This is a genomic window from Pseudomonas sp. WS 5071 (genome assembly GCF_012985765.1).
Lineage (GTDB): Bacteria > Pseudomonadota > Gammaproteobacteria > Pseudomonadales > Pseudomonadaceae > Aquipseudomonas > Aquipseudomonas lundensis_A.
Genome location: NZ_JAAQWY010000005.1, coordinates 56,929 through 169,741, shown reverse-complemented (window position 1 = coordinate 169,741; position 112,813 = coordinate 56,929). Strand labels below are relative to the sequence as shown.

109 protein-coding genes and 1 pseudogene (1 of these 110 cut by a window edge) are annotated in these 112,813 nt (G+C 59.4%); 59 read left to right on the top strand and 51 right to left on the bottom strand.

Annotated features, from left to right (window positions below; all coding sequences use genetic code 11):
* Nucleotides 1-165 precede the first annotated feature (165 nt).
* The 15 genes from yaaA to HBN61_RS04780 all read left to right on the top strand — a co-directional run bounded on the left by yaaA (nt 166) and on the right by HBN61_RS04780 (nt 19,396).
* Nucleotides 166-945: a peroxide stress protein YaaA gene (yaaA, locus tag HBN61_RS04850; RefSeq protein ID WP_047273443.1), complete on the top strand. Its 780-nt coding sequence runs from the start codon at nt 166-168 to the stop codon at nt 943-945.
* 704 nt (nt 946-1,649) lie between these two features.
* Nucleotides 1,650-2,966 (top strand): nucleotide sugar dehydrogenase, encoded by a 1,317-nt coding sequence (locus tag HBN61_RS04845; protein WP_083333273.1) that lies wholly within the window; start codon nt 1,650-1,652, stop codon nt 2,964-2,966.
* A gap of 126 nt (nt 2,967-3,092) precedes the next feature.
* Complete coding sequence (gene alg8, locus HBN61_RS04840) at nt 3,093-4,574, top strand: mannuronan synthase (protein ID WP_047273441.1); 1,482 nt, start codon at nt 3,093-3,095, stop codon at nt 4,572-4,574.
* Nucleotides 4,575-4,609: 35 nt separating this feature from the next.
* Nucleotides 4,610-5,779, top strand: a complete 1,170-nt coding sequence (locus tag HBN61_RS04835) for an alginate biosynthesis protein Alg44 (RefSeq protein WP_047273440.1) — start codon at nt 4,610-4,612, stop codon at nt 5,777-5,779.
* A gap of 2 nt (nt 5,780-5,781) precedes the next feature.
* Entirely contained in the window at nt 5,782-7,167 is a 1,386-nt protein-coding gene (gene algK / locus HBN61_RS04830) for an alginate biosynthesis TPR repeat lipoprotein AlgK (protein WP_095010402.1), read from the top strand.
* Nucleotides 7,164-8,636, top strand: a complete 1,473-nt coding sequence (locus HBN61_RS04825) for an alginate export family protein (RefSeq protein ID WP_047275508.1) — start codon at nt 7,164-7,166, stop codon at nt 8,634-8,636. Before algK ends, HBN61_RS04825 begins: the two co-directional genes overlap by 4 nt.
* Before the next feature lie 26 nt (nt 8,637-8,662).
* A complete protein-coding gene (gene algG, locus HBN61_RS04820) occupies nt 8,663-10,234 on the top strand; it encodes a mannuronan 5-epimerase AlgG (protein ID WP_169836346.1) in 1,572 nt (523 codons plus the stop codon).
* An 11-nt stretch (nt 10,235-10,245) separates the two neighbouring features.
* Nucleotides 10,246-11,679 (top strand): alginate O-acetyltransferase, encoded by a 1,434-nt coding sequence (locus tag HBN61_RS04815; RefSeq protein ID WP_083333270.1) that lies wholly within the window; start codon nt 10,246-10,248, stop codon nt 11,677-11,679.
* 8 nt (nt 11,680-11,687) lie between these two features.
* Nucleotides 11,688-12,806 carry a mannuronate-specific alginate lyase gene (locus HBN61_RS04810; RefSeq protein ID WP_047275502.1) on the top strand — a complete coding sequence of 373 codons (1,119 nt, stop codon included), beginning with the start codon at nt 11,688-11,690 and terminating at the stop codon, nt 12,804-12,806.
* A gap of 152 nt (nt 12,807-12,958) precedes the next feature.
* Complete coding sequence (locus HBN61_RS04805) at nt 12,959-14,509, top strand: MBOAT family O-acyltransferase (RefSeq protein ID WP_083333269.1); 1,551 nt, start codon at nt 12,959-12,961, stop codon at nt 14,507-14,509.
* A 12-nt stretch (nt 14,510-14,521) separates the two neighbouring features.
* Nucleotides 14,522-15,700: an alginate O-acetyltransferase gene (locus HBN61_RS04800; RefSeq protein WP_083333268.1), complete on the top strand. Its 1,179-nt coding sequence runs from the start codon at nt 14,522-14,524 to the stop codon at nt 15,698-15,700.
* 31 nt (nt 15,701-15,731) lie between these two features.
* Nucleotides 15,732-16,388, top strand: coding sequence for an alginate O-acetyltransferase AlgF (locus HBN61_RS04795; RefSeq protein WP_047273463.1), 657 nt, complete (start codon nt 15,732-15,734; stop codon nt 16,386-16,388).
* 78 nt (nt 16,389-16,466) lie between these two features.
* Nucleotides 16,467-17,918 (top strand): mannose-1-phosphate guanylyltransferase/mannose-6-phosphate isomerase, encoded by a 1,452-nt coding sequence (locus HBN61_RS04790; protein ID WP_083333267.1) that lies wholly within the window; start codon nt 16,467-16,469, stop codon nt 17,916-17,918.
* A 149-nt stretch (nt 17,919-18,067) separates the two neighbouring features.
* A complete protein-coding gene (locus tag HBN61_RS04785) occupies nt 18,068-18,532 on the top strand; it encodes a hypothetical protein (protein ID WP_047273431.1) in 465 nt (154 codons plus the stop codon).
* Nucleotides 18,533-18,562: 30 nt separating this feature from the next.
* Nucleotides 18,563-19,396 (top strand): SDR family oxidoreductase, encoded by an 834-nt coding sequence (locus HBN61_RS04780; RefSeq protein ID WP_047280059.1) that lies wholly within the window; start codon nt 18,563-18,565, stop codon nt 19,394-19,396.
* Here the strand turns inward: HBN61_RS04780 and HBN61_RS04775 are convergent.
* The gene (locus HBN61_RS04775) at nt 19,353-20,261 is read right to left on the bottom strand and encodes a LysR substrate-binding domain-containing protein (RefSeq protein ID WP_170046239.1); all 909 of its coding nucleotides are present in this window, start codon (nt 20,259-20,261) and stop codon (nt 19,353-19,355) included. The genes HBN61_RS04780 and HBN61_RS04775 overlap by 44 nt on opposite strands.
* A 109-nt stretch (nt 20,262-20,370) precedes the next feature.
* Between HBN61_RS04775 and HBN61_RS04770 the strand changes: the two genes are divergently transcribed.
* On the top strand, nt 20,371-21,573 hold the full coding sequence (locus HBN61_RS04770) for an MFS transporter (protein WP_169836345.1): 1,203 nt from the start codon (nt 20,371-20,373) through the stop codon (nt 21,571-21,573).
* 14 nt (nt 21,574-21,587) lie between these two features.
* Nucleotides 21,588-21,983, top strand: coding sequence for a DUF4440 domain-containing protein (locus tag HBN61_RS04765; protein ID WP_170046238.1), 396 nt, complete (start codon nt 21,588-21,590; stop codon nt 21,981-21,983).
* A gap of 68 nt (nt 21,984-22,051) precedes the next feature.
* Here the strand turns inward: HBN61_RS04765 and HBN61_RS04760 are convergent, their stop codons facing one another.
* From HBN61_RS04760 to HBN61_RS04745, 4 genes are read right to left on the bottom strand one after another with little or no spacing between them, the layout of a single operon-like run.
* Complete coding sequence (locus tag HBN61_RS04760) at nt 22,052-22,930, bottom strand: efflux RND transporter periplasmic adaptor subunit (RefSeq protein WP_047273426.1); 879 nt, start codon at nt 22,928-22,930, stop codon at nt 22,052-22,054.
* Between the two features lie 10 nt (nt 22,931-22,940).
* Nucleotides 22,941-23,141, bottom strand: a complete 201-nt coding sequence (locus tag HBN61_RS04755; RefSeq protein WP_016781859.1) for a DUF1656 domain-containing protein — start codon at nt 23,139-23,141, stop codon at nt 22,941-22,943.
* The gene (locus HBN61_RS04750) at nt 23,131-25,317 is read right to left on the bottom strand and encodes an FUSC family protein (RefSeq protein WP_047282096.1); all 2,187 of its coding nucleotides are present in this window, start codon (nt 25,315-25,317) and stop codon (nt 23,131-23,133) included. Before HBN61_RS04750 ends, HBN61_RS04755 begins: the two co-directional genes overlap by 11 nt.
* A gap of 58 nt (nt 25,318-25,375) precedes the next feature.
* Entirely contained in the window at nt 25,376-26,887 is a 1,512-nt protein-coding gene (locus HBN61_RS04745) for an efflux transporter outer membrane subunit (RefSeq protein ID WP_047273424.1), read from the bottom strand.
* A 220-nt stretch (nt 26,888-27,107) separates the two neighbouring features.
* Here HBN61_RS04745 and HBN61_RS04740 point away from each other — a divergent pair, with 220 nt between their 5' ends.
* Together HBN61_RS04740 and HBN61_RS04735 are read left to right on the top strand one after the other, a co-directional pair.
* Entirely contained in the window at nt 27,108-28,040 is a 933-nt protein-coding gene (locus HBN61_RS04740) for a LysR family transcriptional regulator (RefSeq protein WP_047273423.1), read from the top strand.
* Between the two features lie 128 nt (nt 28,041-28,168).
* Entirely contained in the window at nt 28,169-29,158 is a 990-nt protein-coding gene (locus tag HBN61_RS04735) for a 2-hydroxyacid dehydrogenase (RefSeq protein WP_070411718.1), read from the top strand.
* A gap of 12 nt (nt 29,159-29,170) precedes the next feature.
* On the opposite strand, the gene HBN61_RS04730 is transcribed toward HBN61_RS04735, so the two are convergent.
* Nucleotides 29,171-30,067, bottom strand: a complete 897-nt coding sequence (locus tag HBN61_RS04730; protein ID WP_047273421.1) for a DMT family transporter — start codon at nt 30,065-30,067, stop codon at nt 29,171-29,173.
* Between the two features lie 135 nt (nt 30,068-30,202).
* Between HBN61_RS04730 and HBN61_RS04725 the strand changes: the two genes are divergently transcribed.
* A complete protein-coding gene (locus tag HBN61_RS04725; RefSeq protein WP_047273462.1) occupies nt 30,203-31,078 on the top strand; it encodes a helix-turn-helix domain-containing protein in 876 nt (291 codons plus the stop codon).
* 4 nt (nt 31,079-31,082) lie between these two features.
* Here the strand turns inward: HBN61_RS04725 and HBN61_RS04720 are convergent, their stop codons facing one another.
* The 3 genes from HBN61_RS04720 to HBN61_RS04710 all read right to left on the bottom strand — a co-directional run bounded on the left by HBN61_RS04720 (nt 31,083) and on the right by HBN61_RS04710 (nt 35,299).
* Entirely contained in the window at nt 31,083-33,518 is a 2,436-nt protein-coding gene (locus HBN61_RS04720) for a TonB-dependent siderophore receptor (protein ID WP_083333264.1), read from the bottom strand.
* A gap of 240 nt (nt 33,519-33,758) precedes the next feature.
* Nucleotides 33,759-34,745, bottom strand: a complete 987-nt coding sequence (locus tag HBN61_RS04715; protein ID WP_186347813.1) for a FecR family protein — start codon at nt 34,743-34,745, stop codon at nt 33,759-33,761.
* Nucleotides 34,745-35,299: an RNA polymerase sigma factor gene (locus HBN61_RS04710; RefSeq protein ID WP_080960300.1), complete on the bottom strand. Its 555-nt coding sequence runs from the start codon at nt 35,297-35,299 to the stop codon at nt 34,745-34,747. Before HBN61_RS04710 ends, HBN61_RS04715 begins: the two co-directional genes overlap by 1 nt.
* A gap of 181 nt (nt 35,300-35,480) precedes the next feature.
* Here HBN61_RS04710 and HBN61_RS04705 point away from each other — a divergent pair, with 181 nt between their 5' ends.
* The 4 genes from HBN61_RS04705 to HBN61_RS04690 all read left to right on the top strand — a co-directional run bounded on the left by HBN61_RS04705 (nt 35,481) and on the right by HBN61_RS04690 (nt 40,003).
* Complete coding sequence (locus tag HBN61_RS04705; RefSeq protein WP_083334339.1) at nt 35,481-35,969, top strand: sigma-70 family RNA polymerase sigma factor; 489 nt, start codon at nt 35,481-35,483, stop codon at nt 35,967-35,969.
* Nucleotides 35,966-36,940: a FecR domain-containing protein gene (locus tag HBN61_RS04700; protein WP_083333263.1), complete on the top strand. Its 975-nt coding sequence runs from the start codon at nt 35,966-35,968 to the stop codon at nt 36,938-36,940. Before HBN61_RS04705 ends, HBN61_RS04700 begins: the two co-directional genes overlap by 4 nt.
* 95 nt (nt 36,941-37,035) lie before the next feature.
* Nucleotides 37,036-39,372, top strand: a complete 2,337-nt coding sequence (gene fecA, locus HBN61_RS04695) for a TonB-dependent Fe(3+) dicitrate receptor FecA (RefSeq protein ID WP_169836342.1) — start codon at nt 37,036-37,038, stop codon at nt 39,370-39,372.
* Between the two features lie 202 nt (nt 39,373-39,574).
* A complete protein-coding gene (locus HBN61_RS04690; RefSeq protein ID WP_047273415.1) occupies nt 39,575-40,003 on the top strand; it encodes an HPF/RaiA family ribosome-associated protein in 429 nt (142 codons plus the stop codon).
* 77 nt (nt 40,004-40,080) lie between these two features.
* On the opposite strand, the gene HBN61_RS04685 is transcribed toward HBN61_RS04690, so the two are convergent.
* Nucleotides 40,081-40,581 carry a phosphate-starvation-inducible protein PsiE gene (locus HBN61_RS04685; RefSeq protein WP_047273414.1) on the bottom strand — a complete coding sequence of 167 codons (501 nt, stop codon included), beginning with the start codon at nt 40,579-40,581 and terminating at the stop codon, nt 40,081-40,083.
* A gap of 256 nt (nt 40,582-40,837) precedes the next feature.
* On the opposite strand from HBN61_RS04685, the gene HBN61_RS04680 reads away from it, so the two are divergent.
* Nucleotides 40,838-41,095, top strand: coding sequence for a YebG family protein (locus HBN61_RS04680; protein ID WP_047273413.1), 258 nt, complete (start codon nt 40,838-40,840; stop codon nt 41,093-41,095).
* A gap of 102 nt (nt 41,096-41,197) precedes the next feature.
* Here HBN61_RS04680 and HBN61_RS04675 read toward each other — a convergent pair whose 3' ends face one another.
* The 4 genes from HBN61_RS04675 to hmgA form a co-directional block, all read right to left on the bottom strand.
* Nucleotides 41,198-42,220, bottom strand: a complete 1,023-nt coding sequence (locus tag HBN61_RS04675) for a Glu/Leu/Phe/Val dehydrogenase family protein (protein ID WP_047275527.1) — start codon at nt 42,218-42,220, stop codon at nt 41,198-41,200.
* 118 nt (nt 42,221-42,338) lie between these two features.
* Entirely contained in the window at nt 42,339-42,977 is a 639-nt protein-coding gene (maiA, locus tag HBN61_RS04670; RefSeq protein WP_047273412.1) for a maleylacetoacetate isomerase, read from the bottom strand.
* Between the two features lie 10 nt (nt 42,978-42,987).
* On the bottom strand, nt 42,988-44,292 hold the full coding sequence (fahA, locus tag HBN61_RS04665; protein WP_047282090.1) for a fumarylacetoacetase: 1,305 nt from the start codon (nt 44,290-44,292) through the stop codon (nt 42,988-42,990).
* A 2-nt stretch (nt 44,293-44,294) separates the two neighbouring features.
* Nucleotides 44,295-45,599, bottom strand: coding sequence for a homogentisate 1,2-dioxygenase (gene hmgA / locus HBN61_RS04660; protein WP_047273410.1), 1,305 nt, complete (start codon nt 45,597-45,599; stop codon nt 44,295-44,297).
* 164 nt (nt 45,600-45,763) lie between these two features.
* Here hmgA and HBN61_RS04655 point away from each other — a divergent pair, with 164 nt between their 5' ends.
* On the top strand, nt 45,764-46,558 hold the full coding sequence (locus HBN61_RS04655) for an IclR family transcriptional regulator (protein WP_047275474.1): 795 nt from the start codon (nt 45,764-45,766) through the stop codon (nt 46,556-46,558).
* A gap of 12 nt (nt 46,559-46,570) precedes the next feature.
* Here the strand turns inward: HBN61_RS04655 and HBN61_RS04650 are convergent, their stop codons facing one another.
* The 4 genes from HBN61_RS04650 to HBN61_RS04635 all read right to left on the bottom strand — a co-directional run bounded on the left by HBN61_RS04650 (nt 46,571) and on the right by HBN61_RS04635 (nt 48,957).
* A complete protein-coding gene (locus HBN61_RS04650; protein WP_170046237.1) occupies nt 46,571-46,930 on the bottom strand; it encodes a hypothetical protein in 360 nt (119 codons plus the stop codon).
* A gap of 104 nt (nt 46,931-47,034) precedes the next feature.
* Nucleotides 47,035-47,406 carry a hypothetical protein gene (locus HBN61_RS04645; RefSeq protein ID WP_047273407.1) on the bottom strand — a complete coding sequence of 124 codons (372 nt, stop codon included), beginning with the start codon at nt 47,404-47,406 and terminating at the stop codon, nt 47,035-47,037.
* Nucleotides 47,407-47,894: 488 nt separating this feature from the next.
* Entirely contained in the window at nt 47,895-48,581 is a 687-nt protein-coding gene (locus HBN61_RS04640) for an LrgB family protein (protein ID WP_047273406.1), read from the bottom strand.
* Nucleotides 48,571-48,957, bottom strand: coding sequence for a CidA/LrgA family protein (locus tag HBN61_RS04635; RefSeq protein WP_047275470.1), 387 nt, complete (start codon nt 48,955-48,957; stop codon nt 48,571-48,573). The genes HBN61_RS04640 and HBN61_RS04635 overlap by 11 nt, the downstream gene beginning before the upstream one ends.
* A 99-nt stretch (nt 48,958-49,056) precedes the next feature.
* Between HBN61_RS04635 and HBN61_RS04630 the strand changes: the two genes are divergently transcribed.
* Nucleotides 49,057-49,953, top strand: coding sequence for a LysR family transcriptional regulator (locus HBN61_RS04630; protein ID WP_170046236.1), 897 nt, complete (start codon nt 49,057-49,059; stop codon nt 49,951-49,953).
* Here HBN61_RS04630 and HBN61_RS04625 read toward each other — a convergent pair.
* Nucleotides 49,934-50,389, bottom strand: a complete 456-nt coding sequence (locus tag HBN61_RS04625; protein ID WP_083333260.1) for a flavodoxin — start codon at nt 50,387-50,389, stop codon at nt 49,934-49,936. The two genes, HBN61_RS04630 and HBN61_RS04625, sit on opposite strands and share 20 nt — an antisense overlap.
* 160 nt (nt 50,390-50,549) lie before the next feature.
* On the opposite strand from HBN61_RS04625, the gene HBN61_RS04620 reads away from it, so the two are divergent.
* Both HBN61_RS04620 and HBN61_RS04615 read left to right on the top strand, forming a co-directional pair.
* Nucleotides 50,550-51,017 carry a PAS domain-containing protein gene (locus HBN61_RS04620; protein ID WP_047273402.1) on the top strand — a complete coding sequence of 156 codons (468 nt, stop codon included), beginning with the start codon at nt 50,550-50,552 and terminating at the stop codon, nt 51,015-51,017.
* Nucleotides 51,018-51,076: 59 nt separating this feature from the next.
* On the top strand, nt 51,077-51,682 hold the full coding sequence (locus tag HBN61_RS04615; RefSeq protein WP_047273401.1) for a hypothetical protein: 606 nt from the start codon (nt 51,077-51,079) through the stop codon (nt 51,680-51,682).
* Between the two features lie 2 nt (nt 51,683-51,684).
* Here the strand turns inward: HBN61_RS04615 and HBN61_RS04610 are convergent, their stop codons facing one another.
* A complete protein-coding gene (locus HBN61_RS04610; RefSeq protein ID WP_083334337.1) occupies nt 51,685-52,626 on the bottom strand; it encodes a MerR family transcriptional regulator in 942 nt (313 codons plus the stop codon).
* A 177-nt stretch (nt 52,627-52,803) separates the two neighbouring features.
* On the opposite strand from HBN61_RS04610, the gene HBN61_RS04605 reads away from it, so the two are divergent.
* The 6 genes from HBN61_RS04605 to HBN61_RS04580 all read left to right on the top strand — a co-directional run bounded on the left by HBN61_RS04605 (nt 52,804) and on the right by HBN61_RS04580 (nt 55,814).
* A complete protein-coding gene (locus HBN61_RS04605) occupies nt 52,804-53,373 on the top strand; it encodes a putative antibiotic biosynthesis monooxygenase (RefSeq protein WP_083333259.1) in 570 nt (189 codons plus the stop codon).
* Nucleotides 53,374-53,487: 114 nt separating this feature from the next.
* Nucleotides 53,488-54,198 carry a dihydromonapterin reductase gene (gene folM / locus HBN61_RS04600; protein WP_047273398.1) on the top strand — a complete coding sequence of 237 codons (711 nt, stop codon included), beginning with the start codon at nt 53,488-53,490 and terminating at the stop codon, nt 54,196-54,198.
* 23 nt (nt 54,199-54,221) lie between these two features.
* Nucleotides 54,222-54,782, top strand: a complete 561-nt coding sequence (gene folE, locus HBN61_RS04595) for a GTP cyclohydrolase I FolE (protein ID WP_047273397.1) — start codon at nt 54,222-54,224, stop codon at nt 54,780-54,782.
* Nucleotides 54,782-55,153: a dihydroneopterin triphosphate 2'-epimerase gene (gene folX / locus HBN61_RS04590; RefSeq protein ID WP_047273396.1), complete on the top strand. Its 372-nt coding sequence runs from the start codon at nt 54,782-54,784 to the stop codon at nt 55,151-55,153. Before folE ends, folX begins: the two co-directional genes overlap by 1 nt.
* Before the next feature lie 30 nt (nt 55,154-55,183).
* Nucleotides 55,184-55,480, top strand: a complete 297-nt coding sequence (locus HBN61_RS04585) for a DUF1244 domain-containing protein (RefSeq protein ID WP_047273395.1) — start codon at nt 55,184-55,186, stop codon at nt 55,478-55,480.
* Nucleotides 55,473-55,814 (top strand): HopJ type III effector protein, encoded by a 342-nt coding sequence (locus tag HBN61_RS04580; RefSeq protein WP_047275461.1) that lies wholly within the window; start codon nt 55,473-55,475, stop codon nt 55,812-55,814. Before HBN61_RS04585 ends, HBN61_RS04580 begins: the two co-directional genes overlap by 8 nt.
* Here the strand turns inward: HBN61_RS04580 and HBN61_RS04575 are convergent.
* Nucleotides 55,811-56,959 carry an AGE family epimerase/isomerase gene (locus HBN61_RS04575; protein ID WP_083333258.1) on the bottom strand — a complete coding sequence of 383 codons (1,149 nt, stop codon included), beginning with the start codon at nt 56,957-56,959 and terminating at the stop codon, nt 55,811-55,813. The two genes, HBN61_RS04580 and HBN61_RS04575, sit on opposite strands and share 4 nt — an antisense overlap.
* A 402-nt stretch (nt 56,960-57,361) precedes the next feature.
* Here HBN61_RS04575 and HBN61_RS04570 point away from each other — a divergent pair, with 402 nt between their 5' ends.
* The 5 genes from HBN61_RS04570 to HBN61_RS04550 all read left to right on the top strand — a co-directional run bounded on the left by HBN61_RS04570 (nt 57,362) and on the right by HBN61_RS04550 (nt 65,543).
* Complete coding sequence (locus HBN61_RS04570; protein ID WP_238933224.1) at nt 57,362-61,003, top strand: toxin VasX; 3,642 nt, start codon at nt 57,362-57,364, stop codon at nt 61,001-61,003.
* Nucleotides 60,996-62,135 (top strand): hypothetical protein, encoded by a 1,140-nt coding sequence (locus HBN61_RS04565; RefSeq protein WP_170046235.1) that lies wholly within the window; start codon nt 60,996-60,998, stop codon nt 62,133-62,135. Before HBN61_RS04570 ends, HBN61_RS04565 begins: the two co-directional genes overlap by 8 nt.
* Nucleotides 62,136-62,505: 370 nt before the next feature.
* Nucleotides 62,506-63,270, top strand: coding sequence for a hypothetical protein (locus HBN61_RS04560; RefSeq protein WP_238591537.1), 765 nt, complete (start codon nt 62,506-62,508; stop codon nt 63,268-63,270).
* A 388-nt stretch (nt 63,271-63,658) separates the two neighbouring features.
* Entirely contained in the window at nt 63,659-64,411 is a 753-nt protein-coding gene (locus HBN61_RS04555) for a hypothetical protein (RefSeq protein WP_238591535.1), read from the top strand.
* Nucleotides 64,412-64,793: 382 nt separating this feature from the next.
* Nucleotides 64,794-65,543 carry a hypothetical protein gene (locus tag HBN61_RS04550; protein WP_238591533.1) on the top strand — a complete coding sequence of 250 codons (750 nt, stop codon included), beginning with the start codon at nt 64,794-64,796 and terminating at the stop codon, nt 65,541-65,543.
* Between the two features lie 114 nt (nt 65,544-65,657).
* Here the strand turns inward: HBN61_RS04550 and trxB are convergent, their stop codons facing one another.
* The gene (gene trxB, locus HBN61_RS04545) at nt 65,658-66,620 is read right to left on the bottom strand and encodes a thioredoxin-disulfide reductase (RefSeq protein WP_047273390.1); all 963 of its coding nucleotides are present in this window, start codon (nt 66,618-66,620) and stop codon (nt 65,658-65,660) included.
* A 312-nt stretch (nt 66,621-66,932) separates the two neighbouring features.
* On the opposite strand from trxB, the gene cysZ reads away from it, so the two are divergent.
* Together cysZ and HBN61_RS04535 are read left to right on the top strand one after the other, a co-directional pair.
* The gene (gene cysZ / locus HBN61_RS04540; RefSeq protein ID WP_083333255.1) at nt 66,933-67,682 is read left to right on the top strand and encodes a sulfate transporter CysZ; all 750 of its coding nucleotides are present in this window, start codon (nt 66,933-66,935) and stop codon (nt 67,680-67,682) included.
* A gap of 40 nt (nt 67,683-67,722) precedes the next feature.
* Nucleotides 67,723-68,937 (top strand): glycosyltransferase family 4 protein, encoded by a 1,215-nt coding sequence (locus HBN61_RS04535; protein ID WP_169836341.1) that lies wholly within the window; start codon nt 67,723-67,725, stop codon nt 68,935-68,937.
* Here HBN61_RS04535 and HBN61_RS04530 read toward each other — a convergent pair.
* Together HBN61_RS04530 and HBN61_RS04525 are read right to left on the bottom strand one after the other, a co-directional pair.
* A complete protein-coding gene (locus HBN61_RS04530) occupies nt 68,934-69,416 on the bottom strand; it encodes a glutathione peroxidase (protein ID WP_047282081.1) in 483 nt (160 codons plus the stop codon). The two genes, HBN61_RS04535 and HBN61_RS04530, sit on opposite strands and share 4 nt — an antisense overlap.
* A 132-nt stretch (nt 69,417-69,548) precedes the next feature.
* Entirely contained in the window at nt 69,549-70,034 is a 486-nt protein-coding gene (locus tag HBN61_RS04525; protein ID WP_047273386.1) for an FKBP-type peptidyl-prolyl cis-trans isomerase, read from the bottom strand.
* Here HBN61_RS04525 and HBN61_RS04520 point away from each other — a divergent pair.
* From HBN61_RS04520 to yihG, 3 genes and pseudogenes are all read left to right on the top strand, one after another.
* Nucleotides 70,033-70,349, top strand: a pseudogene (locus HBN61_RS04520) (DUF3565 domain-containing protein). The gene HBN61_RS04525 and the pseudogene HBN61_RS04520 sit on opposite strands and share 2 nt — an antisense overlap.
* Before the next feature lie 60 nt (nt 70,350-70,409).
* Nucleotides 70,410-72,509, top strand: coding sequence for a phosphate acetyltransferase (gene pta / locus HBN61_RS04515; protein WP_047273385.1), 2,100 nt, complete (start codon nt 70,410-70,412; stop codon nt 72,507-72,509).
* Nucleotides 72,510-73,415: a 1-acylglycerol-3-phosphate O-acyltransferase, YihG family gene (gene yihG / locus HBN61_RS04510; protein WP_047273384.1), complete on the top strand. Its 906-nt coding sequence runs from the start codon at nt 72,510-72,512 to the stop codon at nt 73,413-73,415.
* 63 nt (nt 73,416-73,478) lie between these two features.
* Here yihG and cysN read toward each other — a convergent pair whose 3' ends face one another.
* From cysN to HBN61_RS04495, 3 genes are all read right to left on the bottom strand, one after another.
* The gene (gene cysN / locus HBN61_RS04505) at nt 73,479-75,377 is read right to left on the bottom strand and encodes a sulfate adenylyltransferase subunit CysN (protein ID WP_047273383.1); all 1,899 of its coding nucleotides are present in this window, start codon (nt 75,375-75,377) and stop codon (nt 73,479-73,481) included.
* Nucleotides 75,378-75,386: 9 nt separating this feature from the next.
* Nucleotides 75,387-76,304, bottom strand: a complete 918-nt coding sequence (gene cysD, locus HBN61_RS04500) for a sulfate adenylyltransferase subunit CysD (RefSeq protein ID WP_047273382.1) — start codon at nt 76,302-76,304, stop codon at nt 75,387-75,389.
* A gap of 200 nt (nt 76,305-76,504) precedes the next feature.
* Nucleotides 76,505-77,263 carry a Nif3-like dinuclear metal center hexameric protein gene (locus tag HBN61_RS04495; RefSeq protein ID WP_083333253.1) on the bottom strand — a complete coding sequence of 253 codons (759 nt, stop codon included), beginning with the start codon at nt 77,261-77,263 and terminating at the stop codon, nt 76,505-76,507.
* Nucleotides 77,264-77,364: 101 nt separating this feature from the next.
* Here HBN61_RS04495 and algW point away from each other — a divergent pair, with 101 nt between their 5' ends.
* Nucleotides 77,365-78,519 carry a Do family serine endopeptidase AlgW gene (algW, locus tag HBN61_RS04490; protein ID WP_047273380.1) on the top strand — a complete coding sequence of 385 codons (1,155 nt, stop codon included), beginning with the start codon at nt 77,365-77,367 and terminating at the stop codon, nt 78,517-78,519.
* 64 nt (nt 78,520-78,583) lie between these two features.
* Here the strand turns inward: algW and hisC are convergent, their stop codons facing one another.
* The 10 genes from hisC to HBN61_RS04440 form a co-directional block, all read right to left on the bottom strand.
* Complete coding sequence (gene hisC, locus HBN61_RS04485) at nt 78,584-79,636, bottom strand: histidinol-phosphate transaminase (protein WP_047282078.1); 1,053 nt, start codon at nt 79,634-79,636, stop codon at nt 78,584-78,586.
* A 2-nt stretch (nt 79,637-79,638) separates the two neighbouring features.
* Nucleotides 79,639-80,964: a histidinol dehydrogenase gene (hisD, locus tag HBN61_RS04480; RefSeq protein WP_047273378.1), complete on the bottom strand. Its 1,326-nt coding sequence runs from the start codon at nt 80,962-80,964 to the stop codon at nt 79,639-79,641.
* 148 nt (nt 80,965-81,112) lie between these two features.
* Nucleotides 81,113-81,748, bottom strand: coding sequence for an ATP phosphoribosyltransferase (gene hisG, locus HBN61_RS04475; RefSeq protein ID WP_047273377.1), 636 nt, complete (start codon nt 81,746-81,748; stop codon nt 81,113-81,115).
* 181 nt (nt 81,749-81,929) lie between these two features.
* Nucleotides 81,930-83,195, bottom strand: a complete 1,266-nt coding sequence (gene murA / locus HBN61_RS04470) for a UDP-N-acetylglucosamine 1-carboxyvinyltransferase (RefSeq protein ID WP_047273376.1) — start codon at nt 83,193-83,195, stop codon at nt 81,930-81,932.
* Between the two features lie 31 nt (nt 83,196-83,226).
* The gene (locus HBN61_RS04465; RefSeq protein ID WP_003439919.1) at nt 83,227-83,466 is read right to left on the bottom strand and encodes a BolA family protein; all 240 of its coding nucleotides are present in this window, start codon (nt 83,464-83,466) and stop codon (nt 83,227-83,229) included.
* A gap of 114 nt (nt 83,467-83,580) precedes the next feature.
* Entirely contained in the window at nt 83,581-83,886 is a 306-nt protein-coding gene (locus HBN61_RS04460) for an STAS domain-containing protein (RefSeq protein WP_047273375.1), read from the bottom strand.
* Complete coding sequence (locus tag HBN61_RS04455; protein ID WP_083333252.1) at nt 83,883-84,530, bottom strand: MlaC/ttg2D family ABC transporter substrate-binding protein; 648 nt, start codon at nt 84,528-84,530, stop codon at nt 83,883-83,885. Before HBN61_RS04455 ends, HBN61_RS04460 begins: the two co-directional genes overlap by 4 nt.
* A gap of 11 nt (nt 84,531-84,541) precedes the next feature.
* Entirely contained in the window at nt 84,542-85,009 is a 468-nt protein-coding gene (mlaD, locus tag HBN61_RS04450; RefSeq protein WP_170046234.1) for an outer membrane lipid asymmetry maintenance protein MlaD, read from the bottom strand.
* A complete protein-coding gene (gene mlaE / locus HBN61_RS04445; protein ID WP_047273372.1) occupies nt 85,009-85,806 on the bottom strand; it encodes a lipid asymmetry maintenance ABC transporter permease subunit MlaE in 798 nt (265 codons plus the stop codon). Before mlaE ends, mlaD begins: the two co-directional genes overlap by 1 nt.
* A complete protein-coding gene (locus HBN61_RS04440) occupies nt 85,806-86,615 on the bottom strand; it encodes an ATP-binding cassette domain-containing protein (RefSeq protein ID WP_047273371.1) in 810 nt (269 codons plus the stop codon). Before HBN61_RS04440 ends, mlaE begins: the two co-directional genes overlap by 1 nt.
* 292 nt (nt 86,616-86,907) lie before the next feature.
* Here HBN61_RS04440 and HBN61_RS04435 point away from each other — a divergent pair, with 292 nt between their 5' ends.
* The 10 genes from HBN61_RS04435 (at nt 86,908) to HBN61_RS04390 (ending at nt 93,937) form a co-directional block, all read left to right on the top strand.
* On the top strand, nt 86,908-87,882 hold the full coding sequence (locus HBN61_RS04435) for a KpsF/GutQ family sugar-phosphate isomerase (RefSeq protein ID WP_047273370.1): 975 nt from the start codon (nt 86,908-86,910) through the stop codon (nt 87,880-87,882).
* A complete protein-coding gene (locus tag HBN61_RS04430; RefSeq protein ID WP_047273369.1) occupies nt 87,882-88,406 on the top strand; it encodes a KdsC family phosphatase in 525 nt (174 codons plus the stop codon). The genes HBN61_RS04435 and HBN61_RS04430 overlap by 1 nt, the downstream gene beginning before the upstream one ends.
* Nucleotides 88,407-88,414: 8 nt before the next feature.
* Nucleotides 88,415-88,987, top strand: a complete 573-nt coding sequence (lptC, locus tag HBN61_RS04425) for an LPS export ABC transporter periplasmic protein LptC (RefSeq protein ID WP_047273368.1) — start codon at nt 88,415-88,417, stop codon at nt 88,985-88,987.
* Nucleotides 88,974-89,516 carry a lipopolysaccharide transport periplasmic protein LptA gene (gene lptA / locus HBN61_RS04420; RefSeq protein WP_047273367.1) on the top strand — a complete coding sequence of 181 codons (543 nt, stop codon included), beginning with the start codon at nt 88,974-88,976 and terminating at the stop codon, nt 89,514-89,516. Before lptC ends, lptA begins: the two co-directional genes overlap by 14 nt.
* Complete coding sequence (gene lptB, locus HBN61_RS04415) at nt 89,516-90,241, top strand: LPS export ABC transporter ATP-binding protein (RefSeq protein WP_047273366.1); 726 nt, start codon at nt 89,516-89,518, stop codon at nt 90,239-90,241. Before lptA ends, lptB begins: the two co-directional genes overlap by 1 nt.
* Before the next feature lie 183 nt (nt 90,242-90,424).
* Nucleotides 90,425-91,921, top strand: a complete 1,497-nt coding sequence (locus HBN61_RS04410; RefSeq protein ID WP_047273365.1) for an RNA polymerase factor sigma-54 — start codon at nt 90,425-90,427, stop codon at nt 91,919-91,921.
* A gap of 75 nt (nt 91,922-91,996) precedes the next feature.
* On the top strand, nt 91,997-92,311 hold the full coding sequence (gene hpf / locus HBN61_RS04405) for a ribosome hibernation-promoting factor, HPF/YfiA family (protein ID WP_047273364.1): 315 nt from the start codon (nt 91,997-91,999) through the stop codon (nt 92,309-92,311).
* A 12-nt stretch (nt 92,312-92,323) separates the two neighbouring features.
* Nucleotides 92,324-92,788, top strand: a complete 465-nt coding sequence (gene ptsN, locus HBN61_RS04400) for a PTS IIA-like nitrogen regulatory protein PtsN (protein ID WP_047273363.1) — start codon at nt 92,324-92,326, stop codon at nt 92,786-92,788.
* Between the two features lie 2 nt (nt 92,789-92,790).
* Nucleotides 92,791-93,648, top strand: coding sequence for an RNase adapter RapZ (gene rapZ, locus HBN61_RS04395; RefSeq protein WP_047273362.1), 858 nt, complete (start codon nt 92,791-92,793; stop codon nt 93,646-93,648).
* 16 nt (nt 93,649-93,664) lie between these two features.
* On the top strand, nt 93,665-93,937 hold the full coding sequence (locus HBN61_RS04390) for an HPr family phosphocarrier protein (protein WP_047273361.1): 273 nt from the start codon (nt 93,665-93,667) through the stop codon (nt 93,935-93,937).
* A gap of 116 nt (nt 93,938-94,053) precedes the next feature.
* Here HBN61_RS04390 and HBN61_RS04385 read toward each other — a convergent pair whose 3' ends face one another.
* The 6 genes from HBN61_RS04385 to pmbA form a co-directional block, all read right to left on the bottom strand.
* On the bottom strand, nt 94,054-94,947 hold the full coding sequence (locus HBN61_RS04385) for a ZIP family metal transporter (RefSeq protein ID WP_047273360.1): 894 nt from the start codon (nt 94,945-94,947) through the stop codon (nt 94,054-94,056).
* 26 nt (nt 94,948-94,973) lie between these two features.
* Nucleotides 94,974-95,585, bottom strand: coding sequence for a superoxide dismutase (locus tag HBN61_RS04380; RefSeq protein ID WP_047273359.1), 612 nt, complete (start codon nt 95,583-95,585; stop codon nt 94,974-94,976).
* Between the two features lies 1 nt (nt 95,586).
* The gene (locus tag HBN61_RS04375) at nt 95,587-96,036 is read right to left on the bottom strand and encodes a DUF2753 family protein (RefSeq protein ID WP_047273358.1); all 450 of its coding nucleotides are present in this window, start codon (nt 96,034-96,036) and stop codon (nt 95,587-95,589) included.
* A gap of 27 nt (nt 96,037-96,063) precedes the next feature.
* Nucleotides 96,064-97,440, bottom strand: coding sequence for a class II fumarate hydratase (locus tag HBN61_RS04370; RefSeq protein WP_047273357.1), 1,377 nt, complete (start codon nt 97,438-97,440; stop codon nt 96,064-96,066).
* Nucleotides 97,433-97,828: a hypothetical protein gene (locus tag HBN61_RS04365; protein WP_047273459.1), complete on the bottom strand. Its 396-nt coding sequence runs from the start codon at nt 97,826-97,828 to the stop codon at nt 97,433-97,435. Before HBN61_RS04365 ends, HBN61_RS04370 begins: the two co-directional genes overlap by 8 nt.
* 1,015 nt (nt 97,829-98,843) lie before the next feature.
* On the bottom strand, nt 98,844-100,190 hold the full coding sequence (gene pmbA, locus HBN61_RS04360; protein WP_047275412.1) for a metalloprotease PmbA: 1,347 nt from the start codon (nt 100,188-100,190) through the stop codon (nt 98,844-98,846).
* 107 nt (nt 100,191-100,297) lie between these two features.
* On the opposite strand from pmbA, the gene yjgA reads away from it, so the two are divergent.
* Nucleotides 100,298-100,819, top strand: coding sequence for a ribosome biogenesis factor YjgA (gene yjgA / locus HBN61_RS04355; protein WP_047273355.1), 522 nt, complete (start codon nt 100,298-100,300; stop codon nt 100,817-100,819).
* A 44-nt stretch (nt 100,820-100,863) separates the two neighbouring features.
* On the opposite strand, the gene tldD is transcribed toward yjgA, so the two are convergent.
* The 8 genes from tldD to mreB all read right to left on the bottom strand — a co-directional run bounded on the left by tldD (nt 100,864) and on the right by mreB (nt 112,044).
* A complete protein-coding gene (gene tldD / locus HBN61_RS04350) occupies nt 100,864-102,306 on the bottom strand; it encodes a metalloprotease TldD (RefSeq protein ID WP_170046233.1) in 1,443 nt (480 codons plus the stop codon).
* Between the two features lie 59 nt (nt 102,307-102,365).
* On the bottom strand, nt 102,366-103,214 hold the full coding sequence (locus tag HBN61_RS04345; protein ID WP_083333250.1) for a carbon-nitrogen hydrolase family protein: 849 nt from the start codon (nt 103,212-103,214) through the stop codon (nt 102,366-102,368).
* Between the two features lie 20 nt (nt 103,215-103,234).
* On the bottom strand, nt 103,235-107,047 hold the full coding sequence (locus tag HBN61_RS04340; RefSeq protein WP_083333249.1) for a YhdP family protein: 3,813 nt from the start codon (nt 107,045-107,047) through the stop codon (nt 103,235-103,237).
* 76 nt (nt 107,048-107,123) lie between these two features.
* Nucleotides 107,124-108,581, bottom strand: coding sequence for a ribonuclease G (gene rng, locus HBN61_RS04335; protein ID WP_047273351.1), 1,458 nt, complete (start codon nt 108,579-108,581; stop codon nt 107,124-107,126).
* A gap of 56 nt (nt 108,582-108,637) precedes the next feature.
* On the bottom strand, nt 108,638-109,243 hold the full coding sequence (locus HBN61_RS04330) for a Maf family protein (RefSeq protein WP_083333248.1): 606 nt from the start codon (nt 109,241-109,243) through the stop codon (nt 108,638-108,640).
* Nucleotides 109,244-109,295: 52 nt separating this feature from the next.
* A complete protein-coding gene (gene mreD / locus HBN61_RS04325) occupies nt 109,296-109,784 on the bottom strand; it encodes a rod shape-determining protein MreD (protein WP_047273349.1) in 489 nt (162 codons plus the stop codon).
* On the bottom strand, nt 109,784-110,863 hold the full coding sequence (gene mreC, locus HBN61_RS04320) for a rod shape-determining protein MreC (protein ID WP_080960167.1): 1,080 nt from the start codon (nt 110,861-110,863) through the stop codon (nt 109,784-109,786). Before mreC ends, mreD begins: the two co-directional genes overlap by 1 nt.
* 143 nt (nt 110,864-111,006) lie before the next feature.
* A complete protein-coding gene (gene mreB / locus HBN61_RS04315) occupies nt 111,007-112,044 on the bottom strand; it encodes a rod shape-determining protein MreB (protein WP_002555108.1) in 1,038 nt (345 codons plus the stop codon).
* Nucleotides 112,045-112,254: 210 nt separating this feature from the next.
* Between mreB and gatC the strand changes: the two genes are divergently transcribed.
* Nucleotides 112,255-112,542, top strand: a complete 288-nt coding sequence (gatC, locus tag HBN61_RS04310; RefSeq protein ID WP_047273347.1) for an Asp-tRNA(Asn)/Glu-tRNA(Gln) amidotransferase subunit GatC — start codon at nt 112,255-112,257, stop codon at nt 112,540-112,542.
* 14 nt (nt 112,543-112,556) lie between these two features.
* A protein-coding gene (gatA, locus tag HBN61_RS04305; protein ID WP_047273346.1) for an Asp-tRNA(Asn)/Glu-tRNA(Gln) amidotransferase subunit GatA crosses the window boundary here: on the top strand, nt 112,557-112,813 show its beginning. It continues 1,195 nt past the right edge of the window; the window shows 257 of its 1,452 coding nt (coding positions 1-257); its start codon is at nt 112,557-112,559; the stop codon falls past the right edge of the window.

The following is a 112,813-nucleotide window of genomic DNA, read 5'->3' as shown; positions in this document are numbered from 1 at the left end:
GCCCACCAAATGCCTTTTGATACTCCGTCTCCGTCCTCGCGTGCAGACCCTGCCAGATTCCACCCCGCCCCTTTCATCAGCGGCCTGTGCGTTCTATCGGCGTCATAGGTGGAGTCAAACCGCCCAACCCCCTAGAATCCCCCGACGCTTACAGGAGACGACCCCATGCTGATGGTGATTTCACCCGCTAAAACCCTCGACTATGAGACGCCGCCGGCCACCCAGCGCTTTACCCAGCCGCACTACCTGGATCATTCACAGGCGTTGATCGGCCAACTGCGCGAACTGAGCCCGCAGCAGATTGGCGAGCTGATGCACCTGTCCGACAAGCTGTCCGGCCTGAATGCCGCGCGCTTCGGCAGCTGGACACCTGCTTTCACCCCTGAAAACGCCAAACAAGCGTTGCTGGCATTCAAGGGCGATGTGTACACCGGCCTCAATGCCGTGGATTTCAGCGAGGCGGATTTTGATTACGCGCAAACCCATCTGCGCATGCTTTCAGGGCTATACGGGCTGCTGCGCCCGCTGGACCTGATGATGCCGTATCGCCTGGAGATGGGCACCAAACTGGCCAACCCGCGGGGCAAAGACCTGTACGCCTTCTGGGGGACGCGCATCAGCGAGTGGCTCAACGAAGCACTGGCCGCCCAGGGCGATGATGTGCTGCTCAACCTGGCGTCCAACGAGTACTTTTCGGCGGTCAAGAAATCAGCCCTGAACGCGCGCATCATCAACACCGAATTCAAGGACCTGAAAAACGGGCAGCACAAAATCATCAGCTTTTATGCCAAAAAAGCCCGCGGCATGATGAGCCGTTTCGTGATCAAGGAACGCATCAACACCCCTGAACAGCTCAAGCAGTTCGATGCTCAGGGTTACTACTACAGCGCCGAGCAATCCAAACCGGATTCGCTGGTCTTTTTGCGCGACCACGCCCCCGAATAACCCCCCGCCTTTTTGACGCTCCCCGGCCTGAACGGGGAGCTCACCTGCGTGTGACCCCTTTCACACTTCACTTCAAACAGCCAAATATTTGACGCCAAAAATACGTCTTGAAATATCCATGAACTTAAATTCACTCGACAGATGTGACTTTTTTTCATAGTGGCACCTAATTTATTTATCCATAGTGGCACTTAACTATCCCCTCTGATGAACACCCTATAACTAAAGGGTAAAACCTGAAGTGCTATCAATATGGAACCAGTGCCATCATTTTTCATTTTGTTAAATTTCGTCGAAAACGGGATGAACGGCCCGGAACTATGTCCGATACCTCCGCTCATACAACCCGTAACGATTCTTACAGAGCTTGTGAGATATCACTTACACAGATAAGACCAACTCCCTGGTGTTATCGGTTGTTAAAAAGCCAAAACAAAGGTGACTGAAACATAGCTATAACCCTTTGTTTTCAAAGGCTAAAAATAAGAGAGAGCGCGGCGCCAGGCGCCCACCCAAGGCCGTCCCCATCATCTGACATGCCTTACTGATAGTGATGAGTTGCACATTAAAGGTGCAACTTCCAACAACTTAAAACTTAACGATGCCTGCACCCGGCGTTACGGCTTTTATGTGCCGTAGTTCCAAGTGCGCCCACACTTTAAGTCCGGCCATTAATTGGCCTATACAAGACAGAGGTAATTGCGATGCGCATCAGCATATTTGGTTTGGGTTACGTTGGCGCCGTGTGCGCCGGTTGTTTGTCCGCCCGTGGTCACGAAGTGATCGGCGTAGATATCTCTCAGGACAAAATCGACCTGATCAACCTCGGCAAATCGCCCATCGTTGAACCGGGCCTTGGCGAGTTGCTCGCCCAGGGCATCCAGAATGGCCGCCTGCGCGGCACCACCAACTTTGCTTCGGCTATCCGCGAAAGCGACCTGTCGATGATCTGTGTCGGCACCCCGAGCAAGAAAAACGGCGACCTGGAGCTCAATTACATCGAAGCCGTGTGCCGCGAAATCGGCGCCGTGCTGCGCGACAAGACATCGCGCCACACCATCGTGGTACGCAGCACCGTGCTGCCGGGCACCGTGAAAAATGTGGTCATCCCGATCCTCGAAGAGTGCTCGGGCAAAAAGGCCGGCGTCGACTTCGGCGTCGCGGTCAACCCGGAATTCCTGCGCGAAAGCACCGCGATTGCCGACTACGACCAGCCGCCAATGACTGTTATCGGCGAGTTCGATAAAGCCTCCGGTGACGTGCTGCAATCGCTGTACGAAGAACTCGACGCCCCGATCATCCGCAAGGACATCGAAGTCGCCGAGATGATCAAGTACACCTGCAACGTGTGGCACGCCACCAAAGTCACCTTCGCCAACGAAATCGGCAACATCGCCAAAGCCGTCGGCGTCGATGGCCGCGAAGTGATGGACGTGGTGTGTCAGGACAAAACCCTGAACCTGTCGCAGTACTACATGCGTCCGGGTTTTGCATTCGGCGGCTCGTGCCTGCCAAAAGACGTGCGCGCCCTGACCTACCGTGCCAGCTCGCTGGACGTGGAAGCGCCGCTGCTCAACTCGCTGATGCGCAGCAACGAGTCGCAAGTGCAAAACGCATTCGACATCGTCGCCAGCCACGACAAGCGCAAAGTTGCCCTGCTGGGCCTGAGCTTCAAGGCCGGTACTGACGACCTGCGCGAAAGCCCGCTGGTGGAACTGGCCGAAATGCTGATCGGCAAGGGCTTTGACCTGAGCATCTACGACACCAACGTCGAATACGCCCGCGTCCACGGTTCGAACAAAGACTACATCGAATCCAAAATCCCCCACGTGTCGTCCCTGCTCAACTCGGACTTCGACTCCGTGATCAACAACAGCGACGTGATCATCCTGGGCAACCGCGATGAGAAGTTCCGTGCGCTGGCCGAAACCGCGCCACAGGGCAAACAGGTCATCGACCTGGTGGGCTTCATGTCCAAAGCCACCTGCACCGTCGGCCGTACCGAAGGCATTTGCTGGTAACAACAGCGCTATAGCCGCTGACGAGTGAAACGGGCTGCGATCTTTGACACTTCGAACGATCGCAGCCTGCGCCAGCGACTACACGCTCTGCGCATCACAGCCTCCATGCTCAAACGGAACCTCATTATGCTCAGGCTAAAACACGGCCTTCTCCAAGCCGCCGGTTGGCTGTTTTACCTCACGCTGTTGATGGGCCTCGCGCTGGCGTTGCCGACATCGACCTTCGACTCCGAGTCGAAAAACTTTATTTTCCTGATTGGCGCCGTGGGTATCTGGCGCTATTCAATGGGTGCCACGCACTTCCTGCGCGGCATGCTGTTTTTATATGTGGTGTACCCGCACCTGCGACGCAAAGTGCGCAAGCTGGGCAAAGCGGCAGACCCGTCCCATGTGTTTTTGATGGTAACCAGCTTTCGTATCGACGCGCTGACCACCGCGCAGGTCTACAGCTCGGTCATTCGCGAAGCCATCGAATGCGGCCTGCCGACCACAGTGGTGTGCTCGCTGGTGGAAATGTCCGACGAGCTGCTGGTCAAGAGCATGTGGGAGCGCCTTAACCCGCCAGAGCGCGTCAAACTCGACTTCGTGCGCATTGCCGGTACCGGCAAGCGCGACGGCCTGGCCTTTGGTTTTCGCGCCATCTCGCGGCACATGCCGGACAGCCGTGCCGTGGTGGCCGTGATCGACGGCGACACCGTGCTCGCCCCCGGCGTCGTGCGCAAAACCGTGCCGTGGTTCCAGTTGTTCGGCAATGTCGGCGGCCTGACCACCAACGAGTTCTGCGAAGTGCGCGGCGGCTACATCATGAGCGAGTGGCACAAGCTGCGCTTCGCCCAGCGCCACATCAACATGTGCTCGATGGCCCTGTCCAAACGCGTGCTGACCATGACCGGGCGGATGTCGGTCTTTCGCGCCAACGTGGTCACCGACCCGGACTTCATTGCCGACGTAGAAAGCGACTCGTTGCAGCACTGGCGTCTGGGCCGTTTCAAGTTTTTGACCGGCGACGACAAGTCCAGCTGGTTCAGCCTGATGCGCCTGGGCTACGACACGTTCTACGTGCCAGACGCGGCCATTCACACCGTTGAACACCCGCCGGAAAAGAGCTTCATCAAGGCCAGCCGCAAACTGATGTTCCGCTGGTACGGCAACAACCTGCGGCAGAACGCCCGGGCACTGGGGCTGGGCGTCAAGCGCCTCGGCCTGTTCACCAGTGTGGTGCTGTTCGACCAGCGCATTTCGATGTGGACCTCGTTGCTCGGCCTGACCGTCGCGCTGATTGCCAGCGCCAAATACGGCATCACGTTCCTCATCGCCTACCTGCTGTGGATCGGCATCACGCGCTTGATTTTGACCCTGTTGCTGGCCTGCTCCGGGCACAGCATCGGCCCGGCTTACCCGCTGATTCTTTATTACAACCAGATTGTGGGTGCGCTGGTGAAGATCTACGTGTTCTTCCGCCTCGACCAACAATCCTGGACCCGTCAGGACACCAAATTGACCCGTGATCTGGCCAGCTTTCAACGTTGGTTCAACACCTGGTCGTCTCGGACCATGACCTTCTCGGCCGCCAGCATCTTTGTTGCCGTGCTGCTGACGATGGTCTGACCCGACCCGATCGAATTAACCAGGAACAAGACCTTATGAACACTCAAGTAAACACCAACGTTGTCCACGAATCCGAAGCCCAACGTCAGCACGCACGGGTCAAAATCCCGGCCAAGCTGCGCTTTTTCGGCAAAGACCGCACACCGATGGAAGTCAGCATCATTGACCTGTCGGCCGGTGGCCTGAGCTTTTACGCCGCCAACCAATCCTTGGCCGTGGGCGAAGTGCACAAGGGCCGCTTGCAGTTTGTGATCGACAACCTGGGGTTGGCGATGGACGTGGAGCTGCTGGTACGCAACGTTGACCGCCAGAGCGGACGCGTCGGCTGCCAGTTCCAGAACCTCGATCAACAGGACATCTCCACCTTGCGTCACCTCATCACCTCGCACCTGAGCGGCGATATCGTGACCATGGGCGAAGTGCTCGCCACCTTGCAGCGCGACAACTTCACCAAGGCGCGCAAGGTCAAAGATGGCGGCAGCGGCATGACCCCGTTCGGTCGCATGAAAGCCGTGGTGCTGAGTGCCGGCGTATTTGTCGTCGGGCTGGTGGCATTCGGTTTTATCGTCAAATCGGTGTACGGCGTGTACTTCGTCACCCACGCCCAGTCGGCGCTGGTCAGCGTCCCCGGCCTGAACATCACCATGCCCCGCGACGGCACCGTGCAAAGCCTGGTCAAAGACGACAATCTGGCGGCCAATGGCGCGCCAATTGCGACCTTCAGCACCAGCATGCTCGACGTGCTCAAAGGCCATCTGGACGAAAACCAGTTGCAGCCGGCCAATATCGAAACCCTGTTTGGCAAGCAAATGACCGGCACCCTGACCTCGCCGTGTGATTGCGTGGTGGCCGAGCAAGTGGTTGCCAATGGCCAATACGCCAGCAAAGGCGACGTGATTTTCAAACTGGTGCCGCGTACCAGCGAAGCGAACATTGCCGCCCGCTTCAGCTATCGCCAGTTTGGCGACGTGCTGCCGGGTGCCCGCGTGAACTTCCAGGTGGCGGGTGAAGACTACCAGCGCACCGGCAAAATCATCAGCAGCACCAGCTTGAACAGCGATGACCTGTCTTCCGACATCCGCGTACAGATCAAGCCCGATGCCCCGCTGGACAGCGCCCTGGCCGGTCGCCCGGTTGAGGTACGCAGTGACCGCGGTCCGTCGATGGACTGGCTGATCAGCAAAGCCTCGGCAGCAGGTCTGTAATCATGAAGAACGCCTTCCCTACGCTTTGCCTGCTGACCCTGGCCCTCGCCGGCTGCTCCGGCCTGCCCGATCAGCGTCTGGCCAATGAAGCCCTGAAAAATGGCGACACGGCCACTGCCCAGCGCAACTATCAGGCGCTGGCGGACTTGGGTTACACCGAGGCGCAGGTCGGTCTGGCCGATATCTGGATGGAAAGCCGCGACGCCGAGCAGCTGAAAAAAGCCGAAGCCACTTACCGCGAGGCGGCCAAAACGTCGCCCCGCGCTCAGGCGCGTCTGGGTCGTTTGCTGGCGGCCAAACCCGGCGCCAGCGAGGCCGAGTTGCACGAGGCGCAAGCGCTGCTGCAACAAGCGTTTGCCAGTGGCGACGCCAACAGCCTGACGCCGTTGGCGATGCTGTATTTGCAGCACCCGCAGAGCTTCCCCCGGATCGACGCCCAGCAGCAAATCAGCCAGTGGCGCGCCGAAGGCTACCCGCAGGCCGGTCTGGCCCAAGTGGCGCTGTACCGCATCGAAGGCACGTACGACCAGCACCTGGATGAAGTCGAGTCCATCTGCCGCCAAGCCTTGTCCGCCAACGACGGTTGTTACGTCGAGCTGGCCACGGTCTACCAGAAACAAGGCAACACCGAGCAACAGGCCGCGCTGATTTCGCAACTGCAAAGCGCTTACAACCGGGGCACCGCCTCCGCACAAAAAGTCGATGGTGTGGCCCGTGTGCTGGCCGATGCGAACCTGGGCACACCCGACCCGCAGACGGCCCGTTCGCTGTTGGAAAACATTGCCCCGGCCTACCCCGCTGCGTGGGTCAGCCTTGCGCAATTGCTGTACGACTTCCCCGATCAGGGCGACGTCGCTCAGTTGCAGGAATACCTGGACAACGGCCGCGCCGCCGATCAGCCCCGCGCCGAACTGTTGCTGGGCAAGCTGTATTACGACGGCAAATGGCTGACCCCGGATGCGCAGCAAGCTGAAGCGCATTTCCAGCGCGCCGTGGACAAAGAAGTGGCCGCCGATTACTACCTCGGCCAGCTTTACCGTCGCGGCTATCTGGGGCAGGTGTACCCGCAAAAAGCCCTCGACCATTTGCTCAAAGCGGCACGTAACGGCCAGAACAGCGCGGACTTCGCCATCGCCCAGCTGTTCTCCCAGGGCAAGGGCACGCAGCCCAACGCCATGAACGCCTATGTGTTCAGCCAGTTGGCCAAGCTGCAAAACACCCCGCAAGCCAATGAACTGGCGGCCCAACTCGACGAGCAACTGCCCGCCGATCAACGCGCCGCGGCTCAGCGCCTGCTGCAAAAAGAACAAGCCTTGCGCGCCACCCTGAGCCAGAACGCTCTGGCGGTGCAGACGCTGGCCGAAGAAAACGGCGAGGAAGCCCTATGACCCTGAATCCTTTTGTAAAAGCCGGGATCGGCCTGACCTTCGCCCTGCTGTGGTCATGCCCGACCCTGGCGGCGCTGACCGATGAAAAAAACTTCGGCCTGGAAACCAAGATCACCGCGCAATCGGAAGACGACCGCGACCTCGGCACCCGCAGTGGCGGCGACGTCAACGGCATCGGCCTTGACCTGCGCCCCTGGGTGTACGGTGAACGCGGCAACTGGAGTGCGTACGCCATGGGCCAGGCGGTGACGTCCAGCGACATCATCGAAACCGACACCCTGCAACAATCGGACACCGAACAAAACAGCAGCAGCGATGCGCGCAAACAGGACAAAAGCTACCTGGCCCTGCGCGAATTCTGGGTCGGCTACAAAGGCTTCACCGCCTACCCCGGCGAACAGCTTAAGTTCGGTCGCCAGCGCCTGCGCAATGACGACGGCACATGGCGCGACACCAATATCGAAGCGCTGGCCTGGACGTTTGACACCACCTTGCTCAAGGCCAACCTCGGCGCGGCCGAACGCTTCAGCGAATACCGCACCGACCTGACCGAACTGGCCCCGGAAGACAAAGACCGCCTGCACCTGTTCGGTGATATTTCGGCGCAGTGGACGCCCGGCCAATGGGTCGGCCTGCGCGCCCATCACACCCATGACGATGGTTCGCTCAAGCATCAGGGTGAAGAAGTCGACGCACTGGACAAAACCCAGAACGGCGACCTGACCTGGCTCGGCCTCGAAGCCAACAGCGACGCCTACAACTACCGCAACACCCACACGGTGAATTACTGGGCCAGCGTCACCGGCATGAGCGGCAAGCGCGACAAGCTCGCCACCTCCACCGTGGACGGCCGCAACCTTGCTGGCGCCAAAGCCAGTGACGACGTGGATGGCTGGGCCACCGACCTGGGGGTTCGCCTGCGTCTGGACCCGAACTGGCAAGTGGGTGCCGCCTACTCGCGCGCCAGCGCCAACTACCAGCAGACCGGTCTGGAGAGCAACCGCTCCAACTTCACCGGTACGCGCTCGCGGGTTCACCGCTTTGGTGAAGCGTTCCGGGGCGAAATGCAGAACATCCAGAGCGCCAGCCTGTTCGGTTCGTGGCAATTGCGCGACGAATACGACGCCTCGCTGGTCTACCACAAATTCTGGCGGGTCGACGGCAACAAGCCGATCGGTGCCAGCGGTATCAATGCCGTGCAGAACAACGAAGACCCGACAGACGCCCTGCTGGCCAGCACCGCGCTGCCGATGATGGACGGCAAAAAAGACCTCGGTCAGGAAATGGACCTGGTGGTGACCAAGTACTTCAAGCAAGGCCTGTTGCCTGCCGCGTTGAGCCAGTCCATCGATGAACCTTCGGCGCTGGTGCGCTTTCGCGGCGGCGTGTTCAAGCCGGGCGATGCGTACGGCAAAGGGGTGGATTCGTACATGCACCGCGCGTTCGTTGACGTGATCTGGCGCTTTTGATGACAACGCCAACGGGAGTGCGTGACATGAATCATCCTGCTTATATCGGCGCGATCAGCCTGCTGGCCGGCGCTCTGCTGCTGGCCAGTACCACTACGTTTGCCACTGTCGAGCCGGTCAAACCGACCGTGGCCAAAGAGCTGCAACACGCCAAAACCTACACCGTCAGCACCGCGCCCGTCGCACCGCTGAACATCCCGAAACCGGCATTGCCCGACCTCTCGGGTTACACCGCCGAAGCGGCTGCGGCCAAGATCGTGCGCAGCACCGCCGGTAAAGTCAGCGTGCGCCGCATGATGCAAGAAGACGCGCTGAAAGACTTCATCGGCGGCGACAACAAAATGGCCGAGTGGGTGGTGCGCCAGGGCGGCATTCCGCAGGCGATTTTCATCGACGACGGCTACGTGAACCTCAAAGACCTGACCAAGCGCCTGCCCAAGCAGTACTTCAGCGAGACCGCACCGGGTGTGTACCTGGCGCGCTTGCCGATTGTGGTCGGGCACAAGGGCATTCTGGAAATCGACAACAGCACCCAAGAGCTGCGCCTGTCCCAGGAAGCGGGTTCGTTTCTGGTCAACGACGGCCAGTTGTTCGTGCGTGACACCCAGGTCACCGGCTGGCGCGAAAAAGCCAATGGCCCCGCGACCTTTCGCGATGCCAAGGAATTTCGCCCGTTCCTGCTGTCCTGGGGCGGCACCGAGACCTACATCATCAACACCAAAATGGCGAGTTTCGGTTACGCCAACAGTAAGTCGTACGGGGTGAGTATTTCCCAGTACACGCCCAACATGGCCAAGGTCATCAAGCGCGACGAGCCCACCGGCTGGATTATCGGCTCCGAGTTCTCGGACATGTGGTACGGCTTCTATTGCTACGAAACCCGCGACTTCGTGGTCAAGGGCAACACCTACCGCGACAACGTCGTCTACGGCATCGACCCCCATGACCGCTCCCACGGGCTGATCATTGCCGAGAACGATGTGTTCGGCACCCAGCGCAAGCACGGGATCATCATTTCCCGCGAGGTGAACGACAGCTTCATCTTCAACAACCGCAGCCACGACAACAAACTGTCAGGGCTGGTGATCGACCGTAACAGCGTGAACAACCTGATCGCTGACAACGAGATTTTCCAGAACCACACCGACGGCATCACCCTCTACGAGAGCGGCGATAACCTGCTGTGGGGCAACAAAGTCATCAACAACCGCCGCCACGGCATCCGCGTGCGTAACAGCGTCAACATCCGCCTGTACGAAAACATCGCCATGGCCAATGGCCTGACCGGCGTGTACGGCCACATCAAAGACCTGACCGACACCGACCGCGACATCGAGCTCGACCCGTTCGACGCCGAAGTGTCGCTGATCATGGTGGGCGGCGAGCTGGCCGGTAATGGCAGCGGGCCGCTGGCGATTGATTCGCCGCTGAGCATCGAGCTGTACCGGGTGTCGATGCTGGCACCGACCAAATCCAGCGGCATCAGCTTCAACGGCATTTTGGGTGAGCGTCAGGACGAAATTCTCGACCTGATGGTGCGCCAGCAAAAAGCCGTGTTGATCGACCCCGTTGAACGCCAGACCGAATTGCGCAACTGAGGATGACTGTTATGCCCCTCCATCTGATCAAGATTTTGAGCCTGTCGGGCCTGACTGCCGCCATCCTCGGCGCAGCCGCCGGTGTGCAGGCCGACCAGGTTCAGGCGCCCGCCTTCACGGCCGAGGCGTGCTGCAACCTGTGCCCTGCCGCCCACGATGCGAAAAACTACACCACGCGCTATCAGCAGAACTTCACCACGCTGGTTCAGGCCCAGGGCGACTGGCTGTTCCGTACCCAGGAAGACCTGCGCACCGAGTTCGACACCACACCGGCCGGTTACAAACGCATGCAACAGCTGCACGACGCCTTCAAGAGCAAGGGCGTGGAGCTGGTGGTGGTGTATCAACCGACCCGCGGGCTGGTCAATCGCAACAAATTGATGCCGGCCGAGCGCGCCTCATTCGACTACGACACCGCGCTGAAAAACTACCAGGCCATGCTCGGGCGCTTCGCCAAAATGGGCTATTACGTGCCTGACCTGTCGCCCCTGACCAATGAGCAACAAGCCCACGACTTTTATTTCCGCGGTGACCAGCACTGGACGCCGTACGGGGCCGAGCGCACGGCAAAAATCGTGGCCGACACGGTGAAAAAAATCCCCGGTTTTGCCGACATTCCGCAACGTGAATTCGAAACCAAAATCACCGGGCGCATGGGCAAGACCGGCACCTTGCACAACATGGCCGGGCAGCTGTGCGGCACCAGTTATGCCGTGCAGTACATGGACCAGTTCAATACCGAACCCAAAGGCGAAGCGGCGGACGGCGACTTGTTCAGCGACGATGCCAACCCGCAAATCACCTTGGTGGGCACCAGCCACAGCGGCAAGAACTACAACTTTGCCGGGTTCCTGGAGCAATACATCGGCGCCGACGTGCTGAACGTGGCCTTCCCCGGCGGTGGCCTGGAAGGGTCGATGTTGCAGTACCTGGGCAGTGACGAGTTTCAGAAAACCCCGCCCAAGGTGCTGATTTGGGAGTTTTCGCCGCTGTATCGCCTGGATCAGGAAACCATCTACCGTCAGATGATGGCCCTGCTCGACAACGGTTGCGAAGGCAAACCGGCGTTGATGAGCAGCAGCGCCACCCTCAAGCCGGGCAAGAACCAGATGTTGGTCAACAGCACCAACAAAGACCTGCGCAACGCCAACCACCAAATCGACATCCGCTTCGCTGACCCGTCGGTGAAAACCCTGCAAGCCACGCTCTGGTACATGAACGGTCGCCATGAAGATCTGAAGATCGACAAACCGACCACATCCGACACAGACGGGCGTTTCGCCTTTGAACTGCGTACCGATGAAGACTGGGCCAGCCAGAACCTGCTGGCCATTGAGATTCAGGGCCCGGAAGACGCGGGCGACGCACAGAAAGTCGACGCCAAAATCTGCAAACGCAACGTTTTCTCCCACTCTGCGCCGTTGAACGCGCAGGCCGGACGATGAGGTTTCTGATGCCCACTGCACCGATCAACCTGCGCACTCTGCTGGCGCCCACCTTGCTGGGGCTGGCGATGTTTGCCAGCACTGCCCACGCCGCCGCGCCCTTGCGCCCGCCCCAGGGCTATTACGCCCCGGTCGAAGCGTTCAAAACCGGCGACTTCAAAAACGACTGCGACGCGATGCCCAAGCCGTACACCGACAAGCTGGAGTTTCGCAGCAAGTACGAAGGCTCGGACAAAGCACGCTCGACGCTCAACGTGGTCTCAGAAAAAGCATTTCGCGACGCGACCTCCGGCATCACCACCCTTGAGCGCGGCACCAGCAAGCGGGTGATGCAGTTCATGCGTGATGGCCGCCCGGAGCAACTGGAATGCACCCTCGGCTGGTTGACCGCCTGGGCGCAGGCCGATGCGTTGATGAGCAAAGAGTTCAACCACACCGGCAAGTCGATGCGCAAATGGGCCTTGGGCAGCATGGCGTCGTCGTACCTGCGCCTGAAGTTCTCCGAATCGCAACCGCTGGCGCAGCATCCGCAGCAGGCCAAAGAAATCGAAGCCTGGTTCAGCAAAATGGCCGAACAGGTGGTCAGCGACTGGGACAACCTGCCGCTGGCTAAAACCAACAACCATTCGTACTGGGCCGCCTGGTCGGTGATGGCCACGTCCATCGCCACCAATCGCCGCGACCTGTTCGACTGGTCGGTGAAAGAGTTCAAGGTCGGCGCCAACCAGGTCGACGCCCAAGGCTTTTTGCCCAACGAACTCAAGCGCCAGCAACGCGCCCTCGCCTACCACAACTACGCCCTGCCGCCGCTGGCGATGATCGCCAGTTTCGCGCTGGTCAATGGCGTGGACCTGCGCAACGAAAACAACGCGGCGCTCAAACGCTTGGGCGAACGCGTGCTCAGCGGCGTGAAAGACCCGCAGTCGTTTGAAGCCAAAAACGGTAAGGCGCCGGACATGACCGATTTGAAGGTTGACGCCAAATTCGCCTGGCTGGAGCCGTTTTGCACGCTCTACACCTGTGCGCCCGAGGTGATTGAGATGAAGCGCGGGATGCAGCCGTTCAAAACCTTTCGTCTGGGCGGGGACCTGACCAAGGTCTACGACCCGGCGCACGAAAAAGGTTGAAAAGCGCCCCTCTCCCTCAGGGAGAGGGTTGGGGTGAGGGTCGATCGAACGACACCCACCCCTGAACGAAACACATGCACCCTCCCCATTTTTTCACGGGGGGGTTTGGGGGGGCTGAGCCCTTTACTGTTGGTCCACACGGAGAGGTCAGGATGGTTTTTTCATCCAATGTGTTCCTGTTTTTATTTTTGCCGGTGTTCCTCGGCCTGTATTACTTGAGCGGGCAACGCTATCGCAACCTGTTGCTGCTGGTCGCCAGCTACGTGTTCTATGCCTGGTGGCGAGTGGACTTTCTGGCCCTGTTCATCGGGGTCACCGTCTGGAACTACTGGATCGGCCTCAAGGTCGGTGCCGCCGGGGTACGCACCAAACCCGCGCAACGCTGGCTGTTGCTGGGTGTGGTCATTGACCTGGGGATTCTGGGCTACTTCAAGTACGCCAATTTCGGCGTCGACAGCATCAACGCGATGATGGGTTCGGTCGGGCTCGACCCGTTTATCCTCACCCACGTGCTGTTGCCGATCGGCATCTCGTTCTACATCTTCGAGTCCATCAGCTACATCATCGACGTGTACCGCGGCGACACCCCGGCCACCCGCAACCTGATCGATTTTGCGGCTTTTGTTGCCATCTTCCCGCACTTGATCGCCGGGCCCGTGCTGCGCTTTCGCGACCTGGCCGACCAGTTCAACAACCGCACCCACACCCTCGACAAGTTCAGCGAGGGCGCCACGCGGTTCATGCAGGGTTTCATCAAAAAAGTCTTTATCGCCGACACGCTGGCGGTGGTGGCCGATCATTGCTTCGCCTTGCAAAACCCGACCACCGGCGATGCCTGGCTCGGCGCGCTGGCCTACACCGCGCAACTGTATTTCGACTTTTCGGGCTACAGCGACATGGCCATCGGTTTGGGCTTGATGATGGGTTTCCGCTTCATGGAGAACTTCAAACAGCCGTACATCAGTCAGTCGATCACCGAGTTCTGGCGTCGCTGGCACATCAGCCTCTCCACCTGGCTGCGTGACTACCTCTACATCACCCTGGGCGGCAACCGCAAAGGCACGCTTATCACCTACCGCAACCTGTTCCTGACCATGTTGCTGGGCGGTCTGTGGCATGGCGCAAACATCACCTACATCGTGTGGGGCGCCTGGCACGGCATGTGGCTGGCGATTGAAAAAGCGCTGGGCATCAACACCACGCCGCGCGCGCTGAACCCGATCCGCTGGGCGCTGACCTTCCTGCTGGTGGTCATGGGCTGGGTGATCTTCCGGGCCGAAAACCTGCACGTGGCCGGTCGCATGTACGGCGCCATGTTCAGCTTCGGGGAATGGTCGCTGTCGGAACTCAACCGCGCCAACCTCACCGGCCTGCAAGTCGCCACGCTGGTGGTGGCTTACCTGACGCTGGCGTTCTTCGGCCTGCGCGACCTGTACAGCACGCCCAACGCCCCGCGCAACACCGAGGCCGATGGCCCGGCCACCGCGCAACCGGGCTTGATCAAAGCCGTACCCGGCGACGCCCCCGGCAGCCTGCACTTGCCGGGCTACACCGTGGGCACAGAAGCCAGCGTGCAACCGGCGTTCTGGGTGGCCGACTGGCCGCGCTACGCAATGCGCACCGTGATCGTGCTGCTGTTCATCGCCTCGATTCTCAAACTCTCGGCGCAAAGCTTCTCGCCGTTCCTGTACTTCCAGTTCTAAGGGGAGCCGACCATGAATCGAACATTACGCATCGTCTACGTCGCCTTTTTCTGCGCCTTGCTGCTGGGCCTGGGGCTGATTTCATTGCGCAGCTTTATGGGCTTTAACACCACCGACGACGCCACCGTGCTGAACGGTCGCTGGAGCAAAGCCGTCGAGACCCACTATGACGACGAGTTCCCGATCAAGCGGTTGGGCACCAACCTGTGGGCAGCGCTGGATTTCACCCTGTTCAATGAAGGCCGCCCCGGCGTGGTGCTGGGCCGCAACCACTGGTTGTTCAGCGATGAAGAGTTCAAGCCGTGGCCCAACGCCGAGCAAAACGTGGCCGACAACTACGCGCTGGTCGAAGGCGTGCGCCAAACCTTGAAAGCCCAAGGGGTGAAGCTGGTGATGGCGGTGGTGCCGTCCAAGGTGCGCCTGTACCCCGAGCACATGGGTGACGAGCGACCGGCCAGCATTCACGCCGATCTGTACCGTGACTTCCATGCGCAACTGGCGGCCAGCCAGATCATTGCCCCCGACTTGCTGGGCCCGCTGCAACAGGCCAAACAAGGCGGCGCGCAAGTCTTCCTGCGCACCGATACGCACTGGACACCCGATGGCGCACAGGTCGCGGCCCAGCAACTGGCCGCTGCGATTGGCAGCCAGTTCCCCCTGAGCGGTGAACCGCAACAGTTTGTGACCGAGGCCGAAAAAACCGAACAGCACAATGGCGACCTTGAGCGCTTCCTGCCCATGGACCCGCTGTTCAGCAACCTGATGCCGCCTTCCGAGCCGCTGGAAAAACGCAGCACCCGCGCGGCCAACGCCGAGGCAGACAGCGAAGACGCGTTGTTCGCTGACAGCGAAGTGCCCGTCACGCTGGTGGGTACCAGCTACAGCGCCAACCCCAACTGGAACTTCGTCGGCGCCCTGAAACAGGCACTGCGCAGCGACGTGATCAACGACTCCAAGGACGGCCACGGTCCGATCCTGCCGATGCTCGCTTACCTCAAAAGCGATGCCTTCAAGAACACCCCGCCACAGGTGCTGATTTGGGAGTTCCCCGAGCGTTACCTGCCGGTGGACAACGAGATCGGTGATGCCGACCCGCAGTGGGTCGCGACCTTGAAAGAAGCGGGCGCACGCCAACCGCAACTGGCACAAAATACGCCGAAATCCGAGACGCCCAACCGGGCGCAACACTGAAAGAGAGGTTCGACTGATGACTATTAAAACCATGCCGTTCACACCTGCTCCACGTCGTCTCGCCAAATCATTTGCCTTGATCGCGGGCATGAGCCTGCTGTCGTTACACGCCTGGGCCGGTGGCGATGCCGCCCTCTACGGCCCGACCGCGCCCAAGGGCTCCAGCTTTGTGCGCATGTTCAACGCCAGCAACCAGCCCGTCAGCGCCACCGTTGGCAATACCGCGCTCAACGACGTTGCGGCACAAGGCAGCAGCGATTTCAGCTTTCTGCCACAAGGTGACTACAGCGCCAAAGTCGGCAGCCACAACCTGCCGGTCAAACTGAGCGCCGACCACTACTACACCCTGGTCAATACCGGCAGCGGCCAACCGCAACTGATCGAAGAGCCGCCGTTCAAGAACAAGCAAAAATCCCTGGTCCGCGTACAGAACCTGACTGACAAGGCGCTGACGCTCAAAACCGCTGACGGCAAGACAGATGTGGTCAAGGCCGTGGCTGCCAAGGGCCGTGGCGAGCGTGAAATCAATCCGGTGAAAGTCAGCTTCGCGCTGTTTGAGGGCGACAAGAAAGTCAGCGACCTCAAACCTGTCGCCCTGGAGCGCGGTGAAGCCGCGGTGCTGTACGTCACCGGCAACGGCAGCAGCGTGTCGCCGACGTGGGTCAAGCGCCCGGTTTCTACCCGTTAATTCAATTTTTTGCTCTGTGCCGGCGCGAGCGAGCCTCGCGCCATCAGACACAACTATTTCAGTTTTTGGAGAGACAACATGATTCCGGTAATTCTTTCAGGTGGTAGCGGTTCGCGTCTGTGGCCTTTGTCGCGCAAGCAGTTCCCCAAGCAGTTTCTGGCCCTGACCGGCGAGCAGACCCTGTTTCAGCAAACCCTTGAGCGCCTGGTGTTTGACGGCATGGACGCGCCGATCGTGGTGTGCAACAAGGAGCACCGTTTCATCGTCAATGAACAGTTGGCGGCTCGCCAGCTGGACACCCAACGCATCCTGATGGAGCCGTTCGGCCGTAACACGGCGCCCGCTGTTGCCCTGACCGCGATGATGCTGATTAACGAAGGCCGCGACGAGTTGATGCTGGTGCTGCCGGCCGACCACGTGCTGGAAGACCAGAAAGCCCTGCAACGCGCCCTCGCGCTGGCCACCGTGGCTGCCGAACGCGGCGAAATGGTGCTGTTTGGGGTTCCTGCGCTCAAACCTGAGACCGGTTATGGCTACATCAAGTCCACCGCCGACGCCCTGCTGCCCGAAGGCGTGAGCCGTGTTGCCTCCTTTGTTGAAAAACCCGACGCCAAGCGGGCTGCCGAATTCGTCAAAAGTGGCGGCTATTTCTGGAACAGCGGCATGTTCATGTTCCGCGCCAGCCGCTTTCTGGAAGAACTGAAAAAACACGATCCGGACATCTACGACACCTGCCTGCTGACCCTGGAACGCAGCCAGCAAGACGCCGACACCGTGGACATCGACGACGCCACATTCGCCTGCTGCCCGGACAACTCGATTGACTACGCCGTGATGGAAAAAACCCAGCGCGCCTGCGTCGTGCCGTTGACGGCCGGTTGGAGCGATGTGGGCTGCTGGTCGTCGCTGTGGGATGTCAATGAGAAAGACGCCAATGGCAACGTGAGCAAAGGCGACGTGGTGATTCAGGACAGCACCAACTGCATGATCCATGGCAACGGCAAACTGGTGTCGGTGATCGGCCTGGACAACATCGTGGTGGTGGAAACCAAAGACGCGATGATGATTGCCCACAAAGACAAGGTTCAGGGTGTCAAACAGATGGTCAACACCCTGAACGAACAGGGTCGCAGCGAAACCCAGAACCACTGCGAAGTTTATCGTCCGTGGGGGTCGTACGACTCGGTGGACATGGGCGGGCGCTTCCAGGTCAAGCACATCTCGGTCAAGCCGGGGGCCTGCCTGTCGTTGCAAATGCACCACCACCGCGCCGAACACTGGATTGTGGTGTCGGGCACGGCGGAAGTGACCTGTGACGAAAACGTATTCCTGCTGACCGAAAACCAGTCCACCTACATCCCGATTGCTTCGGTACACCGCCTGCGCAACCCGGGGAAAATCCCGCTGGAAATCATCGAAGTGCAGTCCGGCAGCTATTTGGGTGAAGACGACATCGAGCGGTTTGAAGACGTGTACGGTCGCTCGACGCCCGTTGAACGTGGCGTGTCAGTCAAGACGATTGCGCAGTAAGCGCGTTACTTGCCCGGCCGCCTGCCCTCACCCCGGCCCTCTCCCTAATGGAGAGGGCGCGGTGAGGGCCGGCCTTGGTGTCATCCGAATTCGCCATTCCCACCTAAGCTTCAGTAGGATGTCCCTCCACTCTCTGCGAGGCGAGCGTCATGCTTATCGGCGTTCTACTGATCATCACCTGGTTGGTCCTGCTGCTGCGCTACCCGTCCAAAGCCTTGCCGGTTTCACTGGCAGCCGTGGCGGGGCTGGCGGTTGTGGCCGCTTCGGTCGCCTGGCTCGATCACCGTGAAGCCCAACAATTGGCCCGCCTGGAACTGCGCATGGTGTATGCGCCCGAGCAGTGCCCGGCCGACCGTCCCCTGAGCCTGACCCTGCGTAATGGCAACGATGTGCCCTTGCTTGAACTGGGCTGGCGCGTGGCGGCTTATGCGCCGGGAGATACGGTCAACCTGGCCGACAACCTCTACACTGCCCCGCGTTACCGTGGGCCGGGTGAACTGCAAGCAGGCGCGGTGTGGCACGATTGCTTGCCCTTGCCGCCGTTGCGTGCCGGTTACCGTGCGCAAACCCTGGAATTTCGGGCTGAACGCCTGCAAGGCAGTTTTTCCAACTGATCTTTTTTAGCCGCTCTCAAGGACGTTTTGATGCCCCTCGTTTTAATCACTGGCTGTTCCAGCGGCATTGGCCGCGCCCTGGCGGATGCCTATAAACACGCCGGTTATGAGGTGTGGGCCACAGCCCGCAAAACGGCCGATGTGGCGCAATTAAAGGCCGATGGCTTTGTCGCCGTGCAACTGGATGTCAACGACAGCCTTGACGTCGACCGGCTGAGCAAGCGCATCAAGCAGCACGGCCAAGGCCTGGACGTGTTGATCAACAACGCTGGCTATGGCGCCATGGGCCCCGTGCTCGACGGCGGTGTTGAGGCACTGCAATTGCAATTTGAAACCAATGTGTTCTCGATTGTGGGCATGACCCAATCCCTGCTGGAGCCGCTGCGCAGCAACCGCGGGCTGGTAGTTAATATCGGCAGCGTTTCAGGGGTGCTGGTCACGCCGTTTGCCGGGGCGTACTGCGCGTCGAAAGCAGCCGTACACGCCTTGAGCGAAGCCATGCGCATGGAGCTGGCACCGCTGGGGGTGCGGGTGATGGAAGTACAGCCCGGCGCCATCGACACCCACTTTGCAAAAAACGCCAGCGCCTGTGCTGAAGTGTTGATCGCCGAGGATTCGCCGTGGTGGCCGATGCGTGAGGGGATTCGCGCCCGCGCCACGGCATCGCAAGACAACCCGACCCCGGTCGCGGCATTGGCGCAGGTGGTTTTCAAGGCCAGCCGCAAGCCCCGGCCACCGGCCTTGTTGCGTTACGGCAACGGCAGTCGCGCCCTGCCGCTGCTGGCCGCGCTGATGCCGCGCTGGCTGCTGCAAAATATCCTTATGAAACGTTTCGGTCTGAACCCGCCTCGCGGTTTTTCATAAAGTCGATAAATGCCCGCACCTTGAGGGGCAAGTGGCGGGTGTCGGGGTACAACGCATACACGCCTTGGGGGGTGAACTGCCACTGCGGCAACACGTGCACCAAGCGGCCGCTTCGCAAGTCATCGTCAATCAACCAGTCGGTCAGAATCGCCACGCCCTGCCCGCTCAGTGCAAACGCCCGCAGCACCGAGGCGTGATCGGCCTTGAGGCGCACCTTGTCGGGGGCGGGCGCGTAGGGCCGAACCGCACCCGTGCTGCGTTCCGTCACATTCAATTCCCCCACCCGACCATGCGCCAGCCACGGGGTGTGCTCCAGTGCCCGCACGCTGTCGATGGGCGGCTGAGTCCGCACAAACCCCGGTGACGCCACCGGTAAAATCTCGAAGGTGCTCAATTGCACGGCGCGGTGGCTGGAGTCGAGGATGCGGCCCAAGCGCAGGGCCACATCGAAGCGCTCGGAGATCAAGTCAGCGTGGGTCGATGACGTCGACAGGTGCACCGTGAGATCGGGGTGCAACGCGCCAAACACTTCCAGCGCAGGCACCACGCTGGCCAGCGCATATTCCACCGTGGTGGTCACGCGCAGCGTGCCCTTGAGCCCGGTGTGTTCGCCACGGGCTTCGTCGATGGCCAGTTGCGCCGCTTCCAGCATGCTCAAACAGCGCACATAAAAACGTTCGCCCGCTTCTGTCAGCGCCAGCCGCCGAGTGTTGCGGGTGAGCAAGGTGACGCCCAGTTCAGCCTCCAGGCGCTTGATGGTGAAGCTGACCACGGCCCGGGTCTGCCCCAGCAAATCAGCCGCCGCGGTCAGGGAACCGGCTTCCACCACGGCTTTGAAAGTGTCGAAACGATCAAGACTGACCACGCCAAATGCCACCTATTGTCAAAAATATTTTGACAATCTAGCAGCGCATACCCCGTTCCTCCAGCCCTAAAAGACGCCTACTGTGCGGCCTCGGATAAAGGAGGCGGTCATGGCCTATCGCACTAAAATCGCCGCGGTGTACCTGCTGAGCTTTGCGCTGGATCTGGTGAACATGTTTGCCGTGTCGATTGCCTACCCGCAAATCGGTGTGGATCTGCAGGCATCGGTATCGCAACTGGCCTGGATCGGTAATGCCTACATGTTGGGCCTGACCCTGATTATTCTGCCCAGTGTGTGGCTGGCAGCCGTGGTGGGCGAAAAGCGCCTGCTTCTGATTTCACTGGGGGTGTTTACGGCGGCGACCTGGGGGGTGGCGCAAGCGACCTCGATTGAAACGCTGATCGGCTGGCGCCTGCTGCAAGGGCTGGGCGGCGGGTTGTTGATCCCGGTGGGACAAGCCATGGTGTATCGCGAATCTCGCCCCCATGAGCGGGCGCGGCTGACATCGGTCATCCTGCTGGTGGCCCTGATGGTGCCGGCCCTGTCACCGGTGCTGGGCGGCTGGGTGGTAGAGGCGACGTCATGGCGCTGGGTGTTTTATGCCAACCTGCCGCTGGCGCTGATTGCACTGATACTGACGCAGTGCTGGGTCCGGCCCGTCACTCAATCGGCACGGCCTGCGCCGGTGCGGCTGGCGACCCTGGCGCACCTGCTCAAAAGCCCGCTGCTGCGCGTCGCGATGCTGACGTACCTGTGCATTCCGGGGATTTTCATGGGCACACAGCTGGTGAGCATTTTGTATGTGCATCAGTTGGGTTACGGCCCGGCACAGACCGGTGCGCTGATGCTGCCCTGGGCGCTGGCGTCCGCACTGGGTATTGCCCTGAGCCGCTACCGGTTCAATCGGTGGGGGCCCAAACCCTTGTTGCTGGCAGGCATGAGCGCGCAGGCACTCGGCATCGCCTTGTTGATCCAGCTGCAGGACGGCCCCCTCTGGTTGCCCATGGCGCTTTACGCGCTGATGGGGTTTGGCGGCAGCCTGTGCAGCAGCACAGCACAGAACACCGCCTTCATTGACGTATCCGCTGAACACATGGCACCCGCCAGCGCGCTCTGGAACCTCAACCGGCAGTTGAGCTTTCTGCTGGGCCCGGCGCTGATGATGGGCCTGTTCAGTGCCTTGAGCAGCATCACCTCGACGTCCCACGCCTTTGCCCTATGCTTTGCCATCGGCGCTGGCATGACGCTGGTGCCGCTCATTCCCGCTTTACGCCTCAATACTCCACGCGTGCTGGCCTTGCTGGCGCCCTGACTCAAGAGAATGTGATGACTGACTACTCGCGCTACTTCGACCTGGTCCAAGAAACCCACGTCGAGATTGAAGGCTGGTTTTGCGGGCTGGAACCGGGCGTACTGCCCACGTTGCTTGCCCGCTTCTCAGCACAGTTTTCGATGATCACGCCCAGCGGCAATACGCTCAATTTAAGTAGCATGGAAGCCCTGTTTGAACAGTTGCGCGGGGCACGCCCGGGGCTGGTCATCACCCTCAGCGAATTTCAAGGCATCGCCTTATACGCAGGGGGGGCGGTCATCGGTTACCGCGAAGTGCAGGAAGAACACAACGGCAACCGAACCGATCGGCGGGCCACCGCTGTGTTTGAGCAAGACGCTTACGGCACGTTGCTGTGGCGTCATCTGCATGAGACGTTTGTCGCGGGTTAACCCTCAGGGTGTGTTCCCGCGTCATGGCAAGCCGCGTCGCTGGCTATAGGTGGTAGGCGCACAGCCCCTTAGTGCTCGGGATGCGTGTCCACGTCATCCTGTTGCACGATCACGGTACAGGTGGTGCCGGCAGCGAGCAGGAACCCCTCGGGGATTTCGTCGATGTGGATACGCACGGGCACCCGCTGGGCCAGACGCACCCAGTTGAATGTCGGGTTGACGTCGGCCACCAACTCGCGGCTTTCGGGGTTGTCCCGGTCGTAGATGCCGCGCGAGATGCTCTCGACGTGACCTTTGAGCACTTCGCCACTCATCATTTGCAGTTCGGCTTTATCGCCCACGCGGATGTGCGGCAGTTTGGTTTCTTCGAAGAAGCCATACACCCAGAACGAGTCTTTATCGACCACCGCCATTTTCGGGTCACCGACCCGGGCGTAGTCGCCCCGGTGCACATTCAGGTTGGTGACGTAACCATCGACCGTGGCCAGTACTTGGGTGCGTTTGAGGTTCAGCAGCGCGGCATCGAGCTGGGCCAGCGCGTGCTGGTAATCGGCCAGGGCCGAGTCCGCGATGTTGGTGGCGTCGTCACGGTTTTCTTTTGAGATCACCAGGTTGTCCATGTCCGCCCGGCGATGGGCGTTGAGCTTGCGCATCTCCCACGTGGCCTTGCGCGAAGCCACCAGCGACTGGGCCTGTTTAACGGCAATTTCGTAGTGCTCGGGGTCGATTTCCAGCAACACGTCGCCCTTTTTCACCAACTGGTTGTCCTTGACCGGCACGTTGACCACGTAACCGTTGACGTCCGCCGCGACGTTGATGATGTCGGCGCGCACGCGGCCGTCGCGGGTCCAGGGGGTGTTCATGTAATGCACCCACAGGGTTCGGCCGATCCATATTGCAAGGGCCAAAACCAGCAAGGTGGCAAGCAGGCTGAAGAACTTTTTCATCGGATCGGTCTCAACGGTAAACAGTGAGCGCCATGGCGCCAAAAAGACAAGCAAACAGGCTCAGGCGCAGCAGCGCCGGGTGCCAGAAGAAGCGGTACAGGTCGTAGCCGGAAAACAGTCGGTCAAAGCCCCACGCCAACCCCGCCGCGATAAAAAACATCAGGGTCATGGTGGGCATATAGACGCCGTGGAAGGCGATTTCACGAGGCATGTTCAAGTCCTTGCGGCTGCGCGTAGGCGGCCAGCGGCGATTGCGGATCCAGCAGTGAGGTACGAATGAAGTGCAGGTAGCTTTGCACCCGGACCAACGCCGAGGTGTCGAAGTTGCGGGCAAACGGTTCGTCGGTGGCCTGCACCCGGCTGATGGCGTGGTCCACGGCGATCAGGGCGCGTTCCAGGTTGCTTTCGCCGGGGCTGATAAACAGGCGCACCAAGGCCCGGCCCATGACGCGGATCGCCTGGCGCCAGGGCTGAGATTCGGCGTAGGCCGGGTGAATCGGCAAAATCGCTTGTTCTTTACGCAATTCGATAATCGCGTGGCCCACTTCCAGCACCACGAACATCCAGCGCAACAAGGTCCGTTGCACCTGCGGCTGACCGGCGGCCAAACCGTAGGCCTGATTCATCAGGTCGCGGGTGCGGCTTTCGAGGCTGGAGCTCAAGCCTTTCAACTTGCCGCTGATGGCGTACACCACTTGCTCGCGCAGGTCTTGCTCCAGACGGCTCCATAACCAGCGGCTGTTAGGCGGCAGGATGATTGCGCCAGCAGCGGCGCAGACCAGCATGCCGATGACCATGGCGATGTAGTCGTTGATGAACTGGTACGGGTTGTAAACGGTCAGGTTGTCGGGCACTGAGCCGGTGCTGAAAAAGATCAACAACCCCAGCCCGACCCCGGCGTAATTGGCACGCGATGTCAGGAATGAGCCGAGCATGATCACCGGGGTCAGCACCAGGCACAGCAACGGGAAACCGTCGATGTGGGGCAGCACGAAGAACATCTCGAAAAAACCCACCACCGCACCGATGAACGTCCCGCAGGCCATTTGAAAAGCCATGCGCTTGGGGTTGGGCGTCGCCGCCGACAGGCCCACTGTGGCGGCGGCAATCAGGGTCATGGTGGCGCCGCTGGGCCAGGCCGTCATCACCCAGTACGTGCCCAGCACCACCAGAATGAACGAGGCCCGTATGCCCGAGGCCGCCGCCGACCACCAGTTGGTTTGCGAGATGAAGGGCTGATCCCAGCGCTCGCGCTCGTGGGTGTGATCGGCCAGCGAAGCGTGGGTCAGTGCGTAGCTGAGCATGTCGTCGACAAACCGGTACAACAGCTCATAAGCGGTGTTGAAGTCCAGAAAGTCCGAAGGGCTGGGGTCGGTTTCCAGAAACTGGACCCGCAGGTTGCGCACGTGCTCCGGCAAACCGGCCTTGAACGCCGCCAGTTGTTCGGCCAGCACGGCGGCGTCCTTGTCGGTCAGCGAACGGCCGCTGTAGGTGTCGAGCAACTGCGCCAGCAGCTCCAGCTCCGGCTCAATGGCGCCCACCACTTGCACCACGCCACGGCTGCGCAGACGGGCCAGCAATTGGTGCAGCGCATTGAAGCGCGTGGTGATGGCCATGAACTCGCTGTTCAGGCGGCTCAGGCGACCGCTGCGGCGGCGCATGTGCGGGTCTTCGAAGACGGTCACGCTGCGCATGCCTTCGAGCCCGACACTTTCGCCAATGAAACGCACGTTGCTGGCTTCGTAGTCTTGCTGGGTGGACTGGCCGCGCAAGCCCTGGGCCACGAATCCGGCGAACACACCGAAGCGCTGGTACAAGGCGTTGTGCATCGCCGCGCCTGCGGTTTTCGGCAAAATCGCGGCACTGATCACGGTGGAGCAGAGGATGCCGAGCGAGATTTCCAGCACCCGCCACACGGCGGCCATGAACGCGCCATCGGGGTGCGCCAGCGCGGGCAAGCCCACCATCGCCGCGGTGTACCCGGCCAGTACAAAGCCATAGGCGCGAAAGTTACGGCAGCGCGCGGCACCGGCCGAGCAAATGCCGACCCAGATCGCCATGGCACCGAGAAACAAGGCGGTGTTTTGCGCGAACAGCGCGATCAGCGCCACCATCACGGCCGACCCGGTCAGGGTGCCCAAAAAGCGATAAAAGCTTTTAGCGAACACCTGACCGCTCTGCGGTTGCATCACGATGAACACGGTGATCATCGCGGTACGCGGCTGCGGCAACTCCAGGCGCATGGCCAGCCACAGGGTCAGAAACGCCGCGACCAGTACTTTGAAAATATGCACCCAGGTCACGCCATCGCTGCGTGCCCAGTCAAAAAAGCCTCGGCGCCATTCCAGCGAATACAGCCAGCGTACCGGGGCGGGCAAATGGTTCATCTATAGGCTCTCAGCGTTAGCCATCAGGGGTTTGGAAGTCATGGAAGGCGAACGAAGATCAATGGTTGAAAATCGCCATCACCGCTGGCGGTTTGTCCGGGACATAGCGGTCGTCCTTGGGCACGTCGTTGCCCGCCCCCAGGCCGCCACCCAGCGCCGTCACCAGCTCGGCATGGGCACTCAGGCGCGCGGCCTGAACCTGCTGCTGAATCTGCTGCTGTTTGAACAGCAGGGTTTGTGCGTTGAGCACGTTGAGGTAGTCGGTCAGGCCGCGCTGGAAGGCGACCATGGCGATGTCGTAGGTTTTCTGCGCCGCTTCAACCGACTCGGCGGCGAATGCTTGCTGTTTTTCCATCGACTCACGTTTGATCAGTTGATCGGAAATGCCCTTGAGCGCAGTGACCAGGGTCTGGTTGTACTTGGCCACGGCCATGTCATACCCGCCTGAAGCCACCCCCAATTCGGAGCGCAATCGGCCGCCATCGAAGATCGGTAACGTGATGGCCGGGCCCACGTTGTAAGTGAGTTTTTTACCGGTCAGGAACTCCAGCGCCCCGCCGCCGGTGGCCATGAAACCGATGCTGCCCACCAGATCGACGTTGGGGTAAAAACCGGCATGGGCGACGTCAATGCCGCGTGCTTGAGCGGCGACTTCCCAGCGGCTGGCGACCACGTCAGGCCGTTGGCCGAGCAACTCGGCAGGCAAGGCAGACGGCAATTTGAGGGCGGTGCCCAACGCCAGTGTCGGGCGCTTCAATCGGGCGCCCTCGCCCGGACCTTTACCGGCCAATGCGGCCAACTGGTTTCGGGTCAAGGCAATTTCTTCTTCCTGCGCATCGATCTGACGGTGAATTTCCGGCAGCGGGGCTTGCGCCTGACTCACTTCAAAATGCGTGCCGATGCCGCCATCCAGGCGTTTTTGCGCCAGGTCGAGAATTTGCTCCTGCTGGTGCAGGGTCGACTCGATGATGTCGAGCTGGGCGTAATGCAGCGACAACTGGATGTAGGCGCGGATCACGTTGTTCTGCAATTCGAGCTGGGCCTGGCGGGCTTCGGCGGCACTCATGTGCGCCATGTCCACGGCCTGTTCGGTGGCATTGCTTTCGCGGCCCCACAGGTCGAGGGCAAAACTGAAGCCCAGCGCCGCGTTGTTGTCCCAGGTGGTGGCGTTATCCAGCGCGCCCGGCCCATAGAAGGGGTCGGACGGCCAGTTATGACGTTTGAGCGTCGATTCACCATTGATTTGCAGCGACTCGGCAGACTCGGCCACACCCGCCATGGCTTTGGCCTGACGCACACGGGCGGCGGCCATGGCCATGGTGGGGCTGCCCTGCACCGCGAGGCTGATCCAGGCATCCAGTTGGGGGTCGCCATAGGCGTGCCACCACTGGGCCCTGGGCCAGTTTGCGTCTTTAGCGGCGTCTTGAATCGCTTCGTCCGTGGCCAGGGTATTGGCGGACATCATCTGGCTTTTGGGGCCGATGCCACCGAAACCGATACAGCCGTTTAATGCTAACGATAAAGCCAGAACACTGAGGGCTTTAAGCTCTCTGCTGATGCGACGCGGCACTGCTGCAAATTCCTGCATGAGGGGGAGAAGGCTTGAGTCGGATAAGTCTATGGGTTGGCACACGCAACGATAAGCTGGCATAACTGTGAATCTTTATTACCGTTATCAGGATAATCCGTTGGTCGAATGCATAAGCCTCGGTAAACACTGAAACTTCATGTCACAATTTGTTGCTGTCTACGTTGTTGTTGTCCCTTTTATTGCCCTCTGAGAGCACCCCATGGACACCTTGCAAAACATGCGCGCGTTCAGTTGCGTGGCTGAAGCCGGAAGTTTTACGGCGGCAGCCGCCATGCTGGATACCACTACCGCTAACGTGTCGCGCGCGGTCTCGAACCTTGAGGCCCACCTGCAAACCCGCTTACTGAACCGCACCACCCGGCGCATCGCCCTGACCGAAGCCGGTAAACGCTACTTGCTGCGCTGCGAGCAAATCCTGGCCTATGTAGAAGAAGCCGAAGCCGAGGCCAGCGACGCCCACTCGCGCCCTGCCGGGCAATTGAAAGTGCACACCATGACCGGCATCGGTCAGCACTTTGTGATCGACGCCATTGCCCGCTATCGCAAGACCCACCCGGACGTAACCTTCGACCTGACCCTGGCCAACCGCGTTCCGGACTTGCTCAACGAAGGCTATGACGTGTCCATCGTGCTGGCCAGTGAGCTGCCGGACTCGGGGTTTGTGTCCCAGCGTCTGGGCATTACCTACAGCATTGTGTGTGCCTCGCCCGGTTACGTGAAAGCCAACGGCACCGCGACCAAACCCAGCGACCTGCTCAACCACGCCTGCCTGCGGCTGGTCAGCCCGGTCATTCCGCTGGATAAATGGGTGTTCGACGGCCCTGAAGGCCAGGAAATGGTGCTGATTAACACCTCACCGTTTTTGGTCAACTCGGCTGACGCGATGAAAACCGCGATCACCAGTGGCATGGGGGTGGGCGTATTGCCGGTGTATGCGGCCATCGACGGCCTGCGCAACGGCACCCTGGTGCGCATGCTGCCCCAGTACCGCTCGCAGGAACTGAACCTGTACGCCATCTATCCGTCGCGCCAGTACCTGGATGCGAAGATCAAAACGTGGGTGGAATACCTGCGCGGTTCGCTGCCGGAAATTTTGACCGCGCATCAGACAGAGTTGGCGACGTACAGCTGACCCGCAGCCAGCCCCCCCCTGATCCTCTCCCCCCGCGAGGGAGGATCGGGAAGGGCTTGAAACGCTGCAATCTTCGGCCATGAATGTTAGCGTGCTCACATTCCCGCCAGCCGATGAGCCTTGTTCCGATGAGCCTTTCCAGCACAAAGAAAACCGTTCTCGCCTTCAGCCGCGTCACCCCCGAGATGATCGAGCGCCTGCAACAGGACTTCAACGTCATCGCGCCCAACCCCAAGCTGGGCGACATCAATGAACAGTTCAATCAGGCCCTGCCCCACGCCCACGGTTTGATCGGCGTCGGGCGCAAATTGGGCCGCCAGCAGCTGGAAAACGCCACGCAGCTGGAAGTGGTGTCCAGCGTCTCAGTGGGTTACGACAATTACGACGTCGACTACTTCAACGAACGCGGGATCATGCTCACCAACACCCCGGACGTGCTCACCGAAAGCACGGCGGACTTGGCCTTCGCCCTGATCATGAGCAGCGCCCGGCGTGTCGCAGAACTGGACGCCTGGACCAAGGCCGGTCAATGGCAGGCCAGCGTGCCGCCCGCGCTGTTCGGTTGCGATGTGCATGGCAAAACGCTGGGCATCGTCGGCCTGGGCAATATCGGCGCGGCGGTGGCACGCCGGGGCCGTTTGGGGTTCAACATGCCGATCCTCTACAGCGGCAACAGCCGCAAGACCGACCTTGAGCACGAACTGGGCGCGCAATACCGCAGCCTTGAGCAGTTGCTGGCCGAAGCTGACTTCGTGTGCCTGGTGGTGCCATTGAGCGAGAAGACCCGTCACCTGATCGGTCAGCGTGAGTTGCAGCTGATGAAGCCCAGCGCCATTTTAGTGAATATTTCCCGTGGCCCCGTGGTGGACGAAGCCGCGCTGGTCCACGCCCTGCAACATGGCACGATTCGCGGGGCCGGGCTGGATGTGTACGAAAAAGAGCCGCTCAGCGACTCGCCCCTGTTCCAGCTCAAGAACGCCGTCACCCTGCCCCATATCGGCTCCGCGACCCACGAAACCCGCGACGCCATGGCCCAGCGCGCGCTGGCTAACTTGCGCAGCGCGTTGCTCGGCGAGCGGCCGCAGGATCTGGTCAACCCGCAGGTGTTCAAAGGCTGACGCCGGGCAGCCTCAAGCCACTTTGGCCTGCAACACCGGCCGGGCGGGCTTGCGAAACACCAGCACGTTGCCAAGCATCACCAGCACCAGCCCCATCAAGGCCGGTGCTGTCCACTGATACCCCTCGGCGAAGGCCGACACGTTGAGCGCCACCAACGGGAACAGCACCGTGCAATAGGCGGCGCGTTCCGGGCCCATGCGCCCCACCAGCGTCAAGTACGCGGTAAAGCCGATCACCGATCCGGGGATCACCAGGTACAGCAACGAGCCGATATAACGGGTGTTCCATTCCATGTCGAACGGGATGCCCCTTATCACGCAGTACAGCGCCAGCAGGCTGGCGCCATACAGCATGCCCCAGGCGTTGGTGGTCAGGGGTTTGAGGCCGGCCTTTTGTTGCAGGCTCGACAGCAGGTTGCCTGCCGAAAAACACATCGTACCCAGCAAGGCCAACCCCAGGCCCAACATCGTCTCAGGGGTTGCGGTGTGTGCACTCACCTCGGGCCAGAACAGAAAGCCCAGTCCGGTCAACCCCAAACCACCGCCCAGCAGCACGTTACGGGCGATTTTCTGCTTGAAGAAGATCCGCGCGTTCAACGCGTTCCACAGCGTGGCGGTGGAAAACACCACCGCGATCAAACCGGTGGTCACCCATTGGCTGGCGGTTAAAAAACACATGAAGTTCACGCAAAACAGGCACAGCCCCTGCGCCAGGCATATCAGGTGCCCGCGCCGGTTCATGACCTGCAATGTGCGGCTGAGCAACAACAGCGCAAACAGCACCAGTGCCGCCAGCCCAAAGCGATACACGATGGACACCGGAATCGCCACCACACCCAGTTGCAACTTGAGGGCGATCCAGGTGGTGCCCCAAATCAACACGGTCAACACATATAACGATAGGTTCATGGCGCGCTCCTGAAGGTGGACCTCAGTGTGAATCCGCGCCCGTGGGCGCACTTGCAGATTCTTGCGCTTTTGTTGGGCGCAGGGCTGGCAGTGCGCACACGCAGGAGTAGGATGCAAAACGTTGGAGAACTGACCATGCCTGCTTTCGATACCCTGCAAGTGTTTCAATCCATGAGCCGCTCGCCCAATGCTCGCCTTGAGCACAGTGCCGAGCTCGGTGACGGCATGGCCGCAGCCCTTTGGAGCAACCATCACGACGCCCGCGACTACCAAGCCCCGACCCACCACACGTTGTCGTGCTACATCTCGGGCGGCACCGGCACGTTTCGCCGGGAACAACCGGGCACCAAAGGCGCGCCGGGCAAACTCTGCGTATTGCCCGCTGAGCATGCGTCGGCCTGGGTGATTAATGGCGCGATTCGCCTGGCCCACGTGTACGTGAGTCAGGAGCAATTCGCGCTGGGCTGCATTCATTTGCTGGATAAAGAACCGCGCACCCTGCAATTGCGCGAGTTCACGTTCCTGGACGACGCACAGCAGACCGGGCGCTTTCATCAATTGTTAAAACTCAACTGGGCCGAACCGGGCGAGCGCCTGCTCACCAGCAGCCTGGCCAATGAATTGCTCGATCATGCCGTGCTCAGTCAGGTCGGCAAACGCGACGGTTTGCCACTGAAAGGCGGGTTGGCGGCGTATCAACGTCGGCAGTTGGTCGAGACCATCGAGCAGCAACTGGCCGAGCCATTGAGCATCGGCCAACTGGCGGCGCAGTGCGCGTTGTCGCCCTATCACTTCGCCCGGATGTTTCGCGAAAGTGTTGGTCTGGCGCCGCATCAATACGTCTTGGCCAGACGCCTGAACCGGGCGCGGGAGTTGTTGCGCCACAGCTCACTGGCATTGGGCGAGATTGCACTGGCCTGCGGTTTTGCCAGCGCCAGTCACTTCACCAACCGGTTCAGGCAAACCCTGGGCGCGACGCCGGGCGAATACCGCGCGGCGTTCAGGCCCTGACGCCTCAAAACTCCAGCGTGCTGGCCACCGAGACTTGCCGAGAATCCCCCATGGAGACGAAGGTGCGGCTTGCTGCCGAGGTGTAGTAGGTGCGGTCGAACAGGTTTTTGAGGTTGAGTTGCAGTGTGACCTTTTGCCCTTCGACCCGGGTGTCGTAAGTGGCGAACGCATCGGCCACGGTGTAACCGGGCAGGTCGAAGTCATTGAGCGCATCCCCGGCGCGCTCGCCCACATACCGGGCACCCGCCCCCACGCGCAATTTATCGCCGCCCACGACCGTGCCAAAGTCATACACCGCCGACAGCGAGCCACTGTTTTTCGCCACGTTTTGCAGGCGCATGCCCTTGTAGATCGGGTCCTTGGTCACTTGCGCATCGGTGTAGGCATAGCTGCCGATCAGGCTCCACTGCTCGCTGAGCTGGCCACTGACGTCCAGTTCCAACCCGCGCGAGCTGACTTCGCCCGCCGCCGAATACACCGTGTCGTCGCCCACGGTGGTAGACACCAGTACGTTGCGTTTTTTGATGTCATACAGCGCCAGCGTGCCCGTGATGCGCCCCGGCATGTCCAGTTTGGCGCCCACTTCCCAGGACTTGGCCTGTTCGGGGGCTATGGCCGAGTCCAGCACCACGCCACCGGTCAGCGGGGCAATGGTGGAGTTGGGTTTGAACGACTCGGTATAGCTGCCATAAAACGACAGCTCATCGGTGTAGCGGTACACCAGCCCGGCACGCGGAACCCAGGTCTGGCCGTTGGTGTCGGTGTTGGCGGTGAAGGGGCGACCCTTGCCTGCCAGTTGGTCGTATTTCTGGAAGCGCCCGCCCGCGACGAAAATCCATTGATCGGTGAGGTGAATCGAGTCCTGCAGGAACAGCGAGTCGCTGCGCAGCACATCGGTCTGATTGCTGTCGCTGGCGCTGACGGTGGTGCCCGCCACCTCGCTGCCGTACACCGGGTTGAGGTAGCTGAAAGGGTACTGGCTGTTCTGGCGGATCAGGTCGGCGCGATAAATTTTGCGGTACTCGTCGTCCAGCCCAACCACCAGATCGTGCTGCATGCCCGCCGCCTGCACCTTGCCTTGCAGGCTGACCGTGGCGAAGCGGTCGGTGCTGACTGCGCCCTGGGTGCCGTCCATTTTGCGCGTCAGCGTGCCGGTCTTCGGATTGACCGCCGTGACCCGCACCTGACTGGCGTCGTAGGTTTCGCGGTTCCAGCTGTAGCCAACATGGGCGCTCCAGTTGTCGTTGAGGGTGTGATCGACTTCCAGCCGGTACAGGTCCGAGCGCCCTTCCATGTTGTTGAAAGGTTCATCCAGACGGCGGGTGGCCGGGATGTCCAACGGGTGGTTGGTGGCCGGGTTGATGGCCGTCCCACGGTCAAACGGCGACAGGAATTCGCGGTGCTCGTACGCCAGCAACACCTGCGTGGTGTCCCCATACCACGCCAGCGAAGGCGCGATCAGCGTTTCACGGTGAGTGCCGAAATTGCGCCAGTAATCTTCGTCTTCGTGGTCAACGATCATCCGATACGCCAGCCCCGACTCGCCCAGTGCGCCGGTGCTGTCAAAACGGCCGCCGCTGCCGTTTTTGCCCGAACCGTAGGTCGAGCCGCGCACGGTCAGCGCGTTGAACTGCGCCAGTTGCGGCTTTTTGCTCACTACGTTGACCACACCGCCGGGGTCTTGAATGCCATACAGCAACGACGCCGGGCCCTTGAGCACTTCGACCCGCTCAGCCGTGGCATTGAGCGCCCGGCCCTGCACCAGCGGCATGCCGTCGCGCATGATCGAGCCGTCGCGATTGTCGCCAAACCCGCGTTTCATCACCGAGTCCTGAGTGCTGCCCAGCGTGTTGCCCTGGGTAATGCCGCTGATGTTGTTCAGCGCGTCATCCAGATTGCGCGGCGCTTGGTCGCGGATCACCTGCGCGGCCACCACGTTGACGGTTTGCGGGATCTCCATGCTGTCGCCCTGCCCGCGCATGACCGAGGTCACGGCTGGCGGCTGGTAACTGGAGTCGTCCATGGCCAGCGACGTGATGCTGGTCGCCCCCAGGTTCAAGGCCCCGGCCGTGGGCGCAGGCTCAAGGGCGAAGGTATTGGCGTCGGTGCGACGCGCATTGAAGCCCGACTGGGCGAGCAATTGTTGCAGCGCCTGCTCGGCACTCATGCGGCCGTTGATGGCGGGCGCTTGCAGGCCATAGGGCGCTTCGTCGGTGTACACCACGCTCAGGCCGGTCACGCGGCTGAAGTCATTCAAGGCTTGCGGCAAGGGTTCTGCGGGCAGGTTGAACGCAAATTGCGTCGCGCTGTGCTGCACCGGGGTGTCAGCCGCGATGGCCTCACTCAACGGGGTTAATGCCAGACCGACCATCAACAGCGCCGAAGCGCCCAACCCCTGTGTAATCGAACCGCGATGCGCTGACCTTGCCTGGGACTTCATGCTCATGACCTGTGTGCCAACCTGTTACGTAATGCGAATTTTTCGCATTTTCAAGCACTACACGGATGGGCGCGGGGTATACCTCACCCCCGGACTGAAAAATAATTGCGCCGTTTTCTCCTCCCCCGTCCCCTCTTGCGCAAGGAGAGGGAACGGGATGTGCGTGAACTGAGGTTCACCTGCTACCGGCCCCGGTCTCATGTGTAAACGATGTCCCCGGTCTCTACCGTGAGGGCCGTGTCAGCGCAACACGATCAAGCGCCCAAACACGGTGTTCTGTTCAAACCCCAGCACACCTTGCAGCGAATTGAGCACGGCCTGGGGGTCATGGCTGGGGAAGCTGCCGCTGATACGTCGCTGACCCAACTCGGTATTCAACAGTACGATCTGGCCCGGGAAGTAGCGCTTGAGATCGGCCACCACGTCCACCAGCGGGGTTTTCGAATAGGTCAGCCAGCCTGATCGCCAGCCCAGCCGAGCCTTGCTGTCGACCCCCTGCACAGCACCCGACACCCCGCCGTCATACGCCACTTGCTGGTCGGCGCTGAGAATCTGCTGAGGCGCGTGCGCACCGGCCTTCACGCCGACGCGCCCGGACAACACCGTCACTTGCGCGCCTTCCGGTTGCCTGCGCACTTCAAATTCGGTGCCCAGCACTCGCGCTTCGCCGTTCTGGGCGTCCACAACAAAAGGCTCGCCCGTGTGGCTGACCTGAAAAAACGCCACGCCACGTCGCAATTGCACATGGCGCTCGCCGCCGCTGAAGTTCACCGCAATGGCACTGTCGGCATCCAGCGTGACCCGGGATTGGTCGGCCAGTGTCAGGGTCCGAACCTGACCTGGCGCACTGACATAATCGGCGCCCAGGTCGTCGATCCAGCGCGCCGGTTGCCACCCGGCGAACACCCCGAGCATCAGCAGCAGGCACGCCGCGACGGCCACGCCACTGGACCATTGCCAAACGCGGTTGCGTTTCGAGACGTTCATCGCCGACAGGTAGCGCTGCATGACCAGCGCCTCTTCTCCGGCCAACCGGCTGCCCGCCACTTCGCTCAACTCCCAGACCACCTGGGCTTGTGCGTAGGCCTCGGCATGGGCGGGGTCGGCGTGCAGCCAGCGGCTGAAGGTGGCCTGATCGCCGCTGTCGGGCTGGTCGTGCAATACGCTCAACCATGCCAGCGCGGTGCGCTCTTGCTCGGGCGTTACCTCAATCGTCGAACGGTTCATCACGGTGCTTTCCCGGTCGGCGGCTCACGCAGGCTGGCCTTGCAGGCCTCAAGGGCGCGCATCATATGTTTTTCCACGGCGCTTTGGGACACGCCCATGACCTTGGCGATCTCGGCATAGGTGCGGCCATGAATGCGGTTGAGCAAAAAGATATGCCGCGTGCGTTCCGGCAAACCGCGCAAGGCAGCCTCGACTTGACGCAAATCATTGCCCGCCTCCAGCGCAGCCTGCGGCTCGCAGCCGTGAGTGTCAGCGTCTTGCTGCCAGTGCTGATTGATCCGCCCGCGCGAACCTTCGCTGCGCAAATGGTCAATGGCGATATTGCCCGCGCAACGCAATAAATAGGTGCCCAATTCTTCGACCTGCACCAGCGGGCGACGCCAAAACCGCACGAACAAATCCTGCACCAGATCCGCCGCGGTGGCCCGACAGCCCACGCGACGACTGACCAAGGCTTCCATTTGCGGGCGCTGGGAGAGAAACACCTGAAGGAAATGCGCACGTCCATGGCGCGATTCGCTGTCAGGGCCTTCCTGATGTTGGGGAGGATTCATGGGCGTCGAAGGTGGGCTAAAGGAAAGCGATACTAATGATAAATATTCTCATATGCAAAAGCAGATGATGGCCTGCGCATCCGCCTGACGATCGTCAGTGATTGCTCAAGACAAGGGCTCACCCCTACAATGCGAACAATTCTTGTTCTCTAAAGCGCGTTCGGTGCACTCGGGGTGGTGGTTGTCGCAGTCAAATACCATTGAAGGCCTGTATCTGGACCACCACCGCTGGCTCACGGGATGGCTGCGGCACAAGCTCGGCTGCCCGCAAGGCGCCGCCGACCTGGCACAAGACACGTTCATGCGATTGCTCACGGCACGGGAGACGCCGGACATCGCGCAGCCACGGGCGTTTTTGACCACGGTCGCCAAGCGCGTGCTGTTCAATCATTACCGTCGCCAAGACCTTGAGCGTGCTTATCTGCTGGCCCTGGCCGAGCAACCGCAAGCGCTGGCGCCCAGTGAAGAAGAGCGCGCCATCATCCTGCAAACCCTGATGGAGCTGGACCAATTGCTCGACGGCCTGCCGTCCCCGGTCAAGCGTGCCTTTTTGCTCGCACAAGTCGATGGCCTCAGCTACGCCGACATCGCTACGCAACTGGGCATTTCGATTGCGACCGTCAAACGTCATTTGAACAAAGCCGCCATGCGCTGCTATTTCGCGCTATGAACGGCGTCTTCAACACCCCGCCAGAGATCGCGCCGCAGGTCGCTGAACAGGCCGTGAGCTGGCTGGTGGAAATGCAAGGCGGCGCGCTGAGCGCGCTGAGCCCGCGGCGCCAGCGCGCGTGGCAACAGTGGCTCGACGCCCATGCGGAACACCAGCGGGCGTGGGACCACATTCAGCGAGTCAACCAGCGCCTGCGCGGGTTGTCGTCGCCCCTCGCCCACGCGGCCTTGAACGCCCCGCAAACGCGCACCCGGCGTCAGGCCCTGAAACTGTTGCTGCTGTTGGGCGCCGGGTCGGCCATGACCTACGGCCTGCGCGAGCAACTGCCGCTGACCCCGCTGCTGGCCGATTACAGCAGCCCGATCGGCCAACGGCGCACTGTGAACCTGCACGACGGCAGCCAGATCCGCCTGAACACCGGCAGTTCGGTGGACGTGAGATTCGATGCACAACAACGGCTGATTCGCTTGCTCGACGGCGAGGTGCTAATGACCGTCGCCCAAGAGGCGCGCCCCTTGCACGTGCACACCGCTCACGGTGTGTTGCAGCCGGACAAGGCGCGTTTCAACCTGCGCCAATTCCGCGACCGCACCCACATCGCCGTGTTTGAAGGACGCGTGCAACTGGCGCCACAGGCCTACCCCGGCAGCCCGTTGCAACTCGAAGCGCGCCAGCAAGTGAGCTTTACCCCTCAGGCATGGAGCACCCCACACGCACTCGACGCGGGCAGCGGCGCGTGGGCCGATGGCGTTTTGGTGGCCGCGCACATGCGCCTGGAAGACTTTATCGCCGAACTGAGCCGATACCGTCGCGGCCAGCTCCATTGCGATCCCAAAGTCGCCAACCTGCTGATTTCCGGCACCTACCCGATTGACGACACTGAACGCGTGCTCGATCTGCTGCACGTCAGCCTGCCCGTGCGGGTCAAGCGATTTACCCGTTATTGGGTGACGGTTGAGTCCAACGTTTAAGCGGCTGATTTTTATGTGCCGCCGTGAGCCGATTTCACATCTCGCGTGACAGAGCAGGTAAGCCCCCTCACTTTTGACCTGCTCGGAAACCCGTCATGCCTGTTCAGCCTTCACGTCTCTCTCCACTGGCCCGTCTGGTGCTGGGCGCCAGCCTCAGCCTGGGCGTACTTCCCCAGGCGCTGGCCGACGCCCGGACCTATCACATTGCCCCTGCTTCGCTGGAGGCCGCGCTGAACCAGTTTGGTCGCGAAGCCGGTGTGCTGATTTCATTCGGTTCGGCCACTGCCAGCGGCCTGCAAAGCCGTGGCCTCGACGGTGACTTCAGCACCGAGCAAGGGCTGCACACCCTGCTCGAAGGCACTGGCCTGCAAGCCCGCGCGGAGGGTGAAGGTGCGTTCAGCCTGCAACCGGCAAGCACGCCCGCAGTGCCCGCAAGCATCGAGCTGGGCGCCTCCACAGTGGTCGGCGACTGGTTGGGCGAGGCGGCACAAACCGATGTGTTCGAACACCCTGGCGCCCGGGACGTGATTCGACGCGAAGACTTCGAACGCCAGGGCGCCACCTCGGCGCGGGACGTGCTCAACCGCATCCCGGGCGTCAACGCGCCCGAAAACAACGGCACCGGCAGCCATGACATGGCCATGAACTTCGGCATTCGCGGCCTCAACCCGCGTCTGGCCACCCGCTCCACCGTGTTGATGGACGGCATCCCCGTGCCGTTCGCGCCCTATGGGCAACCACAGTTGTCGTTTGCCCCAGTGAGCATGGGCAATATGGACGCGGTCGACGTGGTTCGGGGTGGCGGCGCAGTGCGCTACGGCCCGCAAAACGTGGGCGGGATCGTCAATTTCGTGACCCGCGCCATTCCCGACGCGCCCACGGTGAAGGCCGGCTTTCAGACCCAGACCAGCCCCTCGTCCAGCCACGACGGCTTCAAGACCACCGGCAACGTGCTGGCGGGCGGCACGGCCGACAACGGCCTGGGCGGTGCGCTGCTGTACTCCGGCACGCGCGGGGGCGACTGGCGCGAACACAGCGACACGCGCATTGATGACCTGATCCTCAAGGGCAATTACTCAATCGATGACGCCAACAGCGTGCATGCCATGGCCCAGTACTACGAGGGTGAAGCCGACATGCCGGGCGGTTTGAGTACAGCGGCCTACAAAGCGGATCCGTATCAGTCGACACGCCCCAACGACAAATTCTGGGGCCGTCGCACGCTGGTCAACGTCGGTTACCGCTATCAGCAAGAGCGTCGCGAATTCACGGTCAACAGCTTCTTCACCAAAACCCTGCGCAGCGGTTATCTGGACCAGGGCACCTTCCTGTCACTGTCACCCCGTGAGTACTGGGTGCGCGGGATCGAAACACGCTTCTCCCAGGGGTTCGATCTGGGCAACACCACCCATGAAGTCGGCGTCGGCTATCGCTATATCAACGAAGCCGGGCACGAACTGCGCTATCGCACCCCGATTGCTGCCAATCAATTACCGACCACCAACAGCCGCAATGACCGCGACACACGGGGTGAGACCGAGGCTCACGCGTTTTTCATCGATGACAAGATCGACATCGGCAAATGGACGTTCACACCCGGTATTCGCTACGAAATGATTGAACAGCAGCAGACCAACCTGCTGACCCACGTTAAATACAAAGGCGACTACAACACGCCGCTGCCCGCGCTGAACGTGCTGTATCACGTCAACGACAGCTGGAATCTCTACGCCAACACCGAAGGCTCGTTTGGCAGTGTGCAATACAGCCAGATGCCAAACCGGGTCAGCGGCGGCGAAGTCAAACCGGAGAAAGCCCGTACGTGGGAACTCGGCACCCGTTATGACAATGGCAACCTGCGGGCGGAGATCGGCGCGTTTCTCATCAATTTCAATAACCAGTACGACAGCAACCAGACCACCGACACCGTCATCGCCCGGGGCAAGACGCGGCATCAGGGCATCGAGGCGAGTGTGAATTACGCGCTGGAGGGCGTGAGCCCGATACTCAGCGGGTTTGATGTCTATGCCACCTATGCCTACGTGGATGCGACTATCCGCGAAGAGGGGCCTAACAAAGGCAAGCGTGTGCCCTTCTCCTCCAAAAACAAAGGCACCTTGGGCATCGGTTATACGCAAGGGCCGTGGAAAGCCAACCTCGACAGCAGCTACCAGACCGATCAGTTTGCGGACAATGCCAATACACGCGCAGAAAGCGCTGACGGCAGCACCGGAAAGATCCCTGGCTACATGGTGTTCAGCAGCCGCGTGGGCTACGACTTCGGCCCACAACTGGCGGACCTCAACGTCGCCGTCGGGGTCAAAAACATCCTGAACCACGAGTATTTCACCCGCTCGTTCGACGATAACAACAAAGGCAAGTACGTGGGAGAACCGCGCACCGTGTACTTGCAGACATCTGTCGCATTTTGATTCAAATCGTTAAAGGCCCGGCTGCCCGGGCCTTTATGGCTGCCAAAGACTGACGCCGATCACAGTGCGCAACGTTTGCTGAAAATAGTGCTTGAAATATTTGCTCATCGGCTCAAACACTGTAACTGAGCGATGACGATGAACCTTTGTCCACTCGAGGCCGTCACAACTCACTCGAGCAAGCTGAAATAAGGGAAGCATTATGCAAATTAACGTCTTTTCCGATAAACACATCGACAGCGACAAACGCACTCAGGAATGGGTACAAGCAACTGTTGAGGTTACGCTCGAACGCCACTTGGAGGACCTGACTCGGGTCGAAGTGCATCTGAGTGATGAGAATGGTGGCAAGTCCGGTCCCAAGGACAAACGCTGCAAAATGGAAGCACGGCCAAAAGGCCATCAACCGATTTCCGTTTCCCAGGACGCCGATTCGCTGACGCAAGCCGTGGAAGGCGCTGCAGCAAAACTGGAGAACGCGCTGGAACATCTGTTCGGCAAACTGCGTGGCAAGCATTCGCCAAAACTGGCGGTTGAAGGGTTTGAAGAAAAAGAACCCAAAGAAAGCGCTGACGATTTGCTGGAAGAAGAGTTTTTGGAGAAAGAAAAAGAACTCGACAAAATCAGCTGATTTAGCCAAAAGGACGCACTAAAAAAGGGCGGGTCTACTTCGGTAGGCCCGCCCTTTTTTGTGTGCCGAACGTGGCGTTACAGCTCGCCCTTCTCCACTTCAGGGTGCTCGCCCGAGCCCGCGCCGGTCTTGCGATGCGGGTTCTCGATCTTCACGGACGGGAACTGCGAAGACGCGTATCGCACCACCAGGATCGCAAACGCCAGCAACAAAATGGCGCCCGTCAAATACACAACGCCCATGTCTGGCGGGTTGTGGTGCGACACGTTGGAAATCAGCAAGCGGGTCAACGCCGTGATCGCCACGTAGATCAGGAAGCGCACCGGCATGTGGTTGGTCTTGAAATAAATCCCGACCATGGCGCCCAGTTCGAGGTAGATGAACAGCAACAAGATGTCGTCAATGCTGATATTGCCCTTCTCCACCATTTGCAAAAATTCCATCACGGCGGCCCAGGCCGTGACCGCGCCTATGGCGAACAGCGCCAAATAATGGAAGGTTTCGACAAACAGGTTGCCCATCGACTCGGCCAGTTCATGGACCTGGCGCCGTAGTTTTTCGGCTTTGTTCACTCTCACGATGCAGCTCCTTGAAACGACTCGAACGGATAATCCGCGATGCTCATGACACTTTTTGCATGCAGAAAAAAGGCCAGCACCGCGAATGAGAAGGTGGCCGGGCGCCATTAGACACGTCCGCCCTGCGCTTCACACCCCAATTGCAGCTAGAGTAAAAAAGCCGCTATTCAAATGCTGGCGATTGGCTTATCCTTTTAGCTGTATATAAATACAGTAATCGCAAGACAACTTATCGTGAAGGCATATGAGGTGGTAAATGGCCGTCGAAGTGGTATACCGCAGCAGCCGAGATCTGGAGCGTTTGTTCATGGATAAAGCCGAAGCTGACCGTCATGACAAAATGCTGGAGCTGGCAGAGTTACTGGCTGAAGTGTTGCAAAAAGCTGTGCCGTCCCTGAACGAGCAGCAAGTCGAAGAAGCAGGCATCTACATGGCGAAAAATCGCGATATCTTTGCCAAGGCCTTCAAGAGCCAGCCGGACGCCTTGTCTGAGCTGCTGACTGACAGCGAGTAAACACCTGCAGCCGTCACCGGGCTCTGGCCAGCGAGCAGAGCCCGACCTTGTGACCGACCGGCATGCGGGCAATCAATCGAGCCCCGAGGCATGCGGTACTGGTTATTCGCCGTACAACATTTTTTTAGCCAGTTCATCCGACACCCTTGCCGGTGAGCGCTTTTCGGCTTGTGCGTGGGCATAAATGCCAGTCAGTCGCTCGCTGATGCGCAGCAGTTGTTGGTTGATGGCTTCAGGTTGCGCCCCTTGATGGGTCAACGCCATGAAGATCAAACCGCCCGAATTGATCACGTAGTCCGGCGCATACAGAATGCCCCGGCGCTCCAGTTGGTCGCCCACCTGCAAGTTGGTCAGCTGGTTGTTGGCGCACCCCGCCACGGCCGAACAGCGCAATTGCGCCACGCTGTGCCAGTTGAGCACGCCACCCAGACCACAGGGCGCGAGTATGTCGCACGGGGTGCTGAGCAAGGCTTCCGGGGCAATGGGGTGCGCACCCAATTGCTCCATCGCCAGTCGCACTTTGCCCGCGTCGGTGTCGCTGACCAGCAACTCGGCGCCTGCTGCGTGCAGTTGTTCAGCGAGCGCGAACCCGACCTTGCCCAACCCCTGAATCGCTACCCGCAACCCTTCCAGATTATCGCTGCCCAGTCGCCATGACGCCGTGCTGCGAATGCCCGCGAACACCCCCATCGCGGCATGAGGCGAGGGATCGCCCGCCGCAGTGGTGCTGGTGACGTGTTGGGTGTATTGGGCGATGCAGTCCATGTCGGCCGTTGACGTTCCGCTGTCGATGGCCGTGATGTAGCGTCCATCCAGTTGCTCGACACAACGGCCGAATGCCTCAAACAGGGCCGCACGGCTTTCAACATGCGGGGCGCGCATGATGACGGCCTGGCCGCCGCCCGCTGCCAGTCCGGCCAGTACCGCCTTGTAGCTCATGTCTTGGGCCAGGCGGATCGCATCATTGATCGCGCTTTCGTCATCGGGGTAAGCCAGATAACGGCAACCGCCCAGTGCAGGCCCGAATTGACTGTTGTGAATGGCAATCACCGCTTTGAGCCCGGTGACCGGGTCGACACTGAGATGAAGCGACTCCAGACGAGCGCTTTGCATGAGAGCAAACATGTTCCGGCCCTCGAGAGGTGACAGGTAATCGCCAGTATAGGCGTCGCCTGAAAAGTCGTTGAAGTGCGCAGGCATAAGCCCGAACAACCTGTGCGGTTTCGGGCATATGTTGCTGGGCTCAGGCCGGGGTATCGGGCTGCCGTGACGGGTGTGCGTTGATGAACGCCGGATGTTGCGCGGCCAGTTGCGCCACGCGCGCGATGCGTGGATAACCTGCCAGCGACACGCTAAAACGCTCGGCCGCATACAACTGAGGAATCAGGTACACATCTGCCAGGCCCGGCTGCGGGCCAAAACAAAAATCGCTGTCGCCAATCAACTGCTCGATGGTGGCCAAACCTAAGGAAATCCAGTGGCTGATCCACTGCGTGACATGGGCTTCGCCCTGCCCCAGGGCACGCAGTTGATTGAGCACACTGACGTTGTGCAACGGGTGAATATCGCACCCGATCACACTGGCCACGCCGCGCTCATGTGCGCGGGTGATCAGGTTGTCAGAAAGCAGCGGCGGCTGCGGATAACGCTCTTCGAGGTATTCGATGATGGCCGGGGACTGGGTCAGCACCTCGCCGTCGTCAGTGCGCAAAGCCGGTACACGGCCTTGCGGGTTGAGCTTCAGGTAGTGTGGCTGGCGATGCTCACCGCCCCCGGCCGCGATCAGGTTGACCGCGACCGACTGATAATCCAGCCCCTTGAGCGCCAGCGCGATACGCACCCGATACGAGGACGTTGAGCGATAGTAAGTAAAGAGTTCCATGACTCGCTCCTTAACGCGCCGCGATCACCTTGCCACGGCATTCGCCAAACCCGATCGGGGCAAAACCATCACGGGTGCAACGGGCACGCAGAATGATTTCGTCGCCGTCTTCAAGGAATTTACGCACCTCGCCGGAGGCCAATTCGACCGGGTGTTTTCCGCCCTCGGTGAGTTCCAGCAGGCTGCCCAATTGCGAGCGTTCAGGCCCCGACAACGTGCCCGAACCAAACAGGTCACCGGCTTGCAGTTGGCAACCGTTGACGCTGTGGTGCGTCACCAACTGCGCGGCCGTCCAGTACATGTTCAGGGTATTGCTCAGCCCCAGACGATGAGGTGCCAAGTTTTGTTCGCGCATGGCCTGTGTCAGCAGCAGCACTTCCAGTTCGATGTCGAGCGCGCCAGTGGCCTGATCCTGCTCATCCAGCAGGTACGCCAGCGGCTGTGGATCTCCCTCCGGGCGTTGCGGCTGGGCACGACGGAACGGCTCCAGCGCTTCGGCCGTCACCACCCAGGGTGAAATTGAGGTAATGAAGCTTTTCGACAGGAATGGGCCCAGCGGTTGATATTCCCACGCCTGAATGTCCCGGGCCGACCAGTCGTTAAGCAGACAAAAACCGGCAATATGCTCGCCCGCCTCACTGACAGGAATGGCATCTCCCATCTCATTGCCCTGGCCGATCCAGATACCCAGCTCCAACTCGTAGTCCAGACGGGCACACGGGCCAAAACTCGGCTCGGTCTGGCCTGCTGGCAGGGTCTGACCTTTAGGGCGACGCACCTCGGTGCCCGACGCTCGGAGGGTGGACGCCCGACCGTGGTAACCAATCGGTACATATTTATAGTTGGGCAACAGCGGGTTATCGGGACGGAACAACTTGCCGACGTTTTTCGCATGTTCGATGCCCACGTAAAAATCGGTGTAATCACCGACTCGGGCTGGCAGGTGCATTGTGCAATCGGCAGCCAGTGGTAACAGGCTGGTGCTCTGCGCTTCGATCTTTGCACGCAGCGTGCTGCCTTCAACGAACAGTTCAATCAAGCGTTCGCGCAGCGCGACCCGGGCACGGCGGCCCAATGCGAAAAGGGCATTCAATGTGCCGCCCAGTGTCGCTTCGACAGCCACCTTGGCCTGGCCTTCGAACAGACCGGCCGCCAGCCCCGCCTCCAGATCCAGAATGTGGTCGCCGATGGCAACACCGCTGCGGGGTGTCGAACCGGCGAGGCTGAACACGCCCAAGGGCAAGTTCTGCAACGGGAAATCGCTGTGCCCGTTGGCAGAGGCGATCCAGCTACGGGCAAGAGTGGACTGGGTCATGCTTATCTCCGGTTCGGGGTGAAGGTGACGGGCAAGGAGGCCCAGCACGCGTCGTATTGAGTTTGCAGTTGCGGGCATTCCAGGGCGTACCGGGTCGCACGCAACACTTGGCTGGTCTCGAACATGAAGGCCATGGTGTTGTCGATCTTGCTCGGTTGCAGGTCGGCCGCAATGGCTTTGCTGCAGGTTTCGCCATCCGGGCCGTGGGCGCTCATGCAGCTGTGCAACGATGCGCCGCCGGGCAGGAACCCTTGCGCCTTGGCGTCGTAGCTGCCCTGAATCAGGCCCATGAATTCATTCATCAGGTTGCGATGAAACCACGGTGGCCGGAACGTATTTTCAGCCACCATCCAGCGGGGCGGGAAGATCACGAAGTCCAGGTTGGCCAGGCCCGGAACACTGGTGGGCGAGGTCAATACCGTGAAAATCGACGGGTCGGGATGGTCGAAACTGACCGTGCCAATGGTATTGAAGCGGCGCAGGTCGTATTTGTACGGCACGTTGTTACCGTGCCAAGCGACCACGTTCAGGGGCGAATGATCCAGTTCACAGCCCCAGAGTTCGCCAAGGAATTTTTGCACCAGTTGGGTCGGTTGCTGACGGTCTTCGTAGTGCGCCACCGGGCTCAGGAAGTCTCGCGGGTTGGCCAGGCCATTGCTGCCGATTGGCCCCAGGTCCGGGAGGCGCAACGGCGCGCCGTGGTTTTCAGCGACATAACCGCGCGCCTGCGCATCCAGCAGCTCAACGCGGAATTTCATGCCGCGCGGAATGACCGCAATCTCCAGAGGCGCCAGGTCCAGACGCCCCAACTCAGTGGCAATCCGCAGGCGGCCCAGCTCAGGCACGATCAACAGTTCGCCATCGGCGTTAAAAAACACCCGCTGCATCGAGCTGTTGGCGCAGTAGTTATAAATGCTGATGCCTGAAGGCTGGTCTGCCGTGCTGTTGGCGGCCATTGCCACCAGGCCGTCGATGAAATCGGTCGACGCATCCGGGATCGGTAGCGGGTTCCAGCGTAAGCGGTTCGGTGTCACGGGGCCCAGTGTGCCGCCAGCCAGTTGCCGCTCAAGTTTGCTGAACGCAGGGTGATTGGCCGAAGGCTGGATGCGGTACATCCACGTGCGGCGCGCTTCGCTGCGGGTCATGGTGAAGGCGGTGCCCGACAACAATTCGGCGTACAGGCCGTAAGGGGCTTTTTGCGGGGAGTTCTGGCCAACCGGCAAGGCGCCGGGCAGTGCCTCGCTGCAAAATTCGTTGCCGAACCCGGATTGATACTCAAGGGTCGACGAGGACAGTTCGAGGGTCATGGAGCCTCCAGAGTGGAGAAAGCAGTTAACTGCGCTCAGCGCTGAATCAGTGCGCGCACCACTGCATTATTTTTATCGTAATTCAATTACGCATAACGTAATTTGATTGCCGATTAGCGTCAAGCTATAAAGACGCCCATTCATCCCGAGATGTAAGCCATTCCATGGACAAGCCCAGCCCCAGCGCCGACACCACAGGCAAGCAAAAAGTACGTTCCGCTGAAGTCGGCACGGACATTCTCAAGGCACTGGCCGAGTTGTCGCCCTCCACCTCGCTGTCGCGTCTGGCTGAGCACGTGCAGATGCCCGCGAGCAAAGTGCATCGCTATTTGCAGGCCCTGATTGCCAGTGGATTTGCCGAGCAGAATCCCGCCACCAACCACTATGGTCTGGGGCGTGAAGCCTTGCGGGTCGGTCTGGCCGCGCTGAACAGCATGGACGTCGTGAAGGTCGCCACAGCGCCCTTGTCCGAGTTGCGCGATGACTTGAACGAGACCTGTTTTTTGGCGGTATGGGGCAACCAGGGCGCAACGGTCGTCCACATTGAACCGGCGGTGCGTGCCGTCACAGTGGTGACGCAATTAGGGTCGGTCTTGCCGCTTTTAAGCTCGTCGACGGGTCTGGTGTTCAATGCGTTCCTGCCCGACCGCGAAACCCGGGAGTTGCGCGCACTGGAGCTCAGCAGTGAGCACCTGCACCCGCTACAAGCACCTGAGGCCTACGAGCAGTTGTGCGAGAAGATTCGTGAACGCGGCCTGCACGTGGTTCACGGTTTGTTGATGCCTGGCGTCGATGCCTTATCGGCGCCGGTGTTTGATGCGACCGGCAAGGTAGCCGCCGTATTGACGGTGGTGGGCCCGGCGTCGCTGTTCCATCCCGATCAACAAGGCCCGGCTGCCAGCCGTGTATTGGCTGCCAGCCAGGCGATCAGTTGGCGCATGGGGTATCAGCAGCGCTGATACCCGCAGGGCTTACCTGCTCCACTGATATTTGGCTTCATCCTGCAGTTTGCGCATGATTTTTTCGATGTCATACAACGAAGGCTTGCGGATGCGATCGGCTTCATCAAACCTCCAGGGCTTGGAGAAAGCCTGGGTCAGCCCCTGGACGTAGGTGGGTTCACGGTCTTGCACCAAACACGCTAAACCGACCTCGAGCAGCGATTCGCTGGAGACCAGTTCAAGCGTGACCGGATCGTCCACGATGTTGATGTACACCTCGCCGCAATCCAGACCGTACCCTTCAAGCTGCTTGTTCAAAAAGGTCCGGATGCGATCATTTAAGGCGTTCAACAATTGCGGATCTTTTGAGTCATCAATAACGTTGTTCACGTTGCCATTCCTGTAAGGACCTCCCCCAGTGCGTTCGTTCTGACAGCATGATCCTGTCAATACCTCAGGTTTTCAGCGAACTTCGGGGGTTATGAAAGGGAATATCAGCTGTTCCAGTGTTCTTTGGCATGCGCCAACAGCTCTTGCATAAGCGCTTCCACTTCACGGACAGACGGGCTGCTCACGCGAACAGCTTCGTCATAGACCCAATGCTTCGAGAAGCACCCGGTCACTGCGGTGTCGTGAATTTGAACATTGCCCCACTCCAGCGTGTCATTGCCCAGGGCATTCAGGTCCTGGCTGAATGTCACGACAGGCTCGGCGGCATTGCTGACGGTGGTGATGTATACCTGCTGACTGTCTGTGCCGTGCGCCTCAAGCTTGGCGTTCAGGAATTCACGTACGCGCGTATCGATTTCCGGGCTTGGCTTGAGGGTGAAGTCGACGTCAGCAGCATTTTTATCAATCGTGTTCAAGGTAAAACTCCTTTTATAACTACCCGCCCTTCAGCCTCATGCTGAAATTGGAAAGCAGGCAGAAACCTTTCGATGGCTTATTAAATGCGATCTGACACGGGGCGATGCACTACATAGTTATTGACGGGATAGTCGCGAAGAGTCCCAAGAGATGCGGGCTAGAGAGCCGCATCAGGCATTTCACTATTGCCGAAGTTGTAACAGAGATTGTCTGAAAGCAGACTTACTCCCGCTCCGCCCACGCCGTATTCTTGCCCCCGGTTTCAGGCGCACTGCCAGAGCCCCACGGGCATTGAGTCGCGACGATTCTGCCGACCGAATTCAGTCCCAAGCCTTACAGGTCATGGGCAATCCAGGTTCACCTTGACGTTGATTTGTAGCTCCTTGATCGAACGTCTTCCTTGGCCGCTGTCTTTACAGCGGCCTTTTTTATGAGCGGGATTTGAGGGGCGGGCATAGCAGGGCCGGGCAGGCAATGAGCGTGGTGACTACAACACCATCGCCAACAGCGGTGCCGCAAAGAGATTGAGAATACCGGTCAGCACCATGACCAGCCCCGCGACGGAGCCTTCTTCGCTGCCGACCTCACGGGCACGGCTCACGCCCGCGCCATGGGCACCGATCCCGAACAACGCTCCGCGCGCCAAACTGCTGTGCAGCGGCAACCACTTAAGCAGGATGCCCCCGAGCAAGGCGCCAAACACGCCGGTAAACATGACGAAGACTGCGGTCAGCTCAGGTACGCCGCCCAGATCTTGCGCCAGTGGCATGGCAAAGGGCGTGGTGATGGAGCGTGGCACCAGCGACAGGGTCAACGAGGTGTCCAGCGCCAGCGCCCTGGCCAGCCAGAACGAGCTGGCGATGGACGCCGCACTCCCCGCCAGCATTCCCAGCAGCAACGCCACCCAGTGCTTGGCCAGCAAGAGCCGCTGTTGCCAGATAGGTACAGCAAAGGCCACCGTGACCGGCCCCAGCACGAGCATCAGCCAATGGGTGTTGCTGGCGTACTCGGCGTACGCCGTGTGCAGAGGCACCGCCACGGCCAGCAACAACGCGGGCACAAGGATCAGCGGCGACAGCAGGTAGCGCCCTGTGCGCCGATACAACCAGCGACTCAAGCCATAGGTCGCCAAGGTCAGCAGCAGCCAGAACATCGGCATCCATTCAAACTTCATGACGCAACCTCCAGCGGCACACGGCCTCGACGGTGAAAGCCGTGACGACCATCACCAACAAGGTGCTGATCCCGATCACCAGCAAAATTCGCCAGCCTTCGTCCCGTACCAGTGCGCCGTAGTCGAGCAGGCTCATCAACGCCGGAATAAAAAACAGCAGCATTTCAGCCATGAGCACACCCGCGCCCAGTTGCAGCGCGGCCGGTTTGACCCAACCCAGCGCAAACGCCAGCAGCAACAGCGCCATGCCCACTACCCCACCCGGAATGGGCAGGTGTAACCACACCGAAATCTGGCAACCGAGAAAATAAATAGCCAGCAATACGGCGATTTCGCTGACTAGACGGCCCAAGCGTTTTACATCGAAGCGTTTCATTTTGTGTCCATCCCAAACAGGCTTTCAGTGTAAAGACACCCCTTCCATCCCGAAAACGAATTGTTAGACTGACAGCCATTCCAAACAGGAATTTGAAAAATGGAATTCAAACAATTGCGCACATTCGTTGAAGTTGCGCGCGCCGGGGGCTTTACACCGGCCGCCCATACCTTGCACATCAGCCAATCGGCAGTGAGCAAGCAGGTGGCGCAGCTTGAACACAACCTTGGCACGCCGCTGTTTGACCGCCTCGGTTCGCACGTGCGGCTGACCGCAGCGGGCACGGTGGTATTGCAACGGGCTGAGGGGATGTTGCGTCTGCAACAAGAGTTGTTGAGCGAACTGGACGACTTGAGTCAACTGACCCGCGGCGAGTTGCGCCTGGGCTTGCCGCTGTTGGGCAGCGATGCGCTATTCGCCAGCCTGTTTGCCGAATACCGGCGCCGGTATCCCAATATTCAGGTGCAATTGCTCGAAGGCGGCAGCCTGGTGGTTGAGCAGGCCGTGTTGAGCGGCGAGCTGGAGTTGGGCGGCAGTTTGACGCCGAAAAACCCGACCTTTGCCTATCAACCGTTTTGTGATGAGCCACTGGACGCACTGCTTCCTGCCGATCATCCGCTGGCTGAAGACGGCAGCGTGCGACTGGAGCAGCTGTCTGAAACACCGTTCTTGCTGTATCAGCGCAGTTTTGTATTGAACGATCGGTTACTGCAGGCCTGTCAACAATTGGGTTTTACCCCCAAGGAGGGGGGCCGCAGCGGGCAGTCGGACTTTCTGGTGGCGCTGGTGGCCGCCGGTCAGGGCGTGGTGTTGCTGCCCAGTGTGGTGGCACGCGGGCTGGTTCGCCCCGGCGTGGTGAGGCTAAAACTCATCGCGCCTGAAGATCTGCGATGGAACATCGCGTTCATCTGGCGCGAAGGGGCGTATTTGTCTCGCGCAGCGCAAGCCTGGCTGGAGCTGCTGCGCGAACGGCCGGTTACTGGGTCAGTGCTTTGATGAAGGCTTCGACCCACGGTTCGCAGTCACTTTCCGGGGTTACGGTTTCGCTGGCGTCCAGGCGCAACATCGGCTGCACTTCACGCAATCCCAGTTCCGCGAACAACTCGCTCATCAGTTGACCGCCGCCGCAGTAGGTATCGCCATAGCTTTCATCACCGAGCGCGATCACGCCGCCCGGCAAGCCGCGCCAGGCCGCAGGCAGTTGGTCATGGATGGCACTGTATAACGGCGCCAGATTGTCCGGCAGCTCGCCCATGCCGGTGGTCGAGGTCACCGCCAGCAAGGCTTCGGGGGCAAATGCCTGGATATCGGCCAGGGTTGCGCGAGAATTGAGCAAAACCTCGCACCCGGCATCGGTCAGCAATTGTTTGGTATGACGGGCAACTTCTTCTGCGGTGCCATACACCGAGCCACAAAGGATGGCGACTTTCATCAATCTGATCCTGTCACTGACTAAAAGGCTGGGATATTAGCAGGTGACGCCACGTTTCGGTGATGGCACGTGGACAGCCCGTACCTTTGTCTTAGAATGCATGGGGCCTGCAGGCGCATTTGTCCGGAAACCATTCACTCACTTTCAGAAGAGCGGCTTGATGATCAACGCACGTTTGCTGCAACGCATGGTTGACGCGTCCCAAGACGGCATTGTGGTAGCCGAGCTTGAAGGGGACGACACCATCCTGATTTACGCGAACAAAGCCTTTGAAACACTCACGGGGTACAGCAGTGACGAGGTTTTGTACCAGGACTGCCGGTTTTTGCAGGCGGGTGATCGGGACCAGGTCGCGCTGCAAGTGATCCGCGATGCCATGGCCCGTGGCGAGCCGGTCCGTCAGCGGCTGCGCAATTACCGCAAAGATGGCACGCACTTCTGGAACGAGCTGTCGATCACCCCGGTTTTCAACGAAAGCGATCAACTGACGTATTTCATTGGCGTGCAGAAGGATGTCTCTCAACAAGTGAAAGCTGAGCAGCGTGTAGCGCAACTGGAAGTCGAGTTAGCGGCGGTCCGGCAGGAACTGCAAACCCTCAAGGCGACGAGCGGCCTCAACAAAATGTAGAATCGATGGTCTGTTGTAAACAGTTACGACTTTTTATTGACCCGCTTCTGAGTTTCACCATGTCACACGATGCCCTTCTGACTCAGGACGAGTTGGATTTCATTCAGACCATGCATCAAAACCCGCTGCTCAATCAGCGGGATGCGTCGTCGAGCCTGACGCTCAACGGTGTGGCACAAATTCGCGATCTGCTCACGCGCCTGGCCGCCCATGAGCAAGTGACGCTCCAGGCTCAAATCGCCAACCAGCAAATGAGTTTCCCGCTGCGTCTGGTTGAAGATGAATTCCATGCGCAGCACTTGCAATTGGGGGCGCCGAGCATTTTTGAAGAGGGGCCGCTGATTCGCCCGTGGCGTTTCACGCTCGCTGAACCGGTTGCATTGGAGAATATTCGCGGGCGCAGCGGCCAACTGTGGGTCAGTGAGGTGTCGTTCAAGGGCATGCTGATTGATGTGCGCAATGACAGTCGCCCGCCGCGCCAGTTTTGCCAATGGTTCAGCCCCACCGGCTATGAGCGCATTGCCGTGCGCGGCACGCTGGAGCGCAAGACCGAGCTGGGGCAATACGCTTACCGTCTAAGCCAGCGCGATGCAGGTGAAACAGAACGCCTGCGCCAGTTCATCCTGCAACAGCATCGTCTCGCCCATCCCGCCTTGCATGCCTAGCCTCAGGCGCCTTTGAGATACGCATCCAGCCGTTGACTCATCACGCTGGGCTCACACCCCAGACAACCGATGGATGAGTCCAGCAAATGGTCGTGTGCCAACTCGCACGCTTCGCCCGCCAGCCACACCGCGCAACTCACGCCGTGTACCAGACGCAATAAACGCTCGATCCGCGAAGGGCTCAGTGCACGTGTACCCAACAGGACTAGGGCCTGGGGATTGACCTTTTCGCAAATCAACGACAGTTCATTCAGCGGCTGCCCGACAGCCAACACGCGGATCGCCCGGTCACTGCGCGCCAGCAACAAGCCTGTCACCAGTAATTGCAGCTCATGGCACAGCTCTGGCAAACCCACCAGCACGACACACTGCGCAAGCTCGGTTGCGCCTTGCATGTTCAGACGTTGCAGCACACGGCCGCGCAGGAAACTGTCGAGCAGCAGCCACTCGCTGGTACGACCAAACTCGTCTTGCTGACGCAACAAATGCTGCCAAAGCGGCATAAACACATCGTTGAACACAATCTGCGGCGGATAGCTGGAAAAAATCTGCCCGTAGAGCCGCTCTAACTCGCGCTCATCAAAGGCATTGAGCGCCTCACTGATGCGTGATTGCCACTGCGCGTATTCATCCGCCTGCGGGGTGGACTCAGCGCGGTCAAGCTCGGCCCGACGGGCCAGCAACTCACCCACTTTGCTGACAGAAACGCCCCGTTCAATCCAGCCTTGAACCTGACGCACTGTCTCAATATCGGTCATGGAATACAGCCGATGCCCACTTTCGGTGCGTTTTGGCTCGATCAAGCCATAACGTCGCTCCCAGGCACGCAGCGTGACCGGGTTAATGCCGGTCAGGCGGGCGACCTCGCGGATCGGGTAAAGACCTTCGATGTCTGGCTCGGCCGCAGGCAAGACTGCAGGCGCACGATCAATAATCACGGGCATGGAATGGGCCACGTTCACGGTAAAGAAGCGAGTCTAACGCGCATTGATGGCTGTTCAAAATGGCGTGTGACCCGGATTTGGGAACAATCCTTGCTTGATGGCCTTGCAGCCCACCATCCCGGCGCTGCCCTTAATGCCTGCCCTACCCGGGCCGCATCCGTTAGATGGAGATACACAATGTCTACCTCCCCAGTCACCTTGATGGTTGCACGCCGTGTCGCCCAAGGGCGTTATCAGGAACTGATCGCCTGGCTACACGAAGGCGAACAATTGGCCACGGACTTCCCCGGCTATCTGGGATCGGGCGTACTGGCCCCGCCGCCCGGCGACGACGAATTCCAAATCATTTTCCGCTTTGTCGACGAAGCAACCCTAAACGCGTGGGAACATTCTGTTTCGCGCAAATCCTGGTTGCTGCGCGGCAGCGATCTGTTTGCCCATCCCCACGAGCACCGCGTCAAAGGCATCGATGGCTGGTTTGGCGCAGCCGGGCAACGTCCGCCCCGCTGGAAGCAAGCAATCGCCATATGGCTCGCCTTTTTCCCGGTATCGCTGCTGTTCAACGTTGTGCTGAGTCCGTGGCTGGGCGAGCTGGGGCTGGTGACTCGCGTGTTGGTCAGCACATTGGTCCTGACGCCGTTGATGGTGTATTGGTTTATTCCGCTGTCGACCCACCTGCTGGCGGGCTGGCTGCACAGCACGCCTGAGAAAAGCCTGCGCACCGCCGCCGCCCCGCAGAGCCGCTGAGTCGCCCCCTCAAAACAGGAGAGTCCGCCCGGGCATGGCCGTGGTCCAGTGGACGCTGGTATAGTTTTGCCATTACGCCGCTGCACTCTCCTGTTCTTCTGACCCGAGCCTGCCATGCCTTCTCACTCTGCCCCCATTTTGATCACGGGCGCTGGCCAGCGCATTGGCCTGCACTGCGCGCAGCAATTATTGGCCGACGGTTACGACGTCATCTTCAGCTACCGCACTGAAAAACCCGGCGTGCAGACGCTAAGGGATCTGGGGGCAACGGCACTTCAGGCGGATTTTTCGACCGAGCACGGCATCCTCGGGTTTATCGAACAACTCAAACAGCACACCGACACCCTGCGTGCCATCGTGCATAACGCTTCGGCCTGGCTTCCCGAAAAAACTGACACACAAACCAGTGATTTCACGCAGATGTTCAGCGTCCATATGCTTGCGCCCTACCTGATCAACCTGCATTGCAGTGAACTGCTGGAGCGCTCTAACCCGGCAGACATCGTGCATATCAGCGACGATGTCACGCGCAAGGGCAGCAGCAAGCACATTGCCTATTGCGCGACCAAAGCCGGTCTCGACAGCCTGACCTTGTCATTCGCGGCTAAACTGGCGCCACGCATCAAAGTCAACGGCATCGCACCGGCGCTGTTGATGTTCAACCCGGACGACGACGCGGCATACCGTACCAAGGCGCTGGCCAAATCTGCGCTGGGCATAGAACCCGGCCCGCAGGTCATCTACCACAGCCTGCGTTATCTGCTGGACAACCCCTACGTCACCGGCACCACCCTGACCGTTAACGGCGGTCGGCATCTTAAATAAGCCGTCCGCGAGGAAGTATTTTCATGAGCACATCGTTGCCTGAGCATTACCGCGAGATCCTGGTGGGTCTCGGTGAAAACCCTGACCGCGAAGGCTTGCTCGACACCCCGAAACGCGCCGCCAAGGCGATGCAATACCTGTGTCACGGCTATGGCCAGAGCCTTGAGGACATCGTCAACGGTGCCCTTTTCGCCTCGGACAGCGATGAGATGGTGATTGTCGCCGACATCGAGCTGTACTCGTTGTGTGAACACCACTTGCTGCCCTTCATCGGCAAGGCCCACGTGGCGTATATCCCGACCGGCAAGGTGCTCGGCCTGTCGAAAGTCGCCCGCATCGTCGACATGTTCGCCAGGCGCCTGCAGATTCAGGAAAACCTGACGCGGGAAATCGCCGATGCCATTCAAAGCATCACCCAGGCAGCGGGCGTGGCGGTGGTCATTGAAGCCAAGCACATGTGCATGATGATGCGCGGCGTCGAAAAACAGAATTCCACCATGAACACGTCGGTCATGCTCGGCGCGTTTCGTGAACCGAGCACCCGCATGGAGTTCTTGCAACTGATTGGACGGAGCAAGCCGTAATGCCACAACTTCAGCCAGGAATGGCCCGTATTCGCGTCAAAGACCTGTGCCTGCGCACCTTCATCGGGATCAATGAGGACGAAATCCGCAACAAACAGGATGTGTTGATCAACCTCACCATCCTGTACGCGGCGCAAGAAGCCGTGCGCGATAACGACATCGATCACGCGCTCAACTACCGCACCATCACCAAGGCGGTGATTGCCCACGTTGAAGAAAACCGCTTCGCCCTGCTGGAGCGGCTGACCCAGGAATTACTGGATCTGGTGATGGCCAATACGGCGGTGTTGTATGCCGAGGTCGAAGTCGACAAACCGCACGCCCTGCGTTTTGCCGAATCGGTATCGATCACCCTGGCCGCCAGCCGCTAAGCTGGCCTGCCCTTACGCCCGGAGCACAACATGACTGACCAGCAACGCCTTGAACTCGAAGCCGCCGCCTTTCGCCGCCTCGTCGCCCACCTCGACAGCCGCAAGGACGTGCAAAACATTGACCTGATGAACCTTTCGGGGTTTTGCCGCAATTGCCTGTCCAAGTGGTACAAGGCCGCAGCCGATGAGCGCCAGATCGAGCTGAGCCTCGATGACGCCCGTGAAGTGGTTTACGGCATGCCCTACGCCGAGTGGAAAGCCCAGTACCAAAAAGAAGCCTCTGCCGAACAGGCGGCGGCGTTTGCCCAAGGAAAAAAGCATGACTGACCTGAACACCCTGCGCGCCAGCCTGAACAGCGGCGAACACGTTTTTGCCGATACCCTGGCGTTCATCGCCGAGCACTACGATTACCAGCCGCAGGCATTCACCAACGGCGACGTGGAAAACGCGGCCGGGCAAAACGAGGGTTCGTGCAAAACAGTGGGGCTGGCGTTGCTCGAAGGGTTGAGCGATCAGGAGACTTTGCTGGCGTTTGGCGAACATTACCGCTCAGTCCTGGCGACCCCCGAGGGCAGCGATCACGGCAACATTCGCGCGCTGATCGCTCACGGTCTGGCCGGGGTGAAGTTCACCGCCCGGCCACTGACGCGCAAGGCTTAAATCGGGCCGACTGACGCGAAGTACTGCGCCAGGCCGCTGTAACACGTGGCCAGGTGATAGGGCGTTGTTGACGGCATGTCGGCGCGGCTGACATGCCCTTGCGGATCCAGGCACTCGTACCAGCCCCCGTGGTGCAAGAAATGCTGCTGCAACGCCTGCAACTGGCGTGGCAGACGCTCAAGGCAATTCTTGCGCAATGTCAGCGCCCGCACATACTCGGCCTGTGCCCAGATTCGCTGAGTACCATCTCGCAATTGGCCATCACTGCCCAACATGCCGCACACCGCGCCTGTCTGCGCATCCACCCCGACCTGTTCGGCATAACTGAACGCGCGATCCAGCGAGCCGTGCAGCGCCGTGGTGCGCAGCAACGTCGACGAGTGCAGCAGGAAATACCATTCGAATTGATGCCCAGGCTCGAACCAGTTGTCTGCCGCGCCACGGGGTTTTTCCAGCATCACGCCATGCTCGGGGGCGATAAAACGTGTTTGCATGCCCTCGACCAGCGCCAGCAATGCACGGCGGGTGGGCACATCGTCACGCACCGAAAGCGTGGCCAGAAACCCCTCAGCCAGGTGCATCAACGGATTTTGCAGCGGCCCGCTGCCCAGCGGCGACCAGTCCCGGTCCAGGCTGGCTTCATACAACCCCTCGCCATCGCTGAACCGCTCGGCCACGACCTGTAGCGCGGCATTGAGCACCGATTCAACCAGCGGCTCACGCACCTTGGCCCAGTAATGAGCACAGGCAAAAATGATGAACGCATGGGTGTAGAGGTCTTTGCGCTGATCCTGCGGCGCGCCGTGCGGGTCGATGCTGTAGAACCAGCCCCCGTGCTCGGCGTCATGAAAGTGCTGCTGCAACGAGCGAAACAGCGCCGCTGCCCGCTCGGCCGCGCCCGGGAAGGCCGGGTCACCGATCAGGCTGGCAAACACATACAACTGACGGGCGCAGGCCATGGCGCGGTAACGCTGAGGCGCCAGGGGTTGATGGGCGGCGCTCAACGCTTCATAGGGCAACGCCAGTTCGGCATTCCAGCCGGGGCCTTGCCACAACGGCACGATGACCTGACGAAAATGCTGCTGCACGGCCGCAAACCGGGCAATCAGTTCGGAAGGAAAAACAGGGCTGGTTACATCGGGCATCGGCAGGATTCGTCACGGCTGGGGCGTTTGCGCGACATGATACACCCAAAGTTCGCTGGCACCGATGAGGGTGTTTACCGCTCGGCGCAGGGACAGAAAACGGCGTGCCAGCGCTGTTTTGGCAAAACAGGCCAATTTGCGCAGAAAGCTGCGCAGCGACTTTCGGATAAGCCCCGACCTCAAGGCTACAGCCCCCGCAGACAACGCCTTCTGGCGTATCGGGCAACAACTTGCGCAGCACTGCGCAACAACTTGCGCACATTGACGGACATACAACACCGGGATCCACCGGGCTTGCGGCGCAAAGTGCCGGTTTACAAGGGCGGCAGGGAGGCTGGCATAAGTCTTGAGTGGTGCTGACTTTTAACCGTCGCGGGCGTCACACCTGCGGGAGCCTCAGACATGGCCAATAGCATCCCTCGCCGAAACCCCAACAACATCAACCGAAGCCGACTGGACGCCAAGGTCGCGCTCGGCGTATGTCCGCTTAGCAAGCCCACCCTGCAACTGGTGCCACTGCGCTACGGTTTGGTAGACAACCCGGCGCTGGACCCGACCACTGCCCTGTCGATGCCGTACCGCCTGAGCAGCCGCCCGCTCGGGATACGTTTGCCCCGTGACGGCTGGCTGTATGTGATCGACAGTGCCACAGGCGAACTATCCGAATACCGGTTGCTTGACGGCCTGCTCACGCAGTTGCTGCTAAAAAGCACAGCCGTCACAGAAGATAAGCGGCAGACGTCAATCGGCCCGCCTCACTTGATTGTGTCCAGGCACAGCACCTTGCATGTCACGTATGCCGAGACGCAGTGGACGGCCAGAAAATGTCAGCAAGTGCTCAACTCGGCCGAAGAACGCACTCATTTTATGCAAGCGGTGCATCCCGGCCTGACGAACTGCCAAACGGGCGGTACGCACTTGCTCACCCCGCAAATGGCCGAGCAATGGCTGGCCGAAGTGGCCACTGAATATGTGGACTATCACCAGCAGCACCTTGACCAGACCGCGACGTTGGCCGAACACGCGGCTTTTGCCGAACGCCAGCGCCAGTTGGCCAAAACCCCTGAACACGAGCGCCAGCCTTATCTATGGGAACAGCCCCGACGCTTCCAACAGATACCCATGGGCACCCTGGCCAGCAGCGTGGCGCCGGAGTACCACCATGACATTCTCTATTTAGTGCTGGATGACACCCTGGGCGTTTTACGTGACTTGGCCAATTATCAGGATGAAGTCGTAGGCTGGGTCACTGACTGGGCCAACGGTGGAGCGCAAAAGGGTCACAACGAGCGGAATTACCTGTTGGGGTGTTACATCGAGTCCCTCACCTGGTTGGCCGAATCGGACTGGCAAACATTCGCGGCCACCCTCGATGACCCGGCCATCCAGGCACTGCTGGAGGATTTCAAAAAACTGCCTGAGCCTGAGCGCGCGGTGACGGGCAAAGCGATACACGAGTACCTCAATCGAGGCGGACTGATGACGCCGCCCCCCAACACATCGATTCCAGCAGACCTTGAAGCCCTGAGGCGTGAGGCTGAGATTGATATAGTGCAGTTTCAAGCGTCTGCGCCAGACCAACAATCGCTCGCGCTGCGTGCCCTTCAAGAGACCGATCGCCGTTATTACACGCGAGCGCATTTTCGCGTAGCACCTGCTGCGTTTGTCGAGGCCCATTTCGACGCGTTGATAACCCTGGGTAAACAACGCAGCCGTGATACCCAAGACATCCTGTTTGGCGCACGGTTCGGCCAGCGAGGCGTGAACGAACTCATCGACCGCCCCGCCATGGATCGCGAGCTGCAGGCACATCGTGACGGGCTTGAGCGCTGGAACCGTGTGCTGGACAGCATCACCGCTGACCGGGTTGCTCTGATAACCCGCGGCGCCTTTCACAACGCCGCCTGGTACTTCGATGCCCAACAGGCGGGGCAAGTGGGTCACGCGTTCTCACTTGAATACGCCTGCCTGAAAGATATTTGCCGCAGCGATGAAGCGTGCGACCAATTGCTGGCCTACCTCGAAGGCAACCCGCAATTCGTTGTCCGGTTGTACTACACGCTGCCCATTAGCGAACAAACGGCGTTGTGGGTTCAGTACGCCTTTTTACTTGCCAGCAGCTTGGCCGTGTACAACAACTTGCCCGAGCAACTGGCGCGTCTGGACACCCTGGAACGCGGTCGCCTGCCAGCGCTGGACGAGCTACCAGAAAGCACGCGCAACGTGGCCCATGCCGCACAACACGCCTGGAGCCCGGCCCTGAACCGCGGGCTGGAATCCCTGGTTGCCAGTTTTGACGGCATTGTCAAAGGCAACACCATGCCGGATCTCGACCAATTGTTTCGCGACCTGCCCCAGGCATTGACCCTGCGCATTTTGCAGGCGGCCAAAACGGAAGGCGCAACCTTTCACTTTGCCTCCCCGGCCGAGCGGGACAGCCTGCGCGAAACCCTGAAAGAGGTGCTGGACCAGCGCGAAAGGCTGTTGAAACTCAAGCATAAGCGTCAGCAGGTCAACCGCGTTGACGGCCATCGCTCGCTCAAATCCCAACAGCTACTGCACGAAATCAACACCCTGCGCGGGCAACTGACCCAAGGAGAGGCCCGACTGGCCGCCAGCATCAGCCCCATCCCGGAACTGCCCGACGAACATGTCAGGCTCTTCGGATCGGCACCCGGGCGTGCAGGAATGACCGTCATTTTCGCCCCGGAAGGCCATCGCCAAGTCGCAAGTTTAATGAGCAACTTTAAAGAAGGCATTCGCCGTGCGCCGGTGATGAGTGTGCTGGGGGACGGGGCAGCGCTGTTGCTGTTTTTCGCGCAGATGGTGAATTTGAATCAGGTGCTTAAAGAGACATTTGGTGTTTCGCGGGAAGATCGTAAGTGGATGCCATTTGCAAGCTCTCTGGCAGCAACCAGTGCAAGTGGCTTTGCTGCAGCCCAAGGCGCTTTTGATACAGCACTGAATGCTCAGATTGAAAATTTGAAAGCCGATTTAAGAATGACCTCTGCAAGTCGTTTACAAGTCACTCTGGGGAAGTTACATATCGGATTGGGATTTGGCACGTACTCTTTTGGTCTTATTTCAGCACTAATTAGCTACCGTGCTTACCACGGCAATTGGGTAGAAGCTGTACGAAGCGGTAACCGAGGCGCTCAAAATGGCGCCGTGTTGCAGCTAATCAGTGCCGGCGGATTAGGCGTGAGTAATCTTTATGGTTTCTATAACAGTCTTCATTCCGGATTCCGCGTATTTAGTGCAGCAAAGGGCCCAGCCAGAAACACTGCCTGGATAATTTCAGGCGCTCGTCTTTCCCAGGTGTTTTACCGCTTCAGTCTTGTAGGAGGACTATTCACCCTGCTCGAACTTGCAGGAACTTGGATGTACAACTACTACAACACCAGCGCTCACGACCAGTGGCTACAAAGCACACCGTGGGGGCTGGAAACAGACAAACGAAAAAACCTCAGCCTCGCCGGCTTTCAAAGTCACCTTCAAGCTTTACTGCAAGCGCCCTTTGTTCAGGTCGAGCGCCGCCCGGAACGCTCGTATTTGGCAGGCTGGTTCCCAGCCACTCACGTCGGGGAGATCACCATCAATCTGCCGGGTTTAAGCCTGCAAGACTTTGAAACGCCGTTAGGTGGGCAGCCTCATCATGGGTTAAAGGTCGGGGCCCGGCGTTTTATCACGGTATTGGACGGGGGCAGACACCCCAAAAAGTACGCACAAGAACTCAGTGAACCGGTACAGGCCAGGCTGTTACGTGTGGAAACCGGCGCACAGAATACGCCGGGGCTGAGGTTAAACCTGAGCTATCCGAATCCCCCTGAACGCATTAACGACAAGTTGCATGAAGAGCTGTTACTTGAACTTCAGCTGAAGTCTTTGGATGAACAGGGCCAACCGGTTGTGCGCTCGCACTTTATCCACTTAAACCCCTTTGAGGAAGGCCGCTATCCCTCAGCCGCCCACCCGTTACCCTCCCCTGCGCTGACCTTGTTGGCTGTCGACGTTTTGGCATTAAAGGAAATCCCTGATGCGTGAATCCCCAAACAAACCGCATTTGAGCTCTGTGCCTGAAGCGTTACGCCGGGCAGGTGATGTCGAACCTTTCCTGACGGGTCGCAAGACATACCTGGCACCGTTACCTCTTCCTACAGATGCCCATCCGTATTGCCCGTATATCAGCGACATCAACGATGTGTATTTAGACTTTGGGGGCGGTAACCCTCAGGTGTTCTCGTATCAGATGTCGTTGGGGGGGCCCTTTACGTGCGCCTGTATCGTCGCTTTTGGTTTCCCGATGATTAGCGGATTTTTGGCAGTCCTGAACGACTTTTCTCCCGAGCTGATCAGGGAAGTGATAGAGGACGTTTTTTACTTTAGCTGGCCCATAGCCATAATGATGTGGCTTTTCACAAGTGCCATGTGCCTTTTCGTCTGGCTCAAGGCCCACAAGCTCTTTACCGAAATCATCCCCACACGCTTCAACCGGCAACGGCGCGAAGTCTGTTTTACGCCCGAAGGGGAAACCGAGCCGTTGTTTGTGCCTTGGGAATCACTCTGCGCGTGGGTGATTCAGTCGCACAGTGCCACGCAATACGGCGCCACCCGCCAGTACGGCATGGGCATGGGCATGGGGTTTGAACATAAGGGCGAATGGTTATGCATGGAATTCCAGTGTGCGGGATCGCAAATGGGCATCGCCCATTGGGAAGCCGTGCGCGCTTTCATGGCATACGAACTGGATGACTTCAATGCCATTCAGGACCCGCTGGGGCTGCAAGGCCCAAACGATCCGCCCCATGAAGGGTTGCACACTTTCCGTAATGCGCGGACCGATATGCACCGGCGTTTGCGTGAGAAAGAGGTGGGCTGGGTGTACGCATTTTTCTGGTACGTCTACCACGTCATGACCTTCTGGACCCTGCCCAATCGCCTGGTCGAATGGGAAATCAAGCGCATCGACAAAACCGGCCGCCGCGCCCTGCCCCAAGCCATGATCGACTGGTCGCAACCCCTGCCAGTGGAACAACGAGCCAAGCCCAGCAACACCTTGGTGCGGCTCAGCGCCAAGGTGCGCACCCTGAGAAAGCAATACCCGCGGCATGACATCACCGAGATTTTCGCTGCGGTCTATCGCGCCGAGCGGCCAGCGTCGGGTGGAAAGGAATAGGGACATGGCCAAAAAAAGCATAGAGAAAAAAAACTCGCCTACACCCACTCCGCCACGAGCAGGTGATATCGAACCTTTCCTGACGGGTCGCAAGACATACCTGGCACCGTTACCTCTTCCTACAGATGCCCATCCGTACTGCCCGTATATCAGTGACATCAACGATGTGTATTTAGACTTTGGGGGCGGTAACCCCAACGTGTTCTCGTATCAGTTGTGGTTGGGGGGGCCTTTTACGTGCGCCTGCATCATGGCAATTGGCTTTCCAGTTTTATTCTTTTTTTTAGCCGCGCTGGAAGGAGCTAACGCAATAGAAAGTTGGGATTTTGCAGCTGGTTTTTTCTGGGCAGTATTAGAACACGCTATCTATATGTGGCTGTTCGGAACAACTATCTGCCTCTTCGTCTGGCTCAAAGCCCATAAACACTTCACCGAAGTCATCCCTACCCGCTTCAATCGGCAACGACGCGAAGTCTGTTTTACGCTCGCAGGGGATAACGAGCCGTTGTTTGTGCCTTGGGAATCACTCTGCGCATGGGTGATTCAGTCGCACAGCGCCACGCAATACGGCGCCACTCGCCAGTACGGCATGGGCATGGGCTTTGAACATGAGGGTGAATGGGTCACTCTGGAATTCCAGTGCGCCGGGTCGCAACTGGGCATCGCCCATTGGGAAGCGGTGCGAGCTTTCATGGCATACGAACTGGATGACCTCAAGGCCATGCAAGACCCGCTGGGGCTGCAAGGCCCAAACGATCCGCCCCATGAAGGGCTGCACACTTTCCGCAATGCCCGGGCCGGCCTGCACCGGCGTTTGCGTGAGAAAGAGGTGGGCTGGGTGTACGCATTTTTCTGGTACGTCTACCACGTCATGACCTTCTGGACCCTGCCCAATCGCCTGGTCGAGTGGGAAATCAAGCGCATCGACAAAACCGGCCGCCGCGCCCTGCCCCAAGCCATGATCGACTGGTCGCAACCCCTGCCCGTGGAGCAACGAGCCAAGCCCAGCAACACCTTGGTGCGGCTCAGCGCCAAGGTGCGCACCCTGATAAAGCAATACCCGCGGCATGACATCACCGAGATTTTCGCGCACGTGTATCGCACTGAGCGGCAGGCTCCAGGTAGTGGGGACTAGGGGCATGCCCAAAAAAATCCATGAACAAATACTACGCCCGGATACTCCTCCTCCCTCGCCACAAGCAGGTGATATCGAGTCATTTATGACGGGTCGTAAGACATACCTGGCACCGTTACCTCTTCCTACAGATGCCCATCCGTACTGCCCGTATATCAGTGACATCAACGATGTGTATTTAGACTTTGGGGGCGGTAATCCCAACGTGTTCTCGTATCAAACATGGTTGGGAGCTCCATTTACGTGCGCCTGTATCGTCGCTTTTGGTTTCCCGATGATTAGCGGCTTTGTGGTAGCACTGCTCGGCGATTCTCCCGAGCTGGTCAGAGAGTTCACAGAGGACGTTTTCTTCGCTTGCTGGCCCATAGCCATAATGATGTGGCTTTTCATGACTGCCATGTGTCTCTACGTCTGGCTCAAAGCCCATAAACACTTCACCGAAGTCATCCCTACCCGCTTCAATCGGCAACGACGCGAAGTCTGTTTTACGCTCGCAGGGGATAACGAGCCATTGTTTGTACCTTGGGAATCACTCTGCGCGTGGGTGATTCAGTCCCACAGCGCCACGCAATACGGCGCCACTCGCCAGTACGGCATGGGCATGGGTTTTGAACATGAGGGTGAATGGGTCACTCTGGAATTCCAGTGTGCCGGGTCGCAACTGGGCATCGCCCATTGGGAGGCCGTTCGCGCTTATATGGCATACGAACTGGATGACCTCAAGGCCATGCAAGACCCGCTGGGGCTGCAAGGCCCAAACGATCCGCTCCATGAAGGACTGCACACTTTCCGCAATGCCCGGGCCGGCCTGCACCGGCGTTTGCGTGAGAAAGAAGTGGGCTGGGTGTACGCATTTTTCTGGTACGTCTACCACGTCATGACCTTCTGGACCCTGCCCAATCGCCTGGTCGAGTGGGAAATCAAGCGCATCGACAAAACCGGCCGCCGCGCCCTGCCCCAAGCCATGATCGACTGGTCGCAACCCCTGCAAGTGGAGCAACGAGCCAAGCCCAGCAACACCTTGGTGCGGCTCAGCGCCAAGGTGCGCACCCTGATAAAGCAATACCCGCGGCATGACATCACCGAGATTTTCGCTGCGGTGTATCGCACCGAGCGGCCAGCGTCGGGTGGAAAGGAATAGGGACATGGCCAAAAAACATATAGCGAAAAAAGACTCGCCTACACCCACTCCGCCACGGGCAGGTGATATCGAATCTTTCCTAACAGGTGGCAAGACATACTTGGCACCTTTACCTCTTCCTACAGATGCCCATCCGTATTGCCCGTATATCAGTGACATCAACGATGTGTATTTAGACTTTGGGGGCGGTAAACCCAATGTGTTCTCGTATCAATTGTGGTTGGGAGGACCTTTTACCGGCGCTTGTTTAATTGCTTTTGGTTCTCCCATCGCGACCGAATTCATAGGTCTCATGTTGGAGATTCCCCCTGCGAACGTTCGTGAGGTAACTGAAGGCGTTTTTTGTACTGCCTGGCCCATAGCCATAATGATGTGGCTTTTCATGACTGCCATGTGTCTCTACGTCTGGCTCAAAGCCCATAAACACTTCACCGAAGTCATCCCTACCCGCTTCAATCGGCAACGACGCGAAGTCTGTTTTACGCTCGCAGGGGATAACGAGCCGTTGTTTGTGCCTTGGGAATCACTCTGCGCATGGGTGATTCAGTCCCACAGCGCCACGCAATACGGCGCCACTCGCCAGTACGGCATGGGCATGGGTTTTGAACATGAGGGTGAATGGGTCACTCTGGAATTCCAGTGTGCCGGGTCGCAACTGGGCATCGCCCATTGGGAAGCCGTGCGCGCTTATATGGCATACGAACTGGATGACTTCAATGCCATTCAGGACCCGCTGGGGCTGCAAGGCCCAAACGATCCGCCCCATGAAGGGTTGCACACTTTCCGCAATGCCCGGGCCGGCCTGCACCGGCGTTTGCGTGAGAAAGAGGCGGGCTGGGTGTACGCATTTTTCTGGTACGTCTACCACGTCATGACCTTCTGGACCCTGCCCAATCGCCTGGTCGAGTGGGAAATCAAGCGCATCGACAAAACTGGCCGCCGCGCCCTGCCTCAGGCCATGATCGACTGGTCGCAACCCCTACCCGTGGAGCAACGGGCCAAGCCCAGCAACACCTTGGTGCGGCTCAGCGCCAAGGTGCGCACCCTGAGAAAGCAATACCCGCGGCATGACATCACCGAGATTTTCGCGCACGTGTATCGCGCTGAGCGGCAGGCGTCGGACAACACATGAACGATTGGTCTTAACGTGTACAACCAAAAATGCCCGCATCGTGAGAGGCGGGCATTGATGTAAACCGGGCAGCGGGGGTTAAAGCCCCACTGAGCCCTGTCGTTCAGGCGGCTATCAGAACTCGGCGTTCTGCAGGCCGTCCAGGTAGCGCTCGGTGTCCAGTGCTGCCATGCAGCCCGCACCGGCCGATGTGATGGCCTGGCGGTACACGTGGTCCGCCACGTCGCCGGCCGCAAACACACCTTCGATGCTGGTCGCGGTGGCGTTGCCTTCGCGGCCGCCCTGCACAACCATGTAGCCATCCTTGAGTGCCAGCTGACCTTCGAACAACGCGGTGTTCGGGGTGTGGCCAATGGCGATGAACACGCCGTCGACCTTGATTTCATCAAAGCTGCCATCGTTGTTTTTCAGGCGCGCGCCGGTCACACCCATGTTGTCGCCCAGTACTTCGTCCAGGGTCGCGTTCAGTTTGAGTTCGATCTTGCCTTCGGCCACACGGGCGTTGAGCTTGTCGATCAGGATCTTCTCGGCGCGGAAGGTTTCACGACGGTGGATCAGTGTCACCTTGCTGGCGATATTGGCCAGGTACAGTGCTTCTTCCACAGCGGTGTTACCACCGCCCACCACGGCGACCGGCTTGTTGCGGTAGAAGAAACCATCGCAGGTCGCACATGCCGAAACGCCTTTGCCCATGAACGCCTCTTCGGACGGCAGGCCCAGATAACGGGCGCTGGCGCCGGTGGCGATGATCAGGGCGTCACAGGTGAACGTGCCGCTGTCGCCTTTGAGGGTGAACGGTTTGTTCTTGAGGTCCACTTCGTTGATGTGGTCGAACACGATCTCGGTTTCGAAACGCTCGGCGTGTTCGCGCATACGCTCCATCAAAGCCGGGCCGGTCAGGCCGTGAACATCACCCGGCCAGTTGTCGACTTCGGTGGTCGTGGTCAATTGACCGCCCGCCTGCATGCCCGTAATCAGCAGTGGCTTGAGGTTGGCGCGGGCCGCATAGACAGCAGCGCTGTAACCGGCAGGGCCGGAACCCAGAATAATCACTCGCGAATGACGTACTTCAGACATGACTCACTCCTATGACCGCCCGCATCACACCGGGTCGGAACGCCGCTAGAACGGCTGGAATAAAAAGGGATCGCGAAGGTGTACAGGCTAGACCTGAAACGCGTCGATCCTGAAAAATTGTGGGTGCAGCGTATCGAGGTGGCAGAGATTAAGGAAATACGGTTTAACAATCCAGCTCATAGCAGGTCTCAATGAGATCACCGGCGTCCCTAGGGCGCCTTTGTAACAGTTATTGTCGATCCCGAACCAAGGCTTTCGCGGCGTCTATAAAGCCGCTAAGGTCGCCCGGTTTCCCACTGCCCGGAGCCCACTATGCCCGCCCCTGTTCTTTCTGGCCCGCAGTACTTGCGCGAAGGCCTCAAGCTGGTACTTAGCCCTGGCCTGCGCGTGTTTGTGCTATTGCCCCTGCTGATCAACCTGCTGCTGTTCGTCGGCCTGATCTATTTTGCCGGCCATCAATTCAGCCTCTGGGTCGATACGTTGATGCCCTCGCTGCCCGACTGGCTGAGTTTTCTCAATTACGTGCTCTGGCCGTTGTTCGTGGTGCTGGTGGCGCTGATGGTGTTTTTTACTTTCACCCTGCTGGCCAACATTATTGCCGCCCCGTTCAATGGTTTTTTGTCTGAAAAAGTCGAAGTCGTGGTGCGCGGCAGTGATGATTTTCCCGCCTTCAGTTGGGGCGAATTGATCGCCATGGTGCCGCGTACGCTGGCCCGTGAAATGCGCAAATTGGGGTATTTCCTGCCTCGCGCCCTGGCGTTGATAGTCCTGTCGTTTATCCCGGTGTTGAACTTGATCGCCGCGCCCCTGTGGTTGGTATTCGGGATCTGGATGATGGCCATCCAATACATCGACTACCCGGCGGACAACCACAAGCTGGGCTGGAACGAGATGCTCGCCTGGCTGCGTGAAAAGCGCTGGCAGAGCATGAGTTTTGGCGGGATTGTTTACCTGGTGTTGCTGATCCCGGTGGTCAACCTGCTGATGATGCCCGCCGCCGTGGCCGGCGCTACGCTGTTCTGGGTGCGTGAACGCGGGGAAGATGCGCTCCAGAGCCGCTGACAGATTCATAAATCCATCATCACCGTGAAACATCGACGTCATGGCTCCGCCCGACACTGGAGTCATGACCACTGCCCTTCGCATCGCCCTCATCACTGAAACCTTCCCACCCGAAATCAACGGCGTGGCCCATACCCTTGGCCATCTATATGAAGGATTACGCGCGCTGAATCACCACGTGGAGCTGATACGCCCGCGGCAACACGTGGATGGCACGCAGCGCAGCAATGAGCACCTGATGCTATGCCGCGGCTGGCCAATCCCTCGCTACCCCGGCTTGCAATGGGGCATGACCTCTGCCCGGCGCTTGAGCAAACGCTGGCAGCTACAGCGGCCGGACGTGGTGTACATCGCCACTGAAGGGCCGTTGGGCCTGTGTGCGTTGCGGGTAGCCAGGCGTTTGGGAATTGCCGTGGTCAGCGGTTTTCACACCAACTTCCAGCAGTACACCCATCCGTACGGCTGGGGTTTCATCACGCGTGCCCTGACCCACTATTTACGCTGGTTTCATAACCGTTGTGCGCTGACGCTGGTGCCCAGCACCAGCCAGCGTCTTGAGCTGGAGCGCAGGCACTTTGAGCGTCTGCACCTGCTCAGCCGGGGGGTCGACAGCCGACGCTTCAACCCGTCCAGGCGCCAACAGGCCTTGCGTCAAAGCTGGGGGCTGCGTGAGGACGACATCGCGTTGCTGCACGTGGGACGGCTGGCCCCAGAAAAGAATCTCGGCGCGCTCAAGCGGGGTTTGCAGGCATTGGAAGCGCAATACCCTTCGCGACGTTTCAAATTGATCATCGTCGGAGACGGCCCCAAACGGGCTCACCTTGAAGCCTCGCTACCCGAAGCGATCTTTTGTGGCATGCAGTGCGGGGAGGCGCTGGCCGAACATTACGCCAGTGGGGATGTGTTTTTGTTTCCGAGCATGACCGAAACCTTTGGCAACGTCGTACTCGAAGCCCTGGCATCGGGGCTGGGCGTGGTGGCGTATGACGAAGCCGCTGCGGGCTTGCACATCCGCCAGGGCTATAACGGCGTGCTGGCCATGACCGGGGATGAACATGCGTGGACGCAAGCCGCGTGCTGGCTGCTGGAAAACCCGGAAACCCTGCGTACGGTGCGCCTGAATGCGCGCCAGCATGCCAGCCGTCAGGGCTGGCCCGCCATCATCAGGCAGTTTGAGGGGTTGCTGTACAGCGCGTGTCACGGCCAGACCGGCACCCAGGCGGTGCCGGTTCCCGTCGCGGTGAAAAAGCCTTAAGCCAGCGCTTTTTCAATCGCCTGAATAACCGTGGGGTCATCCGGTGGCGTACGCGGGGAAAACCGCGCCAACACCCGACCGTCCTTGCCCATCAGGAATTTTTCGAAGTTCCAGGTGATCTCGCCCGGGAACTCGGCGCCTTCGCCTGCCAGCAAACGATAGAGCTGGTGACGTTCCGGGCCATTGACGTCAAGCTTGCTGCTCATCGGGAAAGTCACCCCGTAGTTCAGGCTGCAGAACGCCTGAATGTCTTCCCCGGTGCCCGGCTCCTGCCCGGCAAACTGATTGCAGGGCACGCCCAGCACACTGAAGCCTTGCTCGTGGTATTGCTGATACAGGTTTTCCAGCGCTGCGTACTGGGGCGTCAAGCCGCACTTGGAAGCCACGTTCACCACCAGCACGACGCGGCCCTTAAGGCCGGCCAGGGGCAATTCATTGCCGTCGAGGGCGTCCAGGGTAAGGTCGTGAAAAGCACTCATGACGGACTCCAAAATCTCGGGATCGGGTTCAGGCAATCGCTCCGGATGCCGATCGCCGTAGGCTGTACAGATGAAAAAAGGCGCCCGCAGGCGCCCTTCTCTGGCTCGCTCAACAGAGCGTAGCAGCCGTCATCAGTGCTGATGACCGCCTTCGCCGTGTACGTGGCCGTGAGCAACTTCTTCTTCGCTCGCGTCACGAACAGCAACAACTTTCACTTTGAAGTTCAGACGCTGGCCAGCCAACGGGTGGTTACCGTCAACCGTCACGTCGTCGCCGTCCAGGTCACGGATGGTCACGATTTGCATCTGGCCGTCCGGCGCCGAAGCGTGGAACTGCATGCCCACTTCCAGTTGGTCAACGCCTTCGAACATGCTGCTGCTCAACGTGCTGACCAGCTCGGCGGAGTACTCGCCGTACGCGTCTTCAGGCTCTACGGAAATTTCCAGCTCGTCACCGACTGCTTTGCCTTCCAGGGCCTTTTCCAGACCTGGAATGATGTTACCTGCGCCTTGCAGATAAACCAGCGGCGCGCCACCGGCGGAGCTGTCGATGACCTCACCAGCGTCGTTGGTCAGGGTATAGTCGATGGAGACAGCCTTATTGGCGGCGATCGTCATGGGGCGAGACCTTTTGCAAAAATATTGAGGGCGCAAGTTTAACCAAGCAAACGCTCGAAAGCGAACACAACGAAACACAACCAAGACCAACGGATACCTTTGAAAAGTTCAACAATCATTGGATGGCGTCAGGATGAAGAGGCACATTGGGTGGTCGTACTGTCCTGTGGCCACACTCAACACCAGCGCCATCAACCGCCCTGGCAATCACGGGCCTGGGTGCTTGACCCCGAACAACGCGACGCAAAAATAGGTCAGCCCTTTACGTGTGGCTGGTGTGCTCAAGCGGCGGATAGCGCTAATCTTGGCAATTGATTCAGGCACATGACCCGTTCGGCGGGCGTGCCCTTGCACTGCTCACGTCAGGAAGCTCGCATGCAAACTTTCTTTATTGCCCCCACTGATTTTGGTGTGGGCCTGACTTCTATCAGCCTGGGGCTGGTGCGCACACTGGAGCGTGCCGGCCTGAAAGTCGGCTTTTTCAAGCCAATTGCCCAGCCACACCCCGGCGATGTCGGCCCGGAGCGCTCGACCGAACTGGTCGCCCGCACCCATGGGCTGAAACCGCCACAGCCATTGGGGTTGGCGCACGTTGAGCGGATGCTGGGCGATGGCCAACTGGATGAACTGCTCGAAGAAATCATCAGCCTCTACCAGCAAGCCGCGGTCGGCAAAGACGTCCTGATCGTCGAAGGCATGGTTCCGACCCGCAGCGCCAGCTATGCCGCCCGGGTCAACTTGCATTTGGCCAAGAGCCTCGATGCAGAGGTGATTCTGGTGTCGGCGCCCGAGAATGAAGTGCTGACCGAACTCTCGGGCCGTGTCGAATTGCAGGCTCAACTGTTTGGCGGCCCCAAAGACCCGAAAGTCCTCGGCGTGATCCTGAACAAGGTACGCACTGACGAAAGCATGGAAGACTTCGCCGCGCGCCTTAAAGAACACTCGCCACTGCTGCGCACCGGTGACTTCAAGTTGCTGGGCTGCATCCCGTATCAGCCCGAACTCAACGCGCCGCGCACCCGTGACGTGGCCGATCTGCTGGGTGCCAACGTGCTGAATGCCGGGGACTACGAGACCCGGCGCATGTCAAAAATCATTTTGTGCGCCCGCACCGTGCTCAACACCCTGCAATTGCTCAAGCCCGGTGTGTTGGTGGTAACCCCGGGGGATCGCGACGACATCATTCTGGCGGTCAGCCTGGCGGCGATGAACGGGGTGCCGCTGGCCGGGTTGCTGCTGACCAGCGACACCCAGCCCGACCCGCGCCTGATGGAATTGTGCCGCGGCGCCCTGCAAGCGGGTCTGCCCGTGCTGTCGGTCAGTACCGGTTCGTATGACACCGCCAACCGCCTGAACAATCTGAACAAGGAAATCCCGATTGATGACCGCGAACGTGCGGAAATCATCACCGATTTCGTGGCCAGCCACCTGGATGCCAAATGGTTGCACCAGCGTTGCGGCACGCCGCGCGAAATGCGCCTCACCCCTGCCGTGTTTCGCTATCAACTGATCCAGCGTGCTCAGCAAGCCAACAAACGTATCGTCTTGCCTGAAGGCAGCGAACCGTTAACCGTACAGGCGGCGGCGATCTGTCAGGCACGCGGCATTGCACGTTGTGTGTTGTTGGCCAAGCCTGACGAAGTCCGGGCGGTGGCCAAGGCCCACGGTATTGAACTGCCGGACGGGCTGGAAATTCTTGACCCCGACGTGATTCGCGATCGGTATGTCGAGCCGATGGTGGCGTTGCGCAAAACCAAAAGCCTCAATGCCCCGATGGCTGAACAGCAGCTCGAAGACCCGGTGGTGATCGGCACCATGATGTTGGCGCTGGACGAAGTGGACGGCCTGGTGTCCGGGGTCATTCACTCCACTGCCAACACCATCCGCCCGGCCCTGCAATTGATCAAGACCGCACCTGGCTGCACGCTGGTGTCGTCGGTGTTCTTCATGCTTTTCCCCGAGCAGGTTCTGGTCTACGGCGACTGCGTGATGAACCCGCACCCGTCGGCGGCTGAACTGGCCGAAATCGCCCTGCAAAGCGCCGACTCTGCGGCAGCGTTCGGCATTACACCGCGGGTGGCGATGATCAGTTACTCCAGTGGCGACTCGGCCAGCGGTGAAGAGGTCGAAAAAGTCCGTGAAGCCACCCTGCTGGCGCACGAATCACAACACGCCCTGTTGATTGACGGCCCGTTGCAATATGACGCCGCAGCCAATGAGGACGTGGCTCGACAACTTGCCCCCAACAGTCAGGTTGCCGGGCGGGCCACCGTGTTTGTGTTCCCCGACCTCAACACCGGCAACACCACCCACAAAGCCGTGCAACGCAGCGCTGATTGCGTCAGCCTCGGCCCCATGCTGCAAGGCCTGCGCAAACCGGTGAACGACCTTCCCCGCGGCGCTCAGGTCGACGACATTGTGTACACCATCGCCCTCACGGCGATTCAAGCCGCCAACCGACCTATGGATGTGTAAATGCTGGACTCCCTGCCTGCGCCGTTACGCGGCGTGATTGCTTCCCTGCTGCTGGCGATCAACACCATCGTGTGCTGCACGCCGCTGTTCGTGGTGGCCATTTTCAAACTGTGCCTGCCCTTTGCCGCCGCCCAGCGCTGCACCGACTGGCTGATGCGCCATATCCACGAAGCGTGGGTCAGCAATAACAAACGCTGGATGGACCTGCTGGGGCAGACCCGCTGGCAGATCAAGGGGCTGGAGGGGCTCGATTACGAGCATTCGTACCTGGTGACCAGCAACCACCAGAGCTGGGTCGACATCATGGTGCTGCAATACGTGCTCAATAAACGCATCCGCCCGCTGAAGTTCTTCCTCAAGCAGGAGTTGATCTGGGTGCCGGTGATTGGTCTGGCGTGGTGGGCGTTGGGCTTCCCGTTCATGAAACGCTACTCCAAGGCGTACCTGGCCAAACACCCCGAGAAAAAAGGCGCCGATCTGGCGACCACGCGCAAAACCTGTGCGAAGTTTAAAAACCAGCCGGTCGGCATTTTCAACTTCGTGGAAGGCACGCGTTTCACCGAAGCCAAGCATGGGCAGCAACAATCACCGTTTCGCTACCTGCTCAAGCCCAAGGCGGGCGGTATTGCCTTTGTGCTGGACGCCATGGGCGAGCAACTGAAATCCATTGTCAACGTGACCATTCACTACCCCGGCGGGCGCCCCGGGTACTGGGATTTGCTGTGCGGCAACGTGCGCGAGGTCGTGGTGGTGTTTGAAGAGTTGAGCATTCCGGCTGAGTTTCTGGGGCGCAACTACGATCAGGATGCCGAGTACAAATTGGCATTTCAGAGCTGGATCAATCAATTGTGGGAAGACAAAGACCGCCTGCTGGGCGAGTTGCATCGCGAATACCCCAAAAGCTGATTCGCAAGCAGATAGACAAAAGCCCGCCACCGATCCCTCGGCAGCGGGCTTTTTCAGTGCGGCTTAAATCGCGCCGCGTTGACGCAACAGGTCCAGCACCAACTTGACGCCTTCATCAACCGTCAGCGCCTGCGTGTTCACCACCAGGTCTGCATCGAGCGGAACGTCATACGGGAAGGACTCACCCGGAATGTTGTCACCACCCGCTGCGTACAACCCTTGCGGGTCACGTTCGGCGCATACGGCAGGTGACGCCTGCACATACACGGTGATCAGGCGATCATCGCCAATCAACGCTTTGGCCTGATCGCGGCCTTGTGCGTCCGGCGCCACAAAGGCAGCCAGCGTCAGCAGACCCGCCTCATTGAACTGGCGCGCGACATGGGCCGCACGACGCCAGTTTTCTGTGCGTCCGGCGCGGTCTTGTGCCAACCCCTTGTTCAAGTCATGACGCAGGTTCTGGCCATCCAGCACAAACACCGCACGCCCCATGTCGAACAACTTGCGCTCAACGGCATAGGCCAGCGTGCTTTTACCCGCGCCCGACAGGCCGCTGAACAACACGGTCGCCGGTTGCTGACCGAAGCGTTGCGCACGCTCTTGAGTCGTCACGTGAGCCAGTTCGCCATGATGGCCAGTGCTGCCATGGCTGACCGGCTGGGCAACGATCATGCCTGCGCCCACGGTGCCATTGGTCAGGCGATCAATGATGATGAACGAGCCCGTGGTGCGGTTGCTGTCGTAACCGTCCAGCGCAATGGGTGCGTCGAGGCTGATCTTGACCTTGCCGATTTCGTTCAGTTGCAACGCGCTGGCCGGACCTTCTTCCAGTGTGTTGACATCGACCTTGTTGATGATGCTCGCGATGGAGCCCGGCACGTAGCTGGTCGCGCGCTTGATGTCGTACTTTTTGCCCGGCAGCATGGGCTCTTCGGCCATCCACACCAGCATGGCGTCGAAGGTATCAGTCACCGGCGGTACGCTGTCGGCGTGTACCAGCAAGTCACCGCGCGAAATATCGATCTCGTCTTCCATGGTCAGGGTGATCGCCTGACCCGGCCCGGCGTGCTCCAACTCACCTTCAAACGTGACGATGGATTTGACCCGGCTGCTCTTGCCCGATGGCAATACCATCACTTCATCGCCCTTGCGCACGATGCCGCTGGCCAGCGTGCCGGCAAAACCCCGGAAGTTCAGGTTGGGACGGTTGACGTATTGCACGGGGAAACGCAGGTCGGTCAGGTTGCGGTCGGCCGCCACCTCGACGGTTTCAAGAATTTCCATCAACGATTGGCCGGTGTACCACGGCGAACGCTCGCTTCTGTTCACCACGTTGTCGCCCTTGAGCGCCGACATCGGAACAAAATGCAGGCTGCTCGGCTTCATCTTCAAGCCTTCGGCAAACTTCAAGTAGTCCGCCTTGATCGACTCGAAGACGCCTTCGTCAAACCCTTTGAGGTCCATCTTGTTGATGGCGACCACGATGTGTTTGATGCCCAGCAACGACGCGATAAAGCTGTGGCGGCGCGTCTGGGTTTGCACGCCGTAACGGGCATCCACCAAGATAATTGCCAGATCACAGGTCGATGCGCCCGTGGCCATGTTGCGGGTGTACTGCTCATGGCCCGGGGTGTCGGCAATGATGAATTTGCGCTTGGCCGTGGAAAAGTAGCGGTAGGCCACGTCAATGGTAATGCCCTGTTCGCGCTCGGCTTGCAGGCCATCCACCAGTAGCGCCAGGTCGATGTCATCGCCCGTGGTGCCGCTTTTTTTCGAATCGCGGGTAATGGCTTCCAGGTGATCTTCGTAGATCATCTTGGAGTCGTGCAGCAAGCGCCCGATCAGGGTGCTTTTGCCGTCATCGACGTTGCCGCAGGTCAGAAAGCGCAACATCTCTTTGCGTTCGTGCTGGCCCAGGTAGGCGAGGATGTCCTCGCTGATCAAATCAGATACGTGCGACATGACAACCCCTTAGAAATAACCTTGACGTTTTTTATCTTCCATGGAGCCTGCGCCATCGTGATCGATGACTCGGCCCTGGCGCTCGGAAGTTCGCGTCAGGAGCATTTCCTGGATGATGTCGGTCAGGCTTTCAGCCTCCGATTCCACCGCGCCGGTCAGCGGGTAGCAACCCAGCGTACGGAAACGGACTTTCTTCTTGACGATGCGCGCCTTGTCTTCGTCAGACAGGTGCTCAAGGATGCGCTCGTCATCGATCATGATCAGGGTGCCGTTTTTCTCGATGACTTCACGCTCAGCGGCGAAGTACAGCGGCACAATCGGAATGCCTTCGAGGTAGATGTACTGCCAGATATCGAGTTCGGTCCAGTTCGACAACGGGAAGACGCGGATCGATTCGCCCTTGTTAACGTTGCCGTTGTAGACGTTCCACAGTTCAGGCCGCTGGTTCTTCGGATCCCAGCGATGTTTGCTGTCACGGAACGAGTACACGCGCTCTTTGGCGCGGGATTTTTCTTCGTCGCGGCGTGCGCCACCGAAGGCCGCATCAAAGCCGTACTTATCGAGCGCCTGTTTCAGGCCCTCGGTTTTCATGATGTCCGTGTGCTTGGCACTGCCATGGGTAAACGGGTTGATGCCCTGCGCCACACCGTCCGGGTTGACGTGAGTGATCAAGTCCAGACCCAGCTCGGCGACCATCTTGTCGCGGAAGCGGTACATCTCCTGGAATTTCCACTGCGTGTCGACATGCATCACCGGAAACGGCAGCTTGCCAGGGAAAAAAGCCTTGCGAGCAAGGTGCAGCATCACGGCGGAATCTTTACCGATCGAGTACAGCATTACCGGGTTATCGAACTCGGCAGCCACCTCGCGGATGATGTGGATGCTTTCCGCCTCCAGCTGTTTCAGGTGCGTCAGTTTGTCGACCATGGCTACTCACGAAAGCTATCTTATGAACGGCCTGCGGGCCGTGTTCGAGCGGAGAATGCTAGCACAGCACCTTCTTATATTGAGGGCGCCAACTAGATCGAAAAAGTCTAAGAATAGATCGCGGGGTTTGGGCTCAGCGCCACTGAAAAAGCGCTGCAGGCTGTCAGAAACCTGCAGCGACCGCGCCTGTCAGTGAGCGGCTAGATCGGGTTGGGGCAATCGATGAACAGGTGCTCCAGCGCAAAACGTCGGGCGAGGTAATCACCCAGCGCTTGCACGCCATACCGCTCGGTCGCGTGATGCCCGGCAGCAATGAAGCTGATGTCGTTTTCACGGGCGCTGTGAAAGGTCTGCTCGGACGCTTCCCCGCTGAGGTACAGGTCAACGCCGGCCTGGACGGCTTGATCGATGTAACCCTGCCCGCCTCCGGTGCACCAGCCGACACGCCGTATCATTGGGCTGCCTTCTATCAGCAGTGGTTCACGCCCCAGTACGTCTTGCACCCGTCTGGCAAAGTCCCGCGCCGTCATGGGCTCAGCCAACGAGCCCACCAGCCCTACCACTTTGGCATTGTCGGGATCCAACGGCCCTTCAACGGTGATGTCCAGTTGCCGCGCCAGTTGAACGTTGTTGCCCACGTCCGGGTGCAGGTCGAGCGGCAAGTGGTAGGCCAACAAGCTGATGTCGTGCTTGAGCAGGGTTTTAAGGCGACGCTGCTTCATGCCGGTAACGCACGGGTCTTCACCTTTCCAGAAGTAACCGTGATGCACCAGCACCAGATCGGCCCCGGCCTCCACAGCCGCATCCAGCAAGGCTTGACTGGCCGTCACGCCGCTGACGATGCGCAGCACTTGCGGTCGCCCCTCAACCTGCAAGCCGTTGGGGCAGTAATCGCTGATTGCAGCGCAATTGAGGTATCGATTTGCTTCTTCGACCAGCGTGCTCAAGGCGACGGCCATAAAAGACTCCTAAATATAGCGTTCAGAGGCGCGCAGCCCTCGTATAATGGCCGCCATTATGGGCCGTCATGGTGGCTCTGCAACCTTCAGGACTTAGTTCAATGCTCAAGGCTTTGCGTTTCTTTGGCTGGCCACTGCTGGCCGGCGTTCTTATCGCTTTGCTGATTATTCAGCGCTACCCGCAATGGGTCGGGCTGCCGAGTCTGGACGTTAATCTGCAACAGGCGCCGCAAACCAATTATGCGCAGCAAGGGCCGGTCACCTACGCCGATGCGGTGGTGCGCGCCGCGCCAGCCGTGGCCAACCTGTACACCACCAAGGTGGTGAACCGCAACGCCCGCCCCTTGTTTGAAGACCCGCAGTTCCGTCACTTTTTCGGCAACAACGCCCCCAAGCAAAAACGCATGGAATCGAGCCTCGGCTCGGCGGTATTGATGAGCCCCGAAGGGTATTTGCTCACCAATAATCACGTGGTGCTGAACGCCGACCAGATCGTCGTGGCCCTCAAGGACGGGCGTGAAACCCTGGCCCGAGTGATCGGCAGCGACCCGGAAACCGACCTGGCGGTGCTCAAGATTGATCTGAAAAACCTGCCGGCCATTACCATTGGTCGCTCCGACAGCCTGCGCATCGGTGACATTGCACTGGCCATCGGCAACCCGTTCGGGGTCGGCCAGACCACGACCATGGGCATCATCAGTGCCACCGGCCGTAACCAGCTGGGGCTGAACAACTACGAAGACTTCATCCAGACCGATGCAGCGATCAATCCGGGTAACTCCGGCGGCGCACTGGTGGACGCCAATGGCAACCTGACCGGCATCAACACGGCTATTTTCACCAAATCCGGCGGCTCTCAAGGTATCGGCTTTGCCATCCCGATCAATCTGGCGATGGAGGTCATGAAATCGATCATCGAACACGGCCAGGTGATTCGTGGCTGGTTGGGGATTGAAGTGCAACCGTTAACCCCGGACCTGGCCGAATCGTTCGGCCTGAGCGGTCGTCCGGGGATTGTCGTGGCGGGGATTTTCCGTGATGGCCCGGCGCAAAAAGCGGGTCTGCAGCTGGGTGATGTGATTCTGAGCATCGATGGCGCCCCCGCCAGCGACGGTCGTCGCTCAATGAACCAGGTGGCGCGAATCAAGCCGTCGGAGAAAATCAGCATTCAAGTGATGCGTAATGGCAAAGAGCTGAAACTGACGGCCGAAGTGGGCTTGCGTCCACCACAGGAACAGCCGCCGCAGCAGGAATAAACGCACTTCGTACGGCCGCTGCCCTGGTGACACTCACGTCATGGGCAGCGGCAATACTGTCTGATTAAACGCCTGACAACCCCTCAATCAGCGCTGCGTTCTGCTCCGGCGTGCCGATGGTGATGCGCAGGAACTGGTCGATTCGTAGTTGCTTGAAGTGGCGCACGATCACACCTTGTGCACGCAACTTGGCGGCCAGCGCCGCGGCATCGTGCTCCGGGTGGCGGGCGAAGATGAAGTTGGCCGCTGACGGCAGCACCTCAAACCCCAGCCCCTCAAGTTGCCCGACCAGCTGTTCACGGCTGTCGATGACGGCCTTGCAGGTCTGCTCGAAATAGTCACGGTCCTCGAACGCCGCAGCTGCACCGACTATCGCCAGGCGGTCCAGCGGATAGGAGTTGAAGCTGTTTTTGATGCGCTCCAGCGCCTCGATCAGGTCGGGATGCCCTACCGCGAGCCCTACCCGCAGACCTGCCAGCGAGCGGGATTTGGACAGGGTTTGGGTCACCAGCAGGTTCGGGTAACGATCCACCAGGCTGATTGCCGTCTGCCCGCCAAAGTCGATGTAGGCTTCGTCGACCACCACCACTGAGTCCGGGTTGGCGTTGAGTATCTGCTCGATCGCTTCCAGCGCCAACAGACAACCGGTCGGCGCATTCGGGTTCGGGAAGATGATGCCGCCATTGGGTCTGGCGTAATCGGTCGGCTGGATCTGGAACTGTGCATCCAGCGCTACGGGCTCGAACTCGATGCCGTACAGCCCGCAATACACCGGATAAAAGCTGTAGCTTATGTCCGGAAACAACAACGGCTGGTCGTGCTGAAACAAGCCATTGAAGACATGGGCCAGCACTTCGTCCGAGCCATTGCCCAAAAACACCTGACGGGGCTGCACGCCGTAATAGCTGGCCACCGCCTGCTTGAGCAAGTCGCTGTTCGGGTCCGGGTACAACCGCAGGTTGTCATTGAGCTCGGCCTGCATGGCCGCAAGGGCTTTGGGCGAAGGGCCGTAAGGGTTTTCGTTGGTGTTGAGCTTGACCAGTCGGGTCAGTTTCGGCTGCTCGCCCGGCACGTAAGGCACCAGGTCTTTAACAAAAGAACTCCAGAATTTGCTCATGCTTATTGCCCCTTTTTGTCAGCAATGATCCGGTACTCGGCACTGCGGGCGTGGCCGGTCAACGACTCGCCACGGGCCAGGACCGAAGCCGTCTTGCCCAACTCGGAAGCGCCTTGTTCGGAGCAAAAAATGATCGATGAACGCTTCTGGAAGTCATAGACCCCCAACGGCGAGGAGAAACGCGCCGTGCCCGAGGTCGGCAACACATGGTTAGGGCCCGCGCAATAATCACCCAGCGCTTCTGAAGTGTGACGACCCATGAAGATTGCACCGGCGTGGCGAATCTGCGGCAACCACGCCTGGGGATCGGCAACCGACAACTCAAGGTGTTCCGGGGCAATACGGTTGGCCACGTCGATGGCCTGCTGCATGTCGTCCACCAGAATCAGCGCGCCACGGCCGTTGATTGAGGTGTTGATGATCTCGGCGCGCTCCATGGTCGGCAACAGTTTGGCAATGCTGGCGGCTACCTTGTCGAGGAACGCGGCATCGGGGCTGACCAGAATCGCCTGAGCGTCTTCGTCGTGCTCGGCCTGGGAAAACAGGTCCATGGCAATCCAGTCCGGGTCGGTCTGGCCATCACACACCACCAGAATCTCCGACGGCCCGGCGATCATGTCGATACCGACCTGACCAAACACGTGGCGCTTGGCAGTGGCGACATAAATGTTGCCCGGCCCGACGACTTTGTCGACTTTAGGGACGCTTTCGGTGCCATAAGCCAGCGCGGCAACCGCCTGCGCGCCGCCGATGGTGAATACCCGGTCCACGCCCGCAATGCAGGCGGCAGCCAGCACCAGTTCGTTGAGTTCACCCCGCGGGGTCGGCACGACCATGACCACTTCGGTTACACCGGCCACCTTGGCCGGGATCGCGTTCATCAGCACCGACGACGGGTACGACGCCTTGCCGCCCGGCACATACAAACCGGCACGGTCCAGCGGCGTGACTTTTTGCCCGAGCACCGTGCCGTCGGCTTCGGTGTAGGTCCAGGAGTCCTGCTTTTGCTTTTCGTGGTAGCTGCGCACGCGTTGAGCGGCTTTTTCCAGCGCCTCGCGCTGCTCGGCGGTGATGCGGGTCAAAGCCAGTTCCAGGCGCTCACGAGGCAGGATCAGATCCGCCATCGAGGCCACTTCCAGGCCGTCGAAGCGCTGGGTGAATTCCACCAGCGCCGCATCGCCACGCTCACGCACTGCCTTGATGATGTCGAGCACGCGCTGGTTGACCGAGTCGTCAGACACACTTTCCCAGCTCAGCAGATGATCCAGATGCTGCGCGAAATCCGGATCAGCAGCGTTGAGACGGCGAATTGCAGTGGGAGCGGTCATAGCGAGGGCCTCGGTAATTGGCGAATGCTTAGAATTCAGGATATTGCACAGCTCAGGCACCGCAAGACTACCAAGCCATCCGCGCGGGTACCTGAGATTTCTGGCTTTTACACGGATAGATGGGCGCGCCCGGAGACGCGCGGGTGAGTCAGCCGCGGTGTCGGGATTCCACTGCTTTGCGCAGGGTATCGATCAGGGCTTGAATGCGGGCGTGCTGCATTTTCATGGAAGCCTTGTTAACCACCAGACGAGAGCTGATGGCGGCAATGAAGTCCTGGGGTTCCAGGCCATTGGCGCGCAAGGTGTTACCGGTATCGACCACGTCGATGATTTTGTCGGCCAGACCGATCAGCGGTGCCAGCTCCATCGAGCCGTACAGTTTGATGATGTCGACCTGACGGCCCTGTTCAGCGTAATAACGCTTGGCCACGTTGACGAACTTGGTCGCCACGCGCAGGCGGCCTTTAGGCTCGACGGCACCCACGGCACCGGCTGTCATCAGCTTGCACTGGGCAATGCGCAGGTCCAGTGGCTCATACAGGCCCTGACCGCCGTACTCCATCAATACATCTTTACCGGCAACGCCCAGGTCGGCGGCGCCATGCTCAACGTAAGTGGGTACGTCAGTGGCGCGCACGATCAGCAAACGTACGTCTGGCTGGGAGGTCGGAATGATCAGCTTGCGGCTTTTGTCCGGATTCTCGGTCGGCACGATGCCCGCTTCAGCCAGAAGCGGCAGGGTGTCGTCAAGGATACGGCCCTTGGACAATGCAATGGTCAGCATGGGAAACGTAAGTCCTTATCAGGGTACTTATGCCCGGGCGCAATCGGCGCCGGACAAACGTCGAGCCTGATAATCAGGCTCGACTTGAACGATTCGAGGCCAGGTAAGGTAACGCGTCAACACCGTTACGTCACCTGGCGGCTGGACACAGTCCGTGTGCCCTGATGCCTGTTACCAAAAACTAGCCCGGAACGCGGCGGATTTTGGCACCCAGCATTTGCAGTTTTTCTTCGATGCACTCGTAACCACGGTCTATGTGGTAAATGCGGTCGATCAAGGTATCGCCTTCGGCCACCAGTGCCGAAATCACCAGGCTGGCCGACGCACGCAGGTCGGTGGCCATCACAGGCGCGCCCTTGAGTGTTTCAGTGCCGGTCACGATGGCCGTGTTGCCTTCGACCTGGATCTTGGCGCCCATGCGGTGCAGTTCGTACACGTGCATGAAGCGGTTTTCGAAGATGGTCTCGATCACGGCGCCGGTGCCTTCAGCAATGGCGTTCAACGAGATGAACTGTGCCTGCATGTCGGTCGGGAACGCCGGGTAAGGAGCGGTACGCACATTGACGGCCTTAGGACGCTTGCCGTGCATGTTCAGCTCGATCCAGTCTTCGCCGGTGGTGATCTCGGCGCCCGCTTCCTTGAGTTTCTCAAGCACGGCTTCGAGGATGGTCGGATCGGTGTCCTTGACCTTCACGCGGCCGCCGGTCACGGCAGCAGCCACCAGGTAAGTACCGGTTTCGATACGGTCCGGCATCACGCGGTAAGTGGCAGAGTGCAGACGCTCAACGCCATCGATGGTGATGGTGTCGGTACCCGCACCGCTGACCTTGGCGCCCATGGCGTTCAGGAAGTTGGCCAGGTCAACCACTTCAGGTTCACGGGCCGCGTTTTGCAGAACGCTGCGGCCTTTGGCCAGTGCTGCGGCCATCATGATGTTTTCAGTACCGGTCACGCTGACGGTATCGAAGAAGAAGTTGGCGCCACGCAAGCCGCCTTCGGGCGCCTTGGCCTTGATGTAGCCGCCTTCAACGTCGATCACCGCGCCCATGGCTTCAAGGCCGCGGATGTGCAGGTCAACCGGACGCGAACCGATGGCGCAACCGCCAGGCAACGCCACTTCAGCTTCACCGAAACGGGCAACCATCGGGCCCAGTACCAGGATCGAAGCACGCATGGTCTTAACCAGTTCATACGGGGCGATCAGGGTTTTGATGGTGTTCGGGTCGATTTCGACCGACAGCTTCTCATCGATCACCGGCTCAATGCCCATGCGGCCGAAGAGCTCGATCATGGTGGTGATGTCATGCAGGTGCGGCAGGTTGGCCACGGTCACCGGGCCATCGCACAGCAGGGTCGCAGCCAGAATCGGCAGGGCAGAGTTTTTCGCCCCGGAAATGCGGATCTCGCCATCTAGACGGGCACCGCCGGTAATAATCAATTTATCCATAACAATCTCGACGCCAATGGGCTCAGGGGGCTCAGGTGCGCTCGGCCCAGGCCGCGCTGCTGAAGAATTTCATAGTGACCGCATGGATGCTGCCATCAGCGATCCACGGGTTCAAATGGGCATAGATGCTTTGTTGACGTTTCACCGGGCTCAAGGCCACCAGTTCGTCACTAATCACGTTCAGCTGAAAGTTGCAGCCTTCGCCCTCAACTTCTACCTGGGTTCCAGGCAGCTTTCCCTCAAGAAAGCTCTTCACTTCTACGGCCTGCATGCTCAACCTCAATCGGCGCCCAACGCGCGCGGGTCGGCCATCATACAAAAAAGCCCCGCGCCTGCGAACCCCGCTGAACAGGACTCTGACGGGGGGCTTCTCTATAAATGGCGATTAATGATGTGCCAATAGCTCGGTCAGGCCCGAAACCTGAGCGATTTCGCGCATGTCTTCAGGCATGGCACGAATGCTCAATGGCTTGTTCAGAGCTTGTGCGTCACGGATAAAACACAGCAGCAACGACAAACCGACGCTGCTGGATTTGGTGACGGCCGAGCAATCCACCACAAGGGATTTGGCCAGCGCTTTTTTGATCAGCGCCTGGCCTTCCTTACGTAAGCGGGGGCCGGTCTGGTAGTCAAGCACGCCACTGAGGCGCAGCTCGCTTTCACCGGCCAGGGTCACGGCACCCTCACTCATTTGTCGATGGCCTTGTCAGTCTCTTGCTTGACCTTGGCCACTTCGCCAGCCCAGTTATCAATGGTCTTATCCAGATCGTTGCCGTTTTTCTGCATGGCATCGGCGAATTGATCACGGAACAACTTGCCGATGTTGATGCCATTGACGATCACGTTACGTACTTTCCACTCGCCGTTCACCTTGTTAAGGGTGTACGACAACGGGTAAGTCGCGCCGTTATCGCCTTTAACGATCATGTCAACGCTGGTGCGATCGCCGCTTTCATTCTTGGCTGGCCCAACGGTGATGCCCTGGTTTTTGAACTCCAGCAAGGCGTTGCCGTAAAACTGCATGAGGCTGCGCTTGAAGTTCTCCTGGAACCGCTGCATTTGTGCTGGCGTTGCCTTGCGCGAGTATTTGACGGTCATGATGCTTTTGGAGATGCCTTCCACATCCACCGCAGGCCCGACAATATTGTTCAGGGCATCGTAAAACTTGCTCGGGTTTTGTTTGTATTGCTCTTTGTTGGCCGTCAGGTCAGCCAGCAAACGTGTGGTGGTGTCTTGAACGATGTCGTGGGCCGATTGCCCCGGTGCTGCATTCGCCATCAGAGGAAGTGCGGCCGCCAAAACAACCAGCAGGCCACGGCGCAAGAGAGAAATCATCGAAACACTCCTTATTTGGCGTCTTTGCTAACGGTATTGAGCAGGAACTTGCCGATCAGGTCTTCCAGAACCAGTGACGACTGGGTGTCGTGAATAGTTCCGCCGTTCTTGAGCAGCTCATCCTCCCCGCCCACGCTAATACCGATGTATTTCTCACCCAGCAGGCCTGCCGTGAGAATAGACGCTGTCGAATCCACCGGCAGGTTATCCACTTCTTTTTCGATCTGCAGCGTGACGCGGGCCGTGAAGTTGTCACGGTCCAGGTCGATCGCGGTCACCTTGCCGATGGTGACGCCCGCCATGGACACCTTGGCGCGCACGGTCAGGCCGGCAATATTGTCGAAGTAGGCATACAGCTTGTAGGTGTCACTGCTGGCGGTCGGGGACAGTCCACTGACCCGTAGGGCGAGCAACAGCAAAGCCAGGATGCCAGCCAGCAGGAACAGGCCGACACCGATTTCCATGGTGCGGTTTTGCATCAGAAATCTCCAAACATCAAGGCGGTCAAAATAAAGTCCAGCCCGAGTACAGCCAATGAGGCATACACCACGGTCTTGGTAGTGGCACGGCTGATCCCCTCTGAAGTGGGCTCGCAGTCATAACCTTGAAACACGGCAATCCAGGTCACTACAAAGGCAAAAACGATGCTTTTGATGATCCCGTTAAGCACGTCACCGGTGAAGGTCACGCTGTTCTGCATATTGGCCCAGTAGGAGCCGTCATAGACGCCCAGCCAGTCCACCGCCACCCACGAACCGCCCCAAATCCCGACCACGCTGAAAATCATGGCCAGCACAGGCAGAGAAATGAACCCGGCCCACATCCGCGGCGCAATGATGTATTTCAGCGGATCGACACCAATCATTTCCAGGCTGGACAGTTGCTCGGTCGATTTCATGTTGCCGATTTCAGCGGTCAGTGCAGACCCGGCCCGACCGGCGAACAGCAGCGCGGTCACCACCGGCCCCAGCTCACGCAACAGGGTCAGGGCCACCATCTGCCCCACCGCCTGCTCCGAGCCATAGCTGGACAGGATGCTGAAGCCTTGCAGCGCCAGCACCATGCCGATGAAGACGCCGGAAACCACGATGATGACCAGCGACATGACACCCACGGAATGCAGTTGCTTGAGCAACAGCCCAAACCCGCCGCCGATTCCGCCGCGCCCCAGCAATGCGTGAAACAGGAAAATCGTCGAACGCCCCAGTACCGAGACCATGTCGATCCCGGCCCGGCCGAACAATCCGACGCGGTCCAACATTGATTGTTTGCGCATCAGCGCTTCCCCAGAAGATCGGTTCGGTAGTCCGACGCCGGAAAGTGAAACGGAACCGGACCGTCGGGATCGCCAGTCATGAACTGACGGATGCGCGGGTTATCGGCATTCATCAACTCTTGCGGCGTACCCTGCCCCAGCACCTGACCATCGCCCACTACGTATAAATAGTCGGCAATGCTCGCTGTTTCGGCCAAATCGTGAGAAACCACAATGCTGGTGATGCCCAATGCGTCATTCAGCAGACGGATGAGACGCACCAGCACCCCCATGGCAATGGGGTCCTGGCCGACAAACGGTTCGTCGTACATCAGGATTTGCGGGTCCAGCGCGATGGCACGAGCCAGCGCCACACGGCGTTTCATACCGCCAGACAGCTCGTCCGGCATCAGGTCAATGGCTCCGCGCAACCCGACCGCCTGCAACTTGAGCAGCACGATGTCGCGGATCATTTCTTCCGGCAGCTCGGTATGCACGCGCAGCGGGAAGGCAACGTTTTCGAATACATCCAGATCGGTAAACAGGGCGCCGCTCTGAAACAGCACGCCCATATGCTTGCGCGCGTCGAACAGATCGCTGCGCGACAGGGTCGGCAGGTTCTGGCCGTTGACCCACACTTCGCCGTTGCTGGGACGCAGTTGCATGCCCATCAAGCGCAACAGGGTGGTCTTGCCGCAGCCGGACGGACCCATGATCCCCGTGACTTTGCCACGCGGGATACGAATATCGACGTTATTGAAAATGCTGCGCGAACCGCGCTTGAAGGAAACTCCCTTCAGCTCGACCGCGTAGGCGTTATCGGCACTCATCTAAACTCCTTGCGATGCAGCCTCTGCCTCTAACCGGACATCAAGCTTCTTTTCAGGAAGCGCGCGTTCCTTGAGCGGGCCGAACTGGCGGCGAACTATATCACTGCTGTTACTGACCGCCAAAGGCCGAAGGAGTGCCCATTCAGGTTAAGGACAGTGAAAAATGAGTAAATCATCCTAAAGTCCAGTAGAGCTTTGTTGCATGAGACAACAAAGCATGACGAACACACGTGAGGGAATTGCTCAGAACCGCTATAATCGCCGCCTTTTCTCAGGCTACCCGACTTCAAACATGAGCCAATCCAGCGACCTGATTCAATCTGCACAACGCACCATCCGCCTCGAACTGGAAGCCGTAGAAGATTTACTGCCCCGGATCGACGCTGATTTCGTACGCGCTTGCGAGATGATTCTAGCGAGCAAGGGTCGAGTCGTCGTAGTCGGCATGGGCAAGTCCGGGCATATCGGCAATAAAATCGCCGCCACCCTGGCCAGCACCGGCACCACGGCTTTCTTTGTTCACCCGGCCGAAGCCAGCCACGGCGACATGGGCATGATTACCCGCGACGACATCATCCTCGCGCTGTCGAACTCGGGCTCCACCGCCGAGATCGTCACATTGCTCCCTCTTATCAAACGCCTCGGCATCCAGCTCATCAGCATGACTGGCAATCCCGAGTCCCCGCTGGCCAAGGCTGCCGACGTTAGCCTGGATGCCCGCGTGGCCCAAGAAGCCTGCCCATTGAACCTGGCGCCTACGTCATCGACCACGGCCACGCTGGTACTGGGCGATGCGCTGGCCATTGCCTTGCTCGAAGCCCGCGGGTTCACGGCTGAGGATTTCGCCTTCTCGCACCCTGGCGGTGCACTGGGTCGCCGCTTGCTGCTTAAAGTTGAAAATGTCATGCACTCGGGTGATGAACTGCCTCAAGTGGTACGCGGCACGCTGCTCAGGGACGCCCTGATGGAGATGACCCATAAAGGGCTGGGCATGACCGTTGTCACTGAAGCGGACGGCACACTGGCCGGGATCTTCACCGACGGCGACTTGCGCCGCACGCTGGATCGCGAAATCGATATCCGCAACGCGACTATCGATACGGTGATGACACCTCACGGCAAAACAGCCCGCGCCGACATGCTCGCCGCCGAGGCCCTTAAAATCATGGAAGACCATAAAATCAGCGCGCTGGTTGTCGTCGACAAGGACGACCGCCCAGTCGGTGCCTTGAACATGCACGATTTGTTGCGCGCAGGAGTGATGTAATGACCAACGATTTGCTCAAACGCGGCAAAGCCATCAAGCTCGCCGTTTTCGACGTTGACGGTGTACTGACTGATGGCCGGCTGTACTTCCTTGAAGACGGCAGCGAGTTCAAGACCTTCAATACCCTCGACGGCCAGGGCATCAAGATGCTGATGGCAGCCGGCGTTCAGACGGCAATCATCAGTGGTCGCAAGACTCCGGTCGTTGAGCGTCGCGCGCAAAACCTGGGTATCGCGCACCTGTATCAGGGTCGAGAAGATAAATTGGTGGTATTGGACGAGCTTCTCGGCCAACTCAACCTAAGCTATGAACAGGTTGCCTATCTGGGCGACGACCTGCCGGATTTACCGGTTATCCGTCGCGTAGGCCTGGGCATGGCTGTGGCCAATGCCGCCAGTTTCGTACGCGAGCACGCCCACGGTATTACCCAGGCACGCGGCGGTGAAGGCGCCGCACGTGAATTCTGCGAACTGATCCTGCGCGCCCAAGGCCGTCTGGATGCCGCTCACGCGGCCTACTTATAGAGCTTTCTATGCTGAGTAAAAAAATTCGCAACTTCCTGTTATTCGGTGTCATTGCGGCGCTGTTTGCAGCCGTGGGCTACTGGAATATCAGCCCGGAACGCTTCCTCGACAAACCTGCCGTGGCGGTGGATGAGCACGCGATCGACTATTACGCCATCAACGCCCACAGCCTTCAGTATTTGCCGGACGGCAAGCTGCAATATGAAATGACGTCCGACAAGGTTGAACACCTCAAGGCTTCCGAAGTGACGCTGCTGACCAACCCGGACCTGCAGATGTACCGCGGAACCACGTTCCCGTGGCATGTTCAAAGTGAGCGCGGCGAGGTCAACCCGGACGGCACGGAGGTCGAGCTGATCGACTCGGTACGTGTCGCCCGCACCGACGAACGCAACCGTGAGCTGATTATCACCAGCTCACGCATGACAGTATTCCCACAGAAGCAATATGCGCAGACCGAGCAAGCCGTTAGAATCGACGGCGCTGGCGGTGTGACCACTGCCAAGGGAATGAAAGCATATTTGAAAGACGGCAGGATGGACCTGCTGTCCAACGTAAGAGGACAGTATGAGTCTCGTTAAAACCCTCCCTTTATTGCTCAGCTTGAGCGCAGCACTGGGAAGCGTGAGCGCCTGGGCTCTGCCGAACGACACCGAACAGCCTATCCGTATTCAGGCCAACGAAGCGCAGCTGGATGACAAGAAAGGCGTCGCAACCTACAAGGGCGACGTCATCATCACGCAAGGCTCGATGAAAATTACCGGCAATACCGTCACGATCACCCGCAACGCGGCTGGCGAAATTGACGTCGTGACCTCGATCGGCAATCTGGCCTACTTCGAACAACTGCAAAAAGCCACTGACCCGGTTCCGGTCAAAGCCTACGCAGTGACCATTCAGTACCATGCACCGCAAAACCGCATCGTCCTGATCGACAAGGCCAAAGTGATCAACGACGGCAATACCACTGAAGGCGAGAAAATCGTCTACGACACGGTCAAGCAAGTGGCCAACGCCGGTCGCGCCAACGGTAGCAGCGTGACTGCTCCTCGTCCGCGCATCGACATGGTGATCCAGCCGAAGAAAAAAACTGACGCGAAGGCCAAGTAATGGCAACTCTTAAAGCCCAGCATTTGGCTAAAAGCTACAAGAGCCGTCAGGTGGTGCGCGATGTCAGCCTGTCGATCGACAGCGGGCAGATCGTGGGCCTGCTCGGCCCTAACGGCGCCGGCAAGACCACCTGCTTTTACATGATTGTGGGCCTGGTGCAGGCTGACCAGGGTCGCGTGCTGATCGACGACCTGGATGTCAGCCACCAACCCATGCACGGCCGCGCACGCGCCGGTATCGGTTATCTGCCGCAGGAAGCCTCGATTTTCCGCAAGCTCTCGGTCGCCGATAACATCATGGCGATTCTCGAGACACGCAAGGAGCTCGACAAAGCAGGTCGTCGCAAGGAGCTGGAAAGCCTATTACAGGAATTCCACATCAACCATATCCGCGACAACCTGGGCATGAGCCTGTCGGGTGGCGAGCGCCGCCGGGTGGAAATCGCCCGCGCACTGGCTACCGCCCCCAAGTTCATTCTGCTCGATGAACCCTTTGCCGGTGTTGACCCCATCTCCGTGGGCGACATCAAGCAGATCATTCACCACCTCAAGGCCAAAGGCATTGGCGTGCTGATCACCGATCACAACGTTCGTGAAACACTCGATATTTGCGAAACTGCCTACATCGTAAATGACGGACAACTGATTGCTGAAGGCGACGCTGAAACGATTCTGGCCAACAAATTGGTGAGAGAAGTGTATCTGGGCAATGAGTTCCGCTTGTAAGCCCTTACGCTTGTACATGCCTTGAAGGTGTTTTCAATTTGCTCCGGCCAGCCTGACGAATTGTAAACGCCTCTAGGCAAACGCTACGGTTTCAGGCATATAATTTGCTTATGTTTGGCGCTCACGCGCCCTTGTAGTGGATGGCGCCATGCGCGCCGGCGAATAAGGTGTTAAGCCCCTGCCATGAAACCATCGCTAGTCCTGAGAATGGGCCAGCAGCTGACAATGACACCTCAGCTGCAACAAGCCATACGCCTGCTCCAATTGTCGACCCTGGACCTGCAACAGGAAATCCAGGAGGCCCTGGAATCCAACCCGATGCTCGAACGCCAGGAAGAAGGCGAAGACTTCGACAATTCGGACCCCTTGGCCGACAACATTGAGCAAAAACCCGCCAGCGAAATTCAAGAACCCTCCTATCAACAGGAGTCCGCAACCACTGTGGATAACCTGGAGGAAGGTGAATGGAACGATCGCATTCCCAACGAGCTGCCCGTCGATACGGCCTGGGAAGACGTTTACCAGACCAGTGCCAGCAGCCTGCCCAGCAACGACGATGACGAGTGGGATTTCACTACACGCACGTCGGCCGGTGAAAGCCTGCAAAGCCATTTACTCTGGCAGTTGAATCTGGCGCCCATGTCGGACACCGACCGGCTCATTGGCGTGACCCTCATCGACTGCATTAACACGCAGGGCTACCTCGACGAAACCCTCGAAGAAATTCTCGAAGCCTTTGACCCGGAACTGGACATTGAGCTCGATGAAATCGAAGCCGTCCTGCACCGTATCCAGCAATTCGAACCGGCCGGCATCGGCGCACGCAATCTGGGCGAATGCCTGTTGTTGCAGCTGCGCCAATTGCCTGCAACTACGCCTTGGCTCGACGACGCCAAGCGGTTGGTAACGGACCACATCGATCTGCTGGGCGCCCGCGACTACAGCCAGCTGATGCGCCGCATGAAGCTCAAGGAAGACGAGCTGCGCCAGGTCATCGAGCTGGTACAAAGCCTTAATCCGCGTCCAGGTTCGCAAATCGAGTCCACTGAGCCTGAATACGTTGTACCGGACGTCATCGTACGCAAGGACAACGAACGCTGGCTGGTAGAACTCAATCAGGAATCGGTACCGCGCCTGCGGGTCAATGCCCAATACGCGGGTTTCGTGCGACGCGCCGACACCAGTGCCGATAACACCTTCATGCGCAACCAGCTGCAAGAAGCGCGCTGGTTCATCAAAAGCCTGCAAAGCCGCAACGAAACCCTGATGAAAGTGGCGACACAAATTGTCGAACATCAGCGCGGGTTTCTGGAATACGGCGATGAAGCCATGAAGCCGCTTGTGTTGCATGACATTGCAGAAGCCGTCGGCATGCACGAATCGACCATTTCACGGGTAACCACCCAGAAATTCATGCATACCCCGCGCGGTATCTATGAACTCAAGTACTTTTTCTCCAGCCATGTAAGCACCTCCGAAGGCGGTGAATGCTCGTCCACGGCGATCCGCGCGATCATCAAAAAACTGGTCGCGGCTGAAAATCAGAAAAAGCCGTTGAGTGACAGTAAGATCGCTGGTTTACTGGAGGCACAAGGTATTCAGGTAGCCCGTCGCACGGTCGCCAAGTACCGCGAATCCCTTGGGATTGCGCCGTCTAGCGAGCGTAAGCGTTTGATGTAAGCAACGGGCCACTGCGTTTCAGTGGCAGGCTTGCCAGCCTGCCGCTTTATGTAATGGCATCGAAGGAGAAACTATATGCAAGTCAACATCAGTGGACAGCATCTGGAAGTGACCGAACCGCTGCGCACTTACATCGGCGAAAAACTGGACCGGCTGGAGCGTCACTTCGACAAAATCACTAACGTGAGTGTGATTCTTACCGTAGAAAAGCTGCTCCACAAAATCGAAGCGACCCTGCACATACCCGTAGGGCCAGGGGAAGTTGTCGCAAATGCTGAGCATACCGACATGTATGCCGCTATCGACCTGCTCGCCGACAAGCTTGATCGCCAACTGAAAAAGCAAAAGGAAAAGACCCTCAGCCAGCTGCAAGGCGCGACCGGTCGTTAAAACCCCATACCCATGATTCGACTTGAAAACATCCTGACCCCCGGCCGTTCCCACGTGAACGTGCCGGGCGGCAGCAAAAAGAAAGCCCTTGAATACATTGCCAACCTGATCAGCCGAGAAGTGCCTGGTCTCGACATGCAGGATGTTTATGAAAGTCTGATTGCCCGTGAAAAACTGGGTTCAACCGGTTTTGGTAACGGCATTGCTATCCCCCACTGTCGCCTCAAAGGCTGCGAGGCGCCTGTGAGCGCCCTGCTCCACCTTGACGCCCCTATAGATTTCGACGCCATCGATGGCGCGCCGGTCGACCTGTTGTTCGTATTGCTGGTGCCAGAAGCGGCCACCGATGCACACCTGGAGCTGCTCAGGCAGATCGCCAGCATGCTCGATCGCAAAGACGTGCGGGAAAAACTGCGCAGTGCACAAAGCAACGAAGCGCTGTATCAGGTTGTTCTGGACGTACAGAACGGTCATTAATCATGCGCTTAGTCATTGTCAGCGGACGCTCCGGCTCCGGTAAAAGCACCGCCCTCGCCGTCCTCGAAGACAACGGTTTCTATTGCATCGACAACCTGCCCGCAGGCTTGCTTCCCGAGCTGGCCGAGCGTGCGTTGATTCACACTGAACTCGCACAGCCGCTGGTGGCGGTCTCGATTGATGCGCGTAACTTGCCCAGCCATTTATCGCGCTTTCCACAATTGCTCGAAGAAGTGCGCAACCGTCATATTCAGTGTGACGTGTTGTACCTGGACGCAGACGAAGAAACCCTGCTCAAGCGCTTCTCCGAGACCCGCCGCAGGCACCCGCTGAGCAGCGCCAGTCGCTCGCTGGCAGAAGCCATCCGCGATGAAACAAAACTGCTTGGCCCCATCGTTGATCTGGCAGACCTCACGATCAACACGACCAACCTGAACCTCTACCAACTGCGCGACACCATCAAGTTGCGCCTGCTGAACAAACCCGAACCCGGTACGGCCTTTCTGGTGGAGTCGTTTGGCTTCAAGCGCGGGATGCCGGTGGATGCCGATCTGGTCTTTGATGTGCGCTGCCTGCCAAACCCGTACTGGAAACCCGAGTTGCGTGAGCAATCGGGGCTTGATCAACCGGTGGCCGATTATTTGGCTGCCCAGCCAGATGTTGAAGAGATGTTCCAGGACATTTCCAGCTACCTGCTTAAATGGCTGCCGCGTTTTGCCGCGAGCAATCGTGCTTATGTGACCATCGGTATCGGTTGCACCGGCGGGCATCACCGCTCTGTGTACCTCACCGAACGACTGGGCAAGTGCCTGCAAGAAACCCTGAAAAACGTCCAGGTTCGCCACCGCGACCTTACTTGAAAGGATCTACCCCGCGATGCCTGCTCTGGAAATCGAAATCATCAACAAATTGGGCTTGCACGCTCGGGCATCTGCCAAGTTCGTCGGGGTAGCAGGTCGGTTTCCTTGTCAGGTGCGAGCAGGCCGTACGCCGGAGTCCATGGTCGATGGCAAAAGCATCATGGCCATGATGATGCTTGCCGCGGGCAAAGGTACGACCATTCATTTAAAGACCGAAGGCGAACAGGAGCAGGAAGCCATGGATGCACTGGTGGCCCTGATCAATAACTTCTTTGATGAAGGTGAATAACGGCTACCGCGAGGTTGCCGAGGGCGTGATTGAGAGCTCACAGACCCAGGCTTGCTGCGCAATCCTTCGCCGCCTCGTACCTACCGAGACAGCGAACCTGACTGCGCCGCATGGCTCTACCCCAGCGCAGTGTCCATGACCATCATCACGCAGAACCCGATGCAGAGCCCAACGCTCGCCAGTTTTTCGTGACCGTTACGCCGCGATTCCGGAATCACCTCTTGCGTCACCACAAGCAGCATCGCTCCCGCGGCCAGCGCCAGCCCCAGCGGCAATAGAAGCTCGGCCAAATTCACCAGCCAGGCACACAACATCGCGAATACCGGCTCCACCAGCCCGGACGCGGCACCAATCAAGAACGCCCTGATCCGCGACATGCCCGCACCCGCCAGCACCAAGGCAATGACCAACCCCTCCGGCACATCCTGCAACGCAATCCCCATCGCCAGGCTGTCGGCGTCCGGCATACCGCCGCCCGCCGAAACGCCCACCGCCATACCTTCCGGAATGTTATGCGCCACGATCGCAATGACGAACAGCCAAATGCGCGGTGCTATGACGGGCTCACCCGGACGGCTGACAATAACGTCCGGCCCGGCACCCGACACTTTCAGGTCCACCAGAAACAAACACAGGGCGCCCAACAGAATGCCCGCACACACCAGCCCGCTGGATGCCCACGCAGACAACCCCAGACTTTCAGCCGCCGCAATGCCCGGCACAACCAGCGAAAACGCCGTGGCCGCCAACATGACCCCGGCACCAAAGCCCAACAACGTATCGCTGACCGCCACCGGCATGTTGCGAATCACCAGTACCGGCACAGCACCCAGCGCCGTACCCAGCGCACACAATGCCCCGCCTTGCAGGGCTCTGAGCATTTTGGGCTCGAGGTCCAGCCAGACCAATCCTTTGGCCACCAACAGCGCAGTGCCCGCCAACAGCAACAGCGTACCGAGGGCATAGCGAAACATTCGCACGCCGCCGACCGCCAGAATTTGCGTGCCCATATCCGCCTGAATCCTTGTGAGTAGCCTTAGACCATAGCTGCTTGGTAGCGGCGTGCTACTTCTGGCCAATTAATCACGTTATAAAACGCATTGATGTATTCAGGCCGTCGATTCTGGTAACGCAGGTAATACGCGTGCTCCCACACATCCAGTCCCAGAATCGGGGTGTTGCCGCTCATCAGCGGGCTGTCCTGATTGCCACTGCTTTCAATCACCAGAGTTTTGTGCGGCGTCACGCTCAACCACGCCCAGCCACTGCCAAACCGGGTCAGCGCAGCCTTGGTAAACGCGTCCTTAAATGCTTGCAGCCCACCCAACTGTTCATCCATGGCCTTTGCCAACGCGCCATCGGGTTTACCACCCCCGCTGGGGCTCATGACCTCCCAGAACAACGAGTGGTTAGCGTGGCCGCCGCCCTGATTGATAACCGCTGCGCGCAGGTTTTGAGGGAGCTGGTGCACACTGGCCACCAGCTTTTCCACAGGCCATTGCGCCCACTCCGTGCCTTCTACGGCAGCATTGAGGTTGTTGATGTACGTCTGATGATGCTTGGTGTAATGGATCTCCATGGTCTGCGCATCGATGTGTGGCTCAAGTGCGTCATAGGCGTAAGGCAGTGCAGGCAAGGTGTACGTCATATCAATGGACTCCTGAAGGTTGGCCGCTGACCGTTGAGAATGCGTGGCTGGATTGAGTAACGTTGCGCTTGAGCAACAGGTCTGAGCGCGGGTACTCGCCATGCTCACTGATGAAATTCAATAACTCGACATAGGTTTTACTGCTCTGACGCAGCGCGGCTTCTCGCAGCTCAGGCTTGAGTCGTGGGTTCTGGACGGTTTGCAGCAACCGCTGATGAATTGAGCATAAGTACTCAACGCTCTCTTCCGGCTGATTAAGGCGTAAATGCACGTCCGCCAGGTTGTGATGCGAAATCACGCAGGCCGCCACTGCTTCGTCAGCATCACTCCAGCGCTCAAACAACACTTGAGCCAGCGCCAGCGCTTGCAAGTAGTGCTCGCGCGCATCCACCAGCTCGCCTTCAGCGAAACAGCGATTGGCTCTTTCGATCGTGCGTTTCCAGTGTTCCATGTGCACCTCCAAAGCAGTGTCGGGGGGTTAGACGCCGCCTGCGGTCAGCTTCTCGGGGTCCAGCAGAACCTCAAGCTGGCTGCGTGGCAGGTCGGTGAACTCAAGCGCCACGTCAATCACCGGGCGCCCTTGTTTGTAGGCGGTCTTGGCGATTTCAGCGGCCTGTTGATAGCCAATGATCGGGTTCAGGGCCGTCACCAGAATGGGGTTACGCGACAACGCTTCCTTGAGCTTGACTTCGTTGACCTTGAACGTGGCGATTGCCTTGTCGGCCAGCAAACGGCTGACATTGGCCAACAGCTCGATGCTACTGAGCAGGTTCTGGGCAATGACCGGCAGCATCACGTTCAGCTCAAAGTTGCCGGACTGGCCCGCGACCGTAATCACCGAGTCATTGCCGATGACTTGCGCAGCGACCATGGCAGTGGCTTCCGGGATCACCGGATTGACCTTGCCCGGCATGATCGAAGAACCCGGCTGCAACGCCTCCAGCTCAATTTCACCCAAACCCGCCAGCGGCCCGGAGTTCATCCAGCGCAGGTCGTTGGCGATTTTCATCAGCGATACGGCTGTGGCCTTGAGCTGGCCCGATACCGAGACGGCAGTGTCCTGCGAGCCGATCAGGGCAAACAGGTCTTCACCCGGCGTGAACTGCACGTGCGTCAAGGCACTCAGTTGCTGACTGAACAGCGCGGCAAATTGCGGGTGCGCGTTGATCCCGGTACCGACTGCCGTGCCGCCCTGCGCCAGGGATTGCAGCGCAGGTTGCAGGTCCTGCAAATGCCCGATATTGGCCTTGAGCTGCTGCGCCCAGCCGTTGAGCACCTGACTCATGCGCACCGGCATCGCGTCCATCAAGTGGGTGCGTCCGGTTTTGACATGGCTGTGGACCTGTAAAGCCTTGCGTTCAATGGTCTCCACCAGATGCGTCAGCGCTGGCAAAAGACGCTCATGCAAGCCCAAGGCGGCGCTGACGTGAATGCAGGTCGGGATGATGTCGTTGCTGCTTTGGCCGCAGTTGACGTGATCGTTCGGGTTGATTGTTTCGCCCAGCACGCGGGTGGCCAGGGTGGCGATCACTTCGTTGGCGTTCATGTTGGAACTGGTGCCTGAACCGGTCTGGAAGATGTCCACCGGGAAGTGCTCCATGAAATCGCCTGCCAGCAGGATCTGCGTCGCTTCGACAATGGCATTGCCCTGAGCGTCCGAGATTTGCCCCAACGCCACGTTGGCTTTGGCGGCTGCCGCTTTGGCCAGAATCAAGGCGCGAATGAATTGCGCCGGCATGCGCTGATGACTGACGGGAAAGTTATCCACCGCACGCTGGGTCTGCGCGCCATACAACGCGGCCTCAGGCACGTGCAGTTCGCCCATGCTATCGCGTTCGATACGGGTATTACTCATCGTGAAATCCTTGCATCAGTTCGATTAAAGAAATGGACGGTTCAAGTTCACAGGTCGCCAATTGCCAGGCACAGCGTTGCCAGCGTTTGAGTCGACATCCGCACAAGGCTTGGGTTTCGAGGTCACGCAGCGGTCGCCACGCATGGTCAAGGCACATACTGCGCCAGTGCCAAGGCAGCGCCGTATCGGTGGCGGTGTCCAGCAAAAGCCGGAACGACGTGAGGGCAATCGTCCAGGACGACGTTGACGTGCAACAGGCCAGGTAACGGCCTTCGGCCAGATAATGCTCAATCAGGCGCGGCTCATCGGGCGCCAGCCCGCAGCGGATCTGGCGACTCATCCAGCGCCAGCTTTCCTGATAAGGGCTTTCGTGCAACACAGAACTCATGATCCAGGCTCGCTCGATAATGAGATTCATTATTAAGCGATATTGATTATCAAAACAAGCCTGCGAAAGGAGGTACCTCCCGGACAAAAACGTCCGTCACGCTTTCAAGGCGGGGAAGCGCAGGCGCTCAGTTTGCACGCAAAACTCGGCCCCATGAGGTTCAAAAACGCGAGCACAGGTTAAACACGAAAAACCGGACTGCAATGAGTCAGTTGAATCCCTGAATAGTAGTGCGCAACTTCTTGCGCACTTTGTGGATATTTCTCTTTAAATAATAAACCCACTTACTTAGATGCAAATACATGTTAAGTTGCGCCAACAAACAGGCTCTACGCCCTATCGGATACGCAGGATATTTTATTTAAACTTCATATTTGCTTAAGGATAAGCTCATGTTCTCGCAGGTCAAACAACCCGACTCAAACCTGCTAACTCTTGGCGTAAACCACCCTTCTCACTTCCTGATAAGCGACGCATCAATGATTGCTTTTCGGATGATTAGAAGAGGGAGCTGCTCGAATAACGCCAAGCCTTCATCTTGCCCAAGAACCTGATTCCAAGGGCATTGGGTCACGATCAGAACGCTGAAAACGACATTGAACCAATTGAAGTAAGCCATTGAACATGAAGCGATTTATTGCATGCATTGCAATGACAAGTGTATTGACCGGATGCATAGGCGCTTCGGTCATTGTGCCAAAAAGCGATCCTCGCCAGGTTGAACAGGCTCGCGAACCACGAGAGGGGCACAAATGGTGCGGGATAAGCCTGTGGCTCGTCTTTTTCCCCGTCCCGTTGATGTTACCGGTTTGCAAAATTGATACTGAACTAACATCCGATTTTTATAGCTGTGGCCCCTTGATGCACTTCGCCAAGTTAGGAGCACACTATAAGGGAAATGCGCTCTGCGGACGTATGCCGGCGGGATGGCCTAGTGACTGACGCAATGGCTCACCTGCATAAAAAAAGGCGCATCACTTGAACCGTGATACGCCTTTTTAAAACAGTTGAGAAATCAGCTGCCGCCGATTTTCATCCGCTCAATCAACACAGAACCGGTGCGAATATTGCTGCGCAGCTCAAGGTCATTGCCCACGGCAACGATCTGTTTGAACATATCGCGCATGTTGCCGGCGATGGTCACCTCTTGCACCGGGAACTGGATTTCGCCGTTTTCGACCCAGAAACCCGCCGCGCCCCGTGAGTAGTCGCCTGTGACCATGTTCAGGCCGCTGCCCATCAATTCCGTCACAAACAACCCGCGGCCCATGCGGCGAATCAAGGCAGCCTGGTCTTCATCGCCATGGGTCACGAACAGGTTGTGCACGCCGCCCGCATTCGCCGTGCTGGGCATGCCCAATTTGCGGCCGGAATACGTGCTGAGGATGTAGGACACCAGTTCGCCGTCCTTGATGAACGGTTTGGCGTAAGTGGCCAGGCCATCGTTGTCGAAAGACGAACTGCCCATGGCACGCATCAAGTGCGGACGTTCGTCCAGGGTCAGCCATTCAGGGAAAATCTGCTGGCCCATGGCATCGAGCAGGAACGACGATTTGCGGTACAGGTTGCCGCCCGAAATGGCGCCCAAAAAGCTGCCGAACAGCCCTCCGGCCAGCTCGGCGCTAAACAGCACCGGCACTTCGCAGGTCGGCACCGGGCGCGAGCCCAGACGACGAGCTGCACGCTCCGCGGCCCGTCGGCCGATGACGGCAGCGTCGGCCAGCAACTCACCCTGACAGTTCACGTCATACCAGTAATCGCGCTGCATCTGGCCGTCGCCTTCGGCGATCATCACGCAGCTCAGGCTGTGGCGTGTAGAGGCCGAGCCTCCAATAAACCCGTTGCTGTTGCCATACACGCGGCAGCCTTGATGGGTGCTGAGTGTGGTGCCGTCGGCGTTTTTAATGCGGCTGTCGGCGTCAAAAGCAGCCGCTTCGCAAGCCAGTGCCTTTTCGATGGCTTGCTCGGGGGTGATGTCCCACGTGTGGAACAGATCGAAATCCTTCAGGTCCCGGGCCATTAACTGCGGGTCAGCCAAGCCGGAACTTTCGTCCTCGGACGTATGGCTGGCAATCGCCAGCGCAGCAGCAACCGTTTCGCGAATCGCATCAGGACCGGTGGCCGAAGTGCTCGCCGAACCTTTGCGTTGCCCCACGTAAAGGGTGATACCGAAGCCCTGATCGCGATTGAACTCAACGGTCTCAACCTCACGCTGACGCACCGAAGTCGACAAGCCCTGCTCCAGCGACACGGCCACTTCGCAGGCACTGGCGCCCTGACGCTTGGCTTCGGCAATAATGTGCTCGACTTGCTCTTGCAGTGCCGGCAAGGCCTGCGGGCCGACGCTTTCTACTGCACTCATGGTTTTCTCCACTCAAATTCTGTTTTCGGAAGGGCCGCCGAGCGACCGGGCCGGACAAGCGGCCCCCGACTGGTTATCATGGCGGCGTTTCTTTGCGGACTGCCACCATGGTTGATTCTTACGACGACGCCTTCGACGGCGAAAAAAGCAAATCACAGGTCAAACGCGAGCTTCATGCTCTGGTTGATCTGGGCGAACGTCTGACGACGCTCAAGCCTGACTTGCTGAACAAAATGCCTTTGACCGACGCTTTGCGCCGGGCACTGGTAGATGCTTCAAAACATACGGCTCATATTGCCCGTAAGCGGCACATCCAGTTCATCGGCAAGCTGATGCGCGATCAACCGATCGACGAAATTCTGGCGATGCTCGATCAAGTGGATGCCTCTTCGCGCCAATACAACGAACGTTTCCACGGCCTCGAGCGCTGGCGTGATCGCCTGATCGAAGGCGATGACGATGTACTGGAAAAATTTGTCATCGAGTTCCCCGAAGCCGATCGTCAGCAATTGCGTTCGATCGTGCGTCAGGCCAAACACGAACTGGCTCATAACAAGGCCCCGGCTTCCAGCCGCAAATTGTTCAAGTACATTCGTGGGTTGGACGAGACTCAACGCGGCTTGCGTTAAGTCCCGTACGCGGGCGGGTTGCCCTGCAACCCGCCCGCAGCCCGTCAACTGCCCGTACCGCCGACTGTAATTGCATCAATCTTCAAGGTTGGCTGACCGACGCCCACCGGCACCGACTGCCCGTCCTTGCCACATGTCCCTACACCGCTGTCCAGCGACAGGTCATTACCGACCATCGACACTTTGCTCATCGCTTCGGGTCCGTTGCCAATCAGGGTCGCGCCCTTGACCGGACGGGTGATTTTGCCGTCTTCGATCAAATACGCTTCGCTGGTAGAAAACACGAACTTGCCGCTGGTGATGTCGACCTGACCACCGCCCAGATTGGCGCAGTAGATGCCCTTTTTCACCGAGGCAATGATCTCAGCCGGATCGCTTTCGCCGCCCAACATGTAGGTGTTGGTCATGCGTGGCATGGGTAAATGTGCATAGGATTCGCGACGACCGTTACCGGTACGGGCCACGCCCATCAAGCGCGCATTCAGTTTGTCTTGCATGTAACCCTTGAGTACGCCGTTTTCGATCAACGTCGTGCACTCGGTCGGGGTGCCTTCGTCGTCCACGCTCAACGAGCCGCGACGCCCTGGCAAGGTGCCGTCATCGACGATGGTGCACAAGCTCGAAGCCACACGCTCGCCCATGCGGCCGCTGTAGGCTGAACTGCCCTTGCGATTGAAATCCCCCTCCAGACCATGGCCCACGGCTTCGTGCAGCAACACGCCCGACCAACCGGAACCCAGTACGACAGGCAGGGTACCGGCCGGTGCCGGTAAGGCTTCGAGGTTGACCAGCGCCTGACGCAAGGCTTCGCGGGCATAGCCCATGGCGCGGTCGTCAGTCAGGAAATAACGGTAATCCGTACGCCCGCCGCCGCCATGTCCGCCCCGCTCACGACGACCGTTTTGCTCAACGATGACACTCACGTTGAAGCGCACCAAAGGCCGCACATCGGCCGCCAGGCCGCCGTCGGTGGAAGCCACCAGAATGCGTTCCCACACCCCGGCCATGCTCACGGTGACTTGTTGAATGCGCGGGTCGAGGGCGCGGGTGGCGGCGTCGACGCGCTTGAGCAGTTCGACCTTTTGCGCACGGCTGATGACTTCCAGCGGGTTGTCCGGCGCATACAACTGCGCTACATCCTGCGTGGTGAAGGCTTGAACGGTGCCGTGCTGACCGGTCCGAGAGATCGAGCGCGCTGCACGGGCGGCCAGCCCCAATGCCTCAAGGGTGATGGCGTTGCTGTAGGCAAATCCGGTTTTCTCGCCGGACTGGGCGCGTACACCTACGCCTTGATCCAAATTGAAGCTGCCTTCTTTTACGATGCCGTCTTCCAGTGCCCAGGATTCGGAAATCTGGCCCTGAAAGTACAAATCCGCCGCATCGATCCCCGGCCCGGCCAGGTCACCCAGCACGGTCTGCAGGCTCTCAAGGGTGACACCGCCCGGTGCCAACAGGTGTTCGCTGACTGAGGTCAACAACTCGCTCATATTCACTCCGTCTTGGCCCGTGCTTCAGCATCTTTGAGTGCCGAACCCATGGGCCTGAATTAGCCTTGCGTGGCAGGTCGCTGTGCGCCCTGCGAAAAAAATCGTCGGTGGCTGACCACCGGCATGCGTGCCCTGATGGCCGCTTGTTCTGCTGCATCGCGTGGGGCGAACAATACGCCCTCACCTTGCGCCTGCTCAGCCAGCACTCGGCCCCAGGGGTCAATGATGGCCGCGTGGCCGAAAGTCTCACGTGGCCCCGGATGTACGCCACCTTGTGCCGCCGCCAACACGTAACATTGAGTTTCAATGGCCCGGGCACGGATCAGGATGTCCCAATGCGCCGCTCCGGTCACAGCGGTAAAAGCCGACGGCGCGCTGATCAGTTCGGCACCGGCTGCACGCAGCTCGCTGTACAGCTCGGGGAAGCGCAGGTCATAACATACCGTCATCCCCAACTTGCCGACCGGCGTGTCTGCCACGACCACCTGCTCACCTTGAGCATAGTCGTCAGACTCACGGTACCGGCCACGATTGTCAGACACGTCTACGTCAAACAAGTGCAGCTTGTCGTAGCGCGCCACCTGTTCACCGTCTGCGTTGATCAACAGCGAACAGGCACGGGATTTGGCATCGGGCTGACCGGCAGGCGGCAATGGCAACGTGCCCGCCACCACCCATAACTTGAGGTCGCAAGCGGTCTGTTTCAACCAGGGCAGGATTGGACCTTCGCCCAACGCCTCGGCCCGCCCCACGGCGGCCATGTCCCGGCGCCCCATGGCCGCGAAGTTCTCCGGCAGCACGGCCAGTTGCGCGCCACCGGCTGCCGCGTCTTCAAGTAAACGCCGGGCTTGAGCCAAGTTGGCCAGCACATCGCTTTGACTGACCATTTGAATCACTGCTAACGACATGCCCTGCTCCTCGGTCGCGCTTACTTCTTCTCGAATGGCTTGTCGAAGGTGATCTTCGGATCCTGCCATGGCCCTTTGATGCTGTATTGCACACTCGCAAAGCGCGACACCTGATCACCGATCAACTTGTTGATCAGGAACAACGCACCGCCGACGGCCGGGGCGCCCACCAGCAAAGCCGCGATCGGCAAGTTATTGGTCACGGGCAAGGTCACCAGCAAATTCGCATCCACTTGGTCGGTCACCATGTTCAGCGTGCCGCTCAGCTCAAGGTTGCTTGAAGGGCCGGTCATGGTGATGGGCTTGTTCGCGCGGTACACCCCGCGATTGGCTTGCAGCAGACCTTTGACGCGGTCGTAACTCAATCCTTTGCCGAACAGGTCGGAGAAGTCCAGGCGCAAGCGTCGACCGATGGAGTTGAAGTTCAGCAGCCCAAAAATGCGCAGCACCTGCGCGCTGCCATCGACCTCCACAAACTGGCCTTTGTTCAAGGACGCGTCCAGTGTGCCGCTGAAGCGCTTGAGGCCAATCCACGCCGGTGAACCTGGCCAGTTGCCATCAACGTCCAGTCGGAAGTTGTCACTGGTGACGCTCGGTGCGAAGCCCCAGTTTTTCAGCACGTCCGCCAGATTCCGCCCGCCCAGGCGGCCCTTGTACCAACTGTTGCTGGCGCCAGCAAAACCCTCCCAGCCGCCCGAACCTTCAAGCAGCAGGCCTTTGAGCCCCAGGTTGAGGTTGTTGAGCAACACGCCACGATTGGTGGGCCGCACATTGAGCGACCAGGCGCCGATCAGGTCTGGGCCTTGGTAGAGCTGGCGAATGATGATGTCCATCGCCGGAATTTTACGCGGGTCAACCGATGCCAAAGGGTCAGGGGCATTCTCATCAGCCACAGCTTTAGGGTCGGTCGCCGGCAGCCGAACGATCTGCATGGTGATGGCAATCGGGGCATGTTTCGCATCAGGCAGCGTGACCGAGCCGACTGCCTGTTTGCTGTCGATTTTCATCCCCCACGACGCCGGGTAGCGGTTCATCTGCAAGCGGACCTGGTCGAGCTGGGTGCCCATGGCAATCAGTTTGCCAATTTTGAAATCCGCACTGCTGAGCAATTGCTGTGCGCTGCCCCCCACATCCTTGCCCGCATAACGCTCCACCACTGCCTGCCACGGCGCCACGTCCAGTTCCGAGAGTACGCCGCGAACACGCAAGCCCTTGCTGGTCGGCAACGAGGCCGCTCCGGCGCCGAGGTACAACTCGCCGCGGCCTGCCTCAAGCTTGCCGTCCGGCGCGGCGAACGTCAGGCTCGCTAGGTTGCCGTAGTCAAACCAGTACCGCTTCTCGGCCCCCTGCAGGGTCATGCGAAATACGCTGTCACGGCTTTCATTGGTTGCCAGGCCAAACGGTGCGGGCAAATCAATCGCCGCGCCTTTGAGGCTGGAATTGACACGCAACTGGCTGTCCGCGCCGTCGAGCGTCAGTTGCAATTGATAGGGCAGGTTGCCGGAAACAGGAATCGGCTGGTTGAACTTCAGCCAGCTGGTCAGGGTTTTTACGGCGATTTGGCCATTGGCAACCACGCGAGTACTGATGCGGCCCGGTTTGCCGTCGGCAAAAATCTGCGCGTTGACCGGCCGGTCGAATGCGCGGGCGGTGATGCCTTTGCCGCTCAGGCCTTTGGCACTGTCAAAGCGGAAATCACCCTTGAGCTGCGTCAGTTCAAGCTCCGGTTCGCTGATTTTGAGCCGCGCCTTGTCGGTTTTGAAATCCACCACGATGTTCGGTTCGACGCTGTGCTCAAGCGGTATATCCAAGTCGACCCGCCCGGTGAGCGGGCCATCACCCTGCCAACCGGCAAAGGTGTCAGCGGTGCCGATGGGGGCTTCTTGAAGGATTTTCAGGCCGTCGCCCAAACCGCCTGCAAAGTCCCCTTGCAACAGCAAGTGGCTGACCTTGCCGCTGGGAACGTGGGGAATATTGACTGCGACATCACGCACCTCGGTGTCGAGCAACTGGCCTTTGCTGGCCATGATCCGCACGCCGCTGTCCTCGATGAAGACGTCACCCGATACATTCCGTACATGGGGCCAGCCCGGCTGGAAGGCCAACTCGGCGCCATGCACCTTGAAAAACAGGCTGAGGGTGCGCGCGGCCGCGACTGCATCATGGCTTAACGAGCCCTGGTACTGGAAGAAGCCCTCCTCCACATCACCCTTGATGATGGCGGTGCTGAGCCATTCAGTCAGGGCCGGGCTCAAGACTTCAGGCAGGTATTTAGGGGTGAAACGGCCGTCGCCGTCGGTCAGCCCGACGCGCAGGTCCATGTAGTCTTCCTGCGAATGGTCCAGATGAATGCGGATCAGGAAGTCGGCAGCGATCTTGCCCTCTTCGCCCAGCACCTTGATGTAGGGCGCGATGAGGGTGAAGGTGTCTTTGCTCAGGGTCCAGGTCAGCAAGGCGTTGGCCTGCTGGTACTGCCAGGGTTTGGCGAAGATCGGGTCCAGGTGCAGCATGAAATCCTTGCTGTCCAGCCGCAGCTCGCCCTTGCCCAGGTCGCCGCTGATCAGGCCGCTGACATTGCGCGCCGCAGGTGCACCGTGGGTAGCGTTGAAACCGACTTGCTGCAGATTGGCCGCGAAACTGAGCTTTTGATCGCCGCTCACGTGAGGGCGAAAATCAGCCAGCACATTGCGCAGCGTGCCAGTCGCCTTGAGTTGATCGACCACTTTGGCCACGCCCTCCGGCCACGGCGCCAGCGCGTCCAGCAAGGGGGTGATCGGGCTCAGGTTCACATGATCGGCTTGCAGGTGCCAGCGCTCCTGCGCTGTGTCTGTGCCCTTGAACTGCTGCACTTGCGCGCGGGTTTCCCAGCGCGTATCGCCCAGGCTCATGGCCAGGGAATCCAGCACCAGGTTGTAACCCTGCTCGCCGCGTTCCAGCCAGGCATGCAAGGCCAGGTTGTCGATAGTGGCTGGCTTGCGGTCTGCGTAGGCACCGGTGAACGTGGGGGCGTTAAGTCGGGCGGTGGCGCTTTGCACCGTACCGTTGCCCCAATTGAACCAGAACTCACCACCGGCCTTGAGTGTCTTGAGGGTCCAGCCTTGGGTCATGCTGGACGGCAGCCATTTGGCCCAATTACTTTGCGGCAGGCTGACATACGCTTGCGCCGCGCCGTCACGCCACTGGCTGGCGCGAATCTGGCTTTTGACACTCAGCGCAACCGGCTGGCCATCGGGTAAGGTCAACCGCGCATCCAGGCGTTGATCGGAAGACCCCACGTCGAGGGTCAGGCCGACATACGTCAGAGTCATCGGCGCTTCTTTATACGGTTCCAGAGTCAACTGGCTGTCGAGCACGGAGAGACGCGCAACCTTTTGCAGCTGATTGAGTAACTGCTCGGGGTCCAGAGGCTTGTCGTCCTGGACTGGCAAACCTTCGAGGGTCCAGTGCCCGTCCTTGTCCTGGCGCGCACTCAGTTGCAAGCCATTGAGCTGCACGTGGGCGATACGTACTTCGCGGGCCAGCACGCTGCCCCAGACATCAGGCACCACTTGCACTTCATCCAGGCGCAAGGCGCTGCGACCTTCGCCCACCATCACGTCATGTGCCAGCAGCACCGGCGCCATGCCGCGCCAGCGCCCTTCGAGGCTGCCGATGGTCAATGGCATGCCCAAGGCATCGCGGGCCTTGGTTTGCACGTCGGCGCGGTATTCGGCAATCAGGGGCGTGAGTTCTCGCCCGAGGCTGACGTAGAGCGCCGTCAGCACCAGCAATAACGCACAAAGACTTAATCCCCAGCGGGTCAGCGCGGAAAAAAAGCGTGTCAGACGCTCCATGTCAGGTGGCCCCTTCAGTAATGATCGAAGGGGCTGAATGCAGCCCCCTTTTTAAATCCGGACATCCCGTGCAACTTCAGAGCAGCACCACGTCGTATTGTTCCTGGGAGTACATGGTTTCCACTTGAAAGCGGATCGTACGCCCGATAAACCCTTCCAGCTCCGCCACATTGCCCGATTCTTCATCCAGCAACCGGTCAACCACGCGCTGACTGGCCAGCACGCGATACCCCTCGGCTTGATACGCACGGGCTTCGCGCAGGATTTCACGGAATATTTCGTAGCAGATGGTTTCCGGGGTTTTCAACTTGCCCCGCCCTTGGCAGCACACGCAGGGTTCACAGAGCACCTGTTCGAGGCTCTCACGGGTCCGCTTGCGGGTCATTTGCACCAACCCCAACTCGGTAATGCCGATGATGTTGGTTTTGGCGTGATCGCGTTCGAGTTGCTTTTCGAGCGTGCGCAGCACCTGCCGCTGGTGCTCTTCGTCTTCCATGTCGATGAAGTCGATGATGATGATCCCGCCCAGGTTGCGCAGACGCAGTTGACGCGCAATGGCCGTTGCCGCTTCGAGGTTGGTCTTGAAGATGGTTTCTTCAAGATTGCGATGCCCCACGAACGCGCCGGTGTTGACGTCAATGGTGGTCATGGCTTCAGCCGGGTCCACCACCAGATAGCCGCCCGACTTGAGTGGCACTTTGCGGTCGAGGGCTTTCTGGATTTCGCTTTCAACGCCGTACAAATCAAAGATCGGCCGTTCGCCGGGGTAATGCTCCAGACGGTCCGCAATTTCTGGCATCAGCTCAGCCACGAACTGCGTGGTTTTCTGGAAGGTTTCGCGGGAGTCGATGCGGATTTTTTCAATCTTCGGGCTGACCAGGTCGCGCAGGGTACGCAAGGCCAGGCCCAGGTCTTCATAAATGACCGTCGGAGCGCCGACGGTTTTGATCTGGGCACCGATTTGGTCCCACAGGCGACGCAGGTAGCGAATGTCCATCAGGATTTCATCCGCGCCAGCGCCTTCGGCCGCTGTCCGCAGGATGAAACCGCCCGCTTCCTTGATACCTTCCTGCGCCACGCAATCACTGACCACCTGTTTGAGGCGGTCCCGTTCGGCTTCGTCTTCGATCTTCAGGGAAATGCCGACATGGGCCGTGCGCGGCATGTACACCAGATAACGCGAAGGAATCGACAATTGGGTCGTCAACCGTGCGCCTTTGGAGCCGATCGGGTCTTTGGTGACCTGCACCACCAGGCTTTGGCCTTCATGAACCAGCGAGCTGATGCTTTCGACCGCCTGACCTTCACGCAGGGAGATTTCGGAAGCATGGATGAATGCCGCACGGTCCAGGCCGATGTCCACGAATGCCGCTTGCATGCCGGGCAAAACACGAACGACCTTGCCTTTATAAATGTTGCCGACAATGCCTCGGCGCTGGGTGCGCTCGACATGCACCTCTTGCAAAACACCGTTTTCTACCACCGCCACGCGCGATTCCATCGGCGTGATGTTGATCAGGATCTCTTCACTCATGGCTGGGTCTCGTTCAGGCGTCATCACAGTAGTGCCACGTTTCATGGGTGCAATAGTTAGCGCACGGAAAGGGTTTGCCAACAGGGTATGCCGAAATGTCCCAGCAGTTCTGCGGTTTCGCACACGGGCAAGCCCACGACAGCGGAATAGCTGCCCTCAAGCCCGGACACAAATACCGCGCCCAGCCCCTGAATCGCGTAGCCACCGGCTTTATCCAGCGGTTCGCCGCTGGCCCAGTAACGCGCAGCTTCTTGTGTGCTGATGTTTCTGAAACGCACCGCGCTGCGCACCACACGGGTTTCGCAGCGGGTTGCATCAATCAGGGCAATGGCGGTCAAGACTTCATGCGCGCGGCCAGATAACGCCATGAGCATAGCCAAGGCATCGGCTTCGTCGACGGGTTTGCCAAGAATCTGTCCGTCCAGCACCACGGCAGTGTCAGCGCCCAACACGCAAAAAGCATCGCCCGCAGGCGATGCCGTGACGTGCTTATAACCTGCACGCGCTTTTTCGCGCGCCAGCCGCTCGACATACGCCGTGGCGGCCTCATTGACCAAAGGGGTTTCGTCGATGGCAGCACTGACGGTGCTGAAGGGCACGCCGATTTGAGTCAGTAACTCGCGTCGGCGGGGTGAGCCTGAGGCCAGATAAAGCGAAGTCATCGAGACATCTCCCTGTCAGTGTGCGCAAACCAGGAAATGGCTCACGCTTCCATCAATTGATTTTGAAACGTCGAACCAGCCCGCGCAGCCCGTAGCTGACCCAAGGCCACAACAAGGCGCTGACCAGTGCAGGCAGCACCAGCGCCAGGGTTGGCTGACGGTTCCCGGTCAAGGCGCTGAGCCACAATTGCGCCAACTGGGCCAGGCCAAAGATGACCAGCAACACCAGGCTTTGCTGCCACATCGGGAACATGCGCAGGCGCTGTTGCAGGGACAGCACGAGGAAGGTGATCAGGGTCAGGATCAAAGCGTTCTGCCCCAGCAGCGTGCCGTAAACCACGTCTTCAACCAGGCCCAGGCACCACGCGGTGACCATGCCCACCTTGTGCGGCATGTACAGCGCCCAGAAAGCCAGCAACAACGCCAGCCACAGCGGACGGAACACTTCCATGAACTGCGGCATTGGCGAAACGCTGAGCAATACGCCAATGGCAAACGTCAGCCAGATGATCCAGCCATTACGTGAACGAATACCCGCCATTATTGCCTCTCCCGGGTGGTGGCCGGCGCAGCGGCTGGCGGCTTGGCTGCGGCGGGTGTTGCAACGGGCGCAGGTTTTTTGACCGCTCCGGCGGCGGGCGCAGGCGTTGCTGGCGTGGTGACAGCGGGCGCCGGGGCCACGGCGGGCACGGATGCAGGCACGGGCTTGGGCACAGTCGCCGGAATAATGGGCTGCGGCTCGCCGTTGTTTTCGGCTTCCTGGGCTTGAGCCGCGTCGTTGGCGCGCTCTTCAGGGGTGCGGCTGTCGCTGAAGACCAACAGCAAGTAACGGCTGCGGTTCAGAGCGGCTGTCGGCACGGCCCGCACAATAGCGAATGGCTGGCCCGAGTCGTGAATCACTTCCTTGACCGTTGCGACCGGATAGCCCGCCGGGAAGCGTTGCCCCAGACCCGAGCTGACCAGCAGGTCGCCCTCTTTGATATCCGCCGTGTCGGCCACATGGCGCAATTCCAGGCGTTCGGGGTTGCCCGTGCCACTGGCAATTGCACGCAGCCCATTGCGGTTGACCTGTACCGGAATGCTGTGGGTGGTGTCGGTCAGCAGCAAAACCCGCGAGGTGTAGGGCATCAACTCGACCACTTGCCCCATCAGCCCGCGGGCATCGAGCACCGGTTGACCGAGCACCACGCCGTCGCGCTCACCCTTGTTGATGATGATGCGATGAGTAAACGGGTTGGGGTCCATGCCGATCAGCTCGGCCACTTCAACCTTTTCGTTGACCAGCGCAGAGGAATTCAGCAACTCGCGCAGGCGAACGTTTTGCTCGGTCAGGGCGGCGAGTTTTTGCATGCGCCCTTGCAGCAGAAGGTTTTCAGTCTTGAGCTTCTCGTTCTCGGCGACCAGTTCCGTCCGGCTACCAAATTGACTGGCGACGCCCTGGAACAGACGTTGCGGCAGATCGGTAATCCAGTAGGTCTGCATCAGCACCAGCGACATTTGACTGCGCACCGGCTTGAGCAACGTGAAACGGGCATCGACCACCATCAGCGCGACCGATAGCACGACCAGCACCAACAGGCGCACGCCCAAAGAGGGGCCTTTGGAAAAGAGCGGTTTAATAAGCCGCTCCTCCGGGGCAAGGATTCAATGTATTCATACGGCTTCAAGCGGCCTGGATGAAGATTGACAAAAGATAAACGCCAAAAGGCAGCACAGCAAAGTGCTACCTTTTGGTGATAACCCTCGAACTGCAACCACCGATATTATTCGCTGGAGAGCAGATCCATGGTGTGCTTATCCATCATTTCCAGCGCACGGCCACCACCACGCGCAACGCAGGTCAGCGGGTCTTCGGCAACGATGACCGGCAAACCGGTTTCCTGGGCCAGCAACTTGTCGAGGTCACGCAACAATGCGCCACCACCGGTCAGTACCAGGCCACGCTCGGCGATGTCCGACGCCAGCTCTGGCGGGGACTGTTCCAGCGCGCTTTTAACGGCCTGAACGATGGTCGCCAGCGACTCTTGCAGGGCTTCAAGCACTTCATTGGAGTTCAGTGTGAAGGCACGTGGAACGCCTTCAGCCAGGTTACGGCCGCGCACGTCTACTTCACGCACTTCACCGCCCGGATAGGCCGTGCCGATTTCCTGCTTGATGCGCTCGGCGGTCGATTCACCGATCAGGCTGCCGTAGTTACGGCGCACATAGGTGATGATCGCTTCGTCGAAGCGGTCGCCGCCAACCCGTACGGATTCGGCGTAAACCACACCGTTCAGGGAGATCAGCGCGATTTCAGTGGTACCGCCACCGATATCGACAACCATCGAGCCGCGGGCTTCCTCAACCGGCAAGCCGGCGCCGATGGCAGCGGCCATCGGTTCTTCAATCAGGAAGACTTCACGGGCGCCGGCACCCAGTGCCGACTCACGAATGGCGCGACGCTCAACCTGAGTCGATTTGCACGGCACGCAAATCAGAACCCGAGGGCTTGGCTGCAGGAAGCTGTTCTCGTGAACCTTGTTGATAAAGTACTGCAGCATTTTTTCGCACACGCTGAAGTCAGCGATCACGCCGTCCTTCATCGGACGAATGGCTGCAATGTTGCCCGGTGTACGGCCCAGCATGCGCTTGGCCTCGGTGCCGACGGCAACGACACTTTTCTGGTTACCGTGTGTCCGAATAGCCACAACCGATGGCTCATTCAGGACAATACCGCGCTCGCGCACGTAAATAAGGGTGTTGGCAGTGCCCAGGTCGATGGAAAGATCGCTGGAAAACATGCCACGCAGTTTCTTGAACATGGGAAAGGGACCCTAGGCAACGCGTGGGTAAAAAAGTGCGGCAAACTCTAACAACGACAGGGATTTTGGGCAAGGCGCCAATATGTTAAATTGGCCGCTTTTCCGAGCACCAGCCCCCACAATCGCGGCCATATGACCGTAGAAATGCGGTAGTGTTCCGACAATCTAACACACGGATAGCATCCGTCTTGTTTTCCACTGGAGAATCCCATGGCGCTTGAACGCTCCGACGTGGAAAAAATCGCTCATTTGGCCCGCCTGGGTCTGAATGATGCCGATCTGCCACGCACCACCGAAGCCCTTAACAGCATTTTGGGGCTGATTGACCAGATGCAGGCTGTCGACACCACCGGTATCGAGCCGCTGGCCCACCCCCTGGAAGCCAGCCAGCGCCTGCGTGCAGACGTCGTGACTGAAACCAATCATCGCGAGGCTTACCAGTCCATCGCGCCAGCGGTCGAAAACGGCCTCTATCTGGTTCCCAAGGTCATCGAGTAAAAGGAAGAGCCTGCATGCATCAAATGACTCTGGCCGAGATCGCCCGCGGACTCGCCGATAAAAAGTTTTCGTCTGAAGAGCTGACCAAAACCCTGCTGGCGCGAATCGCCCAACTGGACCCGCAGCTCAACAGCTTTATTACCCTCACCGAAGACCTCGCCCTGGAGCAGGCCAAGGCCGCCGACGCACGTCGCGCCAACGGTGAAACCGGCGCCCTGCTGGGTGCGCCAATCGGTCACAAGGACTTGTTCTGCACCCTCGGCGTACGCAC

Bases quoted from the DNA above. Each gene is read 5' to 3' on its own strand.
- yaaA (WP_047273443.1), top strand. From the start codon at position 166: ATGCTGATGGTGATTTCACCCGCTAAAACCCTCGACTATGAGACGCCG.
- HBN61_RS04845 (WP_083333273.1), top strand. From the start codon at position 1,650: ATGCGCATCAGCATATTTGGTTTGGGTTACGTTGGCGCCGTGTGCGCC.
- alg8 (WP_047273441.1), top strand. From the start codon at position 3,093: ATGCTCAGGCTAAAACACGGCCTTCTCCAAGCCGCCGGTTGGCTGTTT.
- HBN61_RS04835 (WP_047273440.1), top strand. From the start codon at position 4,610: ATGAACACTCAAGTAAACACCAACGTTGTCCACGAATCCGAAGCCCAA.
- algK (WP_095010402.1), top strand. From the start codon at position 5,782: ATGAAGAACGCCTTCCCTACGCTTTGCCTGCTGACCCTGGCCCTCGCC.
- HBN61_RS04825 (WP_047275508.1), top strand. From the start codon at position 7,164: ATGACCCTGAATCCTTTTGTAAAAGCCGGGATCGGCCTGACCTTCGCC.
- algG (WP_169836346.1), top strand. From the start codon at position 8,663: ATGAATCATCCTGCTTATATCGGCGCGATCAGCCTGCTGGCCGGCGCT.
- HBN61_RS04815 (WP_083333270.1), top strand. From the start codon at position 10,246: ATGCCCCTCCATCTGATCAAGATTTTGAGCCTGTCGGGCCTGACTGCC.
- HBN61_RS04810 (WP_047275502.1), top strand. From the start codon at position 11,688: ATGCCCACTGCACCGATCAACCTGCGCACTCTGCTGGCGCCCACCTTG.
- HBN61_RS04805 (WP_083333269.1), top strand. From the start codon at position 12,959: ATGGTTTTTTCATCCAATGTGTTCCTGTTTTTATTTTTGCCGGTGTTC.
- HBN61_RS04800 (WP_083333268.1), top strand. From the start codon at position 14,522: ATGAATCGAACATTACGCATCGTCTACGTCGCCTTTTTCTGCGCCTTG.
- HBN61_RS04795 (WP_047273463.1), top strand. From the start codon at position 15,732: ATGCCGTTCACACCTGCTCCACGTCGTCTCGCCAAATCATTTGCCTTG.
- HBN61_RS04790 (WP_083333267.1), top strand. From the start codon at position 16,467: ATGATTCCGGTAATTCTTTCAGGTGGTAGCGGTTCGCGTCTGTGGCCT.
- HBN61_RS04785 (WP_047273431.1), top strand. From the start codon at position 18,068: ATGCTTATCGGCGTTCTACTGATCATCACCTGGTTGGTCCTGCTGCTG.
- HBN61_RS04780 (WP_047280059.1), top strand. From the start codon at position 18,563: ATGCCCCTCGTTTTAATCACTGGCTGTTCCAGCGGCATTGGCCGCGCC.
- HBN61_RS04770 (WP_169836345.1), top strand. From the start codon at position 20,371: ATGGCCTATCGCACTAAAATCGCCGCGGTGTACCTGCTGAGCTTTGCG.
- HBN61_RS04765 (WP_170046238.1), top strand. From the start codon at position 21,588: ATGACTGACTACTCGCGCTACTTCGACCTGGTCCAAGAAACCCACGTC.
- HBN61_RS04760 (WP_047273426.1), bottom strand. From the start codon at position 22,930: ATGAAAAAGTTCTTCAGCCTGCTTGCCACCTTGCTGGTTTTGGCCCTT.
- HBN61_RS04755 (WP_016781859.1), bottom strand. From the start codon at position 23,141: ATGCCTCGTGAAATCGCCTTCCACGGCGTCTATATGCCCACCATGACC.
- HBN61_RS04750 (WP_047282096.1), bottom strand. From the start codon at position 25,317: ATGAACCATTTGCCCGCCCCGGTACGCTGGCTGTATTCGCTGGAATGG.
- HBN61_RS04740 (WP_047273423.1), top strand. From the start codon at position 27,108: ATGGACACCTTGCAAAACATGCGCGCGTTCAGTTGCGTGGCTGAAGCC.
- HBN61_RS04735 (WP_070411718.1), top strand. From the start codon at position 28,169: ATGAGCCTTTCCAGCACAAAGAAAACCGTTCTCGCCTTCAGCCGCGTC.
- HBN61_RS04730 (WP_047273421.1), bottom strand. From the start codon at position 30,067: ATGAACCTATCGTTATATGTGTTGACCGTGTTGATTTGGGGCACCACC.
- HBN61_RS04725 (WP_047273462.1), top strand. From the start codon at position 30,203: ATGCCTGCTTTCGATACCCTGCAAGTGTTTCAATCCATGAGCCGCTCG.
- HBN61_RS04720 (WP_083333264.1), bottom strand. From the start codon at position 33,518: ATGAAGTCCCAGGCAAGGTCAGCGCATCGCGGTTCGATTACACAGGGG.
- HBN61_RS04715 (WP_186347813.1), bottom strand. From the start codon at position 34,745: ATGAACCGTTCGACGATTGAGGTAACGCCCGAGCAAGAGCGCACCGCG.
- HBN61_RS04710 (WP_080960300.1), bottom strand. From the start codon at position 35,299: ATGAATCCTCCCCAACATCAGGAAGGCCCTGACAGCGAATCGCGCCAT.
- HBN61_RS04700 (WP_083333263.1), top strand. From the start codon at position 35,966: ATGAACGGCGTCTTCAACACCCCGCCAGAGATCGCGCCGCAGGTCGCT.
- fecA (WP_169836342.1), top strand. From the start codon at position 37,036: ATGCCTGTTCAGCCTTCACGTCTCTCTCCACTGGCCCGTCTGGTGCTG.
- HBN61_RS04690 (WP_047273415.1), top strand. From the start codon at position 39,575: ATGCAAATTAACGTCTTTTCCGATAAACACATCGACAGCGACAAACGC.
- HBN61_RS04680 (WP_047273413.1), top strand. From the start codon at position 40,838: ATGGCCGTCGAAGTGGTATACCGCAGCAGCCGAGATCTGGAGCGTTTG.
- HBN61_RS04675 (WP_047275527.1), bottom strand. From the start codon at position 42,220: ATGTTTGCTCTCATGCAAAGCGCTCGTCTGGAGTCGCTTCATCTCAGT.
- maiA (WP_047273412.1), bottom strand. From the start codon at position 42,977: ATGGAACTCTTTACTTACTATCGCTCAACGTCCTCGTATCGGGTGCGT.
- fahA (WP_047282090.1), bottom strand. From the start codon at position 44,292: ATGACCCAGTCCACTCTTGCCCGTAGCTGGATCGCCTCTGCCAACGGG.
- hmgA (WP_047273410.1), bottom strand. From the start codon at position 45,599: ATGACCCTCGAACTGTCCTCGTCGACCCTTGAGTATCAATCCGGGTTC.
- HBN61_RS04655 (WP_047275474.1), top strand. From the start codon at position 45,764: ATGGACAAGCCCAGCCCCAGCGCCGACACCACAGGCAAGCAAAAAGTA.
- HBN61_RS04640 (WP_047273406.1), bottom strand. From the start codon at position 48,581: ATGAAGTTTGAATGGATGCCGATGTTCTGGCTGCTGCTGACCTTGGCG.
- HBN61_RS04635 (WP_047275470.1), bottom strand. From the start codon at position 48,957: ATGAAACGCTTCGATGTAAAACGCTTGGGCCGTCTAGTCAGCGAAATC.
- HBN61_RS04630 (WP_170046236.1), top strand. From the start codon at position 49,057: ATGGAATTCAAACAATTGCGCACATTCGTTGAAGTTGCGCGCGCCGGG.
- HBN61_RS04625 (WP_083333260.1), bottom strand. From the start codon at position 50,389: ATGAAAGTCGCCATCCTTTGTGGCTCGGTGTATGGCACCGCAGAAGAA.
- HBN61_RS04620 (WP_047273402.1), top strand. From the start codon at position 50,550: ATGATCAACGCACGTTTGCTGCAACGCATGGTTGACGCGTCCCAAGAC.
- HBN61_RS04615 (WP_047273401.1), top strand. From the start codon at position 51,077: ATGTCACACGATGCCCTTCTGACTCAGGACGAGTTGGATTTCATTCAG.
- HBN61_RS04610 (WP_083334337.1), bottom strand. From the start codon at position 52,626: ATGCCCGTGATTATTGATCGTGCGCCTGCAGTCTTGCCTGCGGCCGAG.
- HBN61_RS04605 (WP_083333259.1), top strand. From the start codon at position 52,804: ATGTCTACCTCCCCAGTCACCTTGATGGTTGCACGCCGTGTCGCCCAA.
- folM (WP_047273398.1), top strand. From the start codon at position 53,488: ATGCCTTCTCACTCTGCCCCCATTTTGATCACGGGCGCTGGCCAGCGC.
- folE (WP_047273397.1), top strand. From the start codon at position 54,222: ATGAGCACATCGTTGCCTGAGCATTACCGCGAGATCCTGGTGGGTCTC.
- folX (WP_047273396.1), top strand. From the start codon at position 54,782: ATGCCACAACTTCAGCCAGGAATGGCCCGTATTCGCGTCAAAGACCTG.
- HBN61_RS04585 (WP_047273395.1), top strand. From the start codon at position 55,184: ATGACTGACCAGCAACGCCTTGAACTCGAAGCCGCCGCCTTTCGCCGC.
- HBN61_RS04580 (WP_047275461.1), top strand. From the start codon at position 55,473: ATGACTGACCTGAACACCCTGCGCGCCAGCCTGAACAGCGGCGAACAC.
- HBN61_RS04575 (WP_083333258.1), bottom strand. From the start codon at position 56,959: ATGCCCGATGTAACCAGCCCTGTTTTTCCTTCCGAACTGATTGCCCGG.
- HBN61_RS04570 (WP_238933224.1), top strand. From the start codon at position 57,362: ATGGCCAATAGCATCCCTCGCCGAAACCCCAACAACATCAACCGAAGC.
- HBN61_RS04565 (WP_170046235.1), top strand. From the start codon at position 60,996: ATGCGTGAATCCCCAAACAAACCGCATTTGAGCTCTGTGCCTGAAGCG.
- HBN61_RS04560 (WP_238591537.1), top strand. From the start codon at position 62,506: ATGTGGCTGTTCGGAACAACTATCTGCCTCTTCGTCTGGCTCAAAGCC.
- HBN61_RS04555 (WP_238591535.1), top strand. From the start codon at position 63,659: ATGACTGCCATGTGTCTCTACGTCTGGCTCAAAGCCCATAAACACTTC.
- HBN61_RS04550 (WP_238591533.1), top strand. From the start codon at position 64,794: ATGACTGCCATGTGTCTCTACGTCTGGCTCAAAGCCCATAAACACTTC.
- trxB (WP_047273390.1), bottom strand. From the start codon at position 66,620: ATGTCTGAAGTACGTCATTCGCGAGTGATTATTCTGGGTTCCGGCCCT.
- cysZ (WP_083333255.1), top strand. From the start codon at position 66,933: ATGCCCGCCCCTGTTCTTTCTGGCCCGCAGTACTTGCGCGAAGGCCTC.
- HBN61_RS04535 (WP_169836341.1), top strand. From the start codon at position 67,723: ATGGCTCCGCCCGACACTGGAGTCATGACCACTGCCCTTCGCATCGCC.
- HBN61_RS04530 (WP_047282081.1), bottom strand. From the start codon at position 69,416: ATGAGTGCTTTTCACGACCTTACCCTGGACGCCCTCGACGGCAATGAA.
- HBN61_RS04525 (WP_047273386.1), bottom strand. From the start codon at position 70,034: ATGACGATCGCCGCCAATAAGGCTGTCTCCATCGACTATACCCTGACC.
- pta (WP_047273385.1), top strand. From the start codon at position 70,410: ATGCAAACTTTCTTTATTGCCCCCACTGATTTTGGTGTGGGCCTGACT.
- yihG (WP_047273384.1), top strand. From the start codon at position 72,510: ATGCTGGACTCCCTGCCTGCGCCGTTACGCGGCGTGATTGCTTCCCTG.
- cysN (WP_047273383.1), bottom strand. From the start codon at position 75,377: ATGTCGCACGTATCTGATTTGATCAGCGAGGACATCCTCGCCTACCTG.
- cysD (WP_047273382.1), bottom strand. From the start codon at position 76,304: ATGGTCGACAAACTGACGCACCTGAAACAGCTGGAGGCGGAAAGCATC.
- HBN61_RS04495 (WP_083333253.1), bottom strand. From the start codon at position 77,263: ATGGCCGTCGCCTTGAGCACGCTGGTCGAAGAAGCAAATCGATACCTC.
- algW (WP_047273380.1), top strand. From the start codon at position 77,365: ATGCTCAAGGCTTTGCGTTTCTTTGGCTGGCCACTGCTGGCCGGCGTT.
- hisC (WP_047282078.1), bottom strand. From the start codon at position 79,636: ATGAGCAAATTCTGGAGTTCTTTTGTTAAAGACCTGGTGCCTTACGTG.
- hisD (WP_047273378.1), bottom strand. From the start codon at position 80,964: ATGACCGCTCCCACTGCAATTCGCCGTCTCAACGCTGCTGATCCGGAT.
- hisG (WP_047273377.1), bottom strand. From the start codon at position 81,748: ATGCTGACCATTGCATTGTCCAAGGGCCGTATCCTTGACGACACCCTG.
- murA (WP_047273376.1), bottom strand. From the start codon at position 83,195: ATGGATAAATTGATTATTACCGGCGGTGCCCGTCTAGATGGCGAGATC.
- HBN61_RS04465 (WP_003439919.1), bottom strand. From the start codon at position 83,466: ATGCAGGCCGTAGAAGTGAAGAGCTTTCTTGAGGGAAAGCTGCCTGGA.
- HBN61_RS04460 (WP_047273375.1), bottom strand. From the start codon at position 83,886: ATGAGTGAGGGTGCCGTGACCCTGGCCGGTGAAAGCGAGCTGCGCCTC.
- HBN61_RS04455 (WP_083333252.1), bottom strand. From the start codon at position 84,530: ATGATTTCTCTCTTGCGCCGTGGCCTGCTGGTTGTTTTGGCGGCCGCA.
- mlaD (WP_170046234.1), bottom strand. From the start codon at position 85,009: ATGCAAAACCGCACCATGGAAATCGGTGTCGGCCTGTTCCTGCTGGCT.
- mlaE (WP_047273372.1), bottom strand. From the start codon at position 85,806: ATGCGCAAACAATCAATGTTGGACCGCGTCGGATTGTTCGGCCGGGCC.
- HBN61_RS04440 (WP_047273371.1), bottom strand. From the start codon at position 86,615: ATGAGTGCCGATAACGCCTACGCGGTCGAGCTGAAGGGAGTTTCCTTC.
- HBN61_RS04435 (WP_047273370.1), top strand. From the start codon at position 86,908: ATGAGCCAATCCAGCGACCTGATTCAATCTGCACAACGCACCATCCGC.
- HBN61_RS04430 (WP_047273369.1), top strand. From the start codon at position 87,882: ATGACCAACGATTTGCTCAAACGCGGCAAAGCCATCAAGCTCGCCGTT.
- lptC (WP_047273368.1), top strand. From the start codon at position 88,415: ATGCTGAGTAAAAAAATTCGCAACTTCCTGTTATTCGGTGTCATTGCG.
- lptA (WP_047273367.1), top strand. From the start codon at position 88,974: ATGAGTCTCGTTAAAACCCTCCCTTTATTGCTCAGCTTGAGCGCAGCA.
- lptB (WP_047273366.1), top strand. From the start codon at position 89,516: ATGGCAACTCTTAAAGCCCAGCATTTGGCTAAAAGCTACAAGAGCCGT.
- HBN61_RS04410 (WP_047273365.1), top strand. From the start codon at position 90,425: ATGAAACCATCGCTAGTCCTGAGAATGGGCCAGCAGCTGACAATGACA.
- hpf (WP_047273364.1), top strand. From the start codon at position 91,997: ATGCAAGTCAACATCAGTGGACAGCATCTGGAAGTGACCGAACCGCTG.
- ptsN (WP_047273363.1), top strand. From the start codon at position 92,324: ATGATTCGACTTGAAAACATCCTGACCCCCGGCCGTTCCCACGTGAAC.
- rapZ (WP_047273362.1), top strand. From the start codon at position 92,791: ATGCGCTTAGTCATTGTCAGCGGACGCTCCGGCTCCGGTAAAAGCACC.
- HBN61_RS04390 (WP_047273361.1), top strand. From the start codon at position 93,665: ATGCCTGCTCTGGAAATCGAAATCATCAACAAATTGGGCTTGCACGCT.
- HBN61_RS04385 (WP_047273360.1), bottom strand. From the start codon at position 94,947: ATGGGCACGCAAATTCTGGCGGTCGGCGGCGTGCGAATGTTTCGCTAT.
- HBN61_RS04380 (WP_047273359.1), bottom strand. From the start codon at position 95,585: ATGACGTACACCTTGCCTGCACTGCCTTACGCCTATGACGCACTTGAG.
- HBN61_RS04375 (WP_047273358.1), bottom strand. From the start codon at position 96,036: ATGGAACACTGGAAACGCACGATCGAAAGAGCCAATCGCTGTTTCGCT.
- HBN61_RS04370 (WP_047273357.1), bottom strand. From the start codon at position 97,440: ATGAGTAATACCCGTATCGAACGCGATAGCATGGGCGAACTGCACGTG.
- HBN61_RS04365 (WP_047273459.1), bottom strand. From the start codon at position 97,828: ATGAGTTCTGTGTTGCACGAAAGCCCTTATCAGGAAAGCTGGCGCTGG.
- pmbA (WP_047275412.1), bottom strand. From the start codon at position 100,190: ATGAGTGCAGTAGAAAGCGTCGGCCCGCAGGCCTTGCCGGCACTGCAA.
- yjgA (WP_047273355.1), top strand. From the start codon at position 100,298: ATGGTTGATTCTTACGACGACGCCTTCGACGGCGAAAAAAGCAAATCA.
- tldD (WP_170046233.1), bottom strand. From the start codon at position 102,306: ATGAGCGAGTTGTTGACCTCAGTCAGCGAACACCTGTTGGCACCGGGC.
- HBN61_RS04345 (WP_083333250.1), bottom strand. From the start codon at position 103,214: ATGTCGTTAGCAGTGATTCAAATGGTCAGTCAAAGCGATGTGCTGGCC.
- HBN61_RS04340 (WP_083333249.1), bottom strand. From the start codon at position 107,047: ATGGAGCGTCTGACACGCTTTTTTTCCGCGCTGACCCGCTGGGGATTA.
- rng (WP_047273351.1), bottom strand. From the start codon at position 108,581: ATGAGTGAAGAGATCCTGATCAACATCACGCCGATGGAATCGCGCGTG.
- HBN61_RS04330 (WP_083333248.1), bottom strand. From the start codon at position 109,243: ATGACTTCGCTTTATCTGGCCTCAGGCTCACCCCGCCGACGCGAGTTA.
- mreD (WP_047273349.1), bottom strand. From the start codon at position 109,784: ATGGCGGGTATTCGTTCACGTAATGGCTGGATCATCTGGCTGACGTTT.
- mreB (WP_002555108.1), bottom strand. From the start codon at position 112,044: ATGTTCAAGAAACTGCGTGGCATGTTTTCCAGCGATCTTTCCATCGAC.
- gatC (WP_047273347.1), top strand. From the start codon at position 112,255: ATGGCGCTTGAACGCTCCGACGTGGAAAAAATCGCTCATTTGGCCCGC.